A 115,343-nucleotide genomic window follows, 5' to 3' on the forward strand; every position below is an offset into this window, starting at 1 on the left:
GACGAGATGAATACTGGCGAAATTGGGAGTTAGAACCTTTTTATCGTTGTAAATACTGCCATGATTTTATAGCCAAGGTGGAGGTTGTAAAACAATCTTCCAAGACGGAACAATATATATTCAGATTTCAGGATGATAACGATTGGATAGTTCCATGCCCTGAATGTCATAACGAAAACTTCCTTCTTTTGGAAGAAGGAGATTGGGATTGAGAGTGTAGCGGTAAGGGGAGGAGCGTCAATGAATGAAACTTGAAACGACACAAATATTCCAGATTGACCAGCTGAATGGGACAATAATTGGTTTTTATCTAGATCAGACACATATTTCGATTGGTAGTGAAATTAAAACTTTGGATGGGCGACGGTATATTGTAAAGTACGTTAGTTATCCTAGGCCGATTAACTCGAAAGTCAGGTTAACAGGGATGGCATTGGTGGATGGGTTTATTTCACCGGATACAGAACTTTATATAGCAGATCAACGATAACGCTAGAACAAAGAATCCTAATACTAGTACTGGAGGGGTAAATGAACACATATCTGATTTTGCTCCGGGGGATAAACGTCGGTGGCAAACGTAAAGTCAAAATGAGCGAGTTGCGTGAATGGTTTGTACAACAGGGGTTTCATAACGTCATCACGTTCGGAAATACTGGTAACGTTATTGTTGATGTTGAATCTGATACGGTTGATTTTGCCAGCCTTGGTATCGCTTTATCAGCACATGAGGGCTTTGAAATACACCTGTACGGATTGTCGCTAGCCGACATAAACGATATGATGAGTCATTCACCAGAATGGTGGGGAATCAAAGATGACGGTCGGCATGATTTAATAATTGCCAGTTCGGAATCAGAAGCGAAACAATCCTTGGATGAGTTCGGACCCTACATTGGGCCTGAAAATCGTGTGTTGCTACACGGACGTTTTATTTTCATGAGCACTGGTGCAGAACTTCGTAATAAAACCAGATTATTGCGGATTAGTACAACGGCTGCGTTTGCTAGGATAACCGTCCGTAATGCGAATACCATGCAGAAGTTAACGACACTAATGAACGACCGACACCATGACTTGTGATTACTCACGACAAAATGTAAGATGGAGATAAGTATTATTCAGTTCAAAGGAAGTAATAAATATGTCAAAAACGCTAATTGTGACACACACTGACTTAGATGGCGTTATGTCAGGCTTAGTCGCTAAGTATGCGACGTCAAATGAATCAGATATTCGTTATGCAGATGCTGGTGCTGCTGGTATTGATGCCGTGTTGGAAGATGTTTTGGCTGGGGATGATCAATATACCCAAGCAATCTTCTTGGACAACACGCCGTCAGCCGAAATGTTGGCTAAGTTCCATAACCAAACCAACCTAACGCCAACAGTTTACGACCACCACGTTTCTAATCAAGAAGTTTGGGAATCAGCCACTGTTGATGCCACATTTGTGACGGATCAAACTGGTACGTCCTCAGCAACTGAGTTGGCGTTTAATGACAATCAAGCTGCGCTGACAAAGTTACCATTCCTACCAGTCTTGGTTAAGTTGACTAATTTGTACGATACGTGGACTTGGCAAGATGAGCGCTATGCTGATGAGCAACAAACTGGTCAACATGCGCAAGTCTTCAATGAAGTACTCAATTTCATTGGTCGTGACCGTTTCAGTGCGTTTATGGATGAAGCAGCGAATAAGACGTTTGCTGAAGTTGATGTGCCAAGTGCCGTGTTAGCAACAATCTTCTCAGACTTGATTATGGCGCTGGTGTACGAACGTATTAAGTCTAACCAAGACTACGTTGCTAAGAAGGCAGAAAAGGCTGAATTTGCTGATTTGGTTTTGCCTGACAAGACGTACCACTATGCTTATACAACAGCATCTAGCCAGATATCAGAAATCGGGAATGCGTTGACTAACTTACCAGACGTCGATTTCGGCTTGGTCATTAATAACGGCAAGTTGTCATTCCGTGTTGCGAAGGATAAGGATGTTGATGTCTCAGTCATTGCTGGCTACTTTAATGGTGGGGGGCATGCTAAAGCATCGGGTGCGAAGTTAGTGATGGATTGGCCAACAATCATTCAGAATGCGCGCAATAAATAAACTGTTTTTAGGGATAGACTGGTTGTCGCCAGGCTATCCTTTTTTGCTGTATAGCTATTCAAGGACATACAATCCGGAATATCGGTCCACTGTTTTGTAAGCGTTTTCAAAATATAAAGACAACCAAATTAAATCTTAGGTATACACTTACTATATGGAAGCGAGTAACAAAGTTGTTTTTACAAATAGGGGGATTAAAATGACTTACAACGCAAGTACAGCAGAAGAAAAGTTAGACATCATTGACTTGCCACGTTTGCGGGCTTTAGTCGAGTCACGAACGGAGTCAGGGGCATTTGGTTATGTTGATGGTGGATCATCGGATGAGCAGGTGCTCCAGGATAACGAAACGGCATTTCGTCATTATCAATTGATTCAGCGAATGCTACAAAACATTGCGGAGCCTGATATGACGACAACGCTCTTTGACATTCCGCTTGGGATGCCGATTATTGCAGCACCAATTGCTGCCCAAGGATTGATGCACGAAGGTGGGGAAAGTGTCACTGTAAAGGGTGTTGGGGCAGCAAAATCTATTTTCAGCGCGTCGACATATGGGAATGCCAGTGTTGCAGCCGTTGCCGAGGCGTCACCGGAAACACCAAAGTTCTTCCAACTGTATATGTCGCGTGATGATGAGTTTAATCAATTTTTGATTAATCAAGCAGTTGAAACGGGGTATAAGTCCATTATTTTAACGGCGGACTCGACGTTAGGTGGTTAACGAGAAGCCGATATTATTAATAACTTCGAATTTCCGTTGCTAATGGATAATTTAGCGGCCTTTTCTAATGTGGCTGGTACAGGTGAGGGCCTTAGCATCGCTGAAATATACGCACGCGCCAAGCAAGACTTAGCGTTGTCTGATATTAAGAAGATTAAGGATATGGCAAGCGGTTTGCCAGTGATTGTAAAGGAAATTCAAGATCCAGAAGATGCATTGGCAGCCATTGCTGGTGGTGCAGATGGCATTTGGGTTTCAAATCACGGTGGGCGTGAACTGAACGGTGCACCGGCTTCGATTGACGTCCTTGCTGACATTGCGAAAGCCGTCAATCATCGTGTGCCGATCATCTTTGATTCAGGCATTCGTTGGGGTGAGGACATTGCAAAAGCAATTGCGCTTGGTGCAGATGTCGTAGCGTTGGGACGACCAATGCTATGGGCGCTCAATCTTGGCGGAGCTGCAGGAGTTCAGTCAGCTTTTGAACACTTGGCGGAGGAGTTGAAAATTGTTATGCAGCTTACGGGTTCCCACACAGTGGCCGAATTGAAGCACGCAAAAATTATTGAAGCGAAATTTTAGTTTGTAACTAAGAATTGTCAGAGATAATAATGCATTTAAAAAGGGATCGAATGTATATTCGATCCCTTTTTAGTGTATGTTGATGCCCAGGCTCTGAATGAGCAAGGCGGATTGATACGTATTAATTGTCATACCAGCAGCTAGGGCTGGATTAAATAATAAGGTTTCAAAATTTGCATTTGATACATCAAGGTTTGCCAGCTTACTACCAGCAAAATCACTGTTATCAAGGTCACTTTCGACAAAACGAAGTGATTTTTTAATGCGAATGCCGTGGAAGAAACTATCACGAACACGTGTGTTATTGAACACGACGTTTTGGAAGGTCGTCCCGCTGACGTTGATGAAATCAGCCAATGAGTTGTTGATTTCGGTATCGCGCCACTCACTTTGCAGACCTGAGAAGTTAACCCCAGTTAGCTGGGTGTTATTAAAGCTAGTGCGATAGAAAATGGCGCTGGCGAAATCAGTATTTGATAAATCAACGTGATCAAATATGACATCTGACCAAGTACTATCTGAGAAGTCATCTTGGTCGAACGTCACACGTTCAAATGTGACATCTTGTATGTTAATGGCACGACTAGAGTAGGTGAAGTGAACGTTACGGTAGGTATTATTTGGTGTAACATCATCCAAACTAATTGTGGTATCAGAAATAAGCATGAAAACTCTCCTTAAGACTTAAAATTTTAAACCATCCCCAGCCAAAGTAAAAGCCTCACATCAACTAAGATGCGAGGCTTCATTTGTTATTCAGCGGTTTCTGTCAAACCTTCACTCAAGGCTTTAATCTTCTTGGTTGCGAACCACAAGAGTAATCCAGCAACAATCGTGATAATACCGATAATCAAGAAGTAATTGATTTCAGTAGACTTTGAGTAAAGTTGTACCAATTGTGCGTTAGCTGCTTGCGCCGTTGCGTCAGACAAGTTCCAGACCGTCAACATTTGCGCTTGGAAGGCAACGGGGGCCATCTTAGCAGATGCTGACAAACCGACTGGTGAAATCAACATCTCACCAACTTCAACCAATGCCCATGAAGCAACTAGCCACAATGGATTGAATTGGTGATTAACACCAAACATCATGCCTGGCACGGCCATCCAAACGAATGACAACCCAGCAAATGCCAAACCAAGTGAGAACTTCACGCCAGTTGATGGTTGCTTATCGCGCAATTTCTTTGACCAAAGCCAAACGAAGAAAGGCGTGAACAACATGATGAACAATGGATTCAATGATTGGAACCATGAAGCTGGCATACCGTGTAGCGCCGTTTGATTTGAAGCGAACAAGGCCAAGACAACTGAGCCCTGTTCCTCAATTGACCAGAACAGCATTGCCGCAACGAACAAGGGAATGTAGGCCCAAACACGCTTACGTTCTGCCTTAGTGGTCTTCTTTGAGGTCAACATAACAACAAAGTAAATCACTGGCACAAGGATGGCGACAAACGTCAACAAGTTAATCACACTGTTAATTGACAAACTGTGCGTACCAGCCATAATGCCGATAATGGCAATGAATGCGATAACGATTCCGGCTAACTTCCACATCAATGGGGCGATTTCATTAGGTTGTAATGGGGATGGTGCTTGGTGTGAGACATCCTTAAGGTGCTTACGACCATCCAATGAATATTGCACCAAACCGAAGAACATGCCGATAGCGGCTAACGAGAAGGCAACGTGGAAGTTAACGTGCACTTGGAACCAACCAACTAGCAACGGTGCGATAAAGGCACCGAGGTTGATACCAAAGACGTAAATTGAGAAACCGGCGTCACGACGTTCATCGTTGGCGTCATACAAGTTTCCGACCATTGTTGCCACGTTGGGCTTTAAGAGTCCAGTTCCGAGTGTAATCAAGGCAATTGAGCCAAACAACCCAATTTCATGCAATGGCATCGCCAAGGCAATGTGACCGAACATGATCAAGACACCACCGTAGAAAACAGTACGCCATGGACCAAGGACACGGTCAGATAGATAACCACCAACAATTCCCGATAGGTAAACCATTGACCCATAAATCGACATGATGGCAGCACCGGTGGCTTCGTTAAATCCCAAACCACCTTTATCGGCTGCATAAATCATGTAGAAAAGTAAAATGGCACGCATGCCGTAGTATGAAAATCGCTCCCACATTTCGGTGAAGAACAAGGTCATAAGGCCTCGAGGTTGGCCGAAGAAGGAGGTGTCGCGTTTCTGTTCCGGTGAATTGTCAATTCAACCGGAACACTTGAGATAAATAATATTCTTTAGCCGATCTCCAGCCGAAAAGCTTTCGAGGTCGGCTATTAATTTGCTCAACCATTTGTTCAATGTATTCGTCTGAATAATCTTCGATTGCAGTCCCTTTAGGGACGTACTCACGGATTAGCCCATTTGTATTTTCGTTGGTCCCACGTTGCCATGGAGCGTGGGGATCAGGAAAGTAAAACTGGACATCGAATTTCTTTGTTATCTCATCTTGCGCACTGAATTCATTTCCGCGGTCTGGAGTTAAAGTCTGTATCTGACTAGTTGGAAGGGAATCTAGCATTGAACCTATGATTCTCATAACATCGACGGTTTTCTTTGATGCCGCTCGTTTTGAAAGTAATATTCTGGTCTTCCTATCAACCATTGTGACCAATACTTGACCGACTTTACGGCCAATAACAGTGTCCAGTTCCCAATCTCCAATTCGAGAGCGACAACCTGCTTCTGCAGGTCGCTCGTCAATCGTATTTGGAATTCTAATCTTACCTCGACGCTCGACATGACCTTTAGTATGTCGAGTTTTTCCTCTATGCCGAAGCGCACGAGCAATGCCCCGAGCTTTGTGACTTTTCACCGGCTGGCCCAAGTTATCTCTATAAATCGCTCGGTAGATTGTATTTGCGCTAATAATCGTATGACCTTTTGATATCTTTAGTCGACCAGCTATCTGTTCAGGCGACCAATGTTTTTGATTGATTCCATATATAACTAGTTCTCGCAGTTCAGTGTTATCTAACTTTCGGTGTTTATGCGACTTCGTTCGAGCAAGCATGTGCTTTTGATCGGCATCCTCAGCTTCATAAGTTGAGCCAACACAGCGGGCAATCTCACGAGAGATTGTCGAAGCGCTTCTACCAATTTCTTTTGCAATGCTACGCATTGACAACCCTTCTCTGAGTAAAACTTCTATACGTCCGCGATCAAATGCGGTAAGCTGATGATAATGACTCATAATGTTTCCTCGCGTTCTGTATGTTCTAGACAAACTACATTTTACGCTGGTTCATTATGAGTCAGTTTTTATTTAGCTTAGTGTTGCACTTGAATTGTAAATTCAAGCCATCAGAAAAACCCTCACTCTTACTGGTTATATTTTTGTCTAGCGAAAAATTGTTTCCGCAATTCGTCATAACGATAGAAACTAGTCTACGCCGATTATGAGCTGAAATCAAATAATAAATAAGTATTTTCTCATAGTGCAATAAAAAAATAGCGGTTGTCGCCTGACAAACAGCTATTTTTGTTCTCATTAAACTATTAAAGTGTGATAGTTTCAGCTTCTGCAGGTGCAACTGCTGGTTGTGGCAAGATTTCTGCCGCAGCTTCACGATCCAACAACAACGTGAAGTTAGGGTGGGCTTGCAAGATTGAAGCAGGTACATCTTCACTGATTGGGCCAAAGAAAGCTTCCTTAACGATTTGTGCCTTCTTCTTACCGAAAGCAATCATCAAGATTTCCTTAGCACTCATAATTGTCTTAGGACCCATGGCAACGTAACCCTCGGGCACCTTGTCTTCTGAACCAACCGTGTGAACCAATGCAGCGTATACTTGGTCGTTAGCTTCAGAAGGGATGTAGCGCGTACCGTCTTCAAACTTCGTGACACCTGGCAAGTTACCAGCGTAACGACCATGAACCAATTCCAAGCAACATAAAGTCCAAACCGTTTGCTTCGGCCAAACGCTCGTCCAATGTATCCCAGTTTGACAAGTCCAAACGGTGGTAAAGGTAAGCAGGCATTTCAGCAGGGTTCAAGAAGTACTTACGCAATGTTGACGTCGTTGTACCTTCTTCAGAACCAGCTTGTGGGACTTCATCAAAGTTCCACATGTGCAACTTTGGCATGTTGGGATCGTGGATACGCTCCGTGAACTTTTCCAAGCATTGCTCGTATGAAGCAACAGGGCTTGTGCCAGCCGTCAAGGCAATGTTTTGTACCTTACGATCGTAAATCTTGTTCAATAGAATCTTTGATGTCTCGTTCGTGACATCTTGCTTTGTGTCTACAATTTCAATTCGCATATTTTTTAATTTCCTTCTCTTATTAACTGTCAGTTTGACTTAACACTAACTAGTTTATAGGGGAATTTTGAACAATGTTTGAATTAACCACCGGAAATTATGTGAATTGGTATACATTGGTATATGATGAAAGCGCAAACATTGCCAGAACAACGTTTGCGCTTTCGCGTGTCTTAATGCTTTTTTAATGAATTGAGTGCATCTTGGATGCGAGTTTGTGCTTCCGTGATACGTTCCAAACGGGGCTTGTTCTTGAAATTCATTTTCTCAACTTGAATTTGAACATCTTTCACAAGTGCTTGCACGGCTGGCAACTCTGCTTGGACATTGGCGAGGGATGCCTTCACATCCTTAGTCGCTGATACTGTCCGCTTCGTGTCCGTCGTGAAGTGTGTGACTTGCTGCTTCAAGTTGGTAAACCAATCCTTGAGTGCGTCCATACTTAGTCCTCCATATGACTGGCGATGTTAGCAGCCAGTGCCTTGTAAGTGTCTTCGGCTGTTTGTTCACTGTGATCAGGCATTGGAATATCAAAACCGTCATTGGCATAACGTGGAATCAAGTGGAAGTGAGAGTGGAAGACAGATTGTCCCGCAGCTTCACCGTTGTTTGACAAAATGTTCAAGCCAATAATGTTTTCGTCGCTGGCCTTAATTGCACGGGCAATTTTTGGTAGTTTTGACAAAACACGCGCAGCCAAAGCTTCATCATATTCAAAGATGTCCGCCACGTGCGTCTTTGGCACAACCAATGTGTGACCAGGCGTTACTTGGCTAAGGTCTAGAAAAGCCAATACGTCATCATCTTCATAAACCTTATAAGCAAGAATATCACCTGCAACAATCATATCAAATACATCTGCCATGGAAATGCCTCCTAAATATCATCTGTTATCTTCATTATACCCTGACTGCTGTAAACTGTCCGTTGTTAAATTTCGATGAAAATTTGCTATTATATAAGTACATTAAAAAATCGAGAGTGACATTATGACATTAGAAATCGAACACTTATCAGGTGGCTACGGCCAACTAACTGTTTTAAATGATGTCTCATTCACTGTACCAGATGGTCATCTAACGGCTTTAGTTGGGTTGAACGGATCTGGTAAGTCAACGACAATCAACCATATCATTGGTTTGCTTGCACCTAAGCAAGGATCAATTGTCTTGAATGGGGTAACACTACAGACACAACCAGAAGCATTCAAGCGCCAAATCGCTTACATTCCAGAACAGCCGGTCCTATATGATGAGTTGACATTGCGTGAGCACTTAGCCTTAACAATTTCAGTTTATCAATTAGATGAAAAGATGGCTTGGCAACGCGCTGAAGAATTGCTTACGACTTTCCGTTTGGATAATAAACTAGATTGGTTCCCAACTCATTTCTCAAAGGGAATGCGCCAAAAGGTTATGATTGTGATGGCCTTCATCACGGACGCGCCATTCTTCATCATTGATGAACCTTTCCTTGGACTGGACGTTATTGCGGTTAACGACTTGTTAGCACTAATTGACCAACGTAAGCATGCCGGTACAAGTTTCTTGCTAACCACGCACGTCTTGACGACGCTGGCTGACCACGCGGATGAATTTGTTTATTTGCGGGATGGTGAGGTCGCTGCGACTGGGCTGGCAAACGAATTCGCCGAAAAGGTACCTGAATTACAACAAAAAGAGGTGTAAGGATGGCTATCGATCATTTATTTAAAGAACGTTGGCAACGGGAATGGCGTCAATATAGTAAATATTTACGTTATGTCTTTAATGACCACGCCATGCTAGCCTTGTTGTTTCTATTGGGTGCAGCTGGATTGGCGTATCGGCAATTGTGGGAGAGCGCGCCAGTCACTTTTTGGACACGCGGCTTATTATTACTTGTTTTGTTACTAACGCTGGCATTGTTCAAAACACCCGCAAGTTTTGTAAAGGGCGCTGATCCAGTATTCTTTATGGGAAACGAAGGGGCACTGCGTCGTTTGTTTCACCAAGCCACGATTTATAGCGTCATTGTTAACGGTGTGATTCAACTAATCCTAACCGTGCTGCTTTGGCCAATGATGTTTCGACTACTCACGCCAAAATTTGTGACGATGTTATTGGTCACCATCGCGCTAATGGCGGTTAAGATGCTGTTTATCTTTATGAAAGCTCGTCGGACAACCTTGTTTGATACAACGGTTGGTAATAACTTAATTGACTGGCGTGCCGTGGTGGCCGCCGAGGATAAGCGCCAGGCAGCAATTCTTAGCTTCTTCAATTTATTTATTGATGTACCGGGTATGAAGCCCGCTGTTCGTCGCCAACGCTGGGCCGATCGTTTGATTGGACATTGGCCAAATCAATCACGAAACCCATTGGTCCGATTGTTAGTGACGACGTTTGTTCGTCAAGGACAATATTGGGATGTATGGGGACGTCTAAGCCTGATTGGCTTGTTGGTTGCGTTTGTGACAACTGGGTGGTTGCAAACAGTTTTGTTTGTTATCTTGTTCTACCTATTGGTATTGCAATTACTACCATTGGCAAGCGCCCACCAATCATTGGTGTTTGACCACTTGTACCCGGTAACGGTGGCACAACGGCAACAAGCATTTCGCAATGCACTCATCCCATGGCTTGCGGTAACCGGCCTGATTTGGTCAATCGTGGGTGGTGTACTAGCGGGTTCTATCACACTCTTATTACAAAATGTCATAGGACTTGTCGTAGTAGGTGGTATTTTGTTATTCTGGTATACGAACCGCATTATTGCAAACACGTTTAGAAGGAGAAATTCACGTGCGTTTACGAAATAAAAAGTGGACTAGCCCATGGTTGGCAGATCACACGGACTTGGTTATTACACAAGACCGTGCGACAGGTCTACAAGGAAATTGGCAAAGCATCTTTGAAAAGGTGCAACCATTGTACGTAGAAATCGGTACAGGTAAGGGTCAATTTATCATTGGTATGGCAAAGAAGTACCCAGAAATTAACTTTATCGGTATGGAAATTCAAGAAGGAGCCGTTGCTGTTGCAGCACGTAAGGCGGATGAAGATCCAGCCGACTTGCCTAACTTGAAGTTCATCTACGGTGATGGTGCTGGAGTTGAGACGTACTTTACAAAGGGTGAGGTATCAAAGTTGTTCTTGAACTTCTCAGATCCTTGGCCAAAGTCACGTCACGAAACGCGTCGTTTGACGTACAAGTCATTCTTGGAAGGTTACCAAGCTGTTTTGCCAGCTGGTGGTGAACTAGAATTCAAGACGGATAACCGTGGCTTGTTTGAGTACTCACTATACTCATTTGCAAACTTCGGCATCGAATTCTACAAGGATGGTATCTCACTAAACTTGCACGAAGACGAAGAAAAGATGAAGGACAACGTTGAGACGGAATACGAGCAAAAGTTTGCTTCTCAAGGTTTCCCAATTTACAAGTTTACGGGTGCTTTCAAGTAACCAACAAAAAACGCATGCTGACTAACCAAGTCAACATGCGTTTTTAATTTATTCAGATAGTGTCGCTGGAGCTTCAGTCATAACAGTCAACGTAACAGCTTGCTTTGATGCTTCCCATTGTGCCTCGGCACCAAATCCAATTTGTTGTTGTGTTTGTTGGGCGATAAACCCAGCTTCCAATGCAAAACTAGCCTCTGGGTTTTCGCTAAAGCGGGCTTCTACGATTGGTCCGTCTAGGCGCCACTTTTGCATCGTTGGCTTTTGCGTTGTGAGGGTTAATGTTCCAAAACCAGCCTCTTGGAAAAAAGCCTCGATAGCTGAGATACCGTGTAGGTCAACATCTCTTGCTAAGGTCTTTCCGGCCCAGTAGATAATTTCTGATTGATCATCTTGTAGTAATTCAGGTAACAAACGATCACGTAGCAAGGTTAACGCGAACACGTCAAGACCTGGCGTTTGTGCTGATTCCGTCATGATGAACTCCTTTTATTACAGTTTCATAGTTTTAATTATAGTGTATTTGAGCTTGGTTTGCCAATAATTTACGTTAGTGTTACAATTAAAACCTTGAAAGGATGGATTTTGGCATGACTTTACCTGATAATCCGTTAATAAATAGCACGCTAGGATTAATCAATGGTGACCTTTTTGCACAAAAAATCATCATGGGTGACGGTTCGCAGTGGGGAAGTGATTCTTCCCTAACCCTTGCAACCATTGCAAGTCTTTCTAACGGCTATATATTGACCGACATCATGACCCAGTTCTCTTACTGGTACACGACCGGCGCTTATACGGCTGACGGTGCACCACAAACGGCTGGGGATGTAACAAGACTCGCAATCGAAAACTTCCGACAGACACAAGACCCGTTCACGTCTGGTGGCCGCGATGTACAGGATAACGCCAATGGCTCACTGTTGCGCATTACACCGGTTGTGCTGTTCTTGTATGCTAAGTATGGCTCAGACTTCATTCACGATGATCCAGCCATGTTAACGTTGCACCAAATTGGTGGTTTGACACACAACCATCCACGTTCATTGATTGCATTGGGTATGTACGCCATGCTAATTAATGGCTTGTTAACGGGGATGAAGCTACCTGAAGCGTTCGACTTTGCAATTAGTAATGCGTATGAGTACTATGCAAAGCACGCGGTGTTTGCTGATGAGCTAGAGGCGTTTGAATCATTGAACACGCCCGACTTTGAAAACATGCCAATCAACGAGATTCACGCTTCTGGGTATGTCGTGGATACGTTCGCGGCGACGGTTTGGGTTTTGCTCAATAGCGATAACTTTGAGGATGCCTTGACGCTGGCGTCGGGGATGCCTGGTGAGCCAATGCGTATCATGCCACTAGTTGGTGCCGTTGCTGGACTAATGTACGGCAAGGATGCGTTGCCAACGGCATGGTTAAACAATCACGAGAAAGATATCGTGACGCGTATTTTGGAAACGGCTGACCAAAGTGGTGAGTTTGTTTGTCCAACACCTGAAAATTAAATATCAACAAGGGGTTCTATCGTTCTGGTAGGGCCTCTTCTTTTTAGACACGGAGAGGAGTTTAGAAATGGCAACGATTATACACAGTATCTCAGGGGTTCTAATGATTTTGGGACTCGTCGCAGTTGGGTATGCTTTGATAAAGTTGCGAATCTTTAACGATGACGATGGCAGATTGAGCAAATTCTTATCTGGATTTGTCACTAAAATCGCAATTCCAGCTTATTTGATTGTTAGTATTCCGCAAGACTTTACACCGGCTAGCCTAGTCGCTTTGGGACCTAAGTTGATTCTGCCGGTGGGTAGTATGTTAGTGCTATTCATTTTGTCATTTGTTGTGGCACGTTTAATTCATGTAAACCCAACCCACAAAGGTTTGTTTCAGTCGCTTTTGTTTAATTCAAATACAGTGACGGTTGGACTACCGGTTAATATGGCGCTGTTTGGTAAGGAAAGCTTACCGTATGTGCTGGTCTACTATATGGCTAATACTATTGTTTTTTGGACGTTGGGTGTTTATATGATTGAGAGCGATACGCAAACGGGTAAACATTTCAACTTAAAGAAGACGTTGAGAGGGGTGTTTACACCGCCGATGATTGCTTTGTTGGTCGCGGTGGTTCTCGTCATTTTCCAAATCAAGCTACCGGAGTTCCTGGTAACTGATTTGACAGATCTGGGCAATACGAACGTACCGCTATCATTAATTTTTATCGGTTTTTCAATTGCTAAGACCCAACGTGCTGATCTGATTCCTGATAAAGAAAACATCACGTTGGCCATTGGACGATTTGTTATGGCGCCAACTGTTATGGCGTTGATGATGATGCCGTTTGACTTGCCTAAGTTGCTGAAGGCCGTGTTTGTCATTCAATCGGCCATGCCAACCATGACGAACGCCGCTGTTATGGCACGTGAGCTGAACGGTGACTATAAGTTTGCGTCTGTATCAATTACACAAACCACGCTAATGATGCTGGTTGTTATTCCAATTCTAATGGTCTTAGTAAGTTAATTGGCTAAGGATTTAATTTGACTGAAAAAACGATACCAAAACCAATGTCAAAATATTGATAAGATATGCAGGTAATTCAGAGAATGGAGATCTGTTATATGAAACAGTTTGTTAAGGTGGCATTAGTCACAATTTTGTCGTTGATCGGTCTAGCGTTAGCGGTTATTTTACGAGACAGCATTTTCAGCGATTTTGTTGCTCCGATGTTCGGGTTGATTAAAAATGGGCAACCAACGCCAATTGCTGGCACAACCGTGTTGTTTATTTGGGGTATGATTGTTGCCGTGATACCTAAGTTGCTATTGAATTTGAAGTGGCCAATTCGTTTTCACTTCAAGTTGCGTGACGATGTAAACTGGTTGACTGTGTTACCGGTAATTATTGCGTTGTTGTGGGCAATATTCCCACAAATTTGGGATACAATTAAAGTGTTGCCAACAAGTGACTTTACCACGATTTACCGAAACTTTATGGTCGGGTTCCAACCGGGATTTTTTGAAGAGCTAGTTGTTCGTGGTGCAGTGCTATTGGTCTTTCTGTTTGTAATGGAAAAGACGCAATGGCAAGCGTTAGGTGCGGCTATTGGTTCGTCAATTGCCTTTGGGTTTGTGCACTTTATTAATTTGACCGGTGGGGCACCGCTAGAGGACACGATCCAGCAAGTGATTTACGCGGTTGGTTTTGGCTTGGTGTTTGTTGCCATTTTCTTCCGAACAAATTCTTTGTGGATTCCAATGGTGTTGCACGGATTGACCGATTTCACCAGTGAATTCCAATCCGACGGTGTCGGTGGGACATGGATGGCGTTGATTATTTACATATTACCAATGGCACTAATTGCGCTTTGGCTGTTACGACCAAGTATGAATGACTACAATTTGAAGTCATTCCCTGAGGTCAATGACCCATCACTTAAATAGTTAAATTAACGCTGCAGGTGTTGCCTGTGGCGTTTTTTGATGGGCGAGAGTAAAGTTGAGAGAAAAGCAGGGAGACTAGTATCATGGGATCACGACTTATGCATGCGGCGATTGCGACGTTGCTGATGGCGAAATATCATCAGTTAGACACGACATTCCTGGTTGGTAACGAGGCGCCAGACGTCGACAAAATTAATCAGATGACAAAAGACGAAACGCACTATTTAGTCCCTAGTAATCGAGGAACTAGACGAGTTGATTTACGGGCTTTTTTACAAGATCATCCAGAAACGTTGTCAGATTCGTTTAACTTGGGCTATTACACACATTTACTGACTGATGAGATTTGGCTTACAGACGTCTTCATGAATGTTGTGCCACCACAAGATGATCCACGGCGTCCGGCAGTGCTAGAACGCTACTATGAGGATTTTAAAAAGCTCAATCCGTATCTTGTTCATAAGTATGGTTTACAACCATTACCATCGACAGCTACTGAGGCTGTGCCGGCGGATTTCGCAGATAAGGCGTGTGTTGAAAAGTTGATTCAAGATTATAATGCTGACTTTACGGGAGAAACAATTGGCGATCTTGAAGTGCTTAGCATTACACAAATAGATGTCTATATTGCCAACGTGGTTAATTTGATGACTAAGGTGATTGATTCGGGAATTTTTGTCGAAAAATAAAAACATAAAGATTGATAGGTCACCGGTAAGCGTATTATGGCCAGTAAACTATTAGAAATAAGGAGAACAACATGACGTTCTATACCATAGAATATTTATCACAACGTCATTCTTGGATGGAGACAGCAACGACAATTGTAATCGCTATACTGGTGGCTATATTCGCAATTTTTGCGGTGTTGTATTTTAAGAATAATCTGAAGTCTAAATATCGTGATTTAAGCGTGATGATGTTGCTGTTAGTTGCTTTCGTTGTTGGGCTTCAATACCAGGACATGAACCAAATCAAAAGTCAGTCAGCACAAAAAGAACAGGTTGTGAGGCTCCTAAAGCATGTTGCCCATGCAAAGGATGTTAAGTATAGCCAGGTGTCAATTAACAGCGTTAATCTGAATAACAATTTGATTATGAAAGTTGATAACGTGTTCTACCGGGTTAACTTAAGTGCAGATCAATCGAATTACACGCTTGAAAAGACGAATTTACTTGATGAGAACACAGTGGTTGAGGTGAAATAATGGATGCAAGTTATGCAACGATTGCATTAAAGTTGGCAATTGGAATCATCGGCTTAATTATCCAAATTAATATTCTGGGTAAAGGTAACTTAGCGCCGATATCAGCAATGGATCAGGTGCAAAATTATGTACTCGGTGGCATTATCGGTGGTGTTATCTACAATAGCGATATTACCGCTTTGCAATTTGTGTTGGTATTGATTGTCTGGACGTTTTTGGTGCTGTTACTGAAGTTTTTGAAAGAACACAATTATTGGGTTAAGCGCGTGATTGACGGAGCGCCAGTGACGGTTATTAAAAATGGGGAAGTTGATGTGGCGACAACTATGCGTGTTGGTCTATCAGCCAGCGAATTAATGTTTAAGTTGCGCGCTGCTGGTGTTGATGAAGTTCAGATTGTGCGTCGTGCCGTTCTTGAACAAAATGGTCAGTTAACGATTATTAAGTATGGTGAAGAAGCGATTAAATACCCACTTATCCAAGATGGACAGGCAAATTACGATTTGCTTGATGTGTTAGATAAAGATATTGATTGGTTGCGCGCAGAAGTCGCTAAACAGAAAATGGGTGGCGTAGAAGATATTTATCTGGGAGAATTTATCCATGGTAAAGTTATTCTACATCCGTTCGCTAAGTAAAAATGGTAGTCATGACAATGATGTGTCGTGACTACCATTTTTAGCAAGCAAGTCCCCAAAATTACGCTAATAGTTAAAAGTTAGTCAAAGAATATCGAGAAATCTATATTTTCGGACAATTTACTATGTAATAATAAGTAATCGGAGGTGGCGTATGAAAGCAGCAATAATTAACCAGTTCGGATCTAGTGATGGATTAACGGTCGTTGATAATTATGACGAACCAATCATTTCAGATAACGAAGTTCTGATTGAGACGTTTGCAACAAGTGTTAATCCAATTGACTACAAGGCCCGTGAAGGTGCTTTGCGAGGGATGTTTAATTGGACCTTTCCGGTGGTCTTGGGTTGGGACATCGCGGGTATCATTACTGAAGTTGGGGCAAATGTTACCGAATTTGCGGTCGGTGATCGCGTTTTTGCGCGTCCGGATATGGATGCAACCGGTAAATTCGGCTCGTATGCAACGTTTATGGCAGTAAATGTCGATAAAGTGGCAGCAATGCCTGATAACATGACGTTCGCTGAAGCTGCAGCCTTGCCATTAGCTGGCGAAACAGCCTTACAGATGTTACGTGAGTTACGGGTGACAGATGGTTCTAAGGTTCTAGTTCAGGCCGGCGCTGGTGGCGTTGGTATCGTTGCGATTCAATTAGCTAAATTGATGGGTGCAACTGTTGCAACGACCGCAAGTCATGCAAACGCGGAATTTGTCCGTGAACTTGGTGCTGATATCGTCATTGACTATCACGAACGTGCGATTACCGACGTGATTAGCAATTATGATGCGGTGCTAGACAGTGTTGGCGATATTGACGCAGGCTTAGATGTGTTAGCACCAGGCGGTCGATTAGTGACAATTTCCGCTAATCCAACTGATGAGCAATTGTTAAACGCTGAAAAGGCGCACAAAACGCTGACGGCGGGGTGGCTACAACCAAGCGGCAAGGATTTAGGGGAATTAGCAGCATATTACCAAAACAATCAATTGAAAATCGTGATTGATTCGAAGTTCCCGTTCACGACAGAGGGTGTTCGATCAGCGCATGATCGTGTTGAATCGCATCATGCACGCGGTAAAGTCGTGATTGAAATGAAACCGGAATAGTTATGTAGAACACAACAATGGTCTTCTGGACATATTGTTGTGTTTTTTGGTGTATAAAGACACTTGATTTCCCATTAAAAAGAATAAAATTTGCGCCCGAATTAAAGTGCTATACTTACTGATAAATAAATGGTCGAGGGGGAATTAAACATGGTAAGGATTATTTTTAGGCCACATGATTTGGTTGCGTTGCCATATGTGGTTTTTATGGCCACAATTGGGCTGTTGATGTTCATCGATAGTGCTGCTGGCCGTATTCTTTGGGGTAGTATTGGGCTATTTGTCGGTCTAATTAGTTTAATTGGTGTGAATGCGATGGTACGTAACCATCCAAAAGACGAGTTTGACGAGCGTATTTAAAACGTTTGAGAACGGTGGTATGAAGTATGGTGGAACTGACAATCATTGTAGTTGTTTTCGTAATATTTGTCGTCGTAAGCCTCGTCTCTGTTTTGATACAGGTGCACACAAAAAACTAGAACCTTAGAACCATCTGTCACCCGTAACTCGCGTAACATCTGTAAGGCTGTTTCGCCAGCTAATGGCAAGGCTGCAGCTTCAGCGAACGTCATGTTATCAGGCATTGCTGCCACTTTATCGACATTTACTGCCATAAACGTTGCATACGAGCCGAATTTACCGGTTGCATCCATATCCGGACGCGCAAAAACGCGATCACCGACCGCAAATTCGGTAACTATCGAACTCAGCAACATAAGTGGCGCATTGCTTTTAAACGGTCATTCGGTTGGATTGGTGATTTCATTTCCAATGTAATTTTGTTTTGGTGAGGCGTCAGATGTTTGGTAAGAAAGTAAATGTGAAGCAACTGGAATCACTGATTGATGCGGCTTTGGTAGTTGAAAAAATCCAGAAGTTGCATTAGAATTGCAAAAGTTAGCAAACCAATAAAAAACGTCAACTAAAATCCGAGGAACTGAGAAAAATGGCTATTTGGCAATTACAAAACTTGCAAATATGTCAGGATTTAGAATCAGTACGGCATTGTTTACGTTAGTTGAACGTTTGAGCTTAGATGTGTATGGATCGGTCCATCAATTCAATGTGTTTTAAAAGAAAATAATTAACGCTGCAAAGACTAGATTGGTTTTTGCAGCGTTTTTAATTGGCAGGTTGGTAATTGGTTTTAATGACTCTGCGAGTTGTAAAGTATAAACCATAAACGGTTATGAAGAAATTGTTACGAGAATATGAACTTACACTTTGGTTGTAAATAACAAAAAGTGGTCAAAAGATATTTCTTGTATTCCGATTAGCTGTTTGTGGTTTTTTCTTTTTGTTGATAAAAAGAAAAAGCCGGTAGAGTTGTCTACCAGCTTGATCTTTGAAAATTGAAAATTTTTGATGATCGTCTAAATCAAAAACAAAAATTACAATAATCGACGCAATGTTTAGTGTAACAGTTTGGTGTTGAATTGCCAACTTTTTCGATTCGGATGGTCATCACGGAGTGTAAAAAAGAGAAAAAAGTCTTGTCTCCGATATCAAAGTGCAGTCCACGCCCGAAGTAGGATGTGGCTATAGGCATAGAAATGCCTGGTTGATTGACTACAATTGCGGCTGAAAAAGCTTTAACGCATATTGCGATGATGTACTTGGTAACGGAGCAGGCGGTTATTTTAATTTGTTATGGTCGGTTGAAGATACTTCAATCGGCTTTTTATTTAGAAAAGGATGGATATTTTTTATGCCTATGAAGGTATTGCCCATTATTTTGGGTGCTGATTTTGATGAGTTGCAAATTACTGAAGTAGAGCGTGGCTTCGTTCGAGTTGGTGGAGGTTCACTTGGCCTTTCAACTTTGTCTGTAGCGGTATCTGATTCGTTTGATAAGAACACGTTCAAGCCGTTGACGAAGGTTCGTTTGGTTGACCCTGTGATTGCTGAGTCGAACGTTGTCGCATCTCGTGGTGCTAATTCAGGTATTTTGTCAGCTAAGATTGTGTTGGCTGACGCGCCTGATCAAACGCGTTGGAATGAGGCTGAACACAAGAAGGTATTTGTTGAATTGAAGACGAGTAATCGAATTTTTGAAGCGCCTGATGACATGTATTTTGGTAAGTCGTTGGCTATTACTGGAGTACGAACTGATGCGTCGGCTTCCGTAGCTAATGCTCGAACACGTGGTGCAAATAATAATCAAGATATTTCAGGTATTATGGATGACGTTACTAAGGTAACAGTCTATGATTCTGAAAAGCATGAAACTTACACTTTTACCATTGATGGTGTTGCAGCTGCTGATGAGCTAATGTCTGAGTTTGCACTAGGTGATTTGATTGACTTTGATCGTGTGACTGTTCGTTTCTTTGAGCCTGAACCTGGTCAATTTAATCACTTCTATACTGTTGAAGGTATCAAGCCTGCTGCAACAAATGGTGATGGTTCACGTAATTCTAATGGAGGATCAGGCAAGCCAGAAAAAGCAAAGGCAGATCAACAACAAAATAATGATAAAAAGTGATTTGGTAGGTGATCTCAATGTTTAAAAGGGGACATCGTGTCAGATATTTTTACCGAAACTTACCGGGAATTGTGATTGGTGCTCTAACGAGTATTTTTGCAATTCCTTTTTTGGTGTATTTGTTGCGGGAAGTTGTGGATTGGTACGAAAAAGGTGTTGTTCAAACGTCAGGTTGGTACATTTTAGCCGCATTACTAGCGTTTTACGCGGCGGCGGTTGCATTGGTTTATTATTTGTATCGTCGGTATCGCTATCAGTCAAAGTTTTGGGGCAAGTTGTATAAGTTGCATCTTGTGTCAAAGAATTTGGTCAATTTTGATTTTTACACTGAGACTCAAAAAGATGGTAAATCAGTCGTATCTTACTGGCCAAGGGTTTATTTGAAATTTAATGGTTTGAATGGGTTTAAGTTGTTTTTACCTTTGGATGGCAATAAGTTTCAGGAACAATTTTCGCGGGGAGATTTTTCATCACATGTGGTGACTTCAACTCGTGCAACGATTTCAGAACATATGGCAGTTGATGGGTTTGCTTTGTTTGAGTTTTTGATTTTCCCATTGGATTTGAGGTTGAAAATGACCGAAGTAAAAGTAACCGACCACTCAATTGAATTGATGAGTGGCTTGGATTGGAATTTTGAGAAGAATCCACATATGTTGATTGCGGGTGATACCGGAGCTGGTAAGTCTTACTTTATTTTTAGTTTGTTGAGTGCTTTATTGCAGCTAGGAGCTGATGTTCGTGTGGCTGATCCTAAAATGACTGATATTGCTGGATTGCGATATACAGAAACATTGAAAGGAAAAGTTGCTTATACGTCAGATTTTATTTTACAGCGGTTCAGTCAGTTTTATGATGACATGATGAAGCGATTAAAAGAGTACGACAAGCTTAATGTTAAGGGTGATGATATTGCCAACTACAGGTCTTTTGGTTTCAAGCCTGTGTTCTTCGTTTTTGATTAGTATGGTGCGTTTCGTGAGTCATTGGCTATGAAGGATTACATGAAGTTAGAGTCACAAATGAATCAAATATTGATGCTTGGGCGTCAAGTTGGATTTTTTGTGATTGTTGGTTTGCAGCGTCCTGATGCTGATACTTTGGGAAAGGCCCGCGATCAATTTCAGACTCGTGTTAGCTTAGGTAAGATGAAACCAAATGGCTTGAATATGTTATTTCCTGATGCCAATCCAGATGAGTTTGTGAATTTGTCAAAGGATATGAAAGGTTGGGGTTATATTCAAATGTCACCTAATCAGCCTAGGGCGTTTTTTTCTCCTGAAGTACCGAAGAACTTTAAGATTAAGACGTATTTTAACAATCTTGCAGATAAGGTGCCTTCTGTTGAGAGCGAAGATTTAAGTACCGAAGTTGTTAGTGATGTATCTGAAAAAGAAAGTATAAATTAGGGTAAATGGGCATTAGTTGAAATTGTTCTGATGAGTTTGCGAATAGGCCAGTAGACATATAGAACACGTAATTTTACGGCGGCGCATCTGTGATGCGAGGCGCGTCCGGCGGTAGCCGGCGCGCCGATCCGATGGAAAATTTTACGTGTTCTTTTGTTTACGGGTCGTTAAATGAGCGGGCTCAGAAGCTAGTGAAACTTTGCCAATTTACCCTAAGCCCCCGTTCACCTAACAGGGGGGCTTAAATTTAAGCAAAAAACAGCCTTAACGCTTACTCTCGCAAGGGATTGAGATGGTTTTGGCAAGTGTCCCCGACTACACGCTTTGGGGACAGAACAGATTTAAATTCTTGTTGCGGGGTTCCAAGGGTGCTCCCTTGTGCCTGCCGGAGGCTTTGGAGGTGATAAAAAGCGATGGAACTGAATGACAACGAGTTTCACTTTATGGGCGTGGAACACTTTTTGCAGACACACGATTTTTTGATCACTCTTGTCCGAAATGGTGTGGAAACCACATATAAAGCTGATGTTATGACGCTACCAGCTGAGATTCCAAATCTTCTCGATGTTATGTCCGTTGAAAAGGTCACTCCAGTTGATGATTTATATCCAATTATTCAATTTGCCAGTGACTTTGATAGAACTTTTGAGTCTCAAATAGCTGCAATTGGACTATGGGTTCGATTTTTGAATCGCTTGCGTAATATCTCTATCGTTGGTCGGGTGGAAATTACAGACTTTTTGGTGGAGGAGACGCAATGACGGGTGATGACTTAAAAAGATATCGAGAACAGGCTGGTTGGTCAGTTCGTCAGATGGCGGCGTACTTTGATGTTAGTAAAAGTGTGCTCTTATGATGAGATTCCGGACTAGTTTTTCTAGTTTGGTAAAATATCATCATAGGAGTATTTTTATTTATGGTTACACGTTATGAAGAGGACTTTAAAAAGTCCATCGTGGAGATGGTTAAAGCGGGCCGTCGGCCCGATGAATTATCCAAGGAATACGGTCCTTCAGCCAATTCAATTCGGAATTGGGTCAAAAAATATGCGCCTGTAGAAGTGAATGGCGAATCAATATCAGCTGATGAATTGAAGAAGTTGCGTAAGGAAAACGCAATTTTGAAAGAAGAGCTCGAAATTTTAAAACGTGCGGCGGTGTTGCTGGCAAAACATTAGTTTTGCGCGGTAGAAGTGTTGTTTTACCAATTATCCACAAAAATTTGGTACAGGGGCACCGCATCACACGCGTTCTGAGTGCTTTGAAAATTCCAATGTCCACTTACTCTGACTGGATCCATTGGGAGCCGAGCGCACAAGAAATACAACACAACAAATTGAGAATTGCCGTCGAATCAATTTACACAGCCAATAAAGGCATTTATGGTTATCGACGAATTGCTAAAACCATGCGCGACTTATTCAAACTAGCAATCAGCGACCGCTTTGTATGGCAATTGATGAGTGAAGCTGGCTTGAAATCGCGTATGCAAAAGCGATATAACAAGCCTACAACAGTCAATGACAAAGATCAGATGCCAAATCTCATTATCAATCTGGATGACCTAAGTGGCGTAATTACAACTGACATTACGTATATCCAGTTGACCGATAAGACATGGGTTTACATGGCTAGTGCATATGATCCGGAAGACCGTAAGGTGCTGTCGTATCGAATCGCAGATACGATGACAGCTCAACTAGCAACCTCAGTAATCGTTAAGGCGCTAAGACGAGGTGAAAAACCACTGTATGTGCATAGCGATATGGGAAGCCAGTATACCAGCGAATTGTTTGAAAATACACTGGAGTCCATAGGTATTAGGCACTCTTACTCCCGTAAAGGGCACCCTTACGATAATGCCCGCATCGAAAGTTTTCACTCGTTACTCAAGAGGGAGCTGATCTACCAACAGGATTTCGAGAGTATCGCTGATGTGCAAGCCGCTGTTGGATGGTACGTCAACTGGTATAACAACAATCGTATATCACTCCGTGATGCCGCCTAGACCAATTTCTAGATGACATAAACGCGATTATACAAATTTGCCTATACACCGGCGTTTACAAGCACTGACTTTGTGAAGTCCAAAAATCACTCTGACAAGTGCTTATTTGCTATACCCTCAGACTTGTGAAATTCAACAAAATCCAAACTAGACCACCGTAACTCCATAGCCTCCGGCAGGCACAGGGGCAAAACCCCTGGACCCCATTAAAAAATGACCCAAAATCTGTACGAAATCAGGTCATTTTGAAAAATTTTCGTGGTACGAGCCCTAGCGGGCTCTAAAAAGAGGTCCGGAGTCTTGACATCAGAGCCCTGTGAGGGAGGTTATTATTTTTGGGACAGTCTAGATTTAGATATAAGAGATTCACGTTCGAAGAACGATTGTTGATTCAACGAATGTGGAATATGCGAGGGCTGAGTATGTCTGCTATTGCAAGGTATTTGGAGAGATCTGTTGCTGCGGTTCGAAAGGAGTTAATGAGAGGAAATGTATTGTCTTTTGAAGGTTTAACTCCAGGCCAGTTACGTGCTATTCGTCCGCATGGTCGTATTAAATATTCGGCTGAATATGCGGATCAATTTGTAGTTAGAAACTCAATTATTCGTGAAACTACTAATAGTTTGAATGCAGATATTAAGCGTTTGATTGAGTATTACTTGAATTATATGGGCTGGTCACCTGAAAAAATTGTCAAAGAGGTAGATGAAGTGACGGTTAGTGCTAATACAATAAGAAATTATATTCGTGATGGACTTATTGTTGATTTGAGAAAGGTGCCAGACGTCGCGAAGTTTGAGGCTATTTCTCCACATATTGATTTTAATCGAGAAGACGGATTGTCTTCTGATGAAGTGGTTTTGAAGCACATGCCTGGTGTTAACACCGATAATGTTTTTGGTTATTGGCATGTTACATTGGTGAAAAGCCAGGACAGACTAGATAGGGCAATGGCATTATGTTTTGTGGAACGAAAGACACGGTTTGTGGTACTAATTAAATTGCCTAATGGTGGTGAAAATGCCTTAGTTAGAGCTTTTGATTATTTTCTGCAAAATTTTGGGGCGACTGTAGAATTGATTGATGTGATGCAGTATGAGGCGATTGAATTTACTTATGAGCATGTGTTGATGTTGATAAGGCGTAAGTATAATTTAGATTTAGTTGTCTCGTTTGTTACTGATGGTTCAACAATGAGCGACGATTTAGTTAGATGGCTAGATAATACAATGGAAGTCGGATTATCGAGTTATACGTCATTACGTTTGGTTAATCAGGATGATTTGAATTTAGTTAGTGATCAGTTAAATGAAAGACCATTTTTTGGACGAAAGAAGTATTCAACACCTGAGTCACTGTTTGATGAAGAATCGAAGTTAAGATATTTGAAGCGGGTTGGGTTGAATAATCATGAGTGATGGTGATAAGAAAAAACGGACTTTTAAACGGTTGTCATTTGAGGAACGCATTTTGATACAGGAGTATTGGAATGGGCAGTCTTTGACGGTTTCTGAGGTGGCTCGTCGATTGAATCGTGATTATACAACCATTTGGAATGAGTTGAGACGTGGTGTTTCATACGACATTTCTGATGTTAATCCAAAAGAACTTAAGTTTAATGCCCATGCTTGGATTCGTTATTCGGCTGAAGTTGCAGAGTACAACTCAAAAAAGAAAAATGAGTCTAGAAGTGGCCCGCTAAAGTTGACTAGGAAAATGGTTGAAGTTGTTGAACATGATATGAATGTCAAGTTTTGGTCGCCTGAGGATGTTGTTGCTCGGCATCCTGAGATTAAGGTAAGCGCTAGTACGATTCGTAATTATATTAGGAAGGGTTATATTAGAGTTGATGGACCATATGGACAGAAACGCAAGCGGCCTAATCATATTAGCACTAGCGAAGAATTAAAACTCTTGAAAGCAGAGCGCGAGCGTCTGGAAAAAGAACGTCTTGCGAAAATGAATTCTAGTGAGTTCTTACAAACAGTTTCTTTGACACGGTATAGTATCGATGAACGGCCCAAATCTGTTGAAATCGGCGTTATTTTGGTCATTGGGAAATTGATTTAGTGTTTTCACGTGTTGGGACTAGGAAGCCTTTAATGACGCTCGTTGAGCGAAAAACGAGATTTAGTTATGTTGTACCAGTAGAATCTAGATCTGGTGATGATATTATTATTGGTTTAAAGAAGTTTTTAGCAATACATGGTGATTTTGTTAGATCAATTACTGCTGATAACGGTACTGAGTTTATTAGTTGGAAAGTCTTAGATTTTTTGCAGGGTGACAACAAGATAAAGGTTTATTTTGCACACCCGCATCAGCCTAGGGATCGCGCTCAGAATGAAAATCGTAACAACATTATTAGAGTATTTAGTCGAGAAAATGCTGATTATGGACGTATTTCTGCGGATCAGATACAGCGGTTACTCGATCGTATTAATGGTAAACCTATGAGGCTTGCGCTTGATGGGAAAACACCTGCTGAGGCTTATGCGATTGAAACTAAACGATGGCTCAGAGTGCATAGAAATTGAATGGAACGACGAAAGTCAACGTTAATGCAGCCGGGTGTTTTTCTGTTTTGAACTAGAACATTAACAAGTTAAAAGATCTCAAAACGAGTTAACGAAATTAGAATCGCTAACTCGTTTTTTTAATGAATTTGATACGTAATTTCAAATAGTTTGATATTTTTAATCGCAAAATTAGTGAGATAATAAAGCTGTAAAAGTCACGACTAGTGCAAAAAAAGGTGGCTACTTTGGTAAAACTTGTCTTGGTTGTTAATGGGGTTGTTGTAACAGCGGAACAACTAATATGCAACGGAATATGACAAATTTTGAAAAAGGGGTTGCAAAACTCAACATTTATTCTAGTTTACATAATATATATTATCGTGAGTTGATATTTTAAGGTACATGTCAAGAGTAAATTGAACAATTGTTTATAATCCAACGAATTTAAGACGAAAATAACGTCTAGAAACATTATGATATCAATGTTTCTAGACGTTATTTACATTTTGTTTACAATTTTAAATTTTGGTGGTTTTGACTGCACGATTTTGGCCTCGATGCCAATAAATTGAAAAATAAAACTGTAATGAATGCTAACTTAATTATTTATGTCTGGCTTTATTCTGTCGATTTTTGCCTTATTATTGAATTCGTGTTCTGGCGTCCTATAGTTATGTAACTTTAATGAATGATTATTTATTTTCTTAATTGCTTCATTCAATTCGGTTTGTGTGACGTTCTTGAAGTTCGTACCTTTTGGAAAATATTGTCGCAATCTGCGATTGCTGTTCTCACTTGATCCACGTTCCCATGCTGACTAAGCATGCGCAACGTATTGTTTAATCTTATACTGGGATAACAATAAACTGACTGTCTGTTGACTGTCTGTATTGTTTAGAAATTCCGCACCACGGTCATGTGTAATGCTGTGGCATTGATCACCGTGCATACTGATGAATGATTCAACTGCACGCACAATATCAGTGGAACGTTTTGATTTTGTTCTAATATCGACCATATAGCGCGTTTTGCATTCTACAAACGTTAAACACCAGGTCCAGGTAGCTCGACTGTTTCGATTCAACGCCATCCATTTCCCAATGGAATGGCGTTGACGGCTATTTATGGACTTGGGAGGCTTATCAATTGATACCCAGTAATGCTTTTCTGATAGTTGCGCGAATTCTTTGTTACAAGCTCGTTTTAGTGCAGCTTTACGGCTTTTTTTGCTAAGGCTTCGCCGATGCCTACGTCCAGACATCGGTAAATGTGTCTCTGGTGCTCCCGGAATCTTGTAGTAATTTATCCAAATATAAATTGTCCGTTTAGTCACATGCATCGTTCGAGATGTGTTTGCAATCATTTATGGGTGTCATGCCTCGTTCTAAGGCCTTACGAATTTGATGTTTTTTAGCCTCTGTCAGCTTCGTAGCACGACCTACTGAATAATGTGACCTATTAGCTAAATTCTGCGCTTGAATATTGAATCAGCTCGGCCTCAATAGCCCCTTGCTGGGCCGTTAATGTGTCATCAGCAAGTGATAACTTGAACACATTGTCGAATGCTAATAAGTAAGATAAGGCTTAGTTGCTGAAAACGGCTTGGTAAAGCCGACACTTGCAAGCAGCGACTGATCATCTTCGTCTTCGCACATTTTGTTAAAATGAGCGAGTTGCTTTTTGAGAACACAAGGATTACTGAGTGAGATTTGAAATTAATCGTCAATCAACAAGCCGGAGTCTGCGTTTTGGGGATTGATTTCTTAAATAGTTTAGTTAGTTTCATACGTCCGAACTCCCTTTGTGTATTTTACAAGGCTAAGCCTAACGTACTTTACGGCTCCTACAAAAAGTGTGCAAAAAAGGCTAGTCCCCCTTTAAAACATGGGGGCTAGCCTTCTTTGTGTTCATCAATTTATAAAAAACTTATCAGTCAAATAGTAGAAAAATACATAGATGTTGAAACGAATGCTTCCCACCAGGGATAACGTCTAATTTCATCGTCATACATTGAAAAGTTTAATTTGACCTTTCCAATGCATACATGCACCAACAAGTCTATTATTGTGTTACGACATAATTGACAAGTGATGTGCAATAGCATCATGGACTGACATTTTTGTATCTAACAGAAACTCTTTTGACAAAGGCGCATATGTTAGTGAGAAAACATTACCTTTTGCCATTTCGCAACCCTAAAATAGCATAAATATAGTTCTCTTTCATCATGGAATGAACTCAAAAATTGCGAAATTCATCATCCTGAATTACAAATACTACTAAACTTCATAAAAGACTACTCTAGATTGTTTAGATAGTAATCAACACCTTTTAATGGTCCATCGTAAATTTCTTTCAACGATTCCTTAAATTCGTCTACCTCATTTTGAAAGTCCTGAAGCTTGGAATGTACTTGGTCCGCTACAACCTTGGCAGCAACATTATGCATTTGTTCAATGTTTAATTCTTCAATGGTTGGTAGTGTATCCTCCTGTGTAAAAATCTTATTAACCAGAACAAACAAATCGTCCGTGTCTATTTGAAGGATGTTTTCGTACGTTCCGTCTAGCTTAAGATATTCAATCGTTTGTCCATTGTTTGCTCTTATGATGAGATTCCGGACTAGTTTTTCTAGTTTGGTAAAATATCATCATAGGAGTATTTTTATTTATGGTTACACGTTATGAAGAGGACTTTAAAAAGTCCATCGTGGAGATGGTTAAAGCGGGCCGTCGGCCCGATGAATTATCCAAGGAATACGGTCCTTCAGCCGATTCAATTCGGAATTGGGTCAAAAAATATGCGCCTGTAGAAGTGAATGGCGAATCAATATCAGCTGATGAATTGAAGAAGTTGCGTAAGGAAAACGCAATTTTGAAAGAAGAGCTCGAAATTTTAAAACGTGCGGCGGTGTTGCTGGCAAAACATTAGTTTTGCGCGGTAGAAGTGTTGTTTTACCAATTATCCACAAAAATTTGGTACAGGGGCACCGCATCACACGCGTTCTGAGTGCTTTGAAAATTCCAATGTCCACTTACTCTGACTGGATCCATTGGGAGCCGAGCGCACAAGAAATACAACACAACAAATTGAGAATTGCCGTCGAATCAATTTACACAGCCAATAAAGGCATTTATGGTTATCGACGAATTGCTAAAACCATGCGCGACTTATTCAAACTAGCAATCAGCGACCGCTTTGTATGGCAATTGATGAGTGAAGCTGGCTTGAAATCGCGTATGCAAAAGCGATATAACAAGCCTACAACAGTCAATGACAAAGATCAGATGCCAAATCTCATTATCAATCTGGATGACCTAAGTGGCGTAATTACAACTGACATTACGTATATCCAGTTGACCGATAAGACATGGGTTTACATGGCTAGTGCATATGATCCGGAAGACCGTAAGGTGCTGTCGTATCGAATTGCAGATACGATGACAGCTCAACTAGCAACCTCAGTAATCGTTAAGGCGCTAAGACGAGGTGAAAAACCACTGTATGTGCATAGCGATATGGGAAGCCAGTATACCAGCGAATTGTTTGAAAATACACTGGAGTCCATAGGTATTAGGCACTCTTACTCCCGTAAAGGGCACCCTTACGATAATGCCCGCATCGAAAGTTTTCACTCGTTACTCAAGAGGGAGCTGATCTACCAACAGGATTTCGAGAGTATCGCTGATGTGCAAGCCGCTGTTGGATGGTACGTCAACTGGTATAACAACAATCGTATATCACTCCGTGATGCCGCCTAGACAAATTTCTAGATGACATAAACGCGATTATACAAATTTGCCTATACACCGGCGTTTACAAGCACTGACTTTGTGAAGTCCAAAAATCACTCTGACAAGTGCTTATTTGCTATACCCTCAGACTTGTGAAATTCAACAAAATCCAAACTAGACCACCGTAACTCCATAGCCTCCGGCAGGCACAGGGGCAAAACCCCTGGACCCCATTAAAAAATGACCCAAAATCTGTACGAAATCAGGTCATTTTGAAAAATTTTCGTGGTACGAGCCCTAGCGGGCTCTAAAAAGAGGTCCGGAGTCTTGACATCAGAGCCTTTTAATGAATGATTATTTATTTTCTTAATAGCTTCATTCAATTCGGTTTGTGTGACGTTCTTGAAGTCCGTACCTTTTGGAAAATATTGTCGCAATCTGCGATTGCCGTTCTCACTTGATCCACGTTCCCATGCTGAGTAAGCATGCGCAACGTATTGTTTAATCTTATACTGGGATAACAATAAACTGACTGTATTGTTTAGAAATTCAGCACCACGGTCATGTGTAATGCTGTGGCATTGATCACCGTGCATACTGATGAATGATCAATTGCACGCGCAATATCAGTGGAACGTTTTGATTTTGTTCTAATAGCGACCATATAGCGCGTTTTGCGTTCTACAAACGTTAATACTAGGTAGCTCGACTGTTTCGATTCAACGCCATCCATTTCCCAATGGAATGGCTTTTGACGGTTATTTATGGGCTTGGGACGCTTATCAATTGATACCCAGTAATGCTTTTGTTTTGCTGATAGTTGTGCGGCTTCCTTGTCACGTGCTCGTTTTAGTGCAGTTTTACGACTTTTTTTGCTAAGGCTTCGCCGATGCCTACGTCCAGCCATCGGTAAATGTGTCTCTGGTGTCACTCCCGGAATCTTGTAGTAATTTATCCAATTATAAATTGTCCGTGTAGTCACATGCATCGTTCGAGATGTATTTGCAATCATTTCTGGTGTCATGCCTCGTTCTAAGGACTTACGAATTTGATGTTTTTTGGCCTCTGTCAGCTTCGTAGCACGACCTACTGAATAATGTGACCTGTTAGCTAAATCCTGCGCTTGGAGAGCGTCGTATGGCTTGCTGTATTTAAAATCCTCACTAAAGGTAATTGTTTGCGTATGACGGTTAATCTCCTGATATATTGCACTGCGTGAATACCCTAAATAATCTGCAATTGATTGTATACTCGCTCTTTCTGCAAGCATACGTTGAATGACGGCACGATCAGCCTGTGATAAATGCTTGAAACTTCTCATGTTTGCAACCTCCATAAATCTAAAAAATTTGAACATGAGTTCAAGCATTATTTTATAATTACAGAAAATTAGAAATCACTTTGCTCTTATGCTAGATTTACGGACAGATTTTTCTCTGCCCTGTAAACTAATAGCAGAGGAGCATTTTTTATATAATTCGATATTCACCAGAATTTAAGCAATCTCTTGTCGAGATGCACAACCAAGGGCGTTCTTACACTGAACTAGCCGCTGAATACGGGCCTTCGGCCGATCCAATCCGTAACTGGGTCAAATTGTACACAGTCCACGAAGTGGACGGCGAAAAATGGACGCAAGCTGATGTAAACGCATTACAAAAGGAAAACGCCAAACTTCGCGAAGAACTTGAGATTTTAAAACGAGCCGCGGTGTTGCTTTCGAAGTACAATTAACGCAAAATCGCGAGTTAGGACTGGAAATCATTGACCGGTCACTCGCAATGGGACACCGCATAACAAGCGTTTTATCGGCTTTGAACATTGCTCGAAGCACGTATTATCAATGGAAAAACTGGCAACCTAGCCAACGAGAAACACGGCGTAATGCTCTGAAAACGGCAATTAAAGCCGTTTATAACACCAATCGTGGCATCTATGGCTACCGTCGTATCGCAGCGTTCTTGCGCTTCATTTTGAAGACTGATGTTGGCGATCGTTTGGTTTGGGAACTCATGAATGAGCTCAATCTCAAATCTCGCATGGTCAAGAAATCATACAAGAAGCCAACAACAACCACTGACACACCTCAAAAGCCCAACCTCATGAAGAAGTTGGATGATTTGAGTGGCGTTCTGGCAACTGACATTACGTACATCCAGTTGATAAATCGTGAGTGGGTTTATCTGGCAACCGTATATGACCCAGAAAAGCGTCGCGTAGTCTCATACGGGCTAAGTCCAGAGATGACCAAGGAATTCGCAACATCCGTCGTAGTTAAGGCTCTAAGAGCCAACGGTAAGCCAAAGATGATTCACAGCGACATGGGAAGCCAATACACTTCTAGCATGTTCGAAGGAACATTACAAAACTCTGGAATAAATCACTCTTACTCCTGTAAGGGTCATCCTTACGATAACGCTCGTATCGAGAGCTTCCATTCGCTCATCAAGCGCGAAATGATTTATCACGAAGAGTACAGGACCATTGATGATGTCCGGGTGTCTGTCGAGTGGTACGTGAACTGGTACAACAACAGTCGCATCAACTCACGCACTGATTGGCTTCAGACCGCCTAGACCAATGTCTGGTTTACTTAATCTGGGTTATCAGCACTAGCTGATGCACCAACGTTTATAAGCCGTCACTTGTGAATTTCAAAAATTCGCCTTGTGAAGGCTTATTTACTGCACGCTACAACTTGTGAAATCCTGTCGGTTCACAATCTATACCGCTTGTTTTCTCTCACCAGCGGGACCGAGCTCGGCTCCACCTACAAAAACACCCATAAATCACGCCGTTTTAGGCTGAAATCCGGCTGTTGAAAAAATTTCGGGGTACCGGCACCTCGCGGTGCCGAGAAAACCTGTCCATAATCTTGACATCAGCGCCGTCAGACATATTTTGGCTTTCCTGACGTAGCATACGTTGAAACTCATCCATGTCGTTCTCTAAGTCAGCTTTCGTTTTGAATTACGCGCCTCATCTTCTAAGTTTTCACGCTTGGATTGGAGACCGTAAATCGCGCATCACGCTATCCCATGTATCTGCCCTTAGTTCCACTCTTTCCCGATCTGTTGGTCACGATCCTCAATAGCTTGCGCAACACCATCAACCTTATCTGCGAAGCTTGTCATCGACTTCTGGAATTTCTCCAGGTTACTGTGGAGCGTATTGTACAGCTTCTCTAAATCCCTAGCGTCAGCTTGCGTAGTCTCAGCTAAATCAAGGGATTGCTTGGTAGCTGATCCTTGTTGGCCAACTTTAGATTTAAACACTTCTGTCAAACTTTTATCAGAAGATATCTTTGCCATATTAATGGTTCCCCTATATATCTTTATGGAGTCATAATACTACTTTCGCAATAAAAAGTAAGCATATTTTAACAGCATTGTGTATTTATATTTTCAGATTCAACAAAAACGCCTGTACCATAATTGGGTACAGGCGTTATGTTTGACTTATAACGAAATATTTTGATCTAGTTCTTCGTCTTCTGGAACAAAGCCCCAGTCAAGTTGAACATCGTCTTCGTTGTAAAGGTGATCTAAATACTCTGACAGTTCTACATCTGACAAGTCAGTTTTAAACAACACGTCTTCGTAGTTCCATGAGTGGTGTTCCTGTGAAATGACAGTCACACGGTTATCCAATGCTTCGTCAAAGTTATCTTGGTCAAAGATTGCTACACGTACAAGAAATTGATTCATACCAGTTGTCCTCCACTAGCAGACTATATCAAGATCCGCCATTGAAGGATAAACATGCCGCAATTTTACGCGAATAATAGTTTTACTTGCGAGTCCAATTGCGCTTCTCGTTGTGTAAGGTCAACATTAGTCAAAGTCTTAATGTGAGTTTGAATGTCACGAGCAATTTGAACAATGGCCTTATGAACGTCGTTGTCTGGATCGAACTTCGGAAGTTTGATGTAGTCAACGACATCTGTTCCTCTATTTAGGGCTACCGCGTATGAATCAATGATGTCACGAATACTTGGTGAATTTAGAACACCAGCAACGAAAAGCGCCTCTTCAAATGAATCCGTTGCTAACAGCAATACTTTTAAATCTACAACAACCGGCTTATCAACCCCACCGATTAAACTTAAATCGGCATCTGGTACAGATTGACTGTATGGACCAACGGCAACAGCAGCAAAACTGCTTGTTTGTTCTTTCCAAAGTACCTTGTACTTTGAATATGTGTAAGGCCCAATGTTATCTAATCTATACCATGGATGAATATCGGGGTTGAAGAACTTTCCATTTTGAACACGACTATCATATAAACCTTGCTTATAGTATTCCAACCACTTGTAAGTTCTAGGTGCATTTTCTGCGAGTTCCTCATCGCTCAGCCCGTAGATGTGTTCCTCATCATGAGGAACAAGTATAAATTCTGAGGAATCCACACTCCAACGATGGATATTTCGTCCACCAAGCATCGGGAAGATATATGTTGGTTCGATTGTTCCTGGTTGAGCACCTTGGCTCTTCAAATCTGGGCGGCGTTGTCGGTCCATATCATTAAGTATATCGACTAACTTTGGATTGTTTTTATTAACAACGGGTTTCTTTAGAATATATACGCCCTTTGCCCCTGCCGGTTCAATTCCCTTTCGGGCGTGATATACCGGTTCTGAACCGTTTGATAGTGCCTTTTGAGCTAGTGATAACTCAGCAGGCGGCATTGATAACCAAGCAGTTTGTGGATCGTTTAAATCGACAGGTTGAGCATCTAATTTAGTATTAGAAATACGCGTTGATACAGCTGCCCAAGTATCGTGAGCATTAAATTTCAACTTGCTTTTGCCGACATAATTCCAAGAGTTCCAGTTTGACATTGGGAACTTGTTCTTTGCGTTCTTTTGAAGAAGAAGTGCCATGGTGGATACCGTGTGCTTTGGTTGGAAAATTTTAATATCGTTGAAATCGTCCACCTCCAAAACCTTAACTGGTATGTCCTGCTCATTTCGTGTAATGGAGAATTTACGGAATCCTTCACCACCTTTAGTTGACTTGATAAAGGTCTTAGGCAACAAGAACATCAATTTACCATTATTTTTAAGGTATTGGTCCAGAGCAACATAGGTGACTGCCATCCCGAAATCGTCATGCGTTGTTTTCTTATCGTATGCGCTTTTTTCGAAGATACCGTAGCTTTGCCAAACTTTTAGCGTTCCCTCTCTGTAAGTTTTACTCATGGCCTTCCAGGCAATCCAAGGTGGATTACCTACAACGAAGTCAAACCTTTGCTTTAACAAAACTGGGGCAAAACTATTTTTTAGTATTCGGGGCCAGAATGAGTCTTGTCCAGCTCTATGAAGCTCAGATAGCTTTAGATAAAGATTTTTGATGATATTTTCTTGTGATTCGTCGATATTAAATTCGGCTCTTGCCAAAGACCAAAATACATCAATCTTCCGACCAAGATCCACTGCCTTACTAAGTTCAGTCATGAATCCATTTGCCGCTTTGAATGAATCAAACTTCGGAATTACGAAATCACCAACGGAAGTTTTTGCCGTAAATGTTGTTGTATTCTCCTCTGAGTAAACAACGGGGGCGAGAACCGAGTCAGTGATATAAACAGGAATATTAATTGGTTCGGAAATATCGTTGAAATCCGATACAGAAAGGACTGATAGAATGTAATTCGCTTTCGCAGAAATCGAAGAAATTGGATTTAAATCGAAACCAACGACGTTGGATGTTATTTTATCCAAATCTTTTGCGCTTAGTAGCGGCTTGGCGTTGGAAGTTGAAGCGGAAATCAATCGCTTTAATGCTTGAAGTAGAAAAGCACCAGACCCAGCAGTAGGATCTATTATCTTCTTGTCGATAATAGAGCTACCAAGTTCTTGTTCTGAGTACCCAATGCGATCCAAAACAAATTCAACAATCCAATCTGGTGAGAAATACTCACCGAGTAAGTGGCGAACCTTTTCCGGAATCAGATTCATGTACACTTCTTGAAGCACATCGTGCATTGACTCAGGACGAACTGTAAAAGTACCCATGTCAAACTCTTGTAATTGCGAAAGAACGGTATTAATGGCTTCAGTGACTTGTTCCACATGTGAGGTGTCTACAAATGTGAACCATTCGTAGTAGTGAACTTCAAAAAAGTTAGCTACTACCGTAGCTTCGTCGTTTTTTCCTTCAAACAGATTAGCGATTTCCATATAGTCCATTTGAGTTGGCAAAATGGCAACTGGGGACTTCGCTTGCGTCAAAAAGTTAGAAATTAGAAGCTTTAGCACTATATTGAAGTAAGTTTGTAACGCAAACAGGAACATCTTCGGATCAAGATTTGAGTTGTTTAAGTTATACAGAGACGCAATGCTTTCGGCTGTTTCATTGAACTCGGTGTTTTGATCGTCCTCGCCAAACATAGCACCAAACGTCATAAGCCACTCATCGTAAAGGGTTATCACTCGCTTACTGCTATTCTTCGTGTACAACTCTTCGTCAATTACTGCGTACAGTGCAAGCACGGTATCGCGAACGGTTGACGATGCAGGCCGGAAAACATTTGTTAGGTTATCCTTTGTCAGAGCTATCTTATCCATTGATTTGATTAAGGTAACAAGTTCTTTTAGACCCGAATCAAAATCGACTACGTGATAAGTGAACCCGGCGTTGAATTGCATCGTACTATTATTTTTCGTTGCAAAACGTGTATTTGTGACATCAATTTCGTTAGCCGTTGGCGTTGGAACGAAACGCGCGAAAATCCAGTGGAACCCGTCAAAACCAACTCCGTTTGTATCAAAAAGTGTATCGTTAAGGACTCCTGGGGCATCCTCCACTACTTCGTCGATTAGGTATGAATAGAGTCCAGAGTCAGACTTGCCACCATTTCGACCGTATAGAGCTTCGTCTACACCACTTTCTTTATCGAAGTGATGTGACTTTTTGTACTCGAAAACAAGTCCACTGATTGTTCCGTCGCTACGACCACCTTTGAAATAAGTTGTTTCTGAGTCAAATAGGTAATTAGGAATAAATTCCTTTATCAACGGACTTAATATTTCTGAGTAAGTCCCTAGTTTAACGTTGTCTTCATCAGCTTTTGAACCTGAAAATTTAGTGCGACTATAAAAGTCGTCTTTAATTTGTGATAGTTGTAAGGTCAATTTTTTCACCGCCAATATTTTTAACTAAAATCAGTATAACATGCCGCAAATGCTTGATCCGCAAGTATTTGAAGATTTTTTGCTTCAAAGCACCTTAGGCTGTACCAGGTTTGAAATTTTTAGCGCAACGGAATGTGTGGATAGTCTGGTGAAACAAATCCAAGCATGTAGCCGTCTAAGAAAACGTTCTTTTTTCTTTTTAGCCAAGAATTGGCTCCCAAAGTGTAGACGATTTCCACTCTGAATTTATGTTGTGGATTAAATGGAAGACGGTAGCGCAATGTGCGTTCCGAGTACAGAGGAATGTTTGAATATATCTTTTTGACGTTTTCGGGTGAGACTAATTCGTTGGTTTCGGCATTGTATACGTTAAAACTTTTGACCCATATCATTGTTGAACCAACGTTTTTAATCTGTATTTCTTTTTCTATGATTTCTTGTCCTGTTTCGGGGTCCCTTTTTGGCTCATGTAGTGGCAGATCCATTGGTCCTATGGAAGTAAACTCAGCAATGATTGACGGCCGCTTAGCGAGCCACCATGAGATGAAATGCCATACTGTTGTGATCGTCGGAATAGCAATGGCAACAAACACGGCCGGCTCCAGACCGAACCAAAGCGATGGTAATGTAATTTCTGGCATGATGTGCAATCCTCCAATTGGTACTTTTTGTCCAAACTAGCTTACGCTGATTGCACCAAAAAAGCCATCGCATTTGTGATGGCTTCCATTGGGTTATTACTTGTTAACTGCTTCCTTCAAAGACTTACCTGGCTTAAACGCAGGCATCTTAGCAGCAGCAATTTCAATTTCTTCACCAGTTTGTGGGTTGCGTCCCTTACGGGCAGCACGATCACGTACTTCGAATGATCCGAAACCAACAAATGATACTGATTCACCAGCAACCAAGGATTCCTCGATTACTGCCAAGAAAGCATCAACGGCAGATCCAGCGTCCTTCTTAGTCAATTCTGACTTATCAGCAACCTTAGAAATAAAATCTGACTTTGACAATGCCATGTCTAATTCCTCACTTCGTTTAAGTATGAGTTCATGATACCTAATGACCGCAAATTCAACAAGTCTTGTCTACAACTAGGCGTTCTTACGCTTGCGTAAATTCCTTAGCGATACCGTAAGGATTGTCAAAGCAAACACTAGCGCTGACCCAATTGCCAACTATGGATTCCTGCGTGTGGCCTCACCTGTGTTTGGTAGAACCGCTTATTCAGTTGCCTTGGCTGCAACCTGTGGTAACTTATCAGATGAAACATCCGCAGTCGTTGAGGCAATTGAAGTAACCAGCGCTGAACTTGTTACGGAATCAGCAACCGTACTATCTGACGATTAGCTCGCTCCGCTTGCTTTTGGGATTGTGTTGTCGTAGTAGTGATCCTTATCAACAGATACTGCCTAACCAACTTGCTCTTTATTCTCAACTGAGGTAATTGTTTTGTTTGCTTGAAACAACACCGAGTCCAAATCCGTTATATTGAGCTTAATTTCAAGCAAATTTCCGTTCAAGATACCACCTTTGTGGTGAATCTGAATGTCTTCACGTTTTAAGTTTGGAGTAATTAAAGGCAGGCAACAAAAATAGCATCACCTTTTGATAAAAAGTGACGCCAATAGTTGACAGTATTAAATAAAGCCCCGAAACTAGGCTTGATTGCTAATGGTGCATTATGAGTACCAAACATCATGGTAATTACTCCAATTCATTAAAAGATTACTAGAATGAGTATAATACTCAATTATTTGGGTAAAGAAACAGTATATGATATGTTATCCGAATACGTATACTTACAAATATGTTTAATCGTATAACATATCATATACACTAAAAAGACCGGTACGAAATTTGTCTCGTATCGGTCTTTCATTTAGATATTAGCTTATTAGGCTGCGCCTTGGTCCTTGCGACGCTTCAAAGCAACGCTACCAATACCTGCAATCAACATTCCAAGCTCTAGCAATCCCAATGTCCACTGCGTCTTTCCAGATGCGGCCGTTTCAGGCAACATCGTTGCAGTAGATACCGGAGTCGCTGGTTGAATCGTGGCTTGTGGTGCCGCTGCCTTTACCGGTGTCACTGGTGTGCTTGGTTTACCAGGATTTCCGGGTGTTTCCGGTGTATCTGGTGTACCCGGCGTTTGCGGTGTTTCAGGAGTATTTGGTTTTTCCGGCGTGTGAGTGTGAACCGTGTTGGTCTTGTACTCTACGTTGTTATAGCTGAACACAGCACTATTTAATACATCACCATCAGTTGGCTTCAAGCGCTTCACTTGAATCTCGGTATCGTACTTCAATCCAGAAGTCGTGACAAGTTGATCCAAGAAGGCTTGTGTGAACTCCCAAGAGAAGACGTTTGTGATTACCGTACCCGCTGGTACAGTCTCACCGGCCTTCCATACCTTACCAGAAGAGTCTGTCACGTCGTGAACAAACTTTTCGTCCTTCTCTAGAACCTTATTACCATAAGTAACAGTGACGTACTTTGACAAGTCGGTACCGGCTGGAAGAACGCCATTAACCGTCATACCGTGTAGTTCGTTCCAAAGCGCCGTTTGACATGAATCAGAAGGTGTCGTCTTCAGTTCGACTGGGACAGTATTAACGAAGCGATATTGACCAGTGTATTCGTCGAATTCAGGGTCGAGTGCATCGAATCCACCAGCTTGATACAGAGGTTCGCCTAGTCCATCGTGTGTGGCAGGAATCTCTGGTGAGTGAAGGACATACTTGAAGTTGTCCCCCACCTTCACAGTTTGACCGTCAATAGAGTTACCATCCAAATCATCAACACTCTTAGTTGCCGTCATTGGTGACACGTTGTTCGTCACAGTTTCAGTTTGATAACCGTTTCCAAAGTCAAACTGGTAAGCAGTATTCTTATACTCGCCTTGGAATGTGTCCTTAACCGTCATCGGTGCGTAAATATTAATGTCCAATCCTGCTTCAACGTAGTCCTTGTAGAAGGATGCTGCGTCCTTTGGCAAGATCACCGCAAATGCTCCCTTAGGAACAATGTTGTTAGCCTTCAGCATAGCTTGAACATTAGCAGGAGCATCTTCAACTGATTGGTAAACCGTAGCAGTCAACCCCTTCACAGCGTTACCATTTGAATCAGTGAAGGTCCACGTGCTTGGATCAACGTTAAGTGCTTCTTCAGGGAAATCATCAAGGTACATGAATCCCTTAGCAATTTGGTCATCACTTAAGGTAATGCCCTTATATACTGACAAATCCCACAAAAGCTTATATACGTTAGTGGTTCCTGGAAGAACCGTACGACCATCAATATTTACACCTGCAAGATTCAAATCATCCTTGTGCGGCTTAGGATCAGGCGTTGAATTTGGCACCTTATTAGACGTCACGTGATAATCATTAATTGACGTCGTGAATGTGTTGATAAACTGCGCATTATCCTTGGTAGAAGTTGCATCAAGAATAACAGTTGCTGGTTGATATGCAGTAGACATATCGGCGTTCATAAGATCCAAAAGCTTTTGTGTTGCAGTGTAGACAACGGTTTGACCGCCATCCTTGGTTCCGCCGGACACCTTAACTGTGTACAAATCTGACAATCCAGACTTGTTAAGCGCTGCTTGTACTTGGGCCTGCGTCGTGTGTACTGAATCCGGCAAGGTATCAGTAATAACATATGACGTGGCCTTATCGGTACGGTGTGCAGGTAGCGCATCATTACCCAATGAATAATGGATTGTTGATCCCTTTGAGATTAACTTACCTAAATCGGAAATGTTATCACCGTTAACGTCATCATCCTTGGCATTTTGTGGCTTTACCGTCAAATCAACAAGTTGGTAATCGGCTTGCAAATCCTTTGCCTTGATTGGCTTCGTTGTTGATCCAACAGTGTAAGTTGTACCGGCTAGATGTGGCTTATCAGGTGTCTTAGCGTGTGGTGTCATAGGAGTAACGTTTGGTGACGTTTTCGCGTTACCAAAAATTGTTACATTGGTACCGATGTCCATGTTGTCTTTGTTGACATAAGCGTGAATTTGAACTTGGTTAGTCCAATCGTACCAGTGCACAACATCATTCTTTGAACCGGTGTTTCCATCAATTCCACCAGGCCCAGAAACAGGTCCAAGGTCGGTTGAACCATTAGCAGTCGTAATTGTTACGTGTTGTTCAATTGGGCCAGAATTTGGACCCGTTGGGGTGTCCATATCACCAACGGTTACCGGTACAATATAGAAACCACCGTCACCAAACGTGAATGTATCATCACTAACGTTATCGTGAGCGTGGCCACTACCAGCGGTATAGACTGAATCGTCTGTATTACCACCTACTAGGCCACCTAGATAGGCACCGCCAGCAGTGTGATTAATTGAAATCCAATTACCATCCATCGTTTGAGCGCCCTTTTGAGCGTCAATGGCTACGATGACACGAGACTTTACCCACGCAAGATCTTCGTCCGACTTGATACCAATGAAAGTAATGGCACCCGTTTGTTGGTTCACAACTACTGAAATACCACTGTGACCAGTATCAATTGTCTTACCACCGTTATTTTGTGCTTCTTGCGCCTTCTTTGCATTTTCAGCATCAATGGCAGCGTTCTCAGCGGCTACGCTGTTTGAGGCTGTTACGTAAGAGTTCACAGCGCTGTTAATTGCACTAGCGTCGTTTGCTGTGTGAGTGGCAGCAGAGCTAACGGCGCTTTGATAGATACCAACGTTTTCAGAATTCGTCTTGGTGATATCGGCAGCGTCTGAATTTCCAGGTGCCACGTAGGATGGACTGACCGTTTCGTGATTAATATCTACAGTAAGGCCAGCTTCAAATGCCTTGTTGGCAGCATCAGACAAAGCGTTGTTTGCACTATCAATGGCTGATGAACCTGCACTTGATGCCGCATTACTTGCTGAGACTGTTGAACTATACGCGTTGTTGTTTGCAACTTGTGATGAAGTTACAGCAGACAATGAACTCGTTTGATCTGCATAACTTGAAGCAATTTCAGACTCGGCCTTGTTTGCTTCTGAAATTCCCGTTGCACTTGAAGATACAGCAGGCTTTTCAGTTACAGCAACACCGGCAGATGAAGCTGCCGCAACTTGAGAATCAAGTTGATCGTGCGGTACTTCGACCGCAATACCATCTGAAGTTGATGATCCTTCAGATTTAGAAGACGTTGAGGTTTGGGTTTGTGCTTGCTCTTGTGTTGCACTCGCACTTGTTGGCGTTACTACTAAATCAGCACTGACGTTCAATGTACCAATAGACATAACCCCGACAGTGGCTACCACGGCTCCTGCGGCAGCCGTGGCCCATCGGCCATTGCTCTTATATGCCTTATACGTGTGACTTTGTGCGTAGCGTTCGTTGCGTGACTCTCGCTTTTTTTGTGAGCGTGACTTGGTGCTAGGCGCAACAGTTTTAATACTCATATCTTTTTCCTACTTTCAATATATAATGCTTTACTTAGTTTGTTGATTAGCAACGTTTTCGGACTGATTTTGTCCAGTTACGGGAACTGTACCCGTAGAGCTTGTTTGCGTAACTTGGGACGCAGTAGTTGCAGCTGTGGCAGTTGGCTGTTGCGTTTGAGTGTTAGCGGTTTGCTGGCTAGCTCCTTCGGCCATGTTAGAAGACGAGGCTTGCTCTTTTTTCTCCAGAGCAACAATCTTCTTTTCTAGCACTGATCGAGCCTCCTTGTTAGCCTCATTTAGCTTCTTTAAATCAGCTTGGTGATCCGATTCAAGTTGTTGTGTATATGCAAACCCACCAACACCGGCGCTGCCTAGTGCTAAGGTAGCTACTAATCCAATGAACGCGTTACGCCACCCATTGGACTTTTTAGGTTGATTTTGCTTTTCAAGTACTGCCAATAACTTTTGAAAATCATCTGAAGCTGAATTCTGAACACCACCGTTAAGCAATCTCTCAGGGATAGCGGCCAACACCTCACTGGATGTTTTTGCCGCATCTTGAAGATGCTTTAGTGCATCATCAGAAGTCGCTTTAGACTCATTGGCAACGTCTAATTGATCTTTCAATTTTGCAATTTCCTCGTCTTTCTTTGATAGCTCTTGTGTGTGATTAGCAATCATTTGGCGTTGTGTGTTGCGAAGATTTTCATTCTTCTGTTCCATATCCTGAACTTCTTCACGATTTGTATACGCCTCATCTGCCTTCTGCTTGGCATTAAGAGCCTCTTGATGTTCTTTAACCAAAGCACTACGCTTAGACGTTAATTGTTTTGTGAGGTCTGCAAACGCCTCTTTCATTTCATTAGAAGCTTCTGCGTGCTTGTCATTAATGAATTTCCGAATCTTAGCAGTCACTTGAACGTCAAAGTTATCGAGAAAAGCTGCAATTTCTTTGTCCTGGTTATCACGCCATTCAGACTGTTGAACCGGGAGCAATCGGCTATATTCAGCCTCTTTATCGTCTTTGACGGTTAATGCCAATTCGATAAGTTAGCTTGATAGTTTGATTCAATTCGTGCTAGTTCTTCATCATGCCGTTTGTTTTCAGCTTCAATGGCAGCCTCTTTCGTAATTTCGGCCTGATTACTTGCGTCGATTAGTTTTTGATCGTACTTCTTTGAGAGATCATGATTTAACTTTTGAGCAATGAGTTCGGTGCTATCCACGGATTTTAATTCATTAATCTTATTAGATCGTTGAGTCTCAGCTCGTTGCAATGTCTGGCTAACTGAAGCCTTAATTGCATCCGTGAACGCCTTCCCAGTCTCTTTTAGAAAGGTATTGGCTTGATCCATCTCATTGTTCAATACGGCAGCAACATAATTGTCTTGCTCAGGACTTCCAACCTTTCCCACATTTTCATTAAGTTTGAATTGAGGCACATTAATTTGGACTGCATTCAGTAGTTGATAAGCACTCAATGAACGTTGATGCTTGTCTTGAACCGGAATATAACCAGACTTAGGTTTCTTTGTTTCCTCATGAACCGTGTCTTCCCCACTCGCAGTGCCTGCGGCGGTTGCTTGAGCCGAATTAAATGACTGGGCATTACCTAAAGAGTCCGCTAATGCTGACGATGCCACGTTTTGAGTGCTTGGAGCGCTGCTTGATGACGGAACCTGCTGTGGTTGGTCATCGTCTTTAGGTTTATCATTATTAGGATCAGTGCCAGGCTCCTTTTGAACAAATTTTTGACTGACAATTTTTAACGATACATTTTTACGAACCGCCTCATCGTACTCTGCTTCAGTAGGAATACTTGGCAGATCAGCATCGGTCATGCTTGCGTACTTCTTAGCGGCCTGGACGAACTCTGTTGTACCATTGGCCAACTCCGAAAAGTTGATTTCATCGTTCATTCGGGTAAATTCACTATTAAAAATTGACTTAAGAGTTTCAACCACGAAATTCTCTGAGCCAACGGAGATGGTTGCATCTGTCCACTCAAGACCAGTTTCTACGACCTTACCTGAATCAGAATCAATTTTTAAGAACTCAACAGTCCCTAGTGAAAATGATTTACCTGTTTGATTGACGATATCGTTCTTAATTGATTCAGTTAGCTGTTTTAAGTTAGCTAATGAAATCGCTGGGAAACAAATCTACCAATCCATATAAATCATTGACGATATTAGAGACAATTTCGTCAGCATCTGGATCAAATACCCCATCCGCGAAACGTGCAAAGTAATCATCTTCAACAGGCGTTGAAGGATTACGATTGAGAAATGTTTTCTTGTTACCAAACATGTTCTACTCCTTTAGAATTTAAAAACCTAAAATGGCCATTGCCATTGCATAGTTCCACCTGCACCGTTCATAACACCGATGATCCAACCAACAAAGGCACCCAACAAGAGAATTGCAACGATTGCGCCGATTCCGACGAGAATGCGTTTCGTTCCCACTTGTGCCAATAGTTGAATTCCAGATGCGTGCATCAAAATACCGATAGCCGCACCAAGCACACCAGCTACGATGACACCAATGATGATGTAGTTCATCATTGACCCACCAGCATTCTTAGTAACGTCGGTCAAATCTTGTGCAGATGCTACAACGGGTACGAGTAGCGCAGTAGTTGTTGCCCCGATTGAAGCTGACAACTTCTGCCAATTATTTGCGATTGCTGTTTGTAAAGCTTTCATCGCAATACCTCCTGGAAAATACGTATTTGTCCTAAGGACACTTTTAATATTAGCGACGAAATTGAGTCGAATTGGAAAATGGCGGAAATGAAAAAACACCCTTATCTGCGGCTGCAAATAAGAGTGTTTTGAGTGTGAATGATAGAATTTATGATTTCTGACGTTGCTTAACCTGCTTTAAGGCCGAGCATATTTAGATCAATTGTTGTATCGGATAAATTTAGCCGCTCTAGCATGCCAAGCAGGTTTCGAAAATCCCATCCTTGTACCCATAGTAGGCTTAGGGCTAAGGCATTCACATTGCGTTTGTTAGTATGATGGTGACGTCCTGGGAAAGAACCTAGAAAGATACGTTCTACTGCTTTTCGTGACATGCCGTGCGCGTTTGTAGCTAAGATTTGATCCTGTTCACCTTTAGAATATTCTTTATGAAAATTGACCGTGTTTTTGATCACCTCTTTTTCAGCAATTTCTTCTTTTTCGGCGCTCTTCTTACGCATAACTTGTTTTCCTCCAGGTATTTGATGTAATAATCATAAGAGGAATTAAGATACATATTTAGTAATGACGAAAATGAAAAGTCCACCTGATTTTGGGTGGACTTGTTTTAGTTATTTGCTGAAGTCTGCGTGATATTATATTGGCCAACGTATTTAATTTCGCTGAACTTGTTTTGATCTGTGTCATACGTGGCATTATATACAACATAACCATCTTGTGGTTGCTTATCGGTGTGCCAGCTTGAATATTGGACAAATACTTGACCGTTAATTGAAGGTTGATCCATTGGTGTTGTTGGAAAGAACTGTGAGTCCACATAGCTCATATTCAACTGCAGATGTTCTACTCGCTTGTCTGGATCAAGTTGGAATCCATCATTACTCTTATATGCATCGTCCGTTAAATATGCCTTGACGTGGCTTTTGCGGGCATTATAGTCCGCCTGCGAATGATATGTTGTCATAGCCGAGAAAACGGTCGTAGTAGCGCCATTTAGCTTGTTAAGCATTGGATTTTGAGAATTCAGTGCCTTAACAAGCTTTTTCTTATTTTGAGCTTGCTGAGTGCGAACATCATTAACGGCTGACTTGGTAATGATCAAGTTTGCCGCACCTAAACCGGCAACGCCTAACGCGATAATCAGAACAACCATTCGGATAACTGCCAGGAGAATACGATCTTTAGACTTAACCATTCTGTTGTCCCACCTTTCCTAGCATAATACTGGTTACCATGTAGCTTTTATCCATTTTCGACAGCGTAAGGTGAACATCGTACGTTTGTGCTTGCGTTTGATCACCAGCGGATTGGTGAATAGTTACTTGCCCCCATCCGTCGATAGCGCCGTTGTGAGGACTATACGATAAGTTCAAATCAGAGTATGAAAATGTCATGCCACCTTCAGGCCCCATAAACGTTGAAGCTAATACGTTATAGGCTTGCGGTGTGCTATATTTCAATTCATTCGTTGGATCATTGCCATTCGGATTCGTTTGGGCGATTTTTTGGGTCTCGTCAAAATAATGCCTGGTAGCCGAGTCGTAAGAACTGGTATCTAGGCTTTGATCTGCTGGGGTGGATTTCGCTTCATCAGCTTGCTTTAGGAGTTTTGCAGCTTGGCGTTTGGAATCTGCAATGTCACTACTCAGCTTTTGCGCTTGAGAGAACCAGTTTACTCCGGTCAATACCAAAACCAGACTTACGAGGCCCGTGATAATGTTAGCCCATGGAACGGACCGATTATGTTGCTGTGCCATAATATTTCCTCACTTTTGAATTACATTAAGCAGCTTATTAATCTCTGTTAAATTTGTCCCAGTATAACTTGCCACAAACTTATGGCCCCGCATCTGAACAAACGTTGGGGTGTGTTCAATATCAAACTTCGTCATCAAATCTTTTGTTTGACTATCAGAGTGTGCCGCATTGACAACGACATACCGTTGGTTGCTACCTTTTAAGGCGCTAACCACCTGTTTTTGAACAGATTCACATGCAGCACATCCAGTGCGATGAAACACAATAACGTAATCATTATTTTGTTTTGCCATTTTTTGGACGGCTGCGGTCGGATTAGACGTATCTGGGTAATCCTGGCTCATATGCCAAGCTACTAGACCAACAATTGTGGCCAGAAAAACAACGCCTGCCATCATCCATCTCAAAGTACTTGGGTTTATTTGTTTAGTCATATAATTTCTCCTTAGTGTATGTATGCCCGGTCACCCGGACGAAAAATCAGTTTTGTGTTGGTCCAATTAGCGGATTATCACCTTTATCTGAAGAAGTTTTAAAAATCTTGTCACTTGATACAACAGTATTCGAATCTGGTACCATCAACTCTTTGGGCAGATCCTTCAAATAAGTACCTGGACTAACAATGCCGTCAGCATGTGGTCCAAAGCTTGTTGTCTTCGTGTTTAGACCGAAGTGAACGTGAATACCAGTTGCTTCACCAGTTTGCCCCTCGTGAGAGATGTGTTGCCCCTTCTTAACTTGATCACCAACATTGACGACGATGGCATCAAGTGTTGGCGCGTGCCCGTAATAAGCGTATGAGCCATCTAAGTTTTTTATGATTACGTAATTTCCACCAACAACACTTGATGCTTTTTGTACAACTACACCGTCTGATACGGAATAAACGTAACTTTCTGGACCGTCCATGGTGTGAGTAACCGTTTGAAAATCAACACCGTAGTGTTCAGCTCCCGTTTGGCCATCGTAGTCTGGATAACCACCCGTAATTCGATATTCACCCGTTACAGGCAGACCTGACGTTGAACCGCTAACGGATGATGAACACATGGATGAATCTGAATTTGCCCCGCCGTTAGCAGAATCATTCCCTGCCGCGGTTAAGGCGTTACTGCTACCCAAATCAATGTGTCCATCAAAGTTAAGATTAAAGACTTTTTGAATCTCCAACGCCGTAGCTTTAGTTTGAGCTACTTTTCGTTGAGGGTCATTCTTACCAACACCCTCAAAGTAAACGTCCCAAGCCTCTAATGAACCATCAAGGTCAGCATCTTTCATGGCATTCAAAGTGGCGATGTGAGAAGTCTGCAATTCTTTGACAGCCAATCCAATTTGTCCCTGAACTGTATCTTCTGTGTTGCCATAACGGTTTCCATTAATCCCACCAGTTCCCCATTGATAGATACCTTTAACAGCACCAGAAGGGTTAACGGCTGCCGGATTGAAGTTTGATTCACGTAAACCAATAGCCAATGCAGCGGAAATGTTATTGCCACTCATACCTAAGTTTTTGAATTGATCGACTGTGTACGACATAGCCTTGTGTGTTGCAGAATTAGAGTCTTTCCAGTCACCACCAATTGCGTTCTCATTTGAAGGCGCATTCGAAGTAAAACAGGATTGTTGCTGCAAACTTGCTATGATCGCCATAAACAGAAAAAATCCCAGTAACGCAACTAAAATCGGTCGGCTCTGATGTCAAGACTCCGGACCTCTTTTTAGAGCCCGCTAGGGCTCGTACCACGAAAATTTTTCAAAATGACCTGATTTCGTACAGATTTTGGGTCATTTTTTAATGGGGTCCAGGGGTTTTGCCCCTGTGCCTGCCGGAGGCTATGGAGTTACGGTGGTCTAGTTTGGATTTTGTTGAATTTCACAAGTCTGAGGGTATAGCAAATAAGCACTTGTCAGAGTGATTTTTGGACTTCACAAAGTCAGTGCTTGTAAACGCCGGTGTATAGGCAAATTTGTATAATCGCGTTTATGTCATCTAGAAATTGGTCTAGGCGGCATCACGGAGTGATATACGATTGTTGTTATACCAGTTGACGTACCATCCAACAGCGGCTTGCACATCAGCGATACTCTCGAAATCCTGTTGGTAGATCAGCTCCCTCTTGAGTAACGAGTGAAAACTTTCGATGCGGGCATTATCGTAAGGGTGCCCTTTACGGGAGTAAGAGTGCCTAATACCTATGGACTCCAGTGTATTTTCAAACAATTCGCTGGTATACTGGCTTCCCATATCGCTATGCACATACAGTGGTTTTTCACCTCGTCTTAGCGCCTTAACGATTACTGAGGTTGCTAGTTGAGCTGTCATCGTATCTGCAATTCGATACGACAGCACCTTACGGTCTTCCGGATCATATGCACTAGCCATGTAAACCCATGTCTTATCGGTCAACTGGATATACGTAATGTCAGTTGTAATTACGCCACTTAGGTCATCCAGATTGATAATGAGATTTGGCATCTGATCTTTGTCATTGACTGTTGTAGGCTTGTTATATCGCTTTTGCATACGCGATTTCAAGCCAGCTTCACTCATCAATTGCCATACAAAGCGGTCGCTGATTGCTAGTTTGAATAAGTCGCGCATGGTTTTAGCAATTCGTCGATAACCATAAATGCCTTTATTGGCTGTGTAAATTGATTCGACGGCAATTCTCAATTTGTTGTGTTGTATTTCTTGTGCGCTCGGCTCCCAATGGATCCAGTCAGAGTAAGTGGACATTGGAATTTTCAAAGCACTCAGAACGCGTGTGATGCGGTGCCCCTGTACCAAATTTTTGTGGATAATTGGTAAAACAACACTTCTACCGCGCAAAACTAATGTTTTGCCAGCAACACCGCCGCACGTTTTAAAATTTCGAGCTCTTCTTTCAAAATTGCGTTTTCCTTACGCAACTTCTTCAATTCATCAGCTGATATTGATTCGCCATTCACTTCTACAGGCGCATATTTTTTGACCCAATTCCGAATTAAATCGGCTGAAGGACCGTATTCCTTGGATAATTCATCGGGCCGACGGCCCGCTTTAACCATCTCCACGATGGACTTTTTAAAGTCCTCTTCATAACGTGTAACCATAAATAAAAATACTCCTATGATGATATTTTACCAAACTAGAAAAACTAGTCCGGAATCTCATCATAAGAGCAAGCATCCTATTCGAAATCTGTAGAAATGTTTCCTCCGTCATTTTGCCAAGCCATACAGCTTGCCCAATTTTAGTTTTAGCCTGTTCCTCCAACAAAATGCGATTCAATTCCGGACGGCTTTCTGATGCAAACAGTATTTTCTGTTTGCTGAAATCTAACGCAATATAGACAGTCATCTTGCTCCCCCCCTTCAGTTAACAAAGATTATTTATAATCTCACCTTCGCGATTTAATTTTGATTACCCAACGGTTGATCCAAGTAGAAATTTATCAACTTGCATTGTTATTCCCTGACTCAAATACGTAAAATACTTTTTCGAATCTACTACACGTTGATCTGCAACTTTCTTAGCATTGTCGAAAGACATATCGAGCGCAGCTTCTACTCCCAGTGCCCCAACACGAGAGTATCCTTCGTCTTTTGCTCTTCTCAACTTCCAATAAGCATCGACAATTGCATTTACAAGTTCAAACGTGCCGGAAGGATTTTCAATCTCCCAATCAAAAAGATAAGTCCAAACATGGGTTGACTGAATCCAGCGTTCATCGGAAATTAATTGGTTAATTTTTACCACCATGGCATCGTTGCTTGTAATTTTTTGTTGCGTTTCTCGCGCGTGATTATCTGTTATCTCATCATCCTCATCACTTAGGAGTCCTAGTTTCGGTAACTCAGTATTAGTTAATTCAGTCTCGTTAAACTCAGTATCATTAGGGTTCAGAATATGAACCTCTTGAAGTCCAAATTCTGAACTTCCGGGGGTTCGTAATTCAGACTTCCGGAGGTTCATATTTTGAACTTCCGCGTCGTTACTGGCCTCAACCTTGTGGAAAACTACTTGTCCTACATACAACCGATTTGGTTTGTTTATGCCCTGTTGAACTTCTTCCAACAAGTCATACTCTTGTAACTCCCTTTTGATCTGGATTGCCTTTGTTTTTCCAACTGCGAGAATATCCCGAATGTCATCTAGTGTGCAGTAAATATAGATGAATCCATCGTCGTCGACCCAATCATTTTTAAAAGATAGTTCGAATCGATCACGTAAGATTCCATACAAGTATTTAGCATGTACGGACATTGGCTTGTAAAAGTCGTCATAAATAAATGCTTTTGGACTTTGAAAAAAACGCTGTCCATTTGCTTCGCTTGCACTAATCCGATTCATTTGAAGCCTCCTTGGCCTTTCTTAGCAAGTCATCCACGCTTAATCCCATTACATCGGCGATAACTTCTAGGTTTTGAGGGCTTGGCTTATAATTTCGCTTGGTAACAGCATTGGATAATGTTGTTCGAGCAATCCTATCCCCACTACGCCTCCTAAACTCAGCTTGAGTCATACCGTTATGTTTTAAGTAGTCGCTCACGACCTTACCAATATCCATATCAGACCTCCTTATGTACCCGCGTCCCGTTTTAGGGAAAATAATAAAAATTTTTAGACCATCACTTTAGTAATGGCCTTCTATTTTGCTGACAGACATTCTATTTTTTAAGGAAAAGACTTGCTTGAATACTGCTGCATAAATATGAATTTAAACAAAAAAATAAGCCTGCCGAATCGGCAGACCTAAGTCCGTGAAAATCACGTAAAAATTAATATGTCAGGAGTGTTAAGATTGTTAAAATACAACAGTCGAATCTGTACACAAGTCTCAAAAAAATCCCCGCCACATCAACGTTTTCGTTCCGATTTGACAGGTTTATTTTTCAATGTTTCGTTGATATTTTAAGGCACATGTCAAGAGTAAATTGAACAATTGTTTATAATCCAACGAATTTAAGACGAAAATAACGGCTAGAAACATTATGATATCAATGTTTCTAGCCGTTATTTACATTTTATTTACAATTTTAAATTTTGGTGGTTTTGACTGCACGATTTTGGCCTCGATGCCGATAAATTGAAAAATAAAACTGTAATGATTGCTAACTTAATTATTTATGTCTGGCTTTATTTTGTCTATTTTTTGCCTTATTGAATTCGTGTTCTGCCGTCCTATAGTTATGTAACTTTAATGAATGATTATTTATTTTCTTAATTACTTCATTCAATTCGGTTTGTGTGACGTTCTTGAAGTTCGTACCTTTTGGAAAATATTGTCGCAATCTGCGATTGCCGTTCTCACTTGATCCACGTTCCCATGCTGAATAAGCGTGCGCTACATACTGTTTGATTTTGTACTGGGAAAATAACAAGCTTACTTGGTTGTTTAAGAATTCGGCGCCACGGTCATGTGTTATGCTGTGGCATTGATCACCGTACATGCTAATAAATGATTCGATGGCTCGCGATATATCAGTGGAACGTTTTGATTTTGTTCTAATAGCGACCATATAGCGCGTTTTGCATTCTACAAACGGTTAATACCAGGTAGCTCGACTGTTTCGATTTAACGCCATCCATTTCCCAATGGAATGGCGTTTGACGGTTATTTATGGGCTTGGGACGCTTATCAATTGATACCCAGTAATGCTTTTGCTTTGCTGATAGTTGTGCGGCTTCCTTGTCACGAGCTCGTTTAAGTGCGTCCTTACGACTCTTTTTGCTCAAACTTCGTCGGTGTCTGCCCAGCCATCGGTAAGTGTGTTTCCGGCGTTACACCCGGAATCTTATAGATTGTTCGAGTTGTCACATGCATCGTTCGAGATGTGTTTGCAATCATTTCTGGTGTCATGCCTCGTTCTAAGGATATACGAAGTTGCTGTTTTTTGGCCTCTGTCAGTCAGCTCGTAGCATGGGACCTGTTAGCTAAATCCTGCGCTTGAAGAGCGTCGTATGGCTTGCTGTACTTAAAATCTTCACTAAAGGTAATTGTTTGCGTATGACGGTTAATTTCCTGGTATATTGCACTGCGTGAGTACCCTAAATAGTCCGCAATTGATTGTATACTTGCTCTTTCTGCAAGCATACGTTGAATGACGGCACGATCAGCTTGTGATAAATGCTTGAAACTTCTCATGTTTGTAACCTCCATAAATCTAAAAATTTGAACATGAGTTCAAGCATTATTTTATAATTACAGAAAATTTGAAATCACTTTAACATATTTTGGTATAACAATTTTATTTACGTGGAAAAAAGTCTACTTTGATTCTTTTTACCACTTTTGATTGGGTCAATCTCTTTTGATATTCTTCAATTACTTACTAAACGGAACTACTAAATAGTAATTGAGGGTTTGCCTCTATAGAATACGATTAGGAGGCTTAATGATATGAAGATTGTAACGTTTTTAGCTGAAAAAGGTGGCGTTGGTAAGACCATTATGACTTATGAATTTGGTGAGTATCTGGCTAAAGAGAAGCAACACAACGTGTTGTTGGTTGATGTGGATCAATAACTTTCACTCTCAGAAACTTACGGCCTAGTTGACCAACAACAACACTCTAGTGTCAATATGTTTCGCAATATGGGTGTCAAAATTCACCACATGTCTGACAATCTAGATTTGATTCCTGGGAGCTTTTTGTTAGAATCACTAGATGTTGAGCTCATGCAACAGGATAATCACCTACATACTTTGATTTTTTGGTTAGAGGACTTTGATAATATCCACAACTGGGAACAATATGATTACATTATTTTTGATACCCACCCAGATTTTAAGGCTGTGAATCGAGCTGTGGTCATGGCCTCAGATGTTATTATGATGCCGATTGAACCGGAACGGTTTGGCATCTCAGCACGCACAAAATTAGAGAATCGCATCGCTCTTTTTAAAGAGAACAATCGCAATCCATTGAATAGAAATGAGTCTTTGGTTACCGCTGAGTTGTTATTCTTCAATAATAAAATTAATAAACGCCGAATTCATTCACAGAAATTATTGGCAGACACGGCCGACGACCCCAAGGTTGTCGCTAATGTACCAGAGCGTGAGCTTTTTAAACATTCCATCGATCAAAGTGTCTCACTAGTTGATATGGCACATGGTAAGCTAAAGGATCCACGCATGACTGACCTATTCATCCAAGTCTTTGGTGCCTTTGATAATATGAAAGCAGTCATAGACAGAACAAATGCATTATAAATGCCAAAAAAGAGGTTCGATACGTATCGAACCTCTTTTTGTTAGGAATTACATTTTTTTACGCTTAGGAAAATAAGTCCGGATTATGACTTATCGCCGTCAATCTTTTCCTTAACCTCTTCCACAAAGCCTTCGGCCTTGTCTTTGAGATTGCCCAAGGCTTCTTTGGCCTTTCCGGCAAGGTTTTGGGCTTTGCCCTCACCTTCTAGGTGCTTATCACCTGTAGCGTTACCTGCAAATTCTTTAGCCTTACCAGCTACCTTATCTACTTGATCATCAATTGACATAAAATTATTCCCCCTTTGTTAGATTGCTATAATCGTAGTGCAACCGTAGGCTGCACGTCAACTAAAATTTTGCCAGGGATAAGTGACAACTACCAATGCCAAGTTAATCATTGGTATTAAACTTGGCTAAGTTAGTCTCGTTCATAGATGGTCGCAACATCCAAATCGAAACAATGAATACAGGCAGGAAGGCAGTGATTAGGTCCCACCATGAACTGGTGCCACCGGCTGAACTGAAGTTGTACGTGCTGTCTAGCAGAGCGTGCCAGAAGATTGGTACCCACAAAGAGCCAGTACGGTAGTACATAACGGTGAAAATTAGGCCTAGGACAACTGCGTACAACACTTGTTGTACCGTTTCAAGCAAGCCTTGACCACCACCAATGAAGTTAATCAGATGTAGCAGTCCGAATACAATTGAACTCAATAAGGCCACATTGATAGCTTTGTATTTGCCGTTCTTAAGAATGGTTACTAACAAAACTAGCAAGGTTCCTCTCACTAAGAATTCCTCAAAGAAACCTGGCTGACTTCCCATTAGAATATTATAGATTGTTTCACTCAGACTAGTTTTGGGTAAGTTTGTAATCGTATCCGCAATTTGATCCCTAAACGACCAAGCAAAGGTTAAAAACAGTAGTGCCAATGATAGCCAGTCGATATCCTGACGAAGTCTAAAGTGGAATTTAATACTGCGCCAGTTTTTTATGATGTAGAGCGGTAAAACTGACAAGGCAAGAGCATATACAAAATAAATGACCGCCCCCAATAACGTTGGCCCATCGTTCTGCAGTAGTCCTAACGCTCTACCAAACAAACCGAAGCCTTTGTCTCTGACCACCACCAGTAGCTCAATGACTACATAGCTAATGATTAGCAATAAACTTATCTTAGATTTATACGTTAACTTCATAACCTTTTCTCCATCCGTAAATTTTCATTACCCAATGGATATTACAGAAATTTGACAAACTATACTAATTTACTTTTTGTGAGCTATAAGCAAAAAATAGTCAGTATGTATTTTTTCTCGCCTTCTTTGGGTTTCAGCGTGGCTAGTAGATGTTGCTGATTGCAGGATTTTAGTGTCCGTCACACTCGCTTAGGATTGCTATTGATTAAAAAAGACGATCATTTTACGACCGCCTTTTCTACATTATTTTGGTTAATTATGTGTCTTAATCACTTGTTGTAACGTCTTGTTATGCCCTTCATTTGCAGCTGCTAAACGCTTGGCATCATCGAGACGTTGATTTGCGATAAGCAATTGACCAGCAAGCAAGGTGCGCGCTTCAGTCTTCAAGTCGGCGTCTTTAAATGCTTTGTCGTAGACATCTAGTTTGCCGGCATTCAGATCTTCATCCAAATCGGCCAATGTTGGTTGATTGGTATTAGTTGCTGCTTTTGATTGGCTCGTTGCAGTTTGGTTAGCTTGTAAAGTGGCTGTGCGCTTTTCTTGGGTTGCCAGGCTACTCTTGAGGGTCGCAATTTCATCTTTGGTTTGGCGATTATTCTCCTGAGCCGACATGGTCATGTAGGTGCCACCAACACCAGCTGATAGTGCCACGATAGTGGCTAACACACCACCTGCAATCCAACCAGTGTGTTTACGTGGCTGTTCAGGTGCTGGATCCGGTTGCTGCTGTGCCTGTTGTAAAATAGGCGTGACTAATTCTTGCATGGTCTCAGTTGCTTTAATGGCTTCATCTGCTTTGGTAAACGCCGCTTGCGAACCACGTAACTCTGCCTCACGCGCGATAAGTTGTTGTCGCAATTGCGCATTTTGTTGTGTTAGCTCATCAACGGTTGATTGTAAGGCTTCTTGCCCGTCAGTAATTCTTTGTAGATTAACAGCCTCATTTTGGGCTGCAACAACCTGTGCGTAATTGGTCACGGCCTCATTGTGCTCTGCTAGGAGTGCTTTCTTTTCAGATTTAAGCAGGTCCTCTTGCTCATTAATTAGCTTTTCTAGCATACCTGTTGCATTAGCGCGTAGCTCTTCAACCAACTTATCGATTTGTGCTTGCGCTGTTGCCATTGTGGATTGTACTTCCCGTGTCACGGCCTGTTCACGATCTTGTTGTGCTTCGGCCATCAACGTTTCAATCTTTTGAAGACGCAAAGCGTCGTTCTCTTCAAAAATCACCTGAGGTAATGCTTTTTCTTCTGACTCCGCTTTAGCATCGATTTTGGCCAATTCCGTTTCATGACGTTGCTTTTCAGCCTCAATCGCTTGTTCATGGTCCCGCTTGATCTTATCACGGCGAACGGTTAACTGTTCTTCAGCTCTTGTCGCCAGTTCTTCATCTACACGCTCTTCGACGGTTTGCTTAAGCACCAAATCTGTTGGTTGTTCTCGCCAGGGAACGGTAATTTGATCCTGTAAGTCAGCCACAAGCGCCTGTAGCTTTTGACGATTATTGGCATTAATCTGCTCTTGCATAATGAGGCGCGTGTCATTAAATTGCTTAGCTAAGTTCAACATTGACGCCTCAACGTAATGATCTTCGTGTGGCGCGGGAAGATTAATTTTATCTGGTACATCAAAAAGTGGTACCGTCAAGTCGACCTGATCAAGTGAAATTGACAGGGTTGGCATGTCACCTAAGGTGGGTGTCACTTGTGATTGTGTCTCCGGATTGACAGGATGTGATTCAGCAACCAGCTCCCCTCTTTGAATATCCGACAATGGCATGGTGACTGCCGTTGGCATCTCAGACGTCTCCGTTGCTAGTCCTTCACTTGTTTCACGCAATTCAGATGAATAATTGTCTACCGGCATTTGTACAGCCGAATCCAGCAAATCATGACCCTCAGTCATCTCGGGTAAAATTTCCCCAACGGGATCAACATGCGTGTCAACTGTGGTTAGGGTTGGATCATTAATAATACCTGCTACCGTAATCACATCGTGATTAGTTAAGGCTTTGGCATAATCTGCTTCTTTGGGTAAATTAATCGCTTGGCTGGCTGTTGGTCTGACCCCGTATAGTTTTTCAAAGGGTACCCCATATACTGAGTCATAGTAGTTTAAAATGGTCTCAATATAGCCAACACGTTCATCATAACCAACTCGCTCATCATTAACATTCATAATGGTATGCGCGATAGCATGTGGTAAATGGACAAAATCAGATAAATTAATCGTCAATTGGTGACGATCAACAATTTGCTTTTGTTCAACAACCTTATTGATTTGACCAGTTTGTGGGTAATCATATTCAATCAGCTCGGCCTCAATAGCCCCTTGCTGGTCCGTTAATGTGTCATCAGCAAGTGATAACTTGAATACATTGTCGAATGCTAATAGCGTCAGATAAGGCTTAGTTGCTGAAAACGGCTTGGTAAAGCCGACGCTTGCAAGCAGTGACTGATCATCTTCGTCTTCACACATTTTGTTAAAATGAGCGAGTTGCTTTTTGAGAACACCAGGATCACTGAGTGAGATTTGAAATTGATCGTCAATCAACAAGCCGGAATTGCACTTTTCGTGCTTGATTTCTTAAATAGTTTAGTTAGTTTCATACGTCCGAACTCCCTTTGTGTATTTTACAAGGCATAGCCTAACGTACTTTACGGCTCCTACAAAAAGTGTGCAAAAAAGGCTAGCCCCCATGTTTTAAGGGGGCTAGCCTTTTTACTAAATGAGAAAATTCTAAAAAATGGTGACAACATTTCTGTCATCACCATTTTTTGTGACTCTCTACATCACGTTAATTTTCAATTTTATTGTCGACCAACGCTATTTAGCATGGAGCCACAAAAAATAAAACCAGCGCTAACTCTTGAAACGCATGAAATCATCACTGGCCAAACTATAGAAACCTTATTAGTCAAATAACAGGCACAAACTACATAGATGTTGACACGAATGCCTCTCATCAGAGATAACGTCTAATTTCACCGTCATACATTGAAAAGTTTAATTAGACCTTTCCAATGCATACATCCATCAACAGGTTTAGTATATTGTGTTACAACATAATTGACAAGTGATTTGCAATAGCAATATGGACTGACATTTTTGTATCTAACGGAATTTCTTTTGGCAAAGGCGCACCTTCGTAGTGATGAAAAACTACCCCTTTGCCCTTTCGTATCCCTAAAATACCATAATGCCTTTTTTCTTGGGAAGTACGTCGCCTTATCTTTCTGTTGGTGGAAAGGATGGCTTTCAATGGTGTGGTGCAGCAGCACCAAATCCACGTAATCAGTTCCTAGCAATTCAATGAGCGTGCAACAGAAGCCTTTTTACTAAAATCGAGAGTGCCGAAAGGACTTTCGACCTGATTTTCTATTTAACTTAATAATGTGTGCCTGATACTGAAATGATTTCTTTTGTAATGCATCTGCCTCAGCAAACAACTCTAACAACTTTACGTTTCCAATATGCAAATATCTAGCCAGTTCCTCAATACTGTTTAGACATTTCGCATCATCAACTATATAGGTCCCTTTATTGGAATTTTCCCACAGCAGGCGGCCCCGCTGAAGTACGCGCTCATCGGTTAAGTCACCATTGGCAATGGCTAATAATTCAGGTATCCAATTCATTGTCCAACTCCTTTTTATCATTGCTCTTATGATGAGATTCCGGACTAGTTTTTCTAGTTTGGTAAAATATCATCATAGGAGTATTTTTATTTATGGTTACACGTTATGAGGAGGACTTTAAAAAGTCCATCGTGGAGATGGTTAAAGCGGGCCGTCGGCCCGATGAATTATCCAAGGAATACGGTCCTTCAGCCGATTTCAATTCGGAATTGGGTCAAAAAATATGCGCCTGTAGAAGTGAATGGCGAATCAATATCAGCTGATGAATTGAAGAAGTTGCGTAAGGAAAACGCAATTTTGAAAGAAGAGCTCGAAATTTTAAAACGTGCGGCGGTGTTGCTGGCAAAACATTAGTTTTGCGCGGTAGAAGTGTTGTTTTACCAATTATCCACAAAAATTTGGTACAGGGGCACCGCATCACACGCGTTCTGAGTGCTTTGAAAATTCCAATGTCCACTTACTCTGACTGGATCCATTGGGAGCCGAGCGCACAAGAAATACAACACAACAAATTGAGAATTGCCGTCGAATCAATTTACACAGCCAATAAAGGCATTTATGGTTATCGACGAATTGCTAAAACCATGCGCGACTTATTCAAACTAGCAATCAGCGACCGCTTTGTATGGCAATTGATGAGTGAAGCTGGCTTGAAATCGCGTATGCAAAAGCGATATAACAAGCCTACAACAGTCAATGACAAAGATCAGATGCCAAATCTCATTATCAATCTGGATGACCTAAGTGGCGTAATTACAACTGACATTACGTATATCCAGTTGACCGATAAGACATGGGTTTACATGGCTAGTGCATATGATCCGGAAGACCGTAAGGTGCTGTCGTATCGAATCGCAGATACGATGACAGCTCAACTAGCAACCTCAGTAATCGTTAAGGCGCTAAGACGAGGTGAAAAACCACTGTATGTGCATAGCGATATGGGAAGCCAGTATACCAGCGAATTGTTTGAAAATACACTGGAGTCCATAGGTATTAGGCACTCTTACTCCCGTAAAGGGCACCCTTACGATAATGCCCGCATCGAAAGTTTTCACTCGTTACTCAAGAGGGAGCTGATCTACCAACAGGATTTCGAGAGTATCGCTGATGTGCAAGCCGCTGTTGGATGGTACGTCAACTGGTATAACAACAATCGTATATCACTCCGTGATGCCGCCTAGACCAATTTCTAGATGACATAAACGCGATTATACAAATTTGCCTATACACCGGCGTTTACAAGCACTGACTTTGTGAAGTCCAAAAATCACTCTGACAAGTGCTTATTTGCTATACCCTCAGACTTGTGAAATTCAACAAAATCCAAACTAGACCACCGTAACTCCATAGCCTCCGGCAGGCACAGGGGCAAAACCCCTGGACCCCATTAAAAAATGACCCAAAATCTGTACGAAATCAGGTCATTTTGAAAAATTTTCGTGGTACGAGCCCTAGCGGGCTCTAAAAAGAGGTCCGGAGTCTTGACATCAGAGCCCATTGATATTAACGTACTTACCCGCATACAGGTATTGTAAAATTATCTGAATCTGATAGTGGCGTAAAATAAAAAAGCACTGCCTTCATCAGACAGTGCTCTAAACATACTATTAGGGTCGTAAGAAAAGGTGGTTATTCTTTTGGTACAGGACTAGTTTAACATGCTAAATATCAGTTAACAACCTATTATCGATGTTTCAAACGTGTATTTTTTAATTGCTTATAGGTGCTTTCCAACTACTTCAATAGAGTGACGAACCAGTTGATAGCTTGTTGCACTAGACCAGTTGAACCGGTATTTGGCAATTCTTTTGTTGGCGTCTCTTCCTGGGTTTCCGGCTGTTCAGCGTCTGTGGTGCTATTAGTCACTGTATTGGTAACCTTATCATTGTCGTTAAGCACCATGTGTGCAGTGTTCTTGAAGTTAACCCCATCTTGGTTCGCCTTAACATAAATCAACACCGTATCATTCTTGTAGGCGGTTGTTTTGTCTGCATTTTCAGCATCTGTCGACTTCTTATCGATCTCGAACTGACGATTATTGTCTCCCTTATACTCATAATCATCAGTGACATCCTTGCCGTCTGCATTCACGACCTTATACCCGATGTAATCCACATAATCAGGCAAGGTATCTTGCCACTTCAAACCATTCATGTCCGCAGCTCGGTTAGCCGGCAAATCATCGGCTGTTAATTCATATGTCAACTTTTGCCCATTCTTAACAGCTTTACCAGCAATACTTTGACCCGTGGCAGTCTCTTTCACGCCTAATTCGATATCTTTGTGGGCTTGGAAGTCAACGACTGAGGATTCAACTTCATTCGACTCAAATGTGGTCCCGTCAACTACCAAATTGTAGCTATTCGACAACTTGACGCCGTCCTTGTCGGCGACCCCATAGACCTCAACGGTTGCGACTGGCGTTTCCTTATCAGTATTTCCGTTGATTGTCTTTAGAGCTTCTTCTGTATAGGCAGCCGAGAATTTGCCATCCTTTTCGGAAAATGTGAACTGATCACTAATATCCTTACCATCTTGATCAAATGCCTTCGCACCGGTGTAACTAAACCCGTCTGGTAGCGGATCCTCGTACGCTAACGACTTATACTGATCTCGTCCAGCTGGCAACGCTGATGCACTGAGGGAGTAGCTTAGTGCATCACCAGTCATAAAGACTTGTCCATTAGCAGAACCGTCAATATTCCCCGCGTTAGTTCCTGCGTCGACATCCTTTTGAACATCAGGAACCACTACCAATTTCGTCTTTTGCACAGTCACTTTTGTAGTTGGCTTATCAGGTTCTGTGGGTGCTTGAATCTTTGCTGTTGGTGCAGTTTCTGTCCAACCAGCATATTCATTTGACCCAGTGCCTTGTCGATTTCGCGTTAACAAACGCCCGAGGGTCCAAGTGCCATCGCCGTTGTCCAGCGCATTGTATGGAACGCCAACTGACTCGTTGTTCTTAATCACATACTCATCGGTCTTATTGTTGTGTGAAATGAACTCATTCACCCCATACTTTTCATCTTTGACACTGTCGTAGATGCTTTGGCCAGTATAGGCGGTATCTGCTCCACCTGAGATTTCTCCCTTAGCCTCATCCTTTGGAATGCTTGCTTTAGGGCTTTGGGCGATGACTGTATCCCAAAATCCCGCCCCAAATTTATCAGGATTTTCCTTTTTAAAATCATAAGTCACTTTCGTGACCACGATGGTGTTCTTCTTAGCATCGTAGTGATACGTGTAACTATAATTCAACTTACCATTCAAAAAACCACCATAATAAGCATTAAGGTTGAACACGCCACTTGATGTTTGATCACTTGCAAGCGCATTCATTTGCTTTTGATAATCGGCTAACTGAGATTGGTAGTTTTGGTATTCCGAGGTTGCCTTGTTGAGTTGATCAACTTGCTTTGCGTAATCTTGCTCGATAGCTTGCTTTGCATCGGCCGCTTCACTTGCCTTAACAACCTTTACTTTTTCAGTACCTTCATTAACCGACACACCCGCTGACTTGGCATCTGAAACTGCCTTATCAAGGTGTGTTGCATCCGGGGTCACAGTCAATCCCTTTTGCGTATCATCATTGCTCGACGTTTCGGTGTCTTTACCCGACTGAGTTGAGGCACTACTACTTGAAGAACTATTGTCGGTTGTTTTATCAGCTGCTAGTACGCGCATTGCTGGTAGTGTCGCAACACCCGCCAACGTTAACGTTGCCATCGCCATTGTGGCGTGACGCTTGAATTGCTTTGTTTCCTTATGATTATGACTCATTATCTTCATGTTTATTCTCCCATTTCAATATCAAATTTAAACTAATTTCCTAATCAAATTTAAACTAATTTCCTAGAATAATTGTGGAAAGAGGGCTCTCTCCGAATCACTTGCCTGACTAATTGGTTCACTCTTCACCAAATGCCCTCTTAACAACAAACGATTTTCTGGATGCAACGTAAATAATCCAGGCTCATCACACGTAATCATTGTTAATATTGCTTTCCCATGGCCAACGGAATCGTTCAAAACGTCCCCTTGCTTATATTGACGACCTTACGTCCTGATACGTCATCTGAGGTCTTATTAAACTCATATGTGTAAAGACGTTTTCCATCCGTCAAATAAGCTTTGGGGGATTTATTAACATCAATCCCCTTTTGCATCGGGCTAAAGTATGTCACCCCATTGCCAAAGTTGTGGGCCGCAACTGAGAAGTTACCTTCACCCATGACCTCGCCAGCTGTTGGCGTACCCGTACCAGTTGCGAGTACTTTATTGCTAGCACCTTCATTAATTGGCAGGCTGGTAATGGGTTGCGTAACACCTGCTTGCTTTGGAACGGCAATGTAACCACGACCATACAACTTTTCTGGTTCGTTCCGATACTTCCTTAATTGTGTTGCATTGGGAATCCCGCTATTTTGACTGCCGTAAGCTAAGTTTTTAACTGACTTTAGCTTTTCCGTAGGTTCAATCGTTGTCTTAGACTGCTTTTGAAACGCAGCGGACACTTCTTGCACCTGATGATGGTTATACATATCGAAACCAACCACTGATAACATGCCTAAAGCCAAAACTGAACCACCAACAATCACCCATTTGCGCCAACGTGGTCGTCGTTTTTTTGTTGCCACAACGGTTTGCTTTACTTCCTTATGTAATGGCATTTCACTCTCCTTTCTACTTCAAGCTATACCAGCACAGCCATATCATGATCAAAATCGCAACGAGTGCCGTGACTTCAAAGACTCTTTGACGCCGCAAGCGTTTCTGTTGTCGCTTTAACATTTCTTGCCGTGTCACTGGTATTGTGGTGTCGTTAAAGGATACCTTCCAGGGATCTTGACGTTTAACGTCATAAAGTGGCATGGCACTAATCCCCCCTTTCTAATAGCATCACCAGAAGGTCTTATCGCTTTAACAGTACAACGAGAGTTTAACCCAAAAATCCGAGCACAAAAAAAGTGGTTAACCATATCAGGTTAACCACTTTGGGAGATTGAAAATTAGCCACAGTGTCCAGTCTCATGAAACGATTTTAACAGCTTTGCAATCATCGCTTTTAACATACTTGAATCAAGAATTTCACCTGACTGCATTATGTTAAAACAGCATTTAAATTTTCAACAACCAGAGTGAATTATCATACATCTGCAATTCATTCTGGCTGTTGTTTGATTTTTTAATAAAATCATCTGAAAATTGCGTAATAAATTGACTATAAATAACACGTTGCTTCTGCGTACAAAACAGCTTTGCCTCCGATTACGACACGGCTCCCTGCTAGTTCACACATTAGTTGCCCACCTCGTGCCGATAGTTGTGTGGCATTCATCTTTGCTTTCTTCAGCCGCTTACTCCAAAACGGAATCAGATTTGAATGAGCTGATCCGCAGACGGGGTCTTCGTTAATTGTCAGTTTCGGGAAGAAAGTTCGTGACACGAAATCTATATTTTGTCCAGGTGCAGTAACGATAACGCCAACCCCCAACTCAAATTTACTAAGTCGTGAAAAATCAGGCTTTAATTGGTGTACAGTAGATTCATCATCAAGTAAGAAGAACAAATCGCGTGCTAAGTATGCCTCTTTAATTTTTGCCCCAACTGCCACTTCGTATTCCGGTAAGATTGGCGTTGGGGCTGGCATAATCGATGGGAAATCCATCGACAAGATTTGGCCTTGCTTGGTTACAATCAAATCACCGCTAAATTTCGTATGGAAAGTCAGCGTCGTTTTACTAGTTTCAAAAAAATTAAACAAAATGTACGCTGTTGCCATTGTTGCGTGACCGCAAAGATCAATCTCACGTTCGGGGGTAAACCAACGCAAATCATAACCATCACCCGCTTTAACCGCAAAAGCTGTTTCCGATAAATTATTTTCAATCGCAATTTTCTGCATGACGTCATCCTGCAACCAATCTTCTAAAATAAACACGGCCGCTGGATTTCCTGAAAAAACATTTTCAGCAAAGGCGTCTACAATATGATAATTTAATTGCATTCATTTCACCATCCTAGTCATTTTTTGATAAATCGCAGATGCACAGTATAAATCCTCTACTGCTAAACCGACAGCGTCAAAAATCGTGATATCGTTTTCGGTGCTACGTCCGGTCACTTTGCTCGTCACTAATTCGCTCAACGAACCGGCAATTAAATCTTCATCAAAGGATCCTTCTAGCACCGGAATTAATATATCACCACTTTCTTTAAGAGCCGCTTCATAATCATCAACAAAAACCTTAGCTGCGGAGATTAAATCAGTGGTTAGTTCACGTTTTTCCGGTGAAAATGAACCTATTGCATTAATGTGAGCTCCTGCTGAAACCATGTCTCCCGTTAAGAAAGGGTGCATACTTGGCGTCAATGTACATATAATGTCAATATTCTCGGTTGCTTCTGTTAATGTTTCGGCCCCTAAGATTGTTAATCCAGGAAAATCAGATTTTGCCCGTTCGACAAAATCATGCTGCCGTTGTTTGTCTAAATCAAACACCACTACTCGTGTAATTGGACGAACGTGTCTTATAGCTTGCAAATGCGAAGCTGCCTGGTTTCCAGCACCAATCAAACTCAGTGTTGAAGCCTCTTTTTTGGCTAATTTATCAGTAGCAACAGCGGATACGGCAGCTGTTCGTAGCCAAGTCACACTGTTCGCATCAATTAATGCTTTAGTCTCACCTGTTTCACTAGATAGCAATATAATTTGACCAAGATGTGTTGGCAAAGATTTCTCTAAATTATCGGGGAAGAACGACATGATTTTTGCCCCGTAAAGACGTTCGCCCCCTAAATATGCAGGCATTAATGCGAATACATTTTGATTTAATCCATCCGGCAATGTGGTAACTGATCGAGGCCACTGCATAATTCGCCCCCTGTCAAAATCAATAAAACAGCGTTCAATTGTTTTTATCGCATCTACAACTGTAAATTGTCGCAGAACCTCTTGTTCACTAATAACTTTCATATTAAAACTCCCCTATTAATTACAGTGAATATATCATGAAAAAAGTTCAAGTACGACGGTATTTTGAACTCATGCATTAAAAAACAAATTATTCTTATGTAGTTTATTGGCGTATTGAAGTTATGACTATTATTGATCAATTGACAAGAGGATTCGATGTGTCACGGAATCACATTGTCAAGTTAGAAAATAAATTAAGAACCCCAAAATCATGAAACACACTATATAATTAAGGATTCCTAAACTTGAGGGATCTGAAACTGGTTGCATCAACAAAAATTCGATGACGCATTAACATTGGAACGTTTATACTGAGTGGGCCTAGTAAGCCCAACCTGACGAAAAAGATTCATCACACTTGGCAGACCTTGATATAGGTAACGCGCTGAGTCAATCATCAATAACGCGAATACTTGTAGGGAACCCAATCCCTCCCTGACCTCGTGCAAACCTTTCGTCCCCTACGTCCGAACGTATTTTGAAGTTAATCTAACTATTACGTCCCCTCATTAAACTTGCCTAGCTGAAAAAGTATGACACTGCCTTCAAATGATATGTATACAAAAGTGGTCAACCATTGCTGATTGACCACTGAGTATGTTTTGGACCATTTATATTTTTATATTTCCACTCGGGTAATGTTATGACTGTTCATCTAACTGATAACCATCATCGTCAAAATGCCCGATATACTTCAAAATTTGACTGTCAGTCAAAATCGTGTCCGGATGTTCTTCACGATACTGCTTAACAAACGCTTCGGTCCTTAAGTAGCGTTGATACTGCGCCTCAAGCTCAGGATTATCCGCGTTCAAAGCCATTTGCTTAGCAACGTCTTCCTTGGTTGGCAACCATTTTTGCCGCTCGCGTTGTTCTTGGGCAAGCCGATCACGTTCAATGTTTGGCAGTGAAACACGTTCATGTTCTTCATCTACCCACCCTTCGGGCATGTCCTCAGCCGCTACCCAGGTAATGTCCGGGTCTAAATCAACAACCTGAATGACTTGGGCCCCATCTTGACCGTAACGAACAGTTACTGCATATTCTCCCCCTTCATATGGTTCTCCCGCAGGGAATAAGGTGAGCAGGTCATTACCAGGGATCACAAACGTCATCGTTTTAGTGTGATACTGAAGCTGATCTTCATCAAATAGCTGCAAAACAAGTTCAAACTTATCGTGGTATGGATTCTTTTGATAACTGATTAATTCACCACTATACTCTTTTTCATCATACATTATCTGCTTAACCCCTTTTCTTTGTGAATGACTGGTTGTGATAATTCTACCTGAGAGTTAGCCAATTGACGAGTCAGATATTTTGTGATTTCTGTACTAGCTAACGTAATCTCATCAATGACATTACCGGGCCGGTCGGCGTACGCGGCTAACTTTTCCAATCCATTCGTCCACTGGCTCATATATCGCTCACTAACCGATCCTGGTTCAATGCCAAGATGTTTAAGAACCACATAGCTGGTCATTTCTGCTTGTAACTCTTTAATGTGGCGTGGATGTGAATGTTTGTCAGTGTTGACATGCAAAGACGCATGCCCTAATTCATGAGCTAAAACACCAATCCGGTCAGTTAACGGCAAGTCTGGTCGTAAAATAATGCTTGGTTTATCATTTTCTGAGTGAGGTCTCACAAATACGCCTTTGGCAATCCCGTCGCGACTCATGGCTCTCCCCTGAGACAATAGCTTAATGGCAGACTGATCTTGATCATAAATCGTAATATCATGTTCCTTGGCAAAATCTTTTAACCCCTGATAAATTTGGACTAACTCAGCTTCAGAGCGCTTTGTTTCCCGAGTTATCGGGCGATTTGGCAGTAACTTTGGTAAATCAGCTTCTCTGGCGTTTGTTTGCTTAATATCAAAAACAGTGCGATGTGGATACCATTTCTTTTCAAACGTCTCAAACTTACCAGCTTCAGCGGCTTGACGCTGCTCAGGAGTCGCGCTCGACCATTTAATCTCCTCTACTGGTGACAGCGCAATAAACTTGGTGATTTCTGGCTCGCCATAGATGCGAATCCCTGTTTCACCTTTATTCACTTGAATCCCATGTTTTTGGAATTGTTGATACCCCATCACAATTGTGGCATCCGGCCGTTGTGCGTAGATCAGACGCGTATTTTTGGCTGAATAATTTAAACCCTGGGCAATGAAGTCCAAATAGCGTTGGATTTCTTGGGGATTATCTTCATACTCACGAACGCGTTTCAGGGCGGCATGAATCAGTTCTTCATTGCGTTGATAGATGGCTTCCTTGCGTTCCTGACGATTCATCCGTTTTGAACGATCACGTTTGCGTGATTTTCGGGGGACCTTTGTCGCTTTTCTAATTATACGTCCTTCTTCATTCTGACGTGTCACAACTTCTGCCGTACGAGTTTCTGAGTCAACGTCGTTACCTATCTCAGGCGTTCGAGGACTTAAGTCTAAATCACGAGACTGCTCTCCTAAGGTGGCTTCAGAAGGAACATTCATTGCGCGAACCTGTTCAGTAGTTAACTCCGTAACACGCAGATTTTGCGACTTTAGGGCATCATTCCAATCCTTACTATCAGTTGGAATTTCACGTCGCCAAGTAAATTGCTCATAATCAACGGACATGATGCGTTTGGCTACTTCGTGGCCTGCCTGGTCATTGTCTGTGGCGACAATCACCTCATGGGGTAACTGGCCATTAATCGCCAACATTCGTTGTAATTGTGGAAATACCTTCTCATGCTTGGTACCTGATAAGGAAAATAATGTTGCGTTCTCATGCTGTAAAGTCTCCCAATGCATTTGAGCATACGACAATGCGTCAATCGGCGCTTCAAAAATAATCAACTTATCTGCACCGTTTCCCGTGGTGAAAGAATGACCATACGGCTCATTCGAACCTGCTGCACTCCGTTTTTCGGTCCCACGTTTGGGATAACGCTGATAATCAATAATAGTTCCCTGAATATCAGCGCCTACAACTTTTCCCGATTCATCACGCCACGGAAATAGCATAGGTCCGAGCTGACCTTGCTGGTTCCGATTTTTTCGAGGTAAGGCTTGTACGAAAACGCCTCTATTTCGCATCTCTCGCACGAAATCAGGATTCAATCCCCTTTGTGTGATCAAATAAGTTTCGGCTTGCCAACGAGCTTTGTGACTGGATTATAACGGCCAGCGTCCCCAGTCAAAATGATACTGGCGTTGCGCCACGTTCATTTGACTTTGGTAGTGCGCTTTTTTATGCTCGTCCTCACCCAAATATTGTTCACTAAACGTTTCCCAAGCTTTCCATGCTTGATTCTTATCCAGATTATGCCACGCAGCAATAAAATTTCCTAAGTCGCCAGCCTGTTGTCTAGAATTCCAATAAAATAAATTCTTTTTAAGCGAAAAAACGAGACTATCATGTTCCACCGAACGTAATTGCTGGTGTTCACGTGTATAACTAATGCCTTCATGATCCAAATAAGCCTGAATTGGAATCGACTTCATGTCTTTAAGTTTGACCATACTAACACCTCCTTGTGTGCCTTCAGTTTAAATAAAAGGCTTGGACACACAAAAAGTGGTTAATAATTCTGGTTAAATCAATATGCCCCAGACCCCGCTAGGCGGGGATCCACTTACCCCCAGTCCCCCAAGTCAGGGGGCCTTCTTACCCCCGTCCCCGTAAACGGGGCCTACATACGGGCTTTCCGCCCGCTACCTGTTATATCCGGCTTGTGTCTTATGTGTCTATCATTTATAGCAGGTACCAGTGACTTCTAAGCCATTCGGCTAAGAAGCACTAGATCAAACACAAGGGTAAATGGCACGGCTAAGCCGCCCTTGTGTTTGACCTGCCACCTACTAAAAATTTCCCGTCACAACGACAAAAGCCAGCTACAACAGGTAGTAGGTAGTAGCTGGTAGAAAGGTTTTCAGTGACGATTATTTTAGCAAGGAGACAATACACATGGCAGATAAGTATTTCCAACGAGCCACCCAGTTCGTTGCAACGCGTGGTCGTACCCCTTTTAACTTAGGTAATGGCACAGCACTTATGGCAGATGAAAAACCTGACGATAAAGGACGCTATGCCATTCGAGTTTGGGAAATTTCTCCAGACGGCACTATTGGCGACCCTATTACGACTGTTACTTTTTGGCGAGAACATAACCATAAACTTGTTGATTGGTTCAACATCAGCGATATTTTGCAAATTGCCATGAAATATGACGTTTTAAAATGAAAAGGAGCGACTATGATACTCAAAATATTTAGCTGGGACGTCTATCAACCCGAAGGATATGACGAACGAATTGTGTCACGAAACACCTTTGACGGTGTCCAAGAGTTGAATTTATCCGACAGAGAAGCAACAGAATTAATCAACTACATTAAACAAGCGCTCCACGAGAAGAGCCATGTAACTTTACGTTTAGAGAAATAAGGAGTTAAAAATGCCACGTCAATACTTTGATGATTTTACTAAGCTAACACTACCTAAAATGGCACAAGCCATTTCTGATATGACATACAACTACAAGGAAACCAAAGTACCAGCCAAGCACTATAAGTAGGCCCTATCAACTGGATATGAAGAAATGATCGAAGCAAACGTCAGCGTTAAGCTGGTTGATACGATTTACAACGTGTTGTCAGGGCTTGAGAAGGAAAGTCCCCGTCTGTTTTACCAAGCCTTATTACTGTTAGATACAGGTGTTAAGCCTAACTCGTTGACAGCCGAACAGTATCAAGCCATGACGGTAACCGCTGACCGATACGAACAGCTAAAAAAGCAATCAAAACTGGCTCACATGCTAGACCAGGAAGCGCATGATATTTTCAACGACGTCTTGAAGAATGGGGTTTTGTATCGAATGGAAAAGAATACCGACGACGGAATTTAATAGACATGGGCAGGAACACGGCCCGTGCCCCTGCATACCCCAGGCCCCACACGTGGGGTTCTATTCCCCCCGCCCCCGTAAACGGGGGGCTACTTCTTGTCGATTAATATTGATCATGTCCAATGTCAGGTTTTTAACTGCTATTTTGGAGACCTGAAAAAAAGCCGAGCCAAAAGCCCGACTTATCAATCTTCAGTTATCTCAATCACGCTTCTTTGAAAACATTCTTTTTTGTGGCATCCTTGGCATTATCAACATCCGAATCTTTAAATCCCCAGAAGTACACAGCGACAAAGGAAACCACGGTTGTAACCAGTCCAGAAACTACGAAAGCAACAATGTTGTTAGGATTCGTTGGTGAAAAGAAAGCCGGGAATCCCAGCCATGAACCAGAGAATCCAAAATTATCCATCTTCATGAGTCCAGCAACAAAACTACCGGCGGCACCACCAATATTTGCCATCCAAAATACTCGTCCGTACTTAAGATTAATACCATACATAGCTGGCTCTGTAACTCCTGCGAAAGCTGACAACGCGCCGGCTAGAGATAAGCTTTTTACTGATGAAATCTTTGATTTTGCCCATACTGCTAGAGCACCCGCACCTTGAGCAATCATAGTTGCATTAATCAATGCGTTCAAAACAGAGTGTCCGGTTGTTGCGATATCGTTTGTGACAATCGGAATAACCATCCAGTGTAACCCGAAAATGACAAGCGTTTGGTAAAATCCACCAATCAAGAGCCCGGCAAAAGCCTCATTAAGCGTAACTAACCAGTTGATAAACGCGGCCAATCCTGAGGAAATCAACGTTATAACCGGTCCCACAACAACAAGAACCGCCGCCGAGACAATAAACACTGTAAAAAGTGGTTGAAAAATGGAACGAAGGTGCTCTTATGATGAGATTCCGGACTAGTTTTTCTAGTTTGGTAAAATATCATCATAGGAGTATTTTTATTTATGGTTACACGTTATGAAGAGGACTTTAAAAAGTCCATCGTGGAGATGGTTAAAGCGGGCCGTCGGCCCGATGAATTATCCAAGGAATACGGTCCTTCAGCCGATTCAATTCGGAATTGGGTCAAAAAATATGCGCCTGTAGAAGTGAATGGCGAATCAATATCAGCTGATGAATTGAAGAAGTTGCGTAAGGAAAACGCAATTTTGAAAGAAGAGCTCGAAATTTTAAAACGTGCGGCGGTGTTGCTGGCAAAACATTAGTTTTGCGCGGTAGAAGTGTTGTTTTACCAATTATCCACAAAAATTTGGTACAGGGGCACCGCATCACACGCGTTCTGAGTGCTTTGAAAATTCCAATGTCCACTTACTCTGACTGGATCCATTGGGAGCCGAGCGCACAAGAAATACAACACAACAAATTGAGAATTGCCGTCGAATCAATTTACACAGCCAATAAAGGCATTTATGGTTATCGACGAATTGCTAAAACCATGCGCGACTTATTCAAACTAGCAATCAGCGACCGCTTTGTATGGCAATTGATGAGTGAAGCTGGCTTGAAATCGCGTATGCAAAAGCGATATAACAAGCCTACAACAGTCAATGACAAAGATCAGATGCCAAATCTCATTATCAATCTGGATGACCTAAGTGGCGTAATTACAACTGACATTACGTATATCCAGTTGACCGATAAGACATGGGTTTACATGGCTAGTGCATATGATCCGGAAGACCGTAAGGTGCTGTCGTATCGAATCGCAGATACGATGACAGCTCAACTAGCAACCTCAGTAATCGTTAAGGCGCTAAGACGAGGTGAAAAACCACTGTATGTGCATAGCGATATGGGAAGCCAGTATACCAGCGAATTGTTTGAAAATACACTGGAGTCCATAGGTATTAGGCACTCTTACTCCCGTAAAGGGCACCCTTACGATAATGCCCGCATCGAAAGTTTTCACTCGTTACTCAAGAGGGAGCTGATCTACCAACAGGATTTCGAGAGTATCGCTGATGTGCAAGCCGCTGTTGGATGGTACGTCAACTGGTATAACAACAATCGTATATCACTCCGTGATGCCGCCTAGACCAATTTCTAGATGACATAAACGCGATTATACAAATTTGCCTATACACCGGCGTTTACAAGCACTGACTTTGTGAAGTCCAAAAATCACTCTGACCAGTGCTTATTTGCTATACCCTCAGACTTGTGAAATTCAACAAAATCCAAACTAGACCACCGTAACTCCATAGCCTCCGGCAGGCACAGGGGCAAAACCCCTGGACCCCATTAAAAAATGACCCAAAATCTGTACGAAATCAGGTCATTTTGAAAAATTTTCGTGGTACGAGCCCTAGCGGGCTCTAAAAAGAGGTCCGGAGTCTTGACATCAGAGCCTGTGCTTTTGATCGGCATCCTCAGCTTCATAAGTTGAGCCAACACAGCGGGCAATCTCACGAGAGATTGTCGAAGCGCTTCTACCAATTTCTTTTGCAATGCTACGCATTGACAACCCTTCTCTGAGTAAAACTTCTATACGTCCGCGATCAAATGCGGTAAGCTGATGATAATGACTCATAATGTTTCCTCGCGTTCTGTATGTTCTAGACAAACTACATTTTACGCTGGTTCATTATGAGTCAGTTTTTATTTAGCTTAGTGTTGCACTTGAATTGTAAATTCAAGAGGGTGAATTGTCAATTCAACCGGAACACTTGAGATAAATAATATTCTTTAGCCGATCTCCAGCCGAAAAGCTTTCGAGGTCGGCTATTAATTTGCTCAACCATTTGTTCAATGTATTCGTCTGAATAATCTTCGATTGCAGTCCCTTTAGGGACGTACTCACGGATTAGCCCATTTGTATTTTCGTTGGTCCCACGTTGCCATGGAGCGTGGGGATCAGGAAAGTAAAACTGGACATCGAATTTCTTTGTTATCTCATCTTGCGCACTGAATTCATTTCCGCGGTCTGGAGTTAAAGTCTGTATCTGACTAGTTGGAAGGGAATCTAGCATTGAACCTATGATTCTCATAACATCGACGGTTTTCTTTGATGCCGCTCGTTTTGAAAGTAATATTCTGGTCTTCCTATCAACCATTGTGACCAATACTTGACCGCCTTTACGGCCAATAACAGTGTCCAGTTCCCAATCTCCAATTCGAGAGCGACAACCTGCTTCTGCAGGTCGCTCGTCAATCGTATTTGGAATTCTAATCTTACCTCGACGCTCGACATGACCTTTAGTATGTCGAGTTTTTCCTCTATGCCGAAGCGCACGAGCAATGCCCCGAGCTTTGTGACTTTTCACCGGCTGGCCCAAGTTATCTCTATAAATCGCTCGGTAGATTGTATTTGCGCTAATAATCGTATGACCTTTTGATATCTTTAGTCGACCAGCTATCTGTTCAGGCGACCAATGTTTTTGATTGATTCCATATATAACTAGTTCTCGCAGTTCAGTGTTATCTAACTTTCGGTGTTTATGCGACTTCGTTCGAGCAAGCATGTGCTTTTGATCGGCATCCTCAGCTTCATAAGTTGAGCCAACACAGCGGGCAATCTCACGAGAGATTGTCGAAGCGCTTCTACCAATTTCTTTTGCAATGCTACGCATTGACAACCCTTCTCTGAGTAAAACTTCTATACGTCCGCGATCAAATGCGGTAAGCTGATGATAATGACTCATAATGTTTCCTCGCGTTCTGTATGTTCTAGACAAACTACATTTTACGCTGGTTCATTATGAGTCAGTTTTTATTTAGCTTAGTGTTGCACTTGAATTGTAAATTCAAGAGTAGAAAAAAGCCCATACAGGTAGTATGGGCAGAAAGCGTTATTTTTGGGCAGCAACCCAATCGCGATATTCGTTATGCAACATCCCCATGAAATAAGAATCGTGATATTTCCCCTCAGCAAAGAATTGCTCAATCAACGTCCCTTCTCGTCGGAAGCCTAGCTTTTCGTAGATATGAATCGCAGAGGCGTTTTTAACGTCAACATACAGGTATAGCTTGTGCAAATTTAGGTTGTTAAACCCATAACGTACACCATAAGCCATTGCCTTTGTTGCATACCCATTGCCCGTAAAAGCGCTGTTGATATAAACCTGAATCTCGGCAGTCCGATGTAGCAAATCAATATCCATAATCTCAACAACACCAACTGGCGTACCGTCGTCTTCTTGGACGATAAAGCGTCGTTCGCTTTGATCCAAGATGTGCTTATCATAAAGCAGGCTGAGTTCATCGAATGACGAATACGGTTCTTCAAACCACAGTGCCATGGCATTGCGCGTGTTTTCTTGTTGGTAAATAAACTCCAAGTCTACTTTTTCTAGTGGTCTTATTATCATTGGATTCCCCTCGTTAATAACAATTATTGCCATTATTATAACGATGATAATTAACGCTTTGCCACTCTCACCCCCTCAAAATAAAAAGCCCACCATACTGGTGGACTTGAAATCTTGCTTATTTAGTGGCGGGTGCACCGGTCACCAGGTCAAAAATCTGATTAACCAGCGTGTAGTTTTCTTTGCTCTGCGCCGCATTTTCATTGCTCAACCAAATGACCATTGTTTTACCGTCCTTGGTTGTTTTAACAGAAGGTTCAAATCCTAGCAAAACGCCGTGCAATCGGTAGGCATTGCCATCGTCGTACATGCCTGATGCGTAGTTTTCGTTTGGACCTGTGACCAACATTTGGTGCAACAAGTTTTTACTAATCAGCTTACCAGCTAGTTCTTCATGCAATAACTTGTACAAATTTCCGGTCGTCATCTCAATACTACCGGTACCGACTTCGCGGTTAAAAATACTTGGGTTATCAAAGAATGGCTTCCCGTCAGCGCCATAATTTTCAACACGATTAGGACTATTGACGAAATCATTATAATTTGTGTAATCGATGCCGAATTGCTTTTTAAAAGTATTGTCTAGTAGCTGCTCATATGACTTGCCGGTCACCTTGTGTAGGATGCCAACCAAGGCTACGTAATTACCAGCTGAATAATACCAGTCACCGCGTTGATCCATGGTCAGGTGCTTTAAACCAAAATCAACGTAGCCAGCTTCATCCAGTTTGTCTTCGGTTTTACCAACCTGATTATACCCAGCCGTCATGTTCAACAACTGCTGAATAGTGACCGTGTCGGCGTCAGGTAATTCTGGCAAGTATTGGCTCACTTTGTCAGTCAAGTGTAGCTTACCAGCTGCAACCTGTTGCATGACAAGGATGGCCGTTAGATTCTTCTGAATTGATGCGATACCATACAGAGATTTAGCGGTTGTTGGCGTATTGGCTGACTTATTCGCTAAACCATACCCTTGATTAAGAATGATTTTGCCATTTTGGGCAACCAAAAGTGTGCCACTGTGATGACTATCCTTTGCCCGCTGCGCAATTTGTGCCCCTAGCGTACCAGATGGCGTGATAGTTTGATTAATATCGACCTTTTTAATCTTTTCATGCTTCGTAGTTGGTCGTTTTTCCTGTGCTACTTTATTTGGTTCATTCAGACCAATAAAAGCCCCCAATGCGACAATGACAATTAAACCGATGCCTAAGTGTAGACGCTTCATGTTATCCCCCTCATGACTAATGCTTATTTATGGTAAATCCAAGCTGGATTTTGCGTTTGACTGGTGTTTGTTGCTAAATTCATCCCCAGCGGATTACGCAATTCTTTATATGGCAAGGCGTACTTGTTGAATGTTTTGGGATCGATATAAACAATGCGATCAACCACCGCCTTTGTCTTGATTCGGTAAACAGGTGTCGCACTTTCGAACAACGCATAAAAGCGGTCCGTATCCCCGTCGTAATTAACACCCTCTAAAAACGGTGGCATGGTGACATACATACCATTGGTCATTTTGCCGTCATCCCCCTTATCAAAGCGCACCAACTTTGAATCAGCATTGCTAAACGATGATGTAATCATCACGTGAGTCGTATTAGCTGAAATGCCCTGCAGTTCAGGCACGCTCTCGTACAACTTATTCCCGGCAACGATTGAGGGGTCTTTATCGCCCACTGGTTGTCCAACCATTAACGTTGCGTTTGAATCCCCGTTAATTGCAAACTTTTGGATGTTGCCTAGACCGGTACGCGTAAAGTATCCAACCCAAAGTGCCCCATCATAATAAGCCACAGTTGAGGCATTAATCGCAGTTTTAAGTGTGAAATCCTGCGGATAGCCAATTGGCAGCTTGGAACGAATGTCATAGCTATCAATATCCGTCTGAGCGATGCCGTATAGCACTAAATCTTTACCGTTGTGACCGGCAACCCAGAGCAATTGATGGTCAGGATCGTATGAAATGCCACCAGCGTGATCTTGGTATTGTAGGACTAATGTCTTGATGTAACGACCAGTCCACTTGTTAAGCACATAAATAACTGAATTTGCTTTGTGTGCGTGATCATACGCAGAGATAAAAATTTCATTACGACTAACTGCGATTCCCTGTGGATCCAATGTATCGACCTTAATCAGTTGGTGCTTGTCAACTGATGCTTGCCCCGCTTTTAGCGACCAGGCGCCCTGCAGACCAGGTAGCGCAATCGCATATTGCAAATCGTCATGCATCACCGGATATGGTGACATACGATTTAAAAAATCTTTATCTGAATACAGTGGTTTTTGTGAGGCACCCCCGTAAGGCACCTTCACATCATCGCTTTTAACTGTATTTAAGTCGGAACTAATATGTTGATGCGTCGTGAGACCCCAAAAAATAAACGCCCCCATGATTATGAGGACGCTAAAAATGATACTGACGTTTTTTCGCATATCCCAAAACCTACTCACTTTTTATTAACTCTTATATTATACAAGAGGAATGAGATTGCGTTGATTGCTACGGTTTTAAGAACACCTTTTCTTAAGGTGGTGTCAGTTATCTTTATTTTCATGTAATTCTTTGGCTTCGGCTTGTTGTAACTCGCGTTCGGTTGGTAGCTGCGGACGACGTCGCTTGCCGACTAACGTGATTGAAAATGTGATGATGCTCAATAAGATTAGGCCGATTAACGGTAATAGTAGTCCATGCATAGTGCAACCTCCATTGACGCGTTATTAGTTAAGTCTAAGCATAATGAGTCCCAACCCAATAAGCAAGTAGATAATGAGTAGCACACCATTGATTAGCATGGCGCGTAGTGGAAAGTGCCATGATTGATCGCTTGTGTGTTGTGCAAATTGGCGCCAAGCGAGTAAGTTGGCCAATGATGCAATCAACGTACCCAACCCGCCAGTTGTTACCCCGAGGTACAGTGGCGAAACGTGGCTAGTGAAGTTTGATAACAACACCGCTGCCGGCACGTTACTAATGAATTGACTTGAGATCGTTCCTGTGATGAACGTCATTGCTGGTGTTGTCATACCAAGCTTAATCATGTCGGATACCCATTCAATGCGGCTTAATGCACCAACAATGATAAAGAACTCAACGAACATCAACAAGATGCCATAATCGATTTGGCCAAAGGTTTGTCGGTTGAGTAGCAAGGCTGTGACAATACTGACCAACAAGGCACCCCAAATTGGAAAGAGATTCAAAATGCCGGCTAGTACTAAGAGGGTGCTAATTACCAAGATAATGACAGTCCGTGTCTCTATTTTTGTCGCAGTTAGTTCGATGTCATTGATGGGCACGTTTTTAAAGGCAAACGGACTGAGTAACAAGAACACTAAGTTAATCATGCCGATTGGTAGTGACAGCTGCAAAAAATGTCCCAGTGTTAAATGATAATGTGACGCTAGATATAGGTTTTGCGGGTTACCGAACGGCGTGAAGGCACTCCCTAAGTTCGCAAAAATCGTGATAAAGATGACTGGTAACACCATCTTTAATTCAAGTTTGCGGGCGATTGTCACAAAAATTGGTACCAACGTTAGAATGGCCACGTCGTTGGTGAAAATCATTGATCCAAAGAATGACAGCAACAGCGTCACTAAAATAACTTGGCGCGTCGTGCGACTCTTTTGAATGATGGTCGTCGCGATGGCAACCAAGACCCCAGTTCGCTCATAGACACCAACTAGTAGCAATAAAGCCGCTAAGGCCACAATGGTATGGACGTTAATGTCCGTCCAAGCAACTTGGCCAAAAAGTAATGCAAGAACGCTCAAGATAGTCGTAATCGCTAAAGTTTTGTCAGATAGTATTTTTTTGATGAATGTCGGCATAAGACACCCCACTTCTTATAGTCAGAGTATTAGTATACGGCAAAAATAAAAGCAGACCAACTGCCGTTTGGCAATTAGTCTGCTTATTTTTACGTGATTTAGTTTTGACGACGCTTGCGTGATTGCATGTAGAAGTACAAAGGCAAACCAGCTAGTGTCAAAATTAGCCCAATCATGGCGAGCTGGAACTCTGAAATCAAGGTCATGACAATGATGAATACCCCACCAGCAATACCAATGATTGGTACAACTGGATACAATGGCACCTTGTATGGTCGTGGCAAATCAGGTTCGGTAATACGCAACTTAATAACGGCAATGAATACCAACGTATAGAACAGCCAGATAACGAAGATCAACATGTCGGTTAACATGTCGAAACCACCGATAAACATCAAAGCAACTGCCAAGACAAGTTGGAAGATACCAGCCACATATGGGATTTGGTAACGGTTCAACTTAACCAAGTGCTTTGAGAATGGCAACTCGTTTTCTAAGGCCATGGCATATGGCAAACGCATTCCGGTCATCGTGTATCCGTTCAGCGTACCGTAGATAGAAATCAAGATACCAATCGTAATCAACTTACCACCGAAGCCACCGAAAATGTGTTGTGCCACATCACTAGCGGCGTTTTCGTTTCCTGAGATAGCTGACAATGGCAATGAGTGCAAGTAAACAAAGTTAACAAGCAAGTAAATGACCATGATACCAATCAACCCACCGGCGATTGCACGTGGCAAGTCCTTTTGCGGGCTCTTCATTTCACCGGCGATATTACCAACGTGAATCCATCCATCGTAGGCATACATCGTGGCCAAAAGTCCGGCACCGACAGCCGTTGCCCATGAACCGGCTTGTGAACCTGGTTCAACTGGGAACAAGCTGACATCCACCCCATCTGGTTGTAGCAAACCAAAGATGCTAATCAAGGCCAATGGGATTAACTTGAAGAACAACGTGATTGATTGGAATTGTCCAGCAATCTTAGATCCCAGCAAGTTAATCAAAAAGACTGATGCGACCGCGATGATTCCCGCTGGAATAATCGCACTTGTTGGCAAGTGGAACAAATTAGCAACTTGGGTACCGAAGATAACCCCCTTTGCCGCCACACTGGCTGGGAAGTACACAACAATTTGTGCCCACCCTAGCAAGTAACTTGGTAACTTACCATAAGCTCGTTCGATGTAGACTAGCATCCCACCCGTTTGTGGCAATGCGGCAGCGAGTTCAGCACCGGTCAAACCGGCAGCCAGACTAATCAAACCACCCAAAATCCAAACGAATAGAGACATACTGGTTGAACCAGTTGATTGTGCAACACTAGATGCTTTAAAAAAGACACCCGCTCCAATAACAGTTCCCATGACAGTCGAAATGGCTGGCAAAAGCGTCATTGTACGATTCAGTTTGTTTTGATCGTTCATTGGAAGCCCCTTATTTAAAAATTTCAATAATGTCTATCATACCAGGTTCTGCTGTAAAAAGATAAGGAATACGGGACATATTAGTAAAAAATAAAAAACGCCCGAAATTTAATTCGAGCGTCAGCAACTACCTTACTTTGGCAGAGCGTAATTTGCTATTTGTAACCGTTTCTAGCTGACGCAAAGTTGCTGCATCAATGTGCAAGCCACTCGCAATCTGCCCGAACGTCCAAGTTGGATGACGTTCGCACAAATCCAGATAGTGTTCGATGAGTTTGTCATTAATTTTTGGTTGAACGACTTCAGCCACCCCGTTCACTGCAAAATCTGCAGCGTTGGCTTTTTCGAACGTGTAATGCAAGGTGCTTGGGCCCATTTCACCAGTAGAGTAATCCATATCTACATCCCCCGTGTTTTTATAATAGACGCTTTCTTTCCTTCATGAGATTTATATTAACATTTAATTAACTAATTAAAAATAAACAATCGACGGTCATTTCCGAAAAAAACAAATAATTTCGTGTCTATGTTGACACAGTTTTGTTCTCATGGTTGCAAAATGTTACAATCAGTAAGATACATTTTTGGGAATGTTAGGAGAAATAATGTCAACGAGACAAGATTTAATTCGCAATTTTGCAATTATTGCGCACATCGACCACGGTAAGTCTACTTTGGCCGATCGTATTATGGAAATGACAAACACAGTATCAGAGCGTGAAACCGAAGCCCAACTACTTGATGATTTGAGTGTTGAAAAGGCTCACGGTGTTACGGTTAAGTCTCGTACTGTGCGAAACTACTACATTGATAATAATGGGACTGAATATCAATATAACTTGATTGATACGCCAGGCCACGTCGACTTTAACTATGAAGTCTCACGCTCATTGTCAGCGACTGATGGTGTGTTGCTTTTGGTCGATGCGACTAAGGGTGTGCAAGCCCAAACGGTTGCTAACTACCGTCTTGCTAAGGCTGCTAACCTTGTGATTATTCCAATCGTGAACAAGATTGATAACATGGCTGCTGAAGTTGATAAGACTATCGAAGAATTGCTTGATTTGGATGAGTCATTTAAGGAAGAAGACATCCTAAAAATCTCAGCCAAGAGCGGTTTGGGTGTTGATGCAGTCCTAGAGGCAATTCGTGACCGCATCCCTGCCCCACAAGGCGACGAAACTGGTAAGTTGAAGGCCTTGGTCTTTGATTCGAAGTTTGACCCATACAAGGGTGTCATTGTGCAAGTGCGTTTGTTTGATGGGCAATTGAAGTCTTCAGACAACGTGTTGTTCATGGCTAACAAGATTAAGTCGCAAATCAAAGAAATGGGTGTCTTCTCACCTTTGATGACGCCACTTGATACGCTTAAGGCTGGGGATGTTGGGTTCATTGTGACTGGTATTAAGGATGCCAAGGCGGTTCGTGTCGGTGATACGATTACACTTGCTAACGATCCGGTTGCTGAACCCCTTCCTGGTTATCAAGATGTTGAGCCAATGGTTTATGCCGGTCTTTACCCTCGTGGTAGTGAGTTTAAGGACTTGAAGATTGGTATTGAAAAGCTTGGCTTGAATGATGCCGCCTTCCAATATGAGCCAGAGCAATCTGAAGCTTTGGGGATGGGATTCCGTGGTGGATTCTTGGGAATCTTCCATTTGCAAATTATCCGTGAGCGTTTGCAAGAAGAGTTTGGACTTGATGTTTTGACGACCATGCCAAATTCAACGTACCGCGTAACGGTTAAAAATGAAGACGAGCCGATTTACGTTGAAAACCCTATCCAATTCCCTGACTACGGCCAAATTGTAAAGGTTGAAGAGCCTTACATGTTGGCTAAGATGACGTTGCCAAACGAAATGTTGAATGACATTATGCGCTTGGCTGAAGGCCGCCGTGGTGAGTTGGTGGATTTGGCAACGATTGGTTCAATGTTGATGGTGACTTATCGTATGCCAATTTCAGAAATCGCCTATGACTTCTTTAACGAATTGAAGTCAGCGTCACACGGTTTTGCTACCCTTTCTACAGAGTTTGATTCATACCAAGAGTCAGACTTGGTCCGTATCGACATTGCGGTTGATTACGCTAAGGTTGATGCGTTGACATTCGTTATGCACCGTTCAAAGGTTGATCGTGTTGGAACTGAAATTGTTTCTAAGTTGAAAGATTTGATTCCACGTAAGTTGCAATCAATGCCAGTTCAAGCCATCGTTGAAGGTCGTGCCATCGCCCGTGCTGATGTGCCACCACTACGTAAGGCCGCTGCTTCTGGAACCAAGGTATCAAAGAAGCAACAACAATTGCGCCGTCAAGGTCAAAAGAAGAGCGACATCGAATTGCCACAAGCAGTCTTTGACGCGATCCTGGACATGAATAGTAATTAATAAGATGGACCCTCGGACAACTCGATTTAAAGTTGCGTCCGGGGGTTCATTGCTTTCTCTTGCTTAGAGTATATATTTACTTGAAGAACGTCTTGATTTCCATACCACATTTTTTTACACTAGGCTTATTCACGTCCAGATTGGAATGACGTAAAAAGCTATGGGAGTATTTTTATGGGACCAGAAAGTAAGTTTGGCCGTCAATCTTTTTTTGATGGTGGGTTGCTGTCGTTAATTGGTTGGAGCATTTTGGGGTTTATTGTTACGGTCATCTCACTTGGAATTCTATATCCGTGGGCATTGGTGATGGTATATGGTTGGAAGATTAACCACACTGTTATTGACGGTCACCGCATGCAGTTTAACGGATCTGCAGTGGGCCTATTTGGTAACTGGATTAAGTGGCTGTTACTGATGATTATTACGCTAGGTATTTATGGCTTCTGGGTTGGTATCAAATTGGAAGATTGGAAAGCCAAGAACACGCGTTTTTTGAATTAGTCTCAGATATGACAATTCAAAAAATTGCTATATAATAGTGGCATGAATAATCTACAAACGATTCGTGAGTTCTTTCAATTAGGAACCACTGAAGTAAGCACTGCACTACAACTGTCACCAGATGAATTACGCGCCTATGAATCAGGTGAAAAGCAACCTGAAATCTTGATGTGGCAACGTTTTTCTGAATATTACACGGATAAATTCCACGTACCAGCCCTACCTGACATGGTTGAGCCAATCCACTTCCGCCTTAGTGTGGATTACTTGATGAATATCGGACTAACGATGAATGATTTGATGGCGTTTAAGTGGTACTTCGATAACACGCGTCCAGAAATCGGTGAGTTCACGATTGCCTTGTATGAACCAGGTACAACCAAGATTGAACGTCGTACGACTGACTTGCCGGCTGTTCTTGATGAATATGCTGGTTACATCTTGTTAAACAATGATGGGTCACTTAACCAATTTATCGATGAACGTAATAACGACAAGATTAGCGATTGGCGCTTGTTATTGTACAAAAACGACAATTTCATGGTTGATGTTACACCGGATTTGATGTATTTCGAATACCTGGTAAACATGACCGTTATGTAGAAAAAAGGAGATCTCGTATGAGGTCTCCTTTTTGGCATGCTATTTAATTGTCCAACCACCATCGATGGTAAACACTTGCCCTTGCACATAACTTGATTCTGGACTTGTGAGATATAGCGTCATATCAGCAACTTCTTGCGCAGCTGCCCAGCGTTTAACCGGGGTTTCAGCAGCGACCTGCTTGGCCATTGCGCCGTCACCAGCGAAATCAGCCGCGTTCATTGGTGTGTTGATGGCACCGGGTGCGATAGCGTTAATATGGACGCCTTGATCAGCATAATCTAAAGCTAATTGTTTCATCCAGCCGACTAAGGCGTGCTTTGACATCGTGTAGGCCGCCCCGCCACCGCCAGCAATTTGACCAGCGATTGAGGCCATGAACACCATTTGTCCAGCTTGGCGTTTCACCATATGTGGTAAGACAGCCAAACTTAATTGGACAGCCGCGTTAACATTGACGTTCATCAATTGTTGAATGGCTGCAAAATTGGTGTCTAAGGCTGGTGTGAATGCATCTAATACCCCGGCGGTGCTGAGAAAGATATCAACGATGCTTAGTTCGTCGTTATGCGACGCAATCCACTCGCCTAGCTGGGTCATATCACTTAAATCTAGTTGATATGGCGTCAAACGATCGTGCGTAACTGGTATTGGTTCCTTATCAATTGCGATGACCGTCGCGCCGGCATCTAAATAGGTGTTTAACTGGGCCAATCCAATCCCTGATGCAGCCCCAGTTAACAAAATGGTTTGATTTTTATAATTTTGTGTAATCATTACTTTTCCAAATCAACGCGCTTGCTCAAAATGTAGAAGATAACAGCCCCGATAATCAGAGCTGCTAGCTCACCAAGCGCCGTCCAAGCAAACGTTGCCCAGAATGGCGTCTTGGCCATAAAGTACAACTCGGCGGCAACAACCCACATCATTAATGCATCGATAACGGTACTAATGGCCAAACGCTTAATCACGCTCTTAACCTTGCGCGTCGCAAAGTAAGACATCGTGGTCATGGCTAAGGTGCCAGCCGTACCGACAATCATGTCGACGATTCCGTATGGTGACCAGATATTGGCAATAAATACCCCAATGGTCAAAGCGATGATGTAACGCTTGTTGAAGACGACCAAATGGTTAAAACCTTCTGAAAAGCGTAGTTGGAATGGGCCGTACGAAGCAAATGGCAAAGCCACGGTTGCGACAGCGTACAATGCTGCGATAACGGCAATTAGTGAAATATCACGCGCTGAAAAAGAGCGTTTTTTCGTGTCCATATTTAATTCTCTCCTAGTTTTTTTGAGTGGGATGGTTACGAACCACTAACTTACAGCATAGCAAAATCACTCCTTATCGGCAATAAGCGTTTTTCAGGACGACCTTGTCAAAATCCTCCCGGTTATGGTAATTTGGAAAAACACTTATTTTTTCCACGGAGGATTTTTGATGAAACGCTTTTTTGAACGATCATTTATTTTGGGAATTGTCACAACGTTGATGATGGTGACAATTATTAGTATTTGGAACGGTACTTGGGTTGCAGGTTGGCATGAGAAAACAATTCTTGCGACACTAACCATTGTACCGTTGACGTTCATGCTAGCGTTCTTACTGAAGGAAAACGTAACCTTGCCATTGGTCATTAAGCTCCATGATGTCTTGCCAGCTTGGTTTAGTCGTCTAATTCCACGTCGTCATTCGATGGCGGTGTTCATTGTCACCGGTAACGTTTCAATCATGTCATTTTATGGGTTGTATATGTCTCACCATTACGACACGCACCATTTGATTCATTCCTACTTTATCCAATGGGCTCACACGCTACTATTCGCAATTCCGCTATTGCTTTTCGTCGTTCGGCCACTTGTGAATGGCGTATTCGACCTTGTTTGGCAACAAGAAGATGCAGCTTAAATCGAAGTAACGACAGAATATAACTGCTAAAGCCTGATTGTCCTAAAAATCAGGCTTTTTTAGTTCCAAAAATTAGATTTATATGTGAACTTTTGGTAAGCTGTTACTCGTACATGTACGAGGAGGTCACATGAAAAATTCAAAAAAGGCCAAGAAAATCGGGTTATTCCAGCTTGTTATGCTGGGACTTGGTTCTCTAATTGGGTCAGGTTGGCTATTTGGTGCTTGGGAAGCTTCTCAAGTTGCAGGTCCAGCCGCTATCATATCCTGGGTAATTGGCGGTATCGTTATCGGAACAATCGCCTATAACTATATTGAGCTTGGTACGATGTTCCCACAATCTGGTGGGATGAGTAAATACGCACAGTATACCCACGGTTCATTACTCGGATTCATTGCTTCATGGGCGAACTGGATTTCTTTAATTACGTTGATTCCAATTGAGTCAGTTGCGGCTGTTCAGTATATGAGTTCATGGCCTTGGTCATGGGCGAAATGGACGCAGAGCTTCATGGCAAATGGTTCAATTACATCTGAAGGATTATTAGCGGTTTTCTTTTTCATCGCTGTGTTCACGTTGTTGAATTACTGGTCAGTGGAGCTATTAACGAACTTTACGAGTTTAATCTCAGTCTTTAAAATTGGGGTGCCGTTGCTAACGATCATCATGTTGACGATGTCAGGTTTTCACCCAGAAAACTACGGGACATCGTTACACGAGTTTATGCCGTACGGTACGGCCCCGATCTTTGCAGCCACGACGGTTTCGGGAATTATTTTCTCATTTAACGCCTTTCAAACGGTTATCAACATGGGAAGTGAAATCGAAAATCCCAAGCGAAACATCGGTCGCGGTATCGTTTATTCACTACTAATTAGTGGTGTATTGTATATTTTGCTTCAAAGTACTTTCATCACAGCTTTGAAGCCGGACATGATTGCAGCTAGCGGTTGGCACGGCATAAACTTTGCATCACCGTTTGCTGACTTGGCAATTTTGCTTGGTATTCATTGGCTGTCGGTGTTGTTGTATATGGACGCTTTTGTTTCACCGTTTGGTACTGGTGTATCATTCGTAGCGTCGTCTAGTCGTACATTGGCGGCCATGGTTTCTAATAACCATATTCCAAAATTCGTCGGTAAGATTAACGAAAAATACGGTACGCCCCGTATCGCAATGGTAGTTAATGCCATTCTAAGTATGCTGATGGTGTCTATTTTCCGTTCATGGGGAACGTTGGCTAGTGTTATCTCAACGTCAACATTGATTGCCTACCTAACTGGCCCTGTCACAGTTATTTCATTACGCGAAATGGCACCTGAATTCAACCGCCCATTCCGCGGTAAGATTTAAAGGTTATGGCGCCACTATCATTTGTTTTGGCGTCGCTAGCGACTTACTGGGCGATGTGGCCCACGACAGTTCAGGTTATTTTAGTTATCTTGCTCGGATTGCCCTTCTACTTTTACTACGAGTGGCGCACTGGTTTCAACAAGACGAAACGTGCGTTTGAGGGTAGTTTCTGGATGATTGGCTATTTGATTTTTATCTCAATCATGTCATACATCGGATCGAAGGAATTTAACGGTCAAAATTGGATTCATTATCCATTTGATTTCATTGTCATTATTGCTGGCTCACTGTTGTTCTATTATTGGGGAACGGTTAGTCACGTGATGACCAAATACTTTAAGCAAGCGCAACGCGTTAATGCGAAAGTGAAAGTTAAAAAGTAAGGTGAATTGTCAATTCAACCGGAACACTTGAGATAAATAATATTCTTTAGCCGATCTCCAGCCGAAAAGCTTTCGAGGTCGGCTATTAATTTGCTCAACCATTTGTTCAATGTATTCGTCTGAATAATCTTCGATTGCAGTCCCTTTAGGGACGTACTCACGGATTAGCCCATTTGTATTTTCGTTGGTCCCACGTTGCCATGGAGCGTGGGGATCAGGAAAGTAAAACTGGACATCGAATTTCTTTGTTATCTCATCTTGCGCACTGAATTCATTTCCGCGGTCTGGAGTTAAAGTCTGTATCTGACTAGTTGGAAGGGAATCTAGCATTGAACCTATGATTCTCATAACATCGACGGTTTTCTTTGATGCCGCTCGTTTTGAAAGTAATATTCTGGTCTTCCTATCAACCATTGTGACCAATACTTGACCGCCTTTACGGCCAATAACAGTGTCCAGTTCCCAATCTCCAATTCGAGAGCGACAACCTGCTTCTGCAGGTCGCTCGTCAATCGTATTTGGAATTCTAATCTTACCTCGACGCTCGACATGACCTTTAGTATGTCGAGTTTTTCCTCTATGCCGAAGCGCACGAGCAATGCCCCGAGCTTTGTGACTTTTCACCGGCTGGCCCAAGTTATCTCTATAAATCGCTCGGTAGATTGTATTTGCGCTAATAATCGTATGACCTTTTGATATCTTTAGTCGACCAGCTATCTGTTCAGGCGACCAATGTTTTTGATTGATTCCATATATAACTAGTTCTCGCAGTTCAGTGTTATCTAACTTTCGGTGTTTATGCGACTTCGTTCGAGCAAGCATGTGCTTTTGATCGGCATCCTCAGCTTCATAAGTTGAGCCAACACAGCGGGCAATCTCACGAGAGATTGTCGAAGCGCTTCTACCAATTTCTTTTGCAATGCTACGCATTGACAACCCTTCTCTGAGTAAAACTTCTATACGTCCGCGATCAAATGCGGTAAGCTGATGATAATGACTCATAATGTTTCCTCGCGTTCTGTATGTTCTAGACAAACTACATTTTACGCTGGTTCATTATGAGTCAGTTTTTATTTAGCTTAGTGTTGCACTTGAATTGTAAATTCAAGAATTAAAAAATGCCGGATGATTCAAGTCATCCGGCATTTTTTAATGTGAGTTTTATTTTTAATATTAAGCGCGCCACTTGGTCAAGTACTCGTTAGCGGCATCAACGTCAGGCACACGCAAACGTTGGCCGGTCATTGACTCAGTGTTCTCGAAGTGCAACGCACCGATTAGTTCACCAACCATCTTTGACGTCACGTAACTATCCTTGCGGTACAAAGATGGCCGAACGCGTGTGTTAACTGGGCCAAGAATCAATGAGTTAACGTTAAATCGACCAGCCATTTCAACGGCATAAAGCTCACTCATCATGAGAACAGCTGCGCCAGCTGGGGCAACTGGACCGGAGAACTTACTGAAAGCAGCGTCTTCTGCGGAAACGCCACTAATAAACGTGTAGTTTGCACCTTGACGGAGTAAAGGCATCAAGGTCTTGCTGGCAACAAAGTGAGCCGTCAACAAACCTTGCATCAACTCTTCCCATTCAGCCTTAGTAATGTCAGTCAAGGCAGCGCCTTGCCACCAACCACCAAGTGATGACACCATACCGTCTAATTGTTCGAAGTTATCAACAATCACATCGTGCATCTTTTGTGCGTCATCTTCGTTTGAAATATCACCGAACAAGTAAAACACGTTCTTGCGGAATGGTTGATCAACAAACCCTAATGCATCCAACGCTTTTTCTTCAGAACGTGATGGCACTAGTACGGTTGCGCCATTCTCTGCTAAATACTTGACGATTCCCTCACCAACGGCCCCGGTTCCACCGGCGACCAAAATAACTTTACCCTCGTACATATTGTTTGCCTCTTGTTTCGTTAATTCGTATGGCTATCATACCTAGTTTCGGCGCGCGGGTGTTGCAAAAAGGGAACATTTTTAAATGAATGAACGCTTATTTATCAGTGTATTCGCGGATGACCTGCAAGATGTCAGCACGGGCGTCGTTGACGTGGACGCTTTCACGGGCTAGCAGATAGATGTCAAACGTTGGTACGTCGTCATTTAATAACTTGATAAAGTGCATGTCACGATCAGTTTCTTGTAAGGCTAACGTCGTAATTAATGTCATCCCAAGTCCTTCCTTCACTACCCCTTTCAAAGCCTCGACGTTTGAAGTTGTGTAGAGAATGCGTGGAAACGTTTCGGTGTTATTTGTGAGTTCTTTAAACACGCGGCTGTGAATGAAGCCTTCGTTTAATAGAATGAAATCTTCATCAGCAACATCTTCAAAGTACATTTCATCAGGTAGATCTTTGTTTGTTGTTGCGAGTACAAATGGGAAGGATGCGACCTTTTGGGCAATAACGCCAGGAATGTGAACCTGATCAATCGAGGCGATTAACCCAAAATTTAGTTTACCGTCCGCGATTTGCGCCATTAAATCCGCACTACCCATTTCGACCGCTTCGAAATTAGGCAGCAAATGACGTTTAGCTAACTGACGGGTTACCGGCATAAAATAGTAAGTTCCGATAATTGGCGGTAAACCAAACCGTAATTTTTTCAAGGAATGCAGACGGACTTCTTCCTTAGTGAACGCAATTTCACTTTGGATTTGCTTGGCTAGTTCCAAAACTAGTTCACCAGTTCGCGTTAGTTCAACTGATTTCTTTGAAGCGTGGCGCTCCAACAATTCACTGTCGAATTCTTCTTCCAATCGTTTGATTGCGTACGTGATGGTTGGTTGTGTGACACCAAACTGCTCTGACACAGCTGTGAACTGCTTTAACTCTGCAAGGGCAGAGAAGTAAGACAAGTCTTTAAAGTTCATTGCGACGCCCCTTCTTTCGTTGTTATAAATAAATTTTATCATATCTGTTTAATTTGACTATAAAAATTTATAGGTAGTAGACTGGGCACCGTTAAGAAATTATTTATAGATTTAAGGGAGATGTTTACACCATGCGTGGACAAGAGATTTTAAACAACCCCTTCTTGAATAAGGGTACTGCCTTTACTGAGGAAGAGCGTGCAGAACTTGGCTTGACTGGTATGTTGCCAGCCCATGTTCAAACGATTCAAGAGCAAGCTGATCAAGCTTATGCCCAATACCTAACAAAGGTTAACGACGTTGAAAAGCGTATTTTCCTTTCAACGTTGTTCGACACGAACCGCACATTGTTCTACTACTTGGTAGATCAACACGTTGCTGAGTTCATGCCAGTTGTCTACGACCCAACAATCGCAGACACGATTGAAAACTACTCAGCATTGTTTGTGAACCCACAAAACGCTGCGTTCTTGGACATCAACCACCCAGAGAACATCGAAGCAACGTTGAAGAACGCTGCTGATGGTCGTGACATTAAGTTGTTGGTTGCCACTGATGCTGAAGGTATCTTGGGAATTGGTGACTGGGGTGTCCAAGGTGTTGATATCGCTGTTGGTAAGTTGATGGTTTACACGGCTGCCGCTGGTATCGACCCTGCTTCAGTTTTGCCAGTTTCTGTTGATGCTGGTACGAACCGCAAGGAATTGTTGGAAGACCCACTATACTTGGGAAACCGTCATGAACGTGTTCGTGGTGACCAATACTTCGAGTTCATTGATAAGTTTGTTAAGACGGCGCAATCATTGTTCCCAGAGATGTACTTGCACTTTGAAGACTTCGGTCGTTCAACGGCAACGAAGATTTTGAACACGTACAAGAATGACTGGCCAACGTTTAACGATGACATTCAAGGGACTGGAATCGTTGTAACGTCAGCTGTTTTGGGTGCCTTGGCTATTACTGGTGAAAACATCAAGTCACAAACGTACTTGACGTACGGTGGTGGTTCAGCTGGTACAGGTATTGCTAACCGTGTCTTGGCTGAGTTTATGCAACAAGGTTTGTCAGAAGAAGAAGCTCGCAAGCACTTCTACATGGTTGACCGTCAAGGATTGTTGTTCGACGATGACGAAACGTTGACGCCTGAGCAAAAGCCATTCGCCCGTTCACGTTCAGAATTTGAGAACGCTGACGAGTTGACGGACTTGTTGTCAGTTGTTAAGGCTGTTAAGCCAACGGTTTTGGTTGGTACATCAACTAACCCTGGTTCATTTACTAAGGAAGTCGTTGAAGCAATGGTTGCTAACACGGATCACCCAAAGATTTTCCCATTGTCAAACCCTACGAAGTTGCACGAAGCAATGCCAGATGATTTGATCAAGTGGTCAGATGGTAAGGCATTGGTTGCAACTGGTGTGCCTGTTGACCCTGTTACGGCATCAAACGGTGTAACTTACGAAATCGGACAAGCTAACAACATGTTGGTTTACCCTGGTTTGGGATTGGGTACGATTGTTGCCAAGGCTAAGGTCTTGTCAGATGGTATGATTTCAGCTGCTGCCCACGCTTTGGGTGGTATGGTTGATGCCTCACAACCTGGTGCCCCTGTTTTGCCACCTGTTTCACGTTTGTCAGAAATGTCATTCCGTGTTGCGGTTGCCGTGGCTAAGCAAGCGATTGCTGAAGGATTGAACCAAGTTGAAATTGACGACGTTGAAGCTGCTGTTAAGGCTGCTCAATGGACGCCTGAATACTAATCGAATATAGGAGATATTTGGGAAATGTCTGCATTGCTAACTTCAATCTCATCTGTTGTTGAGATTATCTTCGTGATTGCTTTGGGTTACTTCCTCCGCAACGGTGGTAAGTTCCAAGACTCATTCAAGCACGATATCGAATTCTTAATCATGAAGGTTGCGTTGCCTTTGAACATCTTCGTTGGTGTTTTGGACAACTTGACCCGTTCAAAGTTGATTTCACTTTCTGGCTCATTGATCTTTGTGATTATTTCTTTCGCCTTTGGTTACCTAGTAGCCTGGCTTTTGACAAAGATTATGAAGGTGCCTGAGGGTCGTCGCGGAACGTTCATTAACATGTTCGTTAATGCCAACACGATTTTCATTGGTTTGCCTTTGAACTTGGCATTGTTTGGTGAACACTCATTGTCATTCTTCTTGGTTTACTACTTGGCTAACACGGTTTCAACGTGGGCCATCGGTATCTTCTTCATCCAAAACGACGGTCCTAAGGTCGCTGACAAGAAGTTCAACTGGAAGAAGCTGTTGCCTGCCCCATTGCTAGGATTTATCGTGGCTTTGGTATGGTTGTTGCTAGATTTGCCTTTGCCTACGTTGGTTGATAAGACGTTCTCAATGGTTGGTGGTGTCGTAACGCCATTGTCATTGATCTACATTGGTATTGTCTTGGCTGACGCTGGTTTGAAGTCAATCCACTTCGATCGCGACACAATCGTTGCTTTGCTTGGTCGTTTCGTCTTCGCTCCTGCCGTTATGATTGTTATCATGATGATGTTTAAGGGTGCGATGGACATTCCATCAGTTGAGCAAGGTACGTTGATTATCCAAGCTGCTGCCCCTGGATTGGCTGTGTTGCCTATCTTGGTCGGTGAAGCTAAGGGTGACGTTGAATACGCAACAAACGTTGTGACGACGTCTACTGTCCTATTCGTGATTGTTGTGCCAATCTTGATGCAAATCATCACGATGTTGTAATTAAATACTTAGGGATGTGGCCTGTGCGCAAACGAACATGCAGAACACTTTTACTAAACTAGTGCATGTCACATCACCTATCAAAAAGACCTCGGAATCTTGGTTCCGAGGTCTTTTTAGTTATTTCAAAATTTTCACAGTCAAGCCTAACATGACCGCAACCAAGATGAAGCCAATTAGTGGCATGGTTGTTGCCCCTGCTGCTTGATAAACCCAACCAGTGATTAGTGGTAAGACCACCATCCCAGCTTGGCAAAAAGCTAGATTGCGACTAACCATCAACTTGGCCGTTTGATCATCGTGGCGTTCATACGGCACCATCATCATCAATGGATAGAGCGCTGAGAGTCCCAAACCAATCGCGAAACTAGAGCATAGTAGCACAGCAGTGTTTGCTCTTATGATGAGATTCCGGACTAGTTTTTCTAGTTTGGTAAAATATCATCATAGGAGTATTTTTATTTATGGTTACACGTTATGAAGAGGACTTTAAAAAGTCCATCGTGGAGATGGTTAAAGCGGGCCGTCGGCCCGATGAATTATCCAAGGAATACGGTCCTTCAGCCGATTCAATTCGGAATTGGGTCAAAAAATATGCGCCTGTAGAAGTGAATGGCGAATCAATATCAGCTGATGAATTGAAGAAGTTGCGTAAGGAAAACGCAATTTTGAAAGAAGAGCTCGAAATTTTAAAACGTGCGGCGGTGTTGCTGGCAAAACATTAGTTTTGCGCGGTAGAAGTGTTGTTTTACCAATTATCCACAAAAATTTGGTACAGGGGCACCGCATCACACGCGTTCTGAGTGCTTTGAAAATTCCAATGTCCACTTACTCTGACTGGATCCATTGGGAGCCGAGCGCACAAGAAATACAACACAACAAATTGAGAATTGCCGTCGAATCAATTTACACAGCCAATAAAGGCATTTATGGTTATCGACGAATTGCTAAAACCATGCGCGACTTATTCAAACTAGAAATCAGCGACCGCTTTGTATGGCAATTGATGAGTGAAGCTGGCTTGAAATCGCGTATGCAAAAGCGATATAACAAGCCTACAACAGTCAATGACAAAGATCAGATGCCAAATCTCATTATCAATCTGGATGACCTAAGTGGCGTAATTACAACTGACATTACGTATATCCAGTTGACCGATAAGACATGGGTTTACATGGCTAGTGCATATGATCCGGAAGACCGTAAGGTGCTGTCGTATCGAATCGCAGATACGATGACAGCTCAACTAGCAACCTCAGTAATCGTTAAGGCGCTAAGACGAGGTGAAAAACCACTGTATGTGCATAGCGATATGGGAAGCCAGTATACCAGCGAATTGTTTGAAAATACACTGGAGTCCATAGGTATTAGGCACTCTTACTCCCGTAAAGGGCACCCTTACGATAATGCCCGCATCGAAAGTTTTCACTCGTTACTCAAGAGGGAGCTGATCTACCAACAGGATTTCGAGAGTATCGCTGATGTGCAAGCCGCTGTTGGATGGTACGTCAACTGGTATAACAACAATCGTATATCACTCCGTGATGCCGCCTAGACCAATTTCTAGATGATATAAACGCGATTATACAAATTTGCCTATACACCGGCGTTTACAAGCACTGACTTTGTGAAGTCCAAAAATCACTCTGACCAGTGCTTATTTGCTATACCCTCAGACTTGTGAAATTCAACAAAATCCAAACTAGACCACCGTAACTCCATAGCCTCCGGCAGGCACAGGGGCAAAACCCCTGGACCCCATTAAAAAATGACCCAAAATCTGTACGAAATCAGGTCATTTTGAAAAATTTTCGTGGTACGAGCCCTAGCGGGCTCTAAAAAGAGGTCCGGAGTCTTGACATCAGAGCCTTTGGTACAAATAGTAGCCCCATCCCACCGAACGTCAGTACGATGTGTCCTAAAATCAATTGCTTGTTTGAGAACCATTTCGTCGTCAACCCAGTTAGGAAACGGCCGACCATTAAGCCGGCCCAAAATAGTGTGGTGGCATTCGCTGCTAATGAGTCAGATAGTTTCAAGCGATCGACTGCATAACTAGATAAGTACTTACCCACAACCAATTCAACCGAATAGAAGAAATAGAAGATTGGTAATAGACAGTCAGCTCCCCTTAATTTGCCACCGGTCTCAGTTGCTGTATCAGAACCATTATCTTTTTCTGCAAATTCTTGTCGTGTTTGATAAACAAACAGCATAATCAACAGTTGCAAGACACCAATGATTAGGACACCGATGCGCCAGCCAGTTGGGAACAATAGACTAATGGCGAGGATAAGCGAACTCAACGTGACGCCGACACCATACATGCCGTACAAAATGCTCATCAAACCACTTGTAAAGTGCTTGGCTGCGTAGTCGTTCACAGCAATATCGATGGCACCTTGTCCTAAGCCAAGCGCCACAGAAGCCAAAATAAGCAGGATTGTGGCCTGTCCCCAAAGCAATAGCAAGATTCCTATCATAACAAACCCCATACTCATGAGCATGATTGATGCCATCGTCATTGCTTTTGCGAGTCTAGGATAAAGCAACGTCGATATGAAGGAGAATGCCAGGCTAATCATTGTCAAATAGCCGACGTAGTCAACATTCACGTGGTATGTTTGACGGACAGCCGGCCAAGCACTCCCCATAATGGCATCTGGCAAACCAAGCCCGATATAGATTAAAAAGTTCACCAGAATAATGAACGTTCCGATTTTAACTGGTTTTGTCATGGGTCACTCCTAAGTGTGTTAATCATCGTTAGTTTACGATAAAACTATGCCCAAAATATGAAAACACGAGACCTGACCCCAGATCCGTGTTAATACGTGCACTATTACAATTGACCCCATGCAGATGATGAAATTGATGGGAATAGGTAAACCATTCGCTCGATTTCTGCAGGACCAAACTTAAATTCGATTGCTGGCAACAAGGTGTTAATCACATCGTCGGCCTTGTTTGACACTTCAGTCGCACCAACTAACTTGTGAGCCTTGTCGAAGATTAAGATATTGTCGCCGATTGTCTCCTTGTCAACTTGGCGGTACCAATCATCAGGAATGTGGTTCGTTTCAATCGTGTACAATTCAGGATTAGCTTCCGCTTCAGCAACGGTGACACCCACCTGAGCCAAACGTGGCGATGTGAAGACAACAGATGGGATTGCTGGATAAACAATCGGATCAGTCGTTTCGCCGGCAAATGTGTGCATCAAGTAGAGTGATTCAAAGACAGCCGTTGGCGTTAGCTTTGGTTGCACCTTATCAATCACATCCCCAGACGCATAGATATTTGGCACTGACGTCCGCAAGTAATCATCTACCGTGATACCAGCCGGTGTGTAATTAACACCCACTTCTTCCAAACCGAGATTCTCGACATTTGGTACACGACCAGTTGCGTCAAGCACCCAATCAGTTTCGACGTTCAAGTCTTGTCCACGAACAACCAAGCCTTCTGCCCCTTGGACAATTGCTTCAACAGCTGTTTCGCGAATAAAGGTTACACCGTGCTTTTCCAAATCAGCGATGATTTGTTCAACGAATGGTTGGTGATAAGCCTTTAACGCCTCCTTGCCACGCAAAATGACCGTCACATCTGAACCGGCTGCATTTGCCATCGTGGCGAACTCCATAGCGATGTAACCACCACCAATGATTGTTAGTCGTTCAGGCATATCAGCCAAATTCAAAAAGTCCTCTAAATCGTGTGCCAAGTCTGAACCAGGAATTGTCAAACGGTGTGGACGAAGTCCAGTTGAAATAACAATCTTATCCGCAGTCTTCGCTTCGCCGTTGACCATCACCGTGTGGGCATCAGCCAACGTACCACGACCAAATAGAACATCAACATTAGTTGAGTCCATCAAACCTTGGATGAATGCTGGCAAGCCATCAATCACCTCATGCTTGTGGGCTTGGTTTTCAGCCCAATCAATTTTAGTTTCGCCGTTAACAATACCGTGCACTTCTTCCAAGTGACGTTGCATTGCAACTGGTGAATCTAAGACAATTTTTGCGTTGCAACCGCGATTTGGGCAGGTACCCCCGACCAAATCTTGTTCAACAACGCCAACCTTTTTCCCTTTCGCTCCCAATGGAATTGCACCATCAAACGTTCCGTGTCCTGATCCAATGTACAGCACATCGTAATCGTAGTTTGCCATGATTCTGCCTCCTAAAGGGTGTGTATGCGATTTTCAGTATTCCGTGTCTCTCACCTACGGAACACATCTATTGTATCTAAAATGTAAGTGAATTGCATATTATCTGCTTGTTCTTTAGAAGTTTTTGGCAAATGACGCAAAAAAAGCACCTCAGATGGGCGATCAGAGGTGCTGAAAGTTACTTAAACAACGCACGGGTTGCAAGTTGGATAAGTGTATTAAGTTCATCTTCACTAACGCTCAGATTATTACGCAGACGCGACTGCATGAGCCACTGCATTGGCTGCAAGGCTTGGGCCACGATGATATCCACGTTGGCGGTGGTTAGCAGTTGTTGCTGATACGCTTGCTTGATAACCGTTAACATGGCAGGACTCAACAATGACCCTTCGCCTTGCATATCGTCAGGCAAAAATTCAGGATTGGCGACCATCGTGGCCATGAAAGCAACTTGTTTTGGATGCTTCTCGAAATTAGCCGCGTAATCACGCATCAATGTTGCAAACTGATCTTGAGGCGTAAGCGTTTGATCTGGCATTGGTAGTTGCGTGATTAAATTTTCTTGTACTTTACTGAATAGTTGGCCCAATAAATCAGCCTTGTTTTCATAATAAATATAGGTGGTCGCAACCGATACGCCGGCGCGTTTTGCTAGTTTATTGATGCTTAAATTCGCAATTCCTGATTCTTCTACTAAATCAAACGTTGCGTTTTCTAAAGCTTGAATCTTATTCTCATCTCGTGTTCGCATACATTATTCCCTATCAATTGCTAAAATCGTTACTCCCCAGTAAATCGATGCTCAGCAAAGTCTTTTCTATCTCTTAATCGTAACGGTTATGACGCAAATGAGCAACAACAAAAAAAGAGGGGCGCTCCCCCTCTTTCTCTCGCTATCCTTTACCGGTGGTTAGCTTCAAGCCAACTGCTCCGACGATAATCATCGTGATAAATAGAATGCGCTTCCAGTCTTTAGACTCTTTGTACAAATACATGCCGACGATAGTGCCACCGGCTGCACCGATACCTGTCCAGATCGCATAACCGGTTCCCATTGGAATTTGACGCAAAGCCAGACCCAACAAGCCAATGCTTAACGCACCGCCAATAGCCATACCAGCTGCAGCCCACCAGGCTTTACGTCGTTGCCATTCGTTAATCATGATAACGCCAGAAACTTCCATTAAACCGGCGAGAACAAGAAATACCCATGCCATTATGTGTGTTCCTCCGTTATCAACTTAAGTCCAATTACACCACCCAATAAGATGGCTAAGAAAAGCAACTCCGGTAAGTCTAGCTTGTCCCCAAAGACTAGCCAACCAGTCAAGACAGTTGCAGCAGAACCGAGTCCGACGAATACGGCATACACGGTACCAACGGGCAACTTGTCGACAGCGGTCATGAACAAGAGAAATGACAACCCTAAGGCAATTAGGGTTAGTCCCCATTGCCACCATTCATTAGCGTGTTTTAGACCGACAACCCAACCATCTTCAAAGCCGATGGCTAGCACAATTTTTAACCAAGGATTCCTCAACATACGAGGTCCTCCCTTACTTTAATTCTGTTTAACTATTCCAGTATACCCAAAAGCAACTAGAAAGTGTGTTAATCAGTCCGTATTAGATAGTTTTCCGTCGACAATTTTGTAGACATTATCAGAAAACTCTCGCAGACGATCATCGTGCGTGACGATGACGACTGCTTTTTGCTCGTCATGCGCAATATTGGCAAAAAGTTGGCCAACTTCTTTGACACGCGCCGTATCTAAGGCCGCCGTAGGTTCATCGGCTAGGATGATTGCCGGGTCTGTATACAACGCACGGGCAATCGCAACGCGTTGTTGTTGACCACCAGACAATTCGCCAGGGTATTTGTTTAATAACTTTTGAATGCCTAGCGTTTCAATAATTTTGTCAAAGGCATCTTGACTGAGGTTATTGTTAGGCTTCACCTGGTTAACAAGTTTGAATTGGTCTGCTACGGTTAAATATGGCACGAGATTGTACGCCTGCAAGACGAACCCGATTTGTTCAAGACGTGTTTTTTCGGCTTCTTTGGTACTCAAATCACTGATATCGTGACCATTCAGACGGACTGAGCCGTCTGTTGGTGTCTGTAACCCACCTAAAATGGTTAGCAAGGTACTTTTACCAGATCCTGAAGGCCCAATGATAAGCGACACCTCACCAGCTTTAAACGCTAAACTGACGTCTTCAAGTGCCGTAACTAAATTGGTTTTCTGACCAAATTGTTTCGTCACGTGTTCAAGGGCTAGTTTTTCTTCATGCATCTTTTTAACCTCCAATTACTGATACCGGATCAATCTTACTAATCACACGAATCGGAATGATTGCACCCAGTAACCCGGTTACCATCAATCCCGCCGCAATGAGTCCCATCAATCCCCAATCAAATGCCATTGGTACGCTATCTGGAATCCCAAATTCAGTTAATGCCGATAGTACGGCACCAACGACGATACCAGTTGCCATAATAAAGAACGTCTCAAATAACGTATTTTGGGCCAAGAAACGATTTGGAATGCCTTGTGCACGCAAAACTGCCAAGTTAGGCAATTTTTGAACCGTTAGAATGTAGAGGAAGATGGTAATCACAATCAATGAAATGACAATCAGGAAGCCAATCATGAGACCAAACGTCGCTTTTTGCGGTGTATAACCTGGCAATTTATTGATAAAGGCTTGGTATGAATAAGTCTTTAATGCTTTATCATCGACCGATTGTGACGTTTTTGAAGCAACGACGCTACCTTGGAATTGATCTGACACGCCCTTAATGACACGCCATTGCGCTAACTCACCATAAATAACAGGTGCGGTATTATACGTGGCATTTTTCACATAACCCACGATTTTATATTTCGTATCAGATAACCCAATCGAAATTTTATCTCCCATACCGTAAATATCCTTATCAACTGAGTCAGCGAGGACGACTTCGTTAGCTGCCTTTGGCAAGTGCCCCTTGGTTAATTGTAGGTTTTTAGCGATGTACTCGTCGTTATTCATCCCAACGAATTGGGCGGATTCACGTTTTCCGCCAACTTTCATATTAACTGGTGTAATGCCAAGTGTTGCGGTTTTTTCGCCACTTAACTGATCAACCTGTTTCGTTGTCAGTAATGACTGTCCGGCATTGCCATTTGCGTCTTTGGTCATTACAAAGGACTTAGACTGCCAGCTGTCCACCGCAGCGGTGTTGGCTGTCGCCAGCCCGAGTGCCAGGGCACTTAAAATGAAAATCAAATAACTGATTAAGACGACGACTGTCAGAATCAAGCCGTACCGTAGTTTTTCTTTTTTAATCTCTCTAATTGCTAAAAACATTTGTCCCTCCTGTATTTGTTGCAGTTCAGCAAACTTACTATACACAAGTATACAAATGTGGATTGACTAATTAATCAGCAAAAGAAAAAGACTTCCCACTTGAACAAATGGAAAGTCTGATATCTATATTAATCGATGTGCGTACGTGAATAACGGGCCATTGCTGTGAAAAGACCTGCGACGGCACCGACAACAACCATAGCGCCTTCGACAATACGCTTCGTGGTATTATGCGCTATTGTTGATACCTTGGCATCAAGCGTCTCAGGTTGATCGGGTGTTGTTTCAACTGTTGCAAGTTGCTTTGCTTGTGTACTAGCTTCATCACGTGTTCCACGAGCTGTTTGGCTCGTCGTCGTCTGCGATGATGTTTCGGATGCTGACGACGCGGTACTTGCTTCAGATGAGGCACTAGCAGCGCTGCTTGCTGGTGCAGCTGGGCTAGCAGCTTGTGATGTCTGTTGACCATCAAATGCCGGATTGTCGATTTCACGACCATGACTGGCCAAGTCCGCCTTCAGCGCCTGGTAATCATGCGCTTGCCCACCAAGACGACCGTTTGATGGTGCCATCAAGGTTGAAGCTGGGTCATGATCCAGCCCCAATGAGTGACCCAGTTCGTGCGTGATAACCGTTTGCAAATCTGACCCTTGCTCAGTAATGCGTTGCTGATAAATATCAGTTTCGCCAGTTGGTGCAAAGGTCAATGCCAAATTAGGTGTGTTATCACCATCTGGCACAGGTACATCCTTGATTGTAACTGAAGCGGCACTTGGATCGGTTGTGACACCAACCACAGTTGTGCCAGCCAAATTATTCCAGTAAGCTGCTGCGTTAGCTACCTGGTTTGGATAGTCGGGCGAATAAGCCACGACCATGTTACTGCTGTTCAAATTACTTGTTGCCCATGTAACCGCATGAGCTGATGGTGTGTCCGCTAAAAGTGCAGCGGTAACTGCCACACCGAGCAGTCCTTTTGAAAAATTCATGATTCATATCCCTACTATTTTTAACTCACTGTATAAGTTACGCCTTACCAATTGTAAGTTAAAGCCAATAGTTTTATGTAAGCGTTTTTGTTATCAAACTGAAAAGTCAATGAAAAAAACTCCCAATGTTGCCATCTGGGAGTTTTAAAAATATGAATTACTTGGTTGCTAGGGCATCTGAAACTTTGTGAATAACGACCTTCACTTCTTGTTGCAGGCGGCCACTTTGGCCAGTTGTTTTTGTTTGCTCTGGCAATGATTCAACAGTCGCTGTGGTTGGGGATGCCTTGACGGACGTTGCATCACGAGTCACCGTAGCTGAACCAGCAATTTGACTTGACGTTCCAGCATCCGCACTGGTTGATGTGTCCGTATCAGGTTGCTTTTGCTCAGAAACGGCTGCTGTTTCAGTTGACGTCGCTTTTTGACTTGATGCTGGGGTCGTTGAAGATGAGCTGGCTTGACTTGATGCTCCTGAATTCGTTGCCTCGTAAGCTGGGTTATCTAATTGACGGCCATGGCTGGCTAAGTCAGCCTTCAAAGCTTGATAATCATGCGCTTGCCCACCCAATTGGCCACCGGCTGGCGCCATCAAAGTTGAGCCAGCATCGTGGTCCAATCCCAAAGAGTGACCTAATTCGTGGGTAATGACCGTTTGCAAATCAACGCCTTGTGAAGCAATGCGTGACGGATAAATATCAGTAATCCCATTTGGTGCATAAGTTAGCGCCACGTTTGGATCGGCGTCCCCAGCTGGGGTATCCTTCTTTTCGATTGTGACCGTTGCATCAGCTTGATTATTCGTAACGGCAACGACGGTTGTTCCTGCGAGGCTGTTCCAATAAGCTGCTGCAGCTGCAGTTTGCGCTGGATAATCAGCTGAATACGCAACAACCGTTTCTGATGCGTTTAGATTGCTGTATGCCCATGTGGCTGCATCGGCGATGGTTGTATTAACTAGCAATGCTGTAGCCGTAATAATACCGGCTAGTCCTTTAATAAACTTCATTATGTCTCACTCACCTTGTGTCTCTAATTTGGCGTCTGCGGTCGCCTTTTCGATCTCTTGCTTGACTAGCATAAAGGTTACTTTGGGTAAGTGAAACGATATCGTTTTATGAAAGCGTTTTTGTTACACAATTGTAAAAAACGTTCGCGACGAAAAATGTCGCAAACGCTTAAAGGTTTTTAATTTTCGCGGGCTGTCATGTAAGCTCGGCTCATTGGCAACCCTTGGCCGGCAGCGCCCTTAGTCATTAGGAACTGGATAACGTCAATGTTTCCTGATTCAAATGAAGCAGCACTACCTTGTAGGTATAAGTCCCAAGCACGGGCGAATGCTTCGCCACGCTCGGCAACTGTTTTGTCGTATACGGCGTGGTAATTCTTAGTCCAAGTTTCCAACGTCTTTTGGTAGTGTCGACGCAATGGTTCGATATCGTCCAACTGCATACCGGCTTCCATAATGTGTGTGACGTTCTCGGCGATGTTTGGAATGTAACCACCAGGGAAAATGTACTTTTGGATAAATGGATCAACACCGGCACCGTAGTGTTGACCAGTGATACCGTGAATCAACGCACGGCCATTTGGTACGAGATAGTTCGCGACGTCCTTAAAGTACTCGCCCAAGTTTTCCTTACCAACGTGTTCAAACATCCCAACTGAAGTGATGTAGTCAAAGGTCATATCAACATCACGGTAATCGCGCAACATAACGTGGACCTTATCTTGTAGGCCTAGTTCTTGAATGCGTTGGTTCGTAAAGGCATATTGTTCTTCTGACAACGTTACGCCGTATGTTTCAAGGCCGTATTCTTGGGCAGCCGTGATAATTAACGTTCCCCATCCAGAACCGATATCCAATAGCTTCTTACCTGGTTCACTGTGCAACTTGTCTAAAATATGGTGAACCTTGGCCATCTGAGCTTCTTCCAATGTCATCCCATCCTTTGGCCAGTACGCCGCAGAATAAGTCATTGATGGGTCCAACCACTCCTTATAGAAGTCATTACCAATATCATAGTGACTGTGAATGTCTTCTTTAGATTCATTCTTATCGTGGCCATGGAGCATTTTCGTCAACGTGCCCTTGAAACCGCTTTGATCAGTTAAAAAACTACCGGATTGACGGTAAGCGGAAGCAATCAATTCTTGAATGCTGCCTTCAATTTCAATGCCACGATTCATGTACGCCTCAGCGAGTGTCAATGTTGGCATCTTGGCTAAGGACTTCATGTTTGGTTTCTCATTCAACTTGATGTGAATTTTTGGCAAGCCGTTCCCGTAGTTTTCTGACTTACCATCCCAATACGTCACCATAACGGGCACATCAAAAGCTTTTGACAAAAGCTTGCTAAATACTTGTTTCTCTAACATGTTATCCACCCTATCTCAATAATCTTACATATTAAAGTTTACACCCTTTTCAAACACCGACCAAAATAAAGGGCCTGTAAACAGCAGTTTACAGGCCCTTTTTAGTGACTTAAATTTTTAGATTTCTGAAATAACAATCTTGTTGTCAACAAGGTCAGCTTGCAAGTTCTTAGCGTCCAAGTGATCCAAGTAGAAGTCGGTCACGTTGTCACGGATTTGTTGCTCGATAACACGACGTAATGGACGTGCTCCCATGGCCTCGTCGTAGCCTTCATCGATCAACCAAGCCTTGGCTGCAGGCGTAACCGTCAACACAATATCCTTCTTAGCCAATGTATCGTTAACATCGTTCAACATCAAGTCAACGATTTGGTTCAAGTCTTCCTTAGTCAAATGTGAGAACTCGACGATAGCATTGAAACGGTTCAAGAATTCTGGACGGAAGTATGGTGCCAACTTGTCCATCAACTCCTTGTCCTTAGCATCATCGCCCATCAAAGCTTCGTTACCAAAGCCGGCGTTTGACGTTGCAATGACAACAGTGTTCTTGAAGTTAACTGTGTTTCCTTGTCCGTCAGTCAAACGACCATCGTCCATCACTTGCAACAACAAGGTCAAAACTTGTGGGTTTGCCTTTTCAATCTCATCTAGCAAGACGATAGCGTATGGTTGGCGACGAACACGCTCAGTCAACGTATTGCTGTTATCATCGTAGCCGACGTATCCAGCAGTTGCACCGATCAACTTTGAAACAGCCGTCAAATCTGAGTATTCTGACATGTCCAAACGGATAACGTGATCCTTTGACCCAAACATATCCAAAGCCAATTGCTTTGCCAACTCAGTCTTACCTGTTCCAGTAGGTCCGACGAACAAGAAGCTACCAATTGGACGGTTGCCTTCATCGAAGCCGGCACGGTTACGACGGATGGCACGTGATACGGCTTCAACGGCATCGTCTTGACCAATGACCTTACCACGCAAACGCTCGTTAATACCCTTCAAACGTTCAATGTCTGAGGCACCCATTTGTGCAACTGGCACACCAGTCAAACGCTCAACAGACTCAGCCACGTCGTTAACCGTAGCCGTTACCTTCTTAGCCTCGCCGGCGTCGTCGATTTGCTTTTGCAATTCGTCAATCTTAACCTTGTGTTGGGCAGCTGACTCGTAATCTTCCTTATCAGCAGCTAGTTGTTGCGCTTCACGCTCGCGCTTGATTTGCTCTTCCAATGACACGACGTCAGTGACAGGATTCTTAGCTGCCAAGTGAGCCGCCGTCATATCCAACAAGTCGATGGCCTTATCAGGCAAAGAACGTTGTGGAATGTATTGGATTGAGTAATCAACCGCTGCCTTCAAAACATTGTCAGGCAATTCAACGTTGTGGTGTTGCGCGTACAAGTCACGCAAACCAAGCAAGATGTTAAAGGCATCCTCTGGTGAAGGTGCATTCACTGTTACTTCATTGAAACGACGTGCCAAAGCAGCGTTCTTCAAAATCGTGTTACGGTACTCATCTTGTGTCGTTGCACCGATAACCGTGAACTCACCACGACTCAAAGCGGGCTTCAAAATATCTGCCAAGCCCTTTGATCCTGAGTCACCACCCATGGCACCGGTACCAAGGATTTGGTGAATCTCATCGAAGAAGATGATGACATTGCCGGCTTCCTTGACTTCCTTAATCAAGTTTTGCACGTTCTCTTCGAATGAACCACGGTATTGTGTACCGGCTTCGATGCTTGAAAGATCAATTGAGATAACTTCCTTGTTACGAATTGAAGCGGGTACATCACCAGCCACAATTGCTTGCGCCAAACCTTCGACAACCGCCGTCTTACCAACACCAGCGTCTCCAACGAGGACTGGGTTGTTCTTTGTACGACGGCTCAAAATTTCGGCCGTCTCTTGAATTTCCTTGTTACGACCGATAACTGGATCCAACAAACCTTCGCGGGCCTCTTGCGTCAAGTTACGACCAAGCTTGGCTAGAATGCCATCCTTCTTTGGTGCTTGACCATTTGGCTCGACTTCTGGCAAGTCTTGGTTAGCACTGTTAGGTAGTTGACCCGTACGACGGTATTCTGCGAATTCTTCAGGCGTTACTTCGCGTCCGTTGATCAAATAACGAGAATTCTCTGAGTTGAAACCACCCATGCGTCCCATCATTTGGTTAAAGATATCATCCATGTTGTTAAAATCATTAAAGTTTGCCATTTTATTTACAATCCCCCAATATTCAATTGTTAAACTCGGTTGTAATGAGGAGGCCCCCACGGCCATCCCTCAACCTTGTAATCTAATTGTACAACTATTACAAAACCATTGCAAGCATTTTCTAGCACTCTCTTCGTTAGAGTGCTAATTATTTAGAGTGCCCGCAGTAAAACCGCGTCATACAGGCGTTTTAGTGATGAAAATAAATTAAAAAAGCTGGCATTAACGTCGTTAAACCGTTAATGCCAGCTTTTATTTTAAAACTTAAAGAATGATTTCTTAGGACGAGCGAACGAGAATCCCTCACCTAATGTTTCTTGTGTATCCATGACCGTCACGAATGCACGTGGATCGATATCATCAATAATCTTTCGCACCACATTCATTTCCGACGGATCAACCACTGCGTAGACAACTCGTTGTTCATTGTGCGTAAAGCCACCTTCAGCGTGTAGCAATGACGTTCCACGTTCCAAATCTTGCATAATTGCATGCGAAATCTCTTCCGGCTTTGATGTGAAGATTAGGAATGCACGAGCTGCATAAGATCCCTTTTGGGTGAAGTTAACCATTTGCGCAAACACAAAGGCTGCAATAACGGTATACATCATTTGAACAACGTCAATATAAACTAGTGAAGCCGTCAAAACTACGACGTCCAGTGCGAATAGCGTACGTCCCATGGGGATGTTTAACTTCTGTTCTAAGATACGGGCAATGACGTCCGTCCCACCAGTCGTCCCACCGTAACGGTAAATCAATCCTGAGCCCAATCCACCAAACAATCCAGCTAGCAAAGCCGAAATTAGCAAATCGTGCTGCAAATCTAAATCGAATGGCATCAGTTGCCATAGCCACAACCAGAATGACAAACTAAAAATACCATACAATGTGTAAATCAATGCGCGCTTTCCGAGCATGCGTAACCCAATTAAGAGCAATGGAATGTTCAAAAATAGTGTTGATAACGCAGGATTAATATTTAGCAATGCCTTAAAAATCAACGTGATACCCGTTACACCACCTTCGGCCAGGTGATTGGGGATATTCACGTTAACCAGCCCCCACGCATACATAGCAGTTCCGACTGTAAAAATTGCGAAATCACGTAGTCGCATTTTTTCAATTAGACGCTCTGGCATAATATTTTCTGCCATACGAATTGCCCCCAGTACTAAAGCTTAATGTGTAAATCATATCACAAATTCCAGTATGACAGTCATTAAAAAAAGACATGTCCAAATCGAACATGTCTAATCGTACCAATATTTAACCGCGACCACCTTGGAACTCGTTGTAAAGCGTAATACCACCGTCGATATACAATGTCGTTCCCGTAATGTATGAGGCTTCGTTAGAAATCAGCCACACAGCTGCGTTAGCGACATCGACTGGATCACCGACCTTCTTCATTGGAATCATGCCTTCCGTGTCGGCACGAACCGCTGGATCAGCGAAACGTTGTGCGTTAATTGGCGTTTCCAGAGCACCTGGTGAAATGGCATTGATACGAATGCCACGTTCAGCATACTCAAGCGCCGTTGTCTTTGTAAACATCAAGACACCAGCCTTTGCCGTTGCGTATGAAGCATACGTAGGCCAAGGAATAATGTCGTGAATTGATGAGGTGTTTAGGATGTTACCCTTTTTGTTATGCTTCAAGAAGTGTTGTACGGCAATCTTAGTTCCCAAGAAAACACCATCCAAGTCAACGTGAAGCACACGTTGCCAGTCTTCATATGATGTTTCGTGCGTTTCTGATTGAATCTCGAAACCGGCATTGTTAACCCAAACGTCGATATCGCCAAAGGCTTCAATCGCCTTGTCGTAAATCGCTTGCACACCAGCTTCTGTTCCAACATCGGCACGAATTCCCACTGCACGTCCGCCTGATTGTTCGATTAGGTAAATCAAACCATCAATCACCTTTTCGTCAGCGTTGATGTAGTTAATAACCACGTTCATCGCTTCAGATCCCATGTGACGTGCAATCGCTTCACCAATACCAGAAGAACTTCCAGTTACAACCGCTGTTTTCCCGCGTAAATCAGGATAACGGGTTGAGTCTTTTGTATGATTAATTGTCATGCGTTCCACCCTCCGTACATATATTGTACATTAATGCACATGATAAAACATGAAAATTCTATTTTCCAGACATGAAAAAAACCAGCGACCCAAAATTGGCCACTGGCTTTTCAAACTAATTAACGCTTTTGCTTACCAGCATTACGACCACCCTTTGATTCAGGGTGCGTGTTTTCACTGGCGTCATCTGTAATGTCCTTACGTGCTTGTGCATCTTGTTGTGCCTGCGCAGCCTTCATAGCTTGTGCAAATGGACCAGTTGGTTCTGATTGCAACTTACCAGACAACGCATCGTCAACAACATCCTTCACTTCGAACGTGTCTGCAACGTGTTGACGCAAACGTGGACGCCAAACGATGATAATCAACGTTTGGATAATCATGACCAATGCACCAACGAAGAAGTACAACGCAATACCACCGTTAGTTACCCAGGTCATGAATAGCATCATGATTGGCATAATCATCATCATTGATTGCATTTGCTTCTTTTGCTCGGCCGGTACACCAACCATTGACAAGTATGCTTGCAAACCGTAAACAACGGCCGTTGCAATTGCCAACACTGGTGATTGCGTTGCCAACTTAATGCCGAAGAAACTTGCATTCACCAAATCGTGTGAATTCTTAATCGCTGCATACAATCCCATGAACACTGGCCATTGAATGATCAACACAGTGAAGTTCATGCCGCCTAGCAATGACACACCGTTTTCACGATAAACAGCCATCATCGCTTGAGAGGCAAGCATCTTCTCTTCTTGCGTTTGGGCGTTCTTTTGTGCTTCTTGGATCTTCGTCATTTGTGGTTGCAACAAACGCATCTTTTCTTGTTGAATCGTTGCAGCGCGTTGTTGGTGAACCATAAATGGCAACAATACCAAACGCACAACGAACGTCAAGATGATGATTGACCAACCCACTGCATTGGCACCACCAATCCAGTTTTCAGACATGTGCATGAAATTAGTCAATGGTCCTTCAAGGAAGTAACCGTGTCCCGTTACAAACAAAATGACCAACAGAATCAACAAAATTGGCGTTAAGCCTTTAATCTTCATGGAAATAACATCCTTATCTATCTCTTTTTTTAACGTATCTATTATAGCACACGGTTTTTCTTTGCGAACTTACTTTACAAAAAAACAACCATCAACAAATTGATGGTTGTTTTAGTAAGCGGACGACGGGAATCGAACCCGCATTCCCAGCTTGGAAGGCTGGAGCACTAGCCATTGTACTACATCCGCATATTTAACTACGTTGCCTCAACAACATAGTTAATAATACAGGTAAAACGTTGTAACGTCAACCCCTTATTTCATCATTAAGCTGACAAAACGATACTTTTCCGCGCGGTTATCGCTTAGAAATGTATTCAAATCCTTGAAGTTAGCGAATATCTGCGTAATGTAATTATCTTTACGACTGGCCGGCATGACCCCGTACCATTGCAAATCTGTCATCTTGTCATATCGCGTATTGTCCATAAAAATGCCTGTTACCGGCACGACTGAAAATGAAAAATCAGGGTATTGCGTTGCTGTTCGATGAGCAATACCTTCTGCGTCAGATTCGGTTGTGGCGGCTGTCAACAATGTATCGACGTCCTCGCCGACCATACGAACGGCGTACCAACTATGCTCGTCGCTAGTTAGTTCATCAATTGGTTGATAATCTTCTTCATCTGGCAACATTGGGTTTTACTCCTTTCTTAATTACAACTTACCAGTCAAAAATTGGGCTTCACCGTAACCAAAGCTCCAATCTTCATCACTGTTAACGACTAGGTTAATCATCACATCTTCCTTGCGCAAGCCTGTTTTCTCGTGTAGCTCAGACACCAAATTATTATAGAAGTTAACCTTTTGTTCAGTTGTGCGCGGACGCGTTACCAAACTAAATACTAGCACCTTATCTGTGCGTTCGATACCTAGACCAGTGTCCAAGATTTGCATTTCATAAGGCTCGTGTTGCGTGACAATTTGGTAGCGATCACCATCCGGTGCACCAAATGCAGCTAGCATTACTTCATATGAAATGTCCAAAATTTGCTTGATTTCATCGGGTGTACGACCCTTGATCATATCGATATTCATCTTTGGCATGTGACTTGCCTCCTTAGTTGTTATATAGGTTACTCCCGGACCTGAAAATGAGCAAGAAAAAACGTGCCTTTACAGGCACGTTTTAATCGTCATTATAGCTTCCCGTGCTTCTTCTCACCCAACGTGAACAATACCCACGCTAGTACACCGAAGAAGATTGGACCAACAACTGTCCAAATACCGCTGAACCAATCTCCCGTTTGGAATGGTGAGATAATCGTCAACAAAATTGAGATAATTGTCAAAGCCTCAACAAGAATCGTGATAATCCAAGTGATTGTTGGGTTCTTGTAGAAGATAAATGGACGCTCAACGTCGTTCAAACGCTTGAACAATGGGAACGCAGCAACCAAGAAGACGTAAGGCAACGTTGATGACACATTACCCATGTTCGTCAAAACAAGGTATAGTTGCTCAGCACTCTTACCACCAAATGAAATCAAGATAACCAATACTGAAACCAAGATAGCTTGTGACCATACGGCAACAGCAGGCACATCATGTTCATTCAAAGCGATAAACTTCTTTGGCCAAACTTCCTTTGGTGAACCCAAGATGAATGACTTCAAAGGTGCATATGTCAAAACAAAGAATGAACCAACATAAGCGAAGAACATTGAAATACCAGCAAAGCGAGCAAAAATTGATCCCATGATCAAGCCAGCGCTGTGTGACATACCAAAGGCATCACCCAATTGCACACCCAAGTTATTCATCAAAACATACGTGATGTTTCCAAGGTTCGCTGACTTATCAGCCGTCAATGACGTCCAGTTAGTTGAAGCGCCCCATAGCAAAATTGAGATCGCATAACCCAACCCGATGATTGTGGTTGCAATCAAAGCGGCCTTAGGATACGTCTTTTCGGCGTTATCAACGTCTTCCATGATACCACCCATTTGTTCCAAACCGGCGTATGCAAAGATAGCGTACAAGGCAAATGAGATCATTTGACCAATTGATTGATAATCAGGGCTACCTGAGATGAAGAATGAACGCAACTTTAATGGCTCGGCAAAGTGACCACCGTGACCAATCAACACAGCAATTGAAGCCAACAACAAGATGACGTTCAATGCCATAACGAACATACCACCCATAGCAGAAATGCGTGAAATTGACTTAACACCGCGTGTTACAAAGTAAGCAACGACCAAGATGAACAAAACTGCCAAAACACCAACTGTTTGACCACCGTTCAAACCGAACAATGACCAAGTTGTCGTCATGTCCTTACCGAAAATCAAAGTTGACAACGGAATCCATACCTTTTGTGATACGGAAATCATCCAAATCACCCATGATGCCAAACCAATAAAAGTTGCAATAAACGCAACCTTCTTACCCAATGAACGTTCCATCCATGAGTAAATACCACCCTTAGCGTCCTTAAATGATGCACCAAATTCAGCGTACATCATAGAAGTTGGTAGGAAGAACAACAAGGCACCCAAAATATACCAGATGATTGCTGCATATCCCATACGCTCAAAGGCCACAGGCCCATTGGCGAAACCAAAGATGGTGGTGAACATCATCATGATTAACGCGCCAAGACCGATTTTCTTCTTGTCCATAAGAATAACCCCTTGAAAAAATTCATATTTAATTTACGAAAAAATCATAAATATACATGCAACTAGTTTACGCTTGTTTCTGACACGTGGCAATTCAATGGCCTAAATCAAACCGTTTTCTAACCTGATTAAAACCCAATTCTCACATTACCGTCGATGAAACATTAAGATGACATCAAAACCCTTATAAAGACTTGACTGTTTTTTTATATGTGTGAAAATAGAAACATTAGTAAAAGATTGAATTGAGGGAATTTCATGGCTGTCACGGTTTATTCATTTTCTCACCGCACTTCAGCGCTGAATGCATTGAAGTCAGTCGAGAGCTTTTTCGAACGTAACAACTTAGACTACGAGCTAGTACAGTTGAAGGACTCATCATCCCTCCCTGTTTCAGTACCAACGATGCGTGCTATCTGCGCAGCTGAGGATCCTGAGGCAACCATTTTCAAGAATCCACGCGGTATGTCAATTGACGATTGGACGATTAATGATGTCATTGCAAGTCCAAACAAGTCATTGAAGTCACCTCTTACAGTTGAGACCAACGAAGCTGGCGAGGTTGTCCACGTTATGGCTGGTATTAATGAAGATATGTTGGGGTTGTTTATTCCACGCGATCGTCGTAAGAACGAATTGCAAGCGCTTTTGCAACGTTCTGCTGAGTTGGACGAAGAAGAAAATTAATTTAAAGAAAAAGAGGAGTTCGTTTTATGCGAACTCCTCTTTTTTAGCTATCAATTATGAATTGAACTTATTAACAATCGATTCAATGTCCTTGATCACAAGTGACATTGTTCCATCTGGATTATTGACGAATTCAACTTTACTACGGTCTTGGTAAATATCCATTGGAATAGCAATCTCGATACCAGAATCCAGCTTAAAACGTTGGAGACGGTACTTCTTCTCGACGCGCTCGACGTTAGGCACATCAATCGCCGTGTCGAGCTCTTTGTCTGCAATCACTTCATTGTACGCCTGCTTAGCCGAAATATTACCTTTGAAAACAGCTTCCGCAATATCAGCAGTATTAATTTGACCGCCGTCGGATACTGATTCGAAAATAGCACTCTGCGTGGCTGCCATTGCTTCGTGTTCAGGCACATCGAACTTATCAGCGACTGTCTTAACTGCACGTTTAATCGTCTTGATATTGTCTTTAGTTGATTCCTCCGGCTTAATCTCCAAGAAACGCTCTGAGAAGTAATTGATACGGTGGCCATCAATCAGATATTGTTTCTCTACCAACATATAAGAACCGTTCATCAAATTAACGATGATACCTTCATCTGCTTTTTGATTCGCGCCTGGCAAAACCGCTTGATTCAAAACCAAGTTGTTCACCAATTGATCATCGCGATAATCAACAATGTGCGCATAACGTGGCGCAAAGTTTAGCTTAATCAAGCCGAAGAAGTCATCAGTCCCCTCTGCAAACTCAAAGCTCAACAAATCGCCGGCCGGCACCGCTTCGCTTGCTGCAATCGTATCAAACAGCTTTTCGGCGAGTTGGGTGGTCTTTTCAGCAAATGACAACCCGTTATTGTCATCAATCGTCTGGGCTAGATAATCCTCACCGGTCAACGTGCCCGGCTTAAAATCGCCCGTTTGGAACTTCATAATAATCTTTTCCAGATAGTCGTGGAGTCCAGGTTGAGTTAAATCAATTTCAGCTTGGGATGCAATTAGATTCCCTGCATCTTTATCCAAAATATGCAAAATAACGTGTTTTAAAATCATAATCTTTATCTCTCATTTATCCATTTAAAAAGCTGTGGCCAACTGAATTGGCCACAGCTTTTAGTGTACTATTTTTCTTGCTTAATAGGCAATGTAATTCTGAAAATCGACCCTTGTCCAATAGCGGATTCAAGTTCAATCTTTCCACCATAACCTTCAACCAGCTTTTGGGCGATACTCAACCCAAGACCATTTCCACCCTGCTTACGAGAACGTGCTTTGTCGACACGATAGAAGCGGTCGAAGACACGCGCAGCGTCTTCTGGAGAAATACCTTCACCAAAGTCTTGCACAGCCAATTGTACGAAGTTCCCCGAACGTGACGCAGCAAAGTGAATTTCCTTGCGGTCTTGGCTGTACTTTACAGCGTTGTCCGACAAGATAATTAAAATTTGCTCAAGGTGATCACGATTCATATTAACGATGGTTGGCCCCTTCAAGTCGTCGTCCAAGCCAAACGTGAAGTCTGGATGAATCATCTTGAAGTTCGTATAGATGGCGTTAATCATGTCCTTGACATCAGTGTCACCCTCGCGGAAAGTCAATTCCACTTGATCAGCACGTGTCAAATCAAGCATTTCAGAAACCAGGCCTTCCATGCGTCGCATTTCTTGCAAAGACGCTTCGATTGACTCGGCCAAAATCTTTGGATCATCCTTACCCCAACGGTTCAACAACTCCATGTGTCCCTTAACAATGGCCACAGGCGTGCGCAACTCGTGTGAAACATCTTCAACGAATTGGTGTTGTTGCAAAATGAAGCGTTGCATACGATCTAGCATGTCGTTCAACAAATCTGACAAGTCCGTTAATTCATCAGGACGTCGATCCTCATGTTGCACACGGGCTTGCGATTGTGGGTCGGCTTGCATTTCATCAACGACCTTTTTGATGTTGTTGACTGGGCGTAGCAGGTAATCTGATAACCAATAGCCCCACAAGGCTAACAAGAACAAGCCTAGGCCAATCAAAATCATGATGATAAGGTACACACGGTTAAATGTTTTGTGATACGACGTCAAGTGGTTTTCAATCACGACATAACCAATCAAGTGGTTGTTTGAGTTACGCAACTCCTGACGGCCGACTAGCACAGAACTACCATTAACCCGTTCTGTTTTAACACTCAAATCTGAGACACGTTGAAATGGCACGCCAGCACCACCAATTGGATAAACTTGGCGCCCATTTGTGTTATACACCATGACTGTGTAGTCCTGACGCGTAATCTGTTGCATAACGGGGTCGTTAACCACCTTGTTCAAGTCGTTTGACTTTGGTCGCAACATGGCATCAACATCAGCCGGTGATAATTTCTTTTCATCCAGATTTTGCAATCGCGTTGTGACAACCTGTAGTGAGGTTGCCACTTGTTGACGCTCGGTTTTTAACATTTGTGATGAAAAAGCCTGCACAACAAACCAAGCAAAGATTATAAATATCAAAAAAACACCGGCTGCGGAACCGAGTGCCCACTTCCATTTAAGTGAGAGTCCCTTGCGTTGCGGTGTTTCAGTGATAATGGATGCATTGTCCATTAGTCGCCCCCAAAATTACTGACGCATAACGTATCCAGTACCACGAACGGTTTGGATGTATGATGCGCGTGAGTCTGGTTGATCAATCTTATTACGCAAGTAACGAATATAAACATCGACAACATTGGTTTCGATTTGTGAGTCGTAACCCCAAACCTTCTTCAATAGTTCCTCACGAGATTGGACAACGTTAA

General features: G+C 42.6%; 125 protein-coding genes, 1 tRNA gene, 4 pseudogenes and 1 riboswitch (2 of these 131 cut by a window edge). Of the genes and pseudogenes, 47 read left to right on the top strand and 83 right to left on the bottom strand.

Translation table 11 applies throughout. The features are described from left to right. The 5 genes and pseudogenes from OIT45_RS10940 to OIT45_RS10960 all read left to right on the top strand — a co-directional run. Nucleotides 1-212, top strand: partial view of a hypothetical protein gene (locus tag OIT45_RS10940; RefSeq protein WP_264330355.1) — the final stretch only. 304 nt of this gene lie to the left of the window's left edge; the window shows 212 of its 516 coding nt (coding positions 305-516); the start codon falls outside the window, past its left edge; the stop codon is at nt 210-212. Between the two features lie 32 nt (nt 213-244). Next, complete coding sequence (locus OIT45_RS10945) at nt 245-490, top strand: hypothetical protein (protein WP_199404971.1); 246 nt, start codon at nt 245-247, stop codon at nt 488-490. Nucleotides 491-531: 41 nt separating this feature from the next. Then, a complete protein-coding gene (locus OIT45_RS10950) occupies nt 532-1,083 on the top strand; it encodes a DUF1697 domain-containing protein (protein ID WP_199404972.1) in 552 nt (183 codons plus the stop codon). Nucleotides 1,084-1,144: 61 nt separating this feature from the next. Continuing rightward, nucleotides 1,145-2,110 (top strand): phosphohydrolase, encoded by a 966-nt coding sequence (locus OIT45_RS10955; RefSeq protein WP_199404973.1) that lies wholly within the window; start codon nt 1,145-1,147, stop codon nt 2,108-2,110. 199 nt (nt 2,111-2,309) lie between these two features. Continuing rightward, nucleotides 2,310-3,416 (top strand): annotated as a pseudogene (locus OIT45_RS10960) (alpha-hydroxy-acid oxidizing protein). 69 nt (nt 3,417-3,485) lie between these two features. On the opposite strand, the gene OIT45_RS10965 reads toward OIT45_RS10960, so the two are convergent. The 7 genes from OIT45_RS10965 to OIT45_RS10995 all read right to left on the bottom strand — a co-directional run bounded on the left by OIT45_RS10965 (nt 3,486) and on the right by OIT45_RS10995 (nt 8,574). Then, complete coding sequence (locus OIT45_RS10965; protein ID WP_199404974.1) at nt 3,486-4,082, bottom strand: pentapeptide repeat-containing protein; 597 nt, start codon at nt 4,080-4,082, stop codon at nt 3,486-3,488. An 86-nt stretch (nt 4,083-4,168) separates the two neighbouring features. Continuing rightward, nucleotides 4,169-5,650 (bottom strand): peptide MFS transporter, encoded by a 1,482-nt coding sequence (locus OIT45_RS10970; RefSeq protein ID WP_199404975.1) that lies wholly within the window; start codon nt 5,648-5,650, stop codon nt 4,169-4,171. Then, nucleotides 5,646-6,638 (bottom strand): IS30 family transposase, encoded by a 993-nt coding sequence (locus tag OIT45_RS10975; RefSeq protein ID WP_264330354.1) that lies wholly within the window; start codon nt 6,636-6,638, stop codon nt 5,646-5,648. The genes OIT45_RS10970 and OIT45_RS10975 overlap by 5 nt, the downstream gene beginning before the upstream one ends. A gap of 305 nt (nt 6,639-6,943) precedes the next feature. After that, a complete protein-coding gene (locus OIT45_RS10980) occupies nt 6,944-7,333 on the bottom strand; it encodes a 6-phosphogluconolactonase (RefSeq protein ID WP_264340077.1) in 390 nt (129 codons plus the stop codon). Further along, complete coding sequence (locus OIT45_RS10985) at nt 7,302-7,709, bottom strand: 6-phosphogluconolactonase (protein WP_264340078.1); 408 nt, start codon at nt 7,707-7,709, stop codon at nt 7,302-7,304. The genes OIT45_RS10980 and OIT45_RS10985 overlap by 32 nt, the downstream gene beginning before the upstream one ends. A gap of 173 nt (nt 7,710-7,882) precedes the next feature. Continuing rightward, the gene (locus OIT45_RS10990) at nt 7,883-8,149 is read right to left on the bottom strand and encodes a hypothetical protein (protein ID WP_003608280.1); all 267 of its coding nucleotides are present in this window, start codon (nt 8,147-8,149) and stop codon (nt 7,883-7,885) included. 2 nt (nt 8,150-8,151) lie between these two features. Next, a complete protein-coding gene (locus tag OIT45_RS10995; RefSeq protein WP_199404807.1) occupies nt 8,152-8,574 on the bottom strand; it encodes an HIT family protein in 423 nt (140 codons plus the stop codon). Between the two features lie 124 nt (nt 8,575-8,698). Between OIT45_RS10995 and OIT45_RS11000 the strand changes: the two genes are divergently transcribed. Genes OIT45_RS11000 through trmB form a run of 3 tightly spaced genes read left to right on the top strand, consistent with a single transcriptional unit; the run spans nt 8,699 to nt 11,155 of the window. Then, the gene (locus tag OIT45_RS11000) at nt 8,699-9,397 is read left to right on the top strand and encodes an ABC transporter ATP-binding protein (RefSeq protein WP_199404808.1); all 699 of its coding nucleotides are present in this window, start codon (nt 8,699-8,701) and stop codon (nt 9,395-9,397) included. A gap of 2 nt (nt 9,398-9,399) precedes the next feature. Beyond that, nucleotides 9,400-10,509, top strand: a complete 1,110-nt coding sequence (locus tag OIT45_RS11005) for an ABC transporter permease (protein WP_199404809.1) — start codon at nt 9,400-9,402, stop codon at nt 10,507-10,509. Then, nucleotides 10,493-11,155, top strand: coding sequence for a tRNA (guanosine(46)-N7)-methyltransferase TrmB (gene trmB / locus OIT45_RS11010; RefSeq protein ID WP_087043680.1), 663 nt, complete (start codon nt 10,493-10,495; stop codon nt 11,153-11,155). Before OIT45_RS11005 ends, trmB begins: the two co-directional genes overlap by 17 nt. 48 nt (nt 11,156-11,203) lie before the next feature. Here trmB and OIT45_RS11015 read toward each other — a convergent pair whose 3' ends face one another. Next, a complete protein-coding gene (locus OIT45_RS11015) occupies nt 11,204-11,629 on the bottom strand; it encodes a DUF2507 domain-containing protein (protein ID WP_056973635.1) in 426 nt (141 codons plus the stop codon). 113 nt (nt 11,630-11,742) lie between these two features. Between OIT45_RS11015 and OIT45_RS11020 the strand changes: the two genes are divergently transcribed. The 8 genes from OIT45_RS11020 to OIT45_RS11055 all read left to right on the top strand — a co-directional run bounded on the left by OIT45_RS11020 (nt 11,743) and on the right by OIT45_RS11055 (nt 17,911). After that, on the top strand, nt 11,743-12,663 hold the full coding sequence (locus OIT45_RS11020; RefSeq protein WP_056973636.1) for an ADP-ribosylglycohydrolase family protein: 921 nt from the start codon (nt 11,743-11,745) through the stop codon (nt 12,661-12,663). A gap of 67 nt (nt 12,664-12,730) precedes the next feature. Beyond that, a complete protein-coding gene (locus tag OIT45_RS11025; RefSeq protein WP_199404810.1) occupies nt 12,731-13,678 on the top strand; it encodes an AEC family transporter in 948 nt (315 codons plus the stop codon). Nucleotides 13,679-13,776: 98 nt separating this feature from the next. After that, nucleotides 13,777-14,598, top strand: a complete 822-nt coding sequence (locus OIT45_RS11030; protein WP_199404811.1) for a CPBP family intramembrane glutamic endopeptidase — start codon at nt 13,777-13,779, stop codon at nt 14,596-14,598. Nucleotides 14,599-14,681: 83 nt separating this feature from the next. Then, on the top strand, nt 14,682-15,287 hold the full coding sequence (locus tag OIT45_RS11035; protein WP_199404812.1) for a zinc dependent phospholipase C family protein: 606 nt from the start codon (nt 14,682-14,684) through the stop codon (nt 15,285-15,287). Between the two features lie 71 nt (nt 15,288-15,358). Continuing rightward, nucleotides 15,359-15,805, top strand: coding sequence for a DUF3290 domain-containing protein (locus OIT45_RS11040; RefSeq protein WP_003608308.1), 447 nt, complete (start codon nt 15,359-15,361; stop codon nt 15,803-15,805). Then, nucleotides 15,805-16,443, top strand: a complete 639-nt coding sequence (locus OIT45_RS11045) for a DUF421 domain-containing protein (RefSeq protein WP_003608310.1) — start codon at nt 15,805-15,807, stop codon at nt 16,441-16,443. Before OIT45_RS11040 ends, OIT45_RS11045 begins: the two co-directional genes overlap by 1 nt. A gap of 154 nt (nt 16,444-16,597) precedes the next feature. Next, nucleotides 16,598-17,551, top strand: a complete 954-nt coding sequence (locus tag OIT45_RS11050; RefSeq protein ID WP_199404813.1) for an NADP-dependent oxidoreductase — start codon at nt 16,598-16,600, stop codon at nt 17,549-17,551. Between the two features lie 150 nt (nt 17,552-17,701). After that, nucleotides 17,702-17,911: a hypothetical protein gene (locus OIT45_RS11055; protein ID WP_199404814.1), complete on the top strand. Its 210-nt coding sequence runs from the start codon at nt 17,702-17,704 to the stop codon at nt 17,909-17,911. On the opposite strand, the gene OIT45_RS11060 is transcribed toward OIT45_RS11055, so the two are convergent. Next, nucleotides 17,908-18,267: a hypothetical protein gene (locus tag OIT45_RS11060; RefSeq protein WP_242458309.1), complete on the bottom strand. Its 360-nt coding sequence runs from the start codon at nt 18,265-18,267 to the stop codon at nt 17,908-17,910. The two genes, OIT45_RS11055 and OIT45_RS11060, sit on opposite strands and share 4 nt — an antisense overlap. A gap of 992 nt (nt 18,268-19,259) precedes the next feature. On the opposite strand from OIT45_RS11060, the gene OIT45_RS11065 reads away from it, so the two are divergent. The 11 genes from OIT45_RS11065 (at nt 19,260) to OIT45_RS11115 (ending at nt 29,732) form a co-directional block, all read left to right on the top strand. After that, nucleotides 19,260-20,036, top strand: a complete 777-nt coding sequence (locus OIT45_RS11065) for a hypothetical protein (RefSeq protein WP_199404815.1) — start codon at nt 19,260-19,262, stop codon at nt 20,034-20,036. A 17-nt stretch (nt 20,037-20,053) separates the two neighbouring features. Further along, the gene (locus OIT45_RS11070) at nt 20,054-21,001 is read left to right on the top strand and encodes a hypothetical protein (protein WP_199404816.1); all 948 of its coding nucleotides are present in this window, start codon (nt 20,054-20,056) and stop codon (nt 20,999-21,001) included. 39 nt (nt 21,002-21,040) lie between these two features. Continuing rightward, nucleotides 21,041-21,445, top strand: coding sequence for a hypothetical protein (locus OIT45_RS11075; protein ID WP_199404817.1), 405 nt, complete (start codon nt 21,041-21,043; stop codon nt 21,443-21,445). A 413-nt stretch (nt 21,446-21,858) separates the two neighbouring features. Next, nucleotides 21,859-22,206 (top strand): hypothetical protein, encoded by a 348-nt coding sequence (locus OIT45_RS11080; RefSeq protein ID WP_264330351.1) that lies wholly within the window; start codon nt 21,859-21,861, stop codon nt 22,204-22,206. A gap of 155 nt (nt 22,207-22,361) precedes the next feature. Further along, nucleotides 22,362-22,622: a transposase gene (locus tag OIT45_RS11085; protein ID WP_264329967.1), complete on the top strand. Its 261-nt coding sequence runs from the start codon at nt 22,362-22,364 to the stop codon at nt 22,620-22,622. Between the two features lie 2 nt (nt 22,623-22,624). Beyond that, nucleotides 22,625-23,452 (top strand): IS3 family transposase, encoded by an 828-nt coding sequence (locus OIT45_RS11090; protein ID WP_264329899.1) that lies wholly within the window; start codon nt 22,625-22,627, stop codon nt 23,450-23,452. 335 nt (nt 23,453-23,787) lie between these two features. Then, complete coding sequence (locus tag OIT45_RS11095) at nt 23,788-24,870, top strand: helix-turn-helix domain-containing protein (protein WP_264340079.1); 1,083 nt, start codon at nt 23,788-23,790, stop codon at nt 24,868-24,870. Continuing rightward, on the top strand, nt 24,863-25,522 hold the full coding sequence (locus tag OIT45_RS11100) for a helix-turn-helix domain-containing protein (protein WP_264340080.1): 660 nt from the start codon (nt 24,863-24,865) through the stop codon (nt 25,520-25,522). Before OIT45_RS11095 ends, OIT45_RS11100 begins: the two co-directional genes overlap by 8 nt. Further along, the gene (locus tag OIT45_RS11105; RefSeq protein WP_264340081.1) at nt 25,522-25,989 is read left to right on the top strand and encodes an IS30 family transposase; all 468 of its coding nucleotides are present in this window, start codon (nt 25,522-25,524) and stop codon (nt 25,987-25,989) included. The genes OIT45_RS11100 and OIT45_RS11105 overlap by 1 nt, the downstream gene beginning before the upstream one ends. Nucleotides 25,990-28,641: 2,652 nt before the next feature. Next, on the top strand, nt 28,642-28,902 hold the full coding sequence (locus OIT45_RS11110; RefSeq protein ID WP_199404344.1) for a transposase: 261 nt from the start codon (nt 28,642-28,644) through the stop codon (nt 28,900-28,902). A gap of 2 nt (nt 28,903-28,904) precedes the next feature. Beyond that, on the top strand, nt 28,905-29,732 hold the full coding sequence (locus OIT45_RS11115) for an IS3 family transposase (protein WP_264329899.1): 828 nt from the start codon (nt 28,905-28,907) through the stop codon (nt 29,730-29,732). Between the two features lie 206 nt (nt 29,733-29,938). Here OIT45_RS11115 and OIT45_RS12650 read toward each other — a convergent pair whose 3' ends face one another. Next, nucleotides 29,939-30,301, bottom strand: coding sequence for an IS30 family transposase (locus tag OIT45_RS12650; RefSeq protein ID WP_413743298.1), 363 nt, complete (start codon nt 30,299-30,301; stop codon nt 29,939-29,941). After that, nucleotides 30,247-31,026, bottom strand: coding sequence for an IS30 family transposase (locus OIT45_RS11120; RefSeq protein ID WP_264340082.1), 780 nt, complete (start codon nt 31,024-31,026; stop codon nt 30,247-30,249). The genes OIT45_RS12650 and OIT45_RS11120 overlap by 55 nt, the downstream gene beginning before the upstream one ends. A 155-nt stretch (nt 31,027-31,181) precedes the next feature. Here OIT45_RS11120 and OIT45_RS11125 point away from each other — a divergent pair, with 155 nt between their 5' ends. Both OIT45_RS11125 and OIT45_RS11130 read left to right on the top strand, forming a co-directional pair. Further along, the gene (locus OIT45_RS11125; RefSeq protein ID WP_264340112.1) at nt 31,182-31,439 is read left to right on the top strand and encodes a transposase; all 258 of its coding nucleotides are present in this window, start codon (nt 31,182-31,184) and stop codon (nt 31,437-31,439) included. 26 nt (nt 31,440-31,465) lie between these two features. After that, nucleotides 31,466-32,281, top strand: a complete 816-nt coding sequence (locus OIT45_RS11130) for an IS3 family transposase (RefSeq protein ID WP_264340113.1) — start codon at nt 31,466-31,468, stop codon at nt 32,279-32,281. A 474-nt stretch (nt 32,282-32,755) separates the two neighbouring features. Here OIT45_RS11130 and OIT45_RS11135 read toward each other — a convergent pair whose 3' ends face one another. The 5 genes from OIT45_RS11135 to OIT45_RS11155 all read right to left on the bottom strand — a co-directional run bounded on the left by OIT45_RS11135 (nt 32,756) and on the right by OIT45_RS11155 (nt 37,862). After that, nucleotides 32,756-33,016 (bottom strand): hypothetical protein, encoded by a 261-nt coding sequence (locus OIT45_RS11135; protein WP_135412362.1) that lies wholly within the window; start codon nt 33,014-33,016, stop codon nt 32,756-32,758. 147 nt (nt 33,017-33,163) lie between these two features. Further along, nucleotides 33,164-33,412 (bottom strand): hypothetical protein, encoded by a 249-nt coding sequence (locus tag OIT45_RS11140; RefSeq protein ID WP_199404763.1) that lies wholly within the window; start codon nt 33,410-33,412, stop codon nt 33,164-33,166. A 65-nt stretch (nt 33,413-33,477) separates the two neighbouring features. Beyond that, the gene (locus OIT45_RS11145; RefSeq protein WP_264340083.1) at nt 33,478-36,843 is read right to left on the bottom strand and encodes an Eco57I restriction-modification methylase domain-containing protein; all 3,366 of its coding nucleotides are present in this window, start codon (nt 36,841-36,843) and stop codon (nt 33,478-33,480) included. A 119-nt stretch (nt 36,844-36,962) separates the two neighbouring features. After that, nucleotides 36,963-37,484, bottom strand: a complete 522-nt coding sequence (locus OIT45_RS11150) for a hypothetical protein (RefSeq protein ID WP_199404764.1) — start codon at nt 37,482-37,484, stop codon at nt 36,963-36,965. 96 nt (nt 37,485-37,580) lie between these two features. Then, nucleotides 37,581-37,862, bottom strand: coding sequence for an HU family DNA-binding protein (locus OIT45_RS11155; RefSeq protein WP_167846843.1), 282 nt, complete (start codon nt 37,860-37,862; stop codon nt 37,581-37,583). Between the two features lie 91 nt (nt 37,863-37,953). Here OIT45_RS11155 and OIT45_RS11160 point away from each other — a divergent pair, with 91 nt between their 5' ends. After that, nucleotides 37,954-38,193 carry a hypothetical protein gene (locus tag OIT45_RS11160; RefSeq protein WP_199404765.1) on the top strand — a complete coding sequence of 80 codons (240 nt, stop codon included), beginning with the start codon at nt 37,954-37,956 and terminating at the stop codon, nt 38,191-38,193. Nucleotides 38,194-38,740: 547 nt separating this feature from the next. On the opposite strand, the gene OIT45_RS11165 is transcribed toward OIT45_RS11160, so the two are convergent. The 19 genes from OIT45_RS11165 to OIT45_RS12660 form a co-directional block, all read right to left on the bottom strand. Then, on the bottom strand, nt 38,741-42,271 hold the full coding sequence (locus OIT45_RS11165; RefSeq protein WP_264340084.1) for an SspB-related isopeptide-forming adhesin: 3,531 nt from the start codon (nt 42,269-42,271) through the stop codon (nt 38,741-38,743). A 30-nt stretch (nt 42,272-42,301) separates the two neighbouring features. Next, nucleotides 42,302-43,294, bottom strand: a complete 993-nt coding sequence (locus OIT45_RS11170) for a hypothetical protein (protein ID WP_264340085.1) — start codon at nt 43,292-43,294, stop codon at nt 42,302-42,304. Next, nucleotides 43,285-44,172, bottom strand: a complete 888-nt coding sequence (locus tag OIT45_RS11175) for a hypothetical protein (protein WP_264340086.1) — start codon at nt 44,170-44,172, stop codon at nt 43,285-43,287. Before OIT45_RS11175 ends, OIT45_RS11170 begins: the two co-directional genes overlap by 10 nt. 214 nt (nt 44,173-44,386) lie before the next feature. Then, the gene (locus tag OIT45_RS11180) at nt 44,387-44,563 is read right to left on the bottom strand and encodes a hypothetical protein (protein ID WP_264340087.1); all 177 of its coding nucleotides are present in this window, start codon (nt 44,561-44,563) and stop codon (nt 44,387-44,389) included. A gap of 26 nt (nt 44,564-44,589) precedes the next feature. Continuing rightward, nucleotides 44,590-44,961 carry a hypothetical protein gene (locus OIT45_RS11185; protein ID WP_135469666.1) on the bottom strand — a complete coding sequence of 124 codons (372 nt, stop codon included), beginning with the start codon at nt 44,959-44,961 and terminating at the stop codon, nt 44,590-44,592. Between the two features lie 167 nt (nt 44,962-45,128). After that, on the bottom strand, nt 45,129-45,461 hold the full coding sequence (locus tag OIT45_RS11190; RefSeq protein WP_199404768.1) for a hypothetical protein: 333 nt from the start codon (nt 45,459-45,461) through the stop codon (nt 45,129-45,131). 107 nt (nt 45,462-45,568) lie between these two features. Further along, entirely contained in the window at nt 45,569-46,156 is a 588-nt protein-coding gene (locus OIT45_RS11195) for a hypothetical protein (protein WP_135469660.1), read from the bottom strand. Beyond that, nucleotides 46,149-46,718 carry a hypothetical protein gene (locus OIT45_RS11200; RefSeq protein ID WP_199404769.1) on the bottom strand — a complete coding sequence of 190 codons (570 nt, stop codon included), beginning with the start codon at nt 46,716-46,718 and terminating at the stop codon, nt 46,149-46,151. Before OIT45_RS11200 ends, OIT45_RS11195 begins: the two co-directional genes overlap by 8 nt. Before the next feature lie 9 nt (nt 46,719-46,727). Further along, a complete protein-coding gene (locus OIT45_RS11205; RefSeq protein WP_199404770.1) occupies nt 46,728-47,153 on the bottom strand; it encodes a thioredoxin family protein in 426 nt (141 codons plus the stop codon). Nucleotides 47,154-47,199: 46 nt separating this feature from the next. Next, nucleotides 47,200-48,369, bottom strand: a complete 1,170-nt coding sequence (locus tag OIT45_RS11210; protein ID WP_199404771.1) for a phage tail tip lysozyme — start codon at nt 48,367-48,369, stop codon at nt 47,200-47,202. A 352-nt stretch (nt 48,370-48,721) separates the two neighbouring features. Beyond that, a complete protein-coding gene (locus OIT45_RS11215; protein WP_264329899.1) occupies nt 48,722-49,549 on the bottom strand; it encodes an IS3 family transposase in 828 nt (275 codons plus the stop codon). 2 nt (nt 49,550-49,551) lie between these two features. Continuing rightward, the gene (locus OIT45_RS11220) at nt 49,552-49,812 is read right to left on the bottom strand and encodes a transposase (RefSeq protein ID WP_264329950.1); all 261 of its coding nucleotides are present in this window, start codon (nt 49,810-49,812) and stop codon (nt 49,552-49,554) included. Further along, nucleotides 49,796-50,059 (bottom strand): hypothetical protein, encoded by a 264-nt coding sequence (locus tag OIT45_RS11225; protein ID WP_199405013.1) that lies wholly within the window; start codon nt 50,057-50,059, stop codon nt 49,796-49,798. The genes OIT45_RS11220 and OIT45_RS11225 overlap by 17 nt, the downstream gene beginning before the upstream one ends. Nucleotides 50,060-50,122: 63 nt before the next feature. Then, nucleotides 50,123-51,052, bottom strand: coding sequence for a replication initiator protein A (locus OIT45_RS11230; protein ID WP_199405014.1), 930 nt, complete (start codon nt 51,050-51,052; stop codon nt 50,123-50,125). Further along, nucleotides 51,039-51,269: a helix-turn-helix domain-containing protein gene (locus tag OIT45_RS11235; protein WP_135411978.1), complete on the bottom strand. Its 231-nt coding sequence runs from the start codon at nt 51,267-51,269 to the stop codon at nt 51,039-51,041. The genes OIT45_RS11230 and OIT45_RS11235 overlap by 14 nt, the downstream gene beginning before the upstream one ends. Before the next feature lie 553 nt (nt 51,270-51,822). Continuing rightward, entirely contained in the window at nt 51,823-52,221 is a 399-nt protein-coding gene (locus OIT45_RS12655; RefSeq protein ID WP_199405015.1) for an IS30 family transposase, read from the bottom strand. Next, nucleotides 52,208-52,438, bottom strand: coding sequence for a hypothetical protein (locus OIT45_RS11240; RefSeq protein ID WP_264340088.1), 231 nt, complete (start codon nt 52,436-52,438; stop codon nt 52,208-52,210). Before OIT45_RS11240 ends, OIT45_RS12655 begins: the two co-directional genes overlap by 14 nt. Further along, on the bottom strand, nt 52,419-52,562 hold the full coding sequence (locus OIT45_RS11245) for a hypothetical protein (RefSeq protein ID WP_199405017.1): 144 nt from the start codon (nt 52,560-52,562) through the stop codon (nt 52,419-52,421). The genes OIT45_RS11240 and OIT45_RS11245 overlap by 20 nt, the downstream gene beginning before the upstream one ends. Before the next feature lie 48 nt (nt 52,563-52,610). Beyond that, nucleotides 52,611-52,862, bottom strand: coding sequence for a helix-turn-helix domain-containing protein (locus tag OIT45_RS12660; RefSeq protein WP_413743299.1), 252 nt, complete (start codon nt 52,860-52,862; stop codon nt 52,611-52,613). Nucleotides 52,863-53,102: 240 nt separating this feature from the next. Between OIT45_RS12660 and OIT45_RS11250 the strand changes: the two are divergent. Next, nucleotides 53,103-53,918, top strand: a pseudogene (locus tag OIT45_RS11250) (ParA family protein). An 83-nt stretch (nt 53,919-54,001) separates the two neighbouring features. Here the strand turns inward: OIT45_RS11250 and OIT45_RS11255 are convergent. The 4 genes from OIT45_RS11255 to OIT45_RS11270 all read right to left on the bottom strand — a co-directional run bounded on the left by OIT45_RS11255 (nt 54,002) and on the right by OIT45_RS11270 (nt 58,759). Beyond that, complete coding sequence (locus OIT45_RS11255; RefSeq protein ID WP_264340089.1) at nt 54,002-54,205, bottom strand: CsbD family protein; 204 nt, start codon at nt 54,203-54,205, stop codon at nt 54,002-54,004. Between the two features lie 103 nt (nt 54,206-54,308). Then, nucleotides 54,309-55,118, bottom strand: coding sequence for a CPBP family intramembrane glutamic endopeptidase (locus OIT45_RS12595; RefSeq protein ID WP_277426395.1), 810 nt, complete (start codon nt 55,116-55,118; stop codon nt 54,309-54,311). 252 nt (nt 55,119-55,370) lie between these two features. Then, on the bottom strand, nt 55,371-57,677 hold the full coding sequence (locus OIT45_RS11265) for a hypothetical protein (RefSeq protein WP_264340090.1): 2,307 nt from the start codon (nt 57,675-57,677) through the stop codon (nt 55,371-55,373). Nucleotides 57,678-58,459: 782 nt separating this feature from the next. Beyond that, nucleotides 58,460-58,759, bottom strand: a complete 300-nt coding sequence (locus OIT45_RS11270) for a hypothetical protein (protein ID WP_199405060.1) — start codon at nt 58,757-58,759, stop codon at nt 58,460-58,462. Nucleotides 58,760-58,921: 162 nt separating this feature from the next. On the opposite strand from OIT45_RS11270, the gene OIT45_RS11275 reads away from it, so the two are divergent. Together OIT45_RS11275 and OIT45_RS11280 are read left to right on the top strand one after the other, a co-directional pair. Further along, entirely contained in the window at nt 58,922-59,113 is a 192-nt protein-coding gene (locus tag OIT45_RS11275) for a transposase (RefSeq protein ID WP_264330248.1), read from the top strand. A gap of 2 nt (nt 59,114-59,115) precedes the next feature. Further along, complete coding sequence (locus OIT45_RS11280; RefSeq protein WP_264329899.1) at nt 59,116-59,943, top strand: IS3 family transposase; 828 nt, start codon at nt 59,116-59,118, stop codon at nt 59,941-59,943. A 553-nt stretch (nt 59,944-60,496) separates the two neighbouring features. Here OIT45_RS11280 and OIT45_RS11285 read toward each other — a convergent pair. The 7 genes from OIT45_RS11285 to OIT45_RS11315 form a co-directional block, all read right to left on the bottom strand. Next, on the bottom strand, nt 60,497-62,551 hold the full coding sequence (locus OIT45_RS11285) for a hypothetical protein (RefSeq protein WP_264340091.1): 2,055 nt from the start codon (nt 62,549-62,551) through the stop codon (nt 60,497-60,499). Between the two features lie 236 nt (nt 62,552-62,787). Beyond that, complete coding sequence (locus OIT45_RS11290) at nt 62,788-63,432, bottom strand: class A sortase (protein ID WP_264340092.1); 645 nt, start codon at nt 63,430-63,432, stop codon at nt 62,788-62,790. Between the two features lie 551 nt (nt 63,433-63,983). Then, nucleotides 63,984-64,769 (bottom strand): PhzF family phenazine biosynthesis protein, encoded by a 786-nt coding sequence (locus OIT45_RS11295; protein WP_199405025.1) that lies wholly within the window; start codon nt 64,767-64,769, stop codon nt 63,984-63,986. Next, complete coding sequence (locus OIT45_RS11300; RefSeq protein ID WP_264330267.1) at nt 64,770-65,738, bottom strand: ornithine cyclodeaminase family protein; 969 nt, start codon at nt 65,736-65,738, stop codon at nt 64,770-64,772. It abuts the gene before it with no gap. A gap of 641 nt (nt 65,739-66,379) precedes the next feature. Then, complete coding sequence (locus tag OIT45_RS11305; RefSeq protein ID WP_264330268.1) at nt 66,380-66,976, bottom strand: hypothetical protein; 597 nt, start codon at nt 66,974-66,976, stop codon at nt 66,380-66,382. Next, a complete protein-coding gene (locus OIT45_RS11310) occupies nt 66,976-68,862 on the bottom strand; it encodes a toprim domain-containing protein (RefSeq protein ID WP_264330269.1) in 1,887 nt (628 codons plus the stop codon). The genes OIT45_RS11305 and OIT45_RS11310 overlap by 1 nt, the downstream gene beginning before the upstream one ends. 36 nt (nt 68,863-68,898) lie before the next feature. Further along, nucleotides 68,899-69,246 (bottom strand): hypothetical protein, encoded by a 348-nt coding sequence (locus OIT45_RS11315; protein WP_199405068.1) that lies wholly within the window; start codon nt 69,244-69,246, stop codon nt 68,899-68,901. A gap of 445 nt (nt 69,247-69,691) precedes the next feature. Here OIT45_RS11315 and OIT45_RS11320 point away from each other — a divergent pair, with 445 nt between their 5' ends. Together OIT45_RS11320 and OIT45_RS11325 are read left to right on the top strand one after the other, a co-directional pair. Further along, on the top strand, nt 69,692-69,967 hold the full coding sequence (locus tag OIT45_RS11320) for a hypothetical protein (protein WP_199405066.1): 276 nt from the start codon (nt 69,692-69,694) through the stop codon (nt 69,965-69,967). Between the two features lie 355 nt (nt 69,968-70,322). After that, a complete protein-coding gene (locus OIT45_RS11325) occupies nt 70,323-70,628 on the top strand; it encodes a hypothetical protein (protein WP_199405055.1) in 306 nt (101 codons plus the stop codon). A 205-nt stretch (nt 70,629-70,833) separates the two neighbouring features. Here the strand turns inward: OIT45_RS11325 and OIT45_RS11330 are convergent. Continuing rightward, nucleotides 70,834-71,520, bottom strand: a pseudogene (locus OIT45_RS11330) (PTS transporter subunit EIIC); the annotation flags it as partial. A gap of 72 nt (nt 71,521-71,592) precedes the next feature. Here OIT45_RS11330 and OIT45_RS11335 point away from each other — a divergent pair. Together OIT45_RS11335 and OIT45_RS11340 are read left to right on the top strand one after the other, a co-directional pair. Next, entirely contained in the window at nt 71,593-71,853 is a 261-nt protein-coding gene (locus OIT45_RS11335; RefSeq protein ID WP_199404344.1) for a transposase, read from the top strand. Nucleotides 71,854-71,855: 2 nt separating this feature from the next. Then, complete coding sequence (locus OIT45_RS11340; protein WP_264329899.1) at nt 71,856-72,683, top strand: IS3 family transposase; 828 nt, start codon at nt 71,856-71,858, stop codon at nt 72,681-72,683. 306 nt (nt 72,684-72,989) lie between these two features. Here the strand turns inward: OIT45_RS11340 and OIT45_RS11345 are convergent, their stop codons facing one another. The 9 genes from OIT45_RS11345 to OIT45_RS11385 form a co-directional block, all read right to left on the bottom strand. Next, nucleotides 72,990-73,178: a helix-turn-helix domain-containing protein gene (locus tag OIT45_RS11345; RefSeq protein ID WP_264330271.1), complete on the bottom strand. Its 189-nt coding sequence runs from the start codon at nt 73,176-73,178 to the stop codon at nt 72,990-72,992. A 118-nt stretch (nt 73,179-73,296) separates the two neighbouring features. Next, the gene (locus OIT45_RS11350) at nt 73,297-74,289 is read right to left on the bottom strand and encodes an IS30 family transposase (RefSeq protein WP_264329956.1); all 993 of its coding nucleotides are present in this window, start codon (nt 74,287-74,289) and stop codon (nt 73,297-73,299) included. Between the two features lie 147 nt (nt 74,290-74,436). Continuing rightward, on the bottom strand, nt 74,437-74,955 hold the full coding sequence (locus tag OIT45_RS11355) for a GNAT family N-acetyltransferase (RefSeq protein WP_199404869.1): 519 nt from the start codon (nt 74,953-74,955) through the stop codon (nt 74,437-74,439). Nucleotides 74,956-75,073: 118 nt separating this feature from the next. Beyond that, nucleotides 75,074-76,183, bottom strand: a complete 1,110-nt coding sequence (locus tag OIT45_RS11360) for a serine hydrolase domain-containing protein (protein ID WP_199404870.1) — start codon at nt 76,181-76,183, stop codon at nt 75,074-75,076. 23 nt (nt 76,184-76,206) lie between these two features. Next, nucleotides 76,207-77,271 carry a hypothetical protein gene (locus tag OIT45_RS11365; protein ID WP_264340093.1) on the bottom strand — a complete coding sequence of 355 codons (1,065 nt, stop codon included), beginning with the start codon at nt 77,269-77,271 and terminating at the stop codon, nt 76,207-76,209. A gap of 228 nt (nt 77,272-77,499) precedes the next feature. After that, nucleotides 77,500-77,658, bottom strand: a complete 159-nt coding sequence (locus OIT45_RS11370) for a hypothetical protein (RefSeq protein ID WP_003608345.1) — start codon at nt 77,656-77,658, stop codon at nt 77,500-77,502. Between the two features lie 24 nt (nt 77,659-77,682). Continuing rightward, complete coding sequence (locus OIT45_RS11375) at nt 77,683-78,795, bottom strand: SLC13 family permease (RefSeq protein ID WP_199404872.1); 1,113 nt, start codon at nt 78,793-78,795, stop codon at nt 77,683-77,685. Between the two features lie 98 nt (nt 78,796-78,893). Continuing rightward, nucleotides 78,894-80,225, bottom strand: a complete 1,332-nt coding sequence (locus tag OIT45_RS11380; RefSeq protein ID WP_199404873.1) for an APC family permease — start codon at nt 80,223-80,225, stop codon at nt 78,894-78,896. Nucleotides 80,226-80,352: 127 nt separating this feature from the next. Beyond that, nucleotides 80,353-80,622, bottom strand: coding sequence for a helix-turn-helix domain-containing protein (locus OIT45_RS11385; RefSeq protein ID WP_003608351.1), 270 nt, complete (start codon nt 80,620-80,622; stop codon nt 80,353-80,355). 208 nt (nt 80,623-80,830) lie between these two features. Between OIT45_RS11385 and lepA the strand changes: the two genes are divergently transcribed. The 3 genes from lepA (at nt 80,831) to OIT45_RS11400 (ending at nt 83,716) form a co-directional block, all read left to right on the top strand. Beyond that, nucleotides 80,831-82,612: a translation elongation factor 4 gene (gene lepA / locus OIT45_RS11390; RefSeq protein WP_003608353.1), complete on the top strand. Its 1,782-nt coding sequence runs from the start codon at nt 80,831-80,833 to the stop codon at nt 82,610-82,612. A gap of 174 nt (nt 82,613-82,786) precedes the next feature. Next, nucleotides 82,787-83,113 carry a DUF898 family protein gene (locus tag OIT45_RS11395; RefSeq protein WP_056973652.1) on the top strand — a complete coding sequence of 109 codons (327 nt, stop codon included), beginning with the start codon at nt 82,787-82,789 and terminating at the stop codon, nt 83,111-83,113. Nucleotides 83,114-83,155: 42 nt separating this feature from the next. Next, nucleotides 83,156-83,716 carry an XRE family transcriptional regulator gene (locus OIT45_RS11400; protein WP_199404874.1) on the top strand — a complete coding sequence of 187 codons (561 nt, stop codon included), beginning with the start codon at nt 83,156-83,158 and terminating at the stop codon, nt 83,714-83,716. A gap of 39 nt (nt 83,717-83,755) precedes the next feature. Here the strand turns inward: OIT45_RS11400 and OIT45_RS11405 are convergent, their stop codons facing one another. Further along, the gene (locus OIT45_RS11405; RefSeq protein ID WP_199404875.1) at nt 83,756-84,493 is read right to left on the bottom strand and encodes a 3-oxoacyl-ACP reductase; all 738 of its coding nucleotides are present in this window, start codon (nt 84,491-84,493) and stop codon (nt 83,756-83,758) included. Continuing rightward, the gene (locus tag OIT45_RS11410) at nt 84,493-84,990 is read right to left on the bottom strand and encodes a QueT transporter family protein (RefSeq protein ID WP_003608362.1); all 498 of its coding nucleotides are present in this window, start codon (nt 84,988-84,990) and stop codon (nt 84,493-84,495) included. The genes OIT45_RS11405 and OIT45_RS11410 overlap by 1 nt, the downstream gene beginning before the upstream one ends. 7 nt (nt 84,991-84,997) lie before the next feature. Then, a riboswitch (PreQ1 riboswitch) is annotated at nt 84,998-85,042 on the bottom strand. A 117-nt stretch (nt 85,043-85,159) separates the two neighbouring features. Between OIT45_RS11410 and OIT45_RS11415 the strand changes: the two genes are divergently transcribed. Together OIT45_RS11415 and OIT45_RS11420 are read left to right on the top strand one after the other, a co-directional pair. Next, nucleotides 85,160-85,627 (top strand): hypothetical protein, encoded by a 468-nt coding sequence (locus OIT45_RS11415; RefSeq protein ID WP_199404876.1) that lies wholly within the window; start codon nt 85,160-85,162, stop codon nt 85,625-85,627. A gap of 178 nt (nt 85,628-85,805) precedes the next feature. After that, nucleotides 85,806-87,364, top strand: a pseudogene (locus OIT45_RS11420) (APC family permease). Nucleotides 87,365-87,373: 9 nt separating this feature from the next. Here OIT45_RS11420 and OIT45_RS11425 read toward each other — a convergent pair. The 3 genes from OIT45_RS11425 to OIT45_RS11435 all read right to left on the bottom strand — a co-directional run bounded on the left by OIT45_RS11425 (nt 87,374) and on the right by OIT45_RS11435 (nt 90,248). Continuing rightward, nucleotides 87,374-88,366, bottom strand: coding sequence for an IS30 family transposase (locus tag OIT45_RS11425; protein WP_264329956.1), 993 nt, complete (start codon nt 88,364-88,366; stop codon nt 87,374-87,376). Between the two features lie 171 nt (nt 88,367-88,537). Next, a complete protein-coding gene (locus OIT45_RS11430; RefSeq protein WP_003608372.1) occupies nt 88,538-89,272 on the bottom strand; it encodes an SDR family NAD(P)-dependent oxidoreductase in 735 nt (244 codons plus the stop codon). A 97-nt stretch (nt 89,273-89,369) separates the two neighbouring features. Next, a complete protein-coding gene (locus OIT45_RS11435; RefSeq protein ID WP_087043638.1) occupies nt 89,370-90,248 on the bottom strand; it encodes a LysR family transcriptional regulator in 879 nt (292 codons plus the stop codon). A gap of 131 nt (nt 90,249-90,379) precedes the next feature. On the opposite strand from OIT45_RS11435, the gene OIT45_RS11440 reads away from it, so the two are divergent. Then, nucleotides 90,380-92,005, top strand: a complete 1,626-nt coding sequence (locus OIT45_RS11440; protein ID WP_199404999.1) for a malolactic enzyme — start codon at nt 90,380-90,382, stop codon at nt 92,003-92,005. Between the two features lie 24 nt (nt 92,006-92,029). Beyond that, on the top strand, nt 92,030-92,980 hold the full coding sequence (locus tag OIT45_RS11445; protein WP_003608378.1) for an AEC family transporter: 951 nt from the start codon (nt 92,030-92,032) through the stop codon (nt 92,978-92,980). A gap of 120 nt (nt 92,981-93,100) precedes the next feature. Here the strand turns inward: OIT45_RS11445 and OIT45_RS11450 are convergent, their stop codons facing one another. Further along, on the bottom strand, nt 93,101-93,364 hold the full coding sequence (locus OIT45_RS11450; RefSeq protein ID WP_199405000.1) for a hypothetical protein: 264 nt from the start codon (nt 93,362-93,364) through the stop codon (nt 93,101-93,103). A gap of 80 nt (nt 93,365-93,444) precedes the next feature. On the opposite strand from OIT45_RS11450, the gene OIT45_RS11455 reads away from it, so the two are divergent. Then, nucleotides 93,445-93,705 carry a transposase gene (locus tag OIT45_RS11455; RefSeq protein WP_199404344.1) on the top strand — a complete coding sequence of 87 codons (261 nt, stop codon included), beginning with the start codon at nt 93,445-93,447 and terminating at the stop codon, nt 93,703-93,705. Between the two features lie 2 nt (nt 93,706-93,707). Next, a complete protein-coding gene (locus OIT45_RS11460) occupies nt 93,708-94,535 on the top strand; it encodes an IS3 family transposase (RefSeq protein ID WP_264330273.1) in 828 nt (275 codons plus the stop codon). A 280-nt stretch (nt 94,536-94,815) separates the two neighbouring features. Here OIT45_RS11460 and OIT45_RS11465 read toward each other — a convergent pair whose 3' ends face one another. The 18 genes from OIT45_RS11465 to yjeM all read right to left on the bottom strand — a co-directional run bounded on the left by OIT45_RS11465 (nt 94,816) and on the right by yjeM (nt 111,868). Further along, the gene (locus OIT45_RS11465; protein WP_242458276.1) at nt 94,816-95,718 is read right to left on the bottom strand and encodes an MFS transporter; all 903 of its coding nucleotides are present in this window, start codon (nt 95,716-95,718) and stop codon (nt 94,816-94,818) included. Between the two features lie 104 nt (nt 95,719-95,822). Continuing rightward, nucleotides 95,823-97,154, bottom strand: coding sequence for a dihydrolipoyl dehydrogenase family protein (locus tag OIT45_RS11470; protein WP_264340094.1), 1,332 nt, complete (start codon nt 97,152-97,154; stop codon nt 95,823-95,825). Nucleotides 97,155-97,332: 178 nt separating this feature from the next. Further along, nucleotides 97,333-97,905, bottom strand: coding sequence for a TetR/AcrR family transcriptional regulator (locus tag OIT45_RS11475; RefSeq protein ID WP_003608383.1), 573 nt, complete (start codon nt 97,903-97,905; stop codon nt 97,333-97,335). 142 nt (nt 97,906-98,047) lie between these two features. Then, nucleotides 98,048-98,371, bottom strand: coding sequence for a DMT family transporter (locus tag OIT45_RS11480; RefSeq protein ID WP_003608385.1), 324 nt, complete (start codon nt 98,369-98,371; stop codon nt 98,048-98,050). Further along, complete coding sequence (locus OIT45_RS11485) at nt 98,371-98,697, bottom strand: DMT family transporter (RefSeq protein ID WP_087045478.1); 327 nt, start codon at nt 98,695-98,697, stop codon at nt 98,371-98,373. Before OIT45_RS11485 ends, OIT45_RS11480 begins: the two co-directional genes overlap by 1 nt. Nucleotides 98,698-98,769: 72 nt before the next feature. Further along, nucleotides 98,770-99,450: an ABC transporter ATP-binding protein gene (locus OIT45_RS11490; RefSeq protein ID WP_199404384.1), complete on the bottom strand. Its 681-nt coding sequence runs from the start codon at nt 99,448-99,450 to the stop codon at nt 98,770-98,772. A 4-nt stretch (nt 99,451-99,454) separates the two neighbouring features. Continuing rightward, nucleotides 99,455-100,507, bottom strand: a complete 1,053-nt coding sequence (locus OIT45_RS11495) for an ABC transporter permease (RefSeq protein WP_003608391.1) — start codon at nt 100,505-100,507, stop codon at nt 99,455-99,457. A gap of 128 nt (nt 100,508-100,635) precedes the next feature. Further along, nucleotides 100,636-101,496 carry a matrixin family metalloprotease gene (locus OIT45_RS11500; RefSeq protein ID WP_206767450.1) on the bottom strand — a complete coding sequence of 287 codons (861 nt, stop codon included), beginning with the start codon at nt 101,494-101,496 and terminating at the stop codon, nt 100,636-100,638. A 157-nt stretch (nt 101,497-101,653) separates the two neighbouring features. Next, entirely contained in the window at nt 101,654-102,505 is an 852-nt protein-coding gene (locus tag OIT45_RS11505) for a matrixin family metalloprotease (protein WP_199404386.1), read from the bottom strand. 179 nt (nt 102,506-102,684) lie between these two features. Further along, the gene (locus OIT45_RS11510) at nt 102,685-103,875 is read right to left on the bottom strand and encodes an SAM-dependent methyltransferase (protein WP_199404387.1); all 1,191 of its coding nucleotides are present in this window, start codon (nt 103,873-103,875) and stop codon (nt 102,685-102,687) included. A gap of 117 nt (nt 103,876-103,992) precedes the next feature. Further along, the gene (locus OIT45_RS11515) at nt 103,993-106,095 is read right to left on the bottom strand and encodes an AAA family ATPase (protein WP_199404388.1); all 2,103 of its coding nucleotides are present in this window, start codon (nt 106,093-106,095) and stop codon (nt 103,993-103,995) included. Nucleotides 106,096-106,352: 257 nt separating this feature from the next. Further along, on the bottom strand, nt 106,353-107,237 hold the full coding sequence (locus tag OIT45_RS11520; protein WP_039968227.1) for a YitT family protein: 885 nt from the start codon (nt 107,235-107,237) through the stop codon (nt 106,353-106,355). A 127-nt stretch (nt 107,238-107,364) separates the two neighbouring features. Further along, entirely contained in the window at nt 107,365-108,183 is an 819-nt protein-coding gene (locus OIT45_RS11525; protein ID WP_056973467.1) for a glucose 1-dehydrogenase, read from the bottom strand. Between the two features lie 119 nt (nt 108,184-108,302). Then, on the bottom strand, nt 108,303-109,244 hold the full coding sequence (gene yidC / locus OIT45_RS11530) for a membrane protein insertase YidC (RefSeq protein WP_056973466.1): 942 nt from the start codon (nt 109,242-109,244) through the stop codon (nt 108,303-108,305). 117 nt (nt 109,245-109,361) lie between these two features. Then, nucleotides 109,362-109,433 (bottom strand) — tRNA-Gly (locus OIT45_RS11535). Nucleotides 109,434-109,499: 66 nt separating this feature from the next. Then, the gene (locus OIT45_RS11540) at nt 109,500-109,880 is read right to left on the bottom strand and encodes a hypothetical protein (protein ID WP_003609408.1); all 381 of its coding nucleotides are present in this window, start codon (nt 109,878-109,880) and stop codon (nt 109,500-109,502) included. 21 nt (nt 109,881-109,901) lie between these two features. After that, nucleotides 109,902-110,291, bottom strand: coding sequence for a tautomerase family protein (locus tag OIT45_RS11545; protein WP_003609405.1), 390 nt, complete (start codon nt 110,289-110,291; stop codon nt 109,902-109,904). A 92-nt stretch (nt 110,292-110,383) separates the two neighbouring features. Continuing rightward, nucleotides 110,384-111,868 carry a glutamate/gamma-aminobutyrate family transporter YjeM gene (gene yjeM / locus OIT45_RS11550; RefSeq protein ID WP_087044512.1) on the bottom strand — a complete coding sequence of 495 codons (1,485 nt, stop codon included), beginning with the start codon at nt 111,866-111,868 and terminating at the stop codon, nt 110,384-110,386. A gap of 258 nt (nt 111,869-112,126) precedes the next feature. Here yjeM and OIT45_RS11555 point away from each other — a divergent pair, with 258 nt between their 5' ends. Continuing rightward, on the top strand, nt 112,127-112,555 hold the full coding sequence (locus tag OIT45_RS11555) for a hypothetical protein (protein WP_003609401.1): 429 nt from the start codon (nt 112,127-112,129) through the stop codon (nt 112,553-112,555). Between the two features lie 54 nt (nt 112,556-112,609). Here the strand turns inward: OIT45_RS11555 and OIT45_RS11560 are convergent, their stop codons facing one another. From OIT45_RS11560 to OIT45_RS11570, 3 genes are all read right to left on the bottom strand, one after another. After that, on the bottom strand, nt 112,610-113,611 hold the full coding sequence (locus OIT45_RS11560; RefSeq protein WP_003609399.1) for a nucleoid-associated protein: 1,002 nt from the start codon (nt 113,609-113,611) through the stop codon (nt 112,610-112,612). 68 nt (nt 113,612-113,679) lie between these two features. Beyond that, nucleotides 113,680-115,149 carry a HAMP domain-containing histidine kinase gene (locus tag OIT45_RS11565; protein WP_003609397.1) on the bottom strand — a complete coding sequence of 490 codons (1,470 nt, stop codon included), beginning with the start codon at nt 115,147-115,149 and terminating at the stop codon, nt 113,680-113,682. Between the two features lie 15 nt (nt 115,150-115,164). After that, nucleotides 115,165-115,343: the end of a response regulator transcription factor gene (locus OIT45_RS11570; RefSeq protein ID WP_264330275.1), read on the bottom strand. 511 nt of this gene lie beyond the right edge of the window; the window shows 179 of its 690 coding nt (coding positions 512-690); the start codon falls outside the window, past its right edge; its stop codon occupies nt 115,165-115,167.

This window comes from Weissella sp. LMG 11983 (assembly GCF_025908495.1).
Taxonomy (GTDB): domain Bacteria; phylum Bacillota; class Bacilli; order Lactobacillales; family Lactobacillaceae; genus Weissella; species Weissella fermenti.

Bases quoted from the DNA above. Each gene is read 5' to 3' on its own strand.
- OIT45_RS11055 (WP_199404814.1), top strand. From the start codon at position 17,702: ATGGTAAGGATTATTTTTAGGCCACATGATTTGGTTGCGTTGCCATAT.
- OIT45_RS10955 (WP_199404973.1), top strand. From the start codon at position 1,145: ATGTCAAAAACGCTAATTGTGACACACACTGACTTAGATGGCGTTATG.
- OIT45_RS11375 (WP_199404872.1), bottom strand. From the start codon at position 78,795: ATGCCGACATTCATCAAAAAAATACTATCTGACAAAACTTTAGCGATT.
- OIT45_RS11035 (WP_199404812.1), top strand. From the start codon at position 14,682: ATGGGATCACGACTTATGCATGCGGCGATTGCGACGTTGCTGATGGCG.
- OIT45_RS12655 (WP_199405015.1), bottom strand. From the start codon at position 52,221: ATGGTCGCTATTAGAACAAAATCAAAACGTTCCACTGATATATCGCGA.
- OIT45_RS11080 (WP_264330351.1), top strand. From the start codon at position 21,859: ATGGAACTGAATGACAACGAGTTTCACTTTATGGGCGTGGAACACTTT.
- OIT45_RS11290 (WP_264340092.1), bottom strand. From the start codon at position 63,432: ATGCCATTACATAAGGAAGTAAAGCAAACCGTTGTGGCAACAAAAAAA.
- OIT45_RS10975 (WP_264330354.1), bottom strand. From the start codon at position 6,638: ATGAGTCATTATCATCAGCTTACCGCATTTGATCGCGGACGTATAGAA.
- OIT45_RS11525 (WP_056973467.1), bottom strand. From the start codon at position 108,183: ATGACAATTAATCATACAAAAGACTCAACCCGTTATCCTGATTTACGC.
- OIT45_RS11140 (WP_199404763.1), bottom strand. From the start codon at position 33,412: ATGAATCAATTTCTTGTACGTGTAGCAATCTTTGACCAAGATAACTTT.
- OIT45_RS11325 (WP_199405055.1), top strand. From the start codon at position 70,323: ATGATCGAAGCAAACGTCAGCGTTAAGCTGGTTGATACGATTTACAAC.
- OIT45_RS11400 (WP_199404874.1), top strand. From the start codon at position 83,156: ATGAATAATCTACAAACGATTCGTGAGTTCTTTCAATTAGGAACCACT.
- OIT45_RS11255 (WP_264340089.1), bottom strand. From the start codon at position 54,205: ATGTCAATTGATGATCAAGTAGATAAGGTAGCTGGTAAGGCTAAAGAA.
- OIT45_RS11195 (WP_135469660.1), bottom strand. From the start codon at position 46,156: ATGGTTAAGTCTAAAGATCGTATTCTCCTGGCAGTTATCCGAATGGTT.
- OIT45_RS10995 (WP_199404807.1), bottom strand. From the start codon at position 8,574: ATGGCAGATGTATTTGATATGATTGTTGCAGGTGATATTCTTGCTTAT.
- OIT45_RS11075 (WP_199404817.1), top strand. From the start codon at position 21,041: ATGAAGTTAGAGTCACAAATGAATCAAATATTGATGCTTGGGCGTCAA.
- OIT45_RS11020 (WP_056973636.1), top strand. From the start codon at position 11,743: ATGACTTTACCTGATAATCCGTTAATAAATAGCACGCTAGGATTAATC.
- OIT45_RS11360 (WP_199404870.1), bottom strand. From the start codon at position 76,183: ATGAAGCGTCTACACTTAGGCATCGGTTTAATTGTCATTGTCGCATTG.
- OIT45_RS11425 (WP_264329956.1), bottom strand. From the start codon at position 88,366: ATGAGTCATTATCATCAGCTTACCGCATTTGATCGCGGACGTATAGAA.
- OIT45_RS11320 (WP_199405066.1), top strand. From the start codon at position 69,692: ATGGCAGATAAGTATTTCCAACGAGCCACCCAGTTCGTTGCAACGCGT.
- OIT45_RS11315 (WP_199405068.1), bottom strand. From the start codon at position 69,246: ATGGTCAAACTTAAAGACATGAAGTCGATTCCAATTCAGGCTTATTTG.
- OIT45_RS11405 (WP_199404875.1), bottom strand. From the start codon at position 84,493: ATGATTACACAAAATTATAAAAATCAAACCATTTTGTTAACTGGGGCT.
- OIT45_RS11545 (WP_003609405.1), bottom strand. From the start codon at position 110,291: ATGCCAAAGATGAATATCGATATGATCAAGGGTCGTACACCCGATGAA.
- OIT45_RS11040 (WP_003608308.1), top strand. From the start codon at position 15,359: ATGACGTTCTATACCATAGAATATTTATCACAACGTCATTCTTGGATG.
- OIT45_RS11070 (WP_199404816.1), top strand. From the start codon at position 20,054: ATGTTTAAAAGGGGACATCGTGTCAGATATTTTTACCGAAACTTACCG.
- OIT45_RS11445 (WP_003608378.1), top strand. From the start codon at position 92,030: ATGTCTGCATTGCTAACTTCAATCTCATCTGTTGTTGAGATTATCTTC.
- OIT45_RS11490 (WP_199404384.1), bottom strand. From the start codon at position 99,450: ATGCATGAAGAAAAACTAGCCCTTGAACACGTGACGAAACAATTTGGT.
- OIT45_RS11230 (WP_199405014.1), bottom strand. From the start codon at position 51,052: ATGAATCGGATTAGTGCAAGCGAAGCAAATGGACAGCGTTTTTTTCAA.
- OIT45_RS11235 (WP_135411978.1), bottom strand. From the start codon at position 51,269: ATGGATATTGGTAAGGTCGTGAGCGACTACTTAAAACATAACGGTATG.
- OIT45_RS11515 (WP_199404388.1), bottom strand. From the start codon at position 106,095: ATGGCAAACTTTAATGATTTTAACAACATGGATGATATCTTTAACCAA.
- OIT45_RS11270 (WP_199405060.1), bottom strand. From the start codon at position 58,759: ATGAATTGGATACCTGAATTATTAGCCATTGCCAATGGTGACTTAACC.
- OIT45_RS11100 (WP_264340080.1), top strand. From the start codon at position 24,863: ATGAGTGATGGTGATAAGAAAAAACGGACTTTTAAACGGTTGTCATTT.
- OIT45_RS11175 (WP_264340086.1), bottom strand. From the start codon at position 44,172: ATGAACGATGAAATCAACTTTTCGGAGTTGGCCAATGGTACAACAGAG.
- OIT45_RS11540 (WP_003609408.1), bottom strand. From the start codon at position 109,880: ATGTTGCCAGATGAAGAAGATTATCAACCAATTGATGAACTAACTAGC.
- OIT45_RS11120 (WP_264340082.1), bottom strand. From the start codon at position 31,026: ATGAGAAGTTTCAAGCATTTATCACAGGCTGATCGTGCCGTCATTCAA.
- OIT45_RS11385 (WP_003608351.1), bottom strand. From the start codon at position 80,622: ATGGATTACTCTACTGGTGAAATGGGCCCAAGCACCTTGCATTACACG.
- OIT45_RS11500 (WP_206767450.1), bottom strand. From the start codon at position 101,496: ATGAATTTTTCAAAAGGACTGCTCGGTGTGGCAGTTACCGCTGCACTT.
- OIT45_RS11440 (WP_199404999.1), top strand. From the start codon at position 90,380: ATGCGTGGACAAGAGATTTTAAACAACCCCTTCTTGAATAAGGGTACT.
- OIT45_RS12650 (WP_413743298.1), bottom strand. From the start codon at position 30,301: ATGCACGGTGATCAATGCCACAGCATTACACATGACCGTGGTGCTGAA.
- lepA (WP_003608353.1), top strand. From the start codon at position 80,831: ATGTCAACGAGACAAGATTTAATTCGCAATTTTGCAATTATTGCGCAC.
- OIT45_RS11520 (WP_039968227.1), bottom strand. From the start codon at position 107,237: ATGCCAGAGCGTCTAATTGAAAAAATGCGACTACGTGATTTCGCAATT.
- OIT45_RS11005 (WP_199404809.1), top strand. From the start codon at position 9,400: ATGGCTATCGATCATTTATTTAAAGAACGTTGGCAACGGGAATGGCGT.
- OIT45_RS11415 (WP_199404876.1), top strand. From the start codon at position 85,160: ATGAAACGCTTTTTTGAACGATCATTTATTTTGGGAATTGTCACAACG.
- OIT45_RS11510 (WP_199404387.1), bottom strand. From the start codon at position 103,875: ATGTTAGAGAAACAAGTATTTAGCAAGCTTTTGTCAAAAGCTTTTGAT.
- OIT45_RS11060 (WP_242458309.1), bottom strand. From the start codon at position 18,267: ATGTTGCTGAGTTCGATAGTTACCGAATTTGCGGTCGGTGATCGCGTT.
- OIT45_RS10990 (WP_003608280.1), bottom strand. From the start codon at position 8,149: ATGGACGCACTCAAGGATTGGTTTACCAACTTGAAGCAGCAAGTCACA.
- OIT45_RS11380 (WP_199404873.1), bottom strand. From the start codon at position 80,225: ATGAACGATCAAAACAAACTGAATCGTACAATGACGCTTTTGCCAGCC.
- OIT45_RS11210 (WP_199404771.1), bottom strand. From the start codon at position 48,369: ATGGCGATCATAGCAAGTTTGCAGCAACAATCCTGTTTTACTTCGAAT.
- OIT45_RS11165 (WP_264340084.1), bottom strand. From the start codon at position 42,271: ATGAGTATTAAAACTGTTGCGCCTAGCACCAAGTCACGCTCACAAAAA.
- OIT45_RS11555 (WP_003609401.1), top strand. From the start codon at position 112,127: ATGGCTGTCACGGTTTATTCATTTTCTCACCGCACTTCAGCGCTGAAT.
- OIT45_RS11225 (WP_199405013.1), bottom strand. From the start codon at position 50,059: ATGACTGTCTATATTGCGTTAGATTTCAGCAAACAGAAAATACTGTTT.
- OIT45_RS11495 (WP_003608391.1), bottom strand. From the start codon at position 100,507: ATGTTTTTAGCAATTAGAGAGATTAAAAAAGAAAAACTACGGTACGGC.
- OIT45_RS11305 (WP_264330268.1), bottom strand. From the start codon at position 66,976: ATGTATGATGAAAAAGAGTATAGTGGTGAATTAATCAGTTATCAAAAG.
- OIT45_RS11295 (WP_199405025.1), bottom strand. From the start codon at position 64,769: ATGCAATTAAATTATCATATTGTAGACGCCTTTGCTGAAAATGTTTTT.
- OIT45_RS11065 (WP_199404815.1), top strand. From the start codon at position 19,260: ATGCCTATGAAGGTATTGCCCATTATTTTGGGTGCTGATTTTGATGAG.
- OIT45_RS11220 (WP_264329950.1), bottom strand. From the start codon at position 49,812: ATGGTTACACGTTATGAAGAGGACTTTAAAAAGTCCATCGTGGAGATG.
- OIT45_RS11455 (WP_199404344.1), top strand. From the start codon at position 93,445: ATGGTTACACGTTATGAAGAGGACTTTAAAAAGTCCATCGTGGAGATG.
- OIT45_RS11480 (WP_003608385.1), bottom strand. From the start codon at position 98,371: ATGGCATGGGTATTTCTTGTTCTCGCCGGTTTAATGGAAGTTTCTGGC.
- OIT45_RS11030 (WP_199404811.1), top strand. From the start codon at position 13,777: ATGAAACAGTTTGTTAAGGTGGCATTAGTCACAATTTTGTCGTTGATC.
- OIT45_RS11565 (WP_003609397.1), bottom strand. From the start codon at position 115,149: ATGGACAATGCATCCATTATCACTGAAACACCGCAACGCAAGGGACTC.
- OIT45_RS11050 (WP_199404813.1), top strand. From the start codon at position 16,598: ATGAAAGCAGCAATAATTAACCAGTTCGGATCTAGTGATGGATTAACG.
- OIT45_RS11200 (WP_199404769.1), bottom strand. From the start codon at position 46,718: ATGGCACAGCAACATAATCGGTCCGTTCCATGGGCTAACATTATCACG.
- OIT45_RS11505 (WP_199404386.1), bottom strand. From the start codon at position 102,505: ATGAAGTTTATTAAAGGACTAGCCGGTATTATTACGGCTACAGCATTG.
- OIT45_RS11085 (WP_264329967.1), top strand. From the start codon at position 22,362: ATGGTTACACGTTATGAAGAGGACTTTAAAAAGTCCATCGTGGAGATG.
- OIT45_RS11485 (WP_087045478.1), bottom strand. From the start codon at position 98,697: ATGTTGAGGAATCCTTGGTTAAAAATTGTGCTAGCCATCGGCTTTGAA.
- OIT45_RS11335 (WP_199404344.1), top strand. From the start codon at position 71,593: ATGGTTACACGTTATGAAGAGGACTTTAAAAAGTCCATCGTGGAGATG.
- OIT45_RS11000 (WP_199404808.1), top strand. From the start codon at position 8,699: ATGACATTAGAAATCGAACACTTATCAGGTGGCTACGGCCAACTAACT.
- OIT45_RS12660 (WP_413743299.1), bottom strand. From the start codon at position 52,862: ATGGAGGTTACAAACATGAGAAGTTTCAAGCATTTATCACAAGCTGAT.
- OIT45_RS11185 (WP_135469666.1), bottom strand. From the start codon at position 44,961: ATGAAAGCTTTACAAACAGCAATCGCAAATAATTGGCAGAAGTTGTCA.
- OIT45_RS11110 (WP_199404344.1), top strand. From the start codon at position 28,642: ATGGTTACACGTTATGAAGAGGACTTTAAAAAGTCCATCGTGGAGATG.
- OIT45_RS11300 (WP_264330267.1), bottom strand. From the start codon at position 65,738: ATGAAAGTTATTAGTGAACAAGAGGTTCTGCGACAATTTACAGTTGTA.
- OIT45_RS11435 (WP_087043638.1), bottom strand. From the start codon at position 90,248: ATGAACTTTAAAGACTTGTCTTACTTCTCTGCCCTTGCAGAGTTAAAG.
- OIT45_RS11275 (WP_264330248.1), top strand. From the start codon at position 58,922: ATGAATTATCCAAGGAATACGGTCCTTCAGCCGATTTCAATTCGGAAT.
- OIT45_RS10985 (WP_264340078.1), bottom strand. From the start codon at position 7,709: ATGCGAATTGAAATTGTAGACACAAAGCAAGATGTCACGAACGAGACA.
- OIT45_RS11025 (WP_199404810.1), top strand. From the start codon at position 12,731: ATGGCAACGATTATACACAGTATCTCAGGGGTTCTAATGATTTTGGGA.
- OIT45_RS11465 (WP_242458276.1), bottom strand. From the start codon at position 95,718: ATGACAAAACCAGTTAAAATCGGAACGTTCATTATTCTGGTGAACTTT.
- OIT45_RS11430 (WP_003608372.1), bottom strand. From the start codon at position 89,272: ATGTACGAGGGTAAAGTTATTTTGGTCGCCGGTGGAACCGGGGCCGTT.
- OIT45_RS11355 (WP_199404869.1), bottom strand. From the start codon at position 74,955: ATGATAATAAGACCACTAGAAAAAGTAGACTTGGAGTTTATTTACCAA.
- OIT45_RS11285 (WP_264340091.1), bottom strand. From the start codon at position 62,551: ATGAAGATAATGAGTCATAATCATAAGGAAACAAAGCAATTCAAGCGT.
- OIT45_RS11135 (WP_135412362.1), bottom strand. From the start codon at position 33,016: ATGGCAAAGATATCTTCTGATAAAAGTTTGACAGAAGTGTTTAAATCT.
- OIT45_RS10950 (WP_199404972.1), top strand. From the start codon at position 532: ATGAACACATATCTGATTTTGCTCCGGGGGATAAACGTCGGTGGCAAA.
- OIT45_RS11180 (WP_264340087.1), bottom strand. From the start codon at position 44,563: ATGTTTGGTAACAAGAAAACATTTCTCAATCGTAATCCTTCAACGCCT.
- yidC (WP_056973466.1), bottom strand. From the start codon at position 109,244: ATGAAGATTAAAGGCTTAACGCCAATTTTGTTGATTCTGTTGGTCATT.
- OIT45_RS11245 (WP_199405017.1), bottom strand. From the start codon at position 52,562: ATGACACCAGAAATGATTGCAAACACATCTCGAACGATGCATGTGACA.
- OIT45_RS11345 (WP_264330271.1), bottom strand. From the start codon at position 73,178: ATGAGTCATTATCATCAGCTTACCGCATTTGATCGCGGACGTATAGAA.
- OIT45_RS11470 (WP_264340094.1), bottom strand. From the start codon at position 97,154: ATGGCAAACTACGATTACGATGTGCTGTACATTGGATCAGGACACGGA.
- OIT45_RS12595 (WP_277426395.1), bottom strand. From the start codon at position 55,118: ATGAAGTTAACGTATAAATCTAAGATAAGTTTATTGCTAATCATTAGC.
- yjeM (WP_087044512.1), bottom strand. From the start codon at position 111,868: ATGGACAAGAAGAAAATCGGTCTTGGCGCGTTAATCATGATGATGTTC.
- OIT45_RS11015 (WP_056973635.1), bottom strand. From the start codon at position 11,629: ATGACGGAATCAGCACAAACGCCAGGTCTTGACGTGTTCGCGTTAACC.
- OIT45_RS10945 (WP_199404971.1), top strand. From the start codon at position 245: ATGAAACTTGAAACGACACAAATATTCCAGATTGACCAGCTGAATGGG.
- OIT45_RS11155 (WP_167846843.1), bottom strand. From the start codon at position 37,862: ATGGCATTGTCAAAGTCAGATTTTATTTCTAAGGTTGCTGATAAGTCA.
- OIT45_RS11190 (WP_199404768.1), bottom strand. From the start codon at position 45,461: ATGCGTAAGAAGAGCGCCGAAAAAGAAGAAATTGCTGAAAAAGAGGTG.
- OIT45_RS11410 (WP_003608362.1), bottom strand. From the start codon at position 84,990: ATGGACACGAAAAAACGCTCTTTTTCAGCGCGTGATATTTCACTAATT.
- OIT45_RS11475 (WP_003608383.1), bottom strand. From the start codon at position 97,905: ATGCGAACACGAGATGAGAATAAGATTCAAGCTTTAGAAAACGCAACG.
- OIT45_RS11395 (WP_056973652.1), top strand. From the start codon at position 82,787: ATGGGACCAGAAAGTAAGTTTGGCCGTCAATCTTTTTTTGATGGTGGG.
- OIT45_RS11350 (WP_264329956.1), bottom strand. From the start codon at position 74,289: ATGAGTCATTATCATCAGCTTACCGCATTTGATCGCGGACGTATAGAA.
- OIT45_RS10965 (WP_199404974.1), bottom strand. From the start codon at position 4,082: ATGCTTATTTCTGATACCACAATTAGTTTGGATGATGTTACACCAAAT.
- OIT45_RS11560 (WP_003609399.1), bottom strand. From the start codon at position 113,611: ATGATTTTAAAACACGTTATTTTGCATATTTTGGATAAAGATGCAGGG.
- OIT45_RS11045 (WP_003608310.1), top strand. From the start codon at position 15,805: ATGGATGCAAGTTATGCAACGATTGCATTAAAGTTGGCAATTGGAATC.
- OIT45_RS11205 (WP_199404770.1), bottom strand. From the start codon at position 47,153: ATGACTAAACAAATAAACCCAAGTACTTTGAGATGGATGATGGCAGGC.
- OIT45_RS11370 (WP_003608345.1), bottom strand. From the start codon at position 77,658: ATGCATGGACTACTATTACCGTTAATCGGCCTAATCTTATTGAGCATC.
- OIT45_RS11150 (WP_199404764.1), bottom strand. From the start codon at position 37,484: ATGCCAGAAATTACATTACCATCGCTTTGGTTCGGTCTGGAGCCGGCC.